104 protein-coding genes, 6 tRNA genes and 1 other RNA gene are annotated in these 110,019 nt (G+C 43.4%); 45 read left to right on the top strand and 66 right to left on the bottom strand.

Annotation, left to right across the window (positions count from 1 at the left end):
- Nucleotides 1-87: 87 nt before the first annotated feature.
- Together J3U75_RS11330 and J3U75_RS11325 are read right to left on the bottom strand one after the other, a co-directional pair.
- Complete coding sequence (locus J3U75_RS11330) at nucleotides 88-504, bottom strand: hypothetical protein (protein ID WP_267392194.1); 417 nt, start codon at nucleotides 502-504, stop codon at nucleotides 88-90.
- Between the two features lie 114 nt (nucleotides 505-618).
- A complete protein-coding gene (locus tag J3U75_RS11325) occupies nucleotides 619-1,002 on the bottom strand; it encodes a hypothetical protein (protein ID WP_267392193.1) in 384 nt (127 codons plus the stop codon).
- 590 nt (nucleotides 1,003-1,592) lie between these two features.
- On the opposite strand from J3U75_RS11325, the gene J3U75_RS11320 reads away from it, so the two are divergent.
- Complete coding sequence (locus J3U75_RS11320; RefSeq protein ID WP_267392192.1) at nucleotides 1,593-1,934, top strand: hypothetical protein; 342 nt, start codon at nucleotides 1,593-1,595, stop codon at nucleotides 1,932-1,934.
- Nucleotides 1,935-1,944: 10 nt separating this feature from the next.
- Nucleotides 1,945-2,301, top strand: coding sequence for a S24 family peptidase (locus tag J3U75_RS11315; RefSeq protein ID WP_267392191.1), 357 nt, complete (start codon nucleotides 1,945-1,947; stop codon nucleotides 2,299-2,301).
- Between the two features lie 348 nt (nucleotides 2,302-2,649).
- On the opposite strand, the gene J3U75_RS11310 is transcribed toward J3U75_RS11315, so the two are convergent.
- Both J3U75_RS11310 and J3U75_RS11305 read right to left on the bottom strand, forming a co-directional pair.
- Nucleotides 2,650-3,423 (bottom strand): hypothetical protein, encoded by a 774-nt coding sequence (locus J3U75_RS11310; RefSeq protein ID WP_267392190.1) that lies wholly within the window; start codon nucleotides 3,421-3,423, stop codon nucleotides 2,650-2,652.
- Between the two features lie 11 nt (nucleotides 3,424-3,434).
- On the bottom strand, nucleotides 3,435-3,650 hold the full coding sequence (locus J3U75_RS11305) for a helix-turn-helix domain-containing protein (protein WP_267392189.1): 216 nt from the start codon (nucleotides 3,648-3,650) through the stop codon (nucleotides 3,435-3,437).
- A gap of 127 nt (nucleotides 3,651-3,777) precedes the next feature.
- Here J3U75_RS11305 and J3U75_RS11300 point away from each other — a divergent pair, with 127 nt between their 5' ends.
- From J3U75_RS11300 to J3U75_RS11350, 9 genes are all read left to right on the top strand, one after another.
- Entirely contained in the window at nucleotides 3,778-4,485 is a 708-nt protein-coding gene (locus J3U75_RS11300) for a S24 family peptidase (RefSeq protein WP_267392188.1), read from the top strand.
- Nucleotides 4,486-5,020: 535 nt separating this feature from the next.
- Nucleotides 5,021-5,497 carry a hypothetical protein gene (locus J3U75_RS11295; protein ID WP_267392187.1) on the top strand — a complete coding sequence of 159 codons (477 nt, stop codon included), beginning with the start codon at nucleotides 5,021-5,023 and terminating at the stop codon, nucleotides 5,495-5,497.
- A gap of 75 nt (nucleotides 5,498-5,572) precedes the next feature.
- Complete coding sequence (locus J3U75_RS11290; RefSeq protein ID WP_267392186.1) at nucleotides 5,573-6,109, top strand: hypothetical protein; 537 nt, start codon at nucleotides 5,573-5,575, stop codon at nucleotides 6,107-6,109.
- A 93-nt stretch (nucleotides 6,110-6,202) separates the two neighbouring features.
- Nucleotides 6,203-6,739 (top strand): TrbM/KikA/MpfK family conjugal transfer protein, encoded by a 537-nt coding sequence (locus J3U75_RS11285; RefSeq protein WP_267392185.1) that lies wholly within the window; start codon nucleotides 6,203-6,205, stop codon nucleotides 6,737-6,739.
- A gap of 156 nt (nucleotides 6,740-6,895) precedes the next feature.
- The gene (locus J3U75_RS11280; protein ID WP_267392183.1) at nucleotides 6,896-7,651 is read left to right on the top strand and encodes a conjugal transfer protein TraL; all 756 of its coding nucleotides are present in this window, start codon (nucleotides 6,896-6,898) and stop codon (nucleotides 7,649-7,651) included.
- 3 nt (nucleotides 7,652-7,654) lie between these two features.
- On the top strand, nucleotides 7,655-8,089 hold the full coding sequence (locus J3U75_RS11275) for a hypothetical protein (protein ID WP_267392182.1): 435 nt from the start codon (nucleotides 7,655-7,657) through the stop codon (nucleotides 8,087-8,089).
- Nucleotides 8,090-8,206: 117 nt separating this feature from the next.
- Nucleotides 8,207-8,455 carry a lipopolysaccharide heptosyltransferase gene (locus J3U75_RS11270; RefSeq protein ID WP_267392181.1) on the top strand — a complete coding sequence of 83 codons (249 nt, stop codon included), beginning with the start codon at nucleotides 8,207-8,209 and terminating at the stop codon, nucleotides 8,453-8,455.
- Between the two features lie 10 nt (nucleotides 8,456-8,465).
- Nucleotides 8,466-8,786 carry a helix-turn-helix domain-containing protein gene (locus J3U75_RS11265; RefSeq protein WP_267392180.1) on the top strand — a complete coding sequence of 107 codons (321 nt, stop codon included), beginning with the start codon at nucleotides 8,466-8,468 and terminating at the stop codon, nucleotides 8,784-8,786.
- Nucleotides 8,684-9,811: a site-specific integrase gene (locus J3U75_RS11350; RefSeq protein ID WP_323811372.1), complete on the top strand. Its 1,128-nt coding sequence runs from the start codon at nucleotides 8,684-8,686 to the stop codon at nucleotides 9,809-9,811. Before J3U75_RS11265 ends, J3U75_RS11350 begins: the two co-directional genes overlap by 103 nt.
- On the opposite strand, the gene J3U75_RS11255 is transcribed toward J3U75_RS11350, so the two are convergent.
- The 3 genes from J3U75_RS11255 to J3U75_RS11245 form a co-directional block, all read right to left on the bottom strand.
- A tRNA-Lys gene (locus J3U75_RS11255) sits at nucleotides 9,770-9,845 on the bottom strand. The genes J3U75_RS11350 and J3U75_RS11255 overlap by 42 nt on opposite strands.
- Nucleotides 9,846-9,847: 2 nt before the next feature.
- Nucleotides 9,848-9,923 (bottom strand) — tRNA-Asn (locus J3U75_RS11250).
- Nucleotides 9,924-10,522: 599 nt separating this feature from the next.
- Complete coding sequence (locus J3U75_RS11245; RefSeq protein WP_267392179.1) at nucleotides 10,523-11,293, bottom strand: exodeoxyribonuclease III; 771 nt, start codon at nucleotides 11,291-11,293, stop codon at nucleotides 10,523-10,525.
- Between the two features lie 74 nt (nucleotides 11,294-11,367).
- Here J3U75_RS11245 and pyrE point away from each other — a divergent pair, with 74 nt between their 5' ends.
- Both pyrE and J3U75_RS11235 read left to right on the top strand, forming a co-directional pair.
- Nucleotides 11,368-12,006, top strand: coding sequence for an orotate phosphoribosyltransferase (gene pyrE, locus J3U75_RS11240; RefSeq protein WP_267392177.1), 639 nt, complete (start codon nucleotides 11,368-11,370; stop codon nucleotides 12,004-12,006).
- A 90-nt stretch (nucleotides 12,007-12,096) separates the two neighbouring features.
- On the top strand, nucleotides 12,097-12,666 hold the full coding sequence (locus J3U75_RS11235) for a DedA family protein (RefSeq protein WP_267392175.1): 570 nt from the start codon (nucleotides 12,097-12,099) through the stop codon (nucleotides 12,664-12,666).
- A 153-nt stretch (nucleotides 12,667-12,819) separates the two neighbouring features.
- On the opposite strand, the gene J3U75_RS11230 is transcribed toward J3U75_RS11235, so the two are convergent.
- The 3 genes from J3U75_RS11230 to J3U75_RS11220 form a co-directional block, all read right to left on the bottom strand.
- The gene (locus J3U75_RS11230) at nucleotides 12,820-13,938 is read right to left on the bottom strand and encodes a porin (protein WP_267392174.1); all 1,119 of its coding nucleotides are present in this window, start codon (nucleotides 13,936-13,938) and stop codon (nucleotides 12,820-12,822) included.
- 931 nt (nucleotides 13,939-14,869) lie between these two features.
- Nucleotides 14,870-15,988 (bottom strand): porin, encoded by a 1,119-nt coding sequence (locus J3U75_RS11225; protein WP_267392173.1) that lies wholly within the window; start codon nucleotides 15,986-15,988, stop codon nucleotides 14,870-14,872.
- A 498-nt stretch (nucleotides 15,989-16,486) separates the two neighbouring features.
- Nucleotides 16,487-19,228: an Rne/Rng family ribonuclease gene (locus tag J3U75_RS11220; RefSeq protein WP_267392171.1), complete on the bottom strand. Its 2,742-nt coding sequence runs from the start codon at nucleotides 19,226-19,228 to the stop codon at nucleotides 16,487-16,489.
- Between the two features lie 564 nt (nucleotides 19,229-19,792).
- On the opposite strand from J3U75_RS11220, the gene J3U75_RS11215 reads away from it, so the two are divergent.
- Nucleotides 19,793-20,782 (top strand): RluA family pseudouridine synthase, encoded by a 990-nt coding sequence (locus J3U75_RS11215; RefSeq protein ID WP_267392170.1) that lies wholly within the window; start codon nucleotides 19,793-19,795, stop codon nucleotides 20,780-20,782.
- 34 nt (nucleotides 20,783-20,816) lie between these two features.
- On the opposite strand, the gene galU is transcribed toward J3U75_RS11215, so the two are convergent.
- Both galU and J3U75_RS11205 read right to left on the bottom strand, forming a co-directional pair.
- On the bottom strand, nucleotides 20,817-21,698 hold the full coding sequence (gene galU, locus J3U75_RS11210) for a UTP--glucose-1-phosphate uridylyltransferase GalU (protein WP_267392169.1): 882 nt from the start codon (nucleotides 21,696-21,698) through the stop codon (nucleotides 20,817-20,819).
- Nucleotides 21,699-21,854: 156 nt separating this feature from the next.
- Nucleotides 21,855-23,501, bottom strand: a complete 1,647-nt coding sequence (locus tag J3U75_RS11205) for a dihydroxyacetone kinase subunit DhaK (protein WP_267392168.1) — start codon at nucleotides 23,499-23,501, stop codon at nucleotides 21,855-21,857.
- A gap of 455 nt (nucleotides 23,502-23,956) precedes the next feature.
- On the opposite strand from J3U75_RS11205, the gene sppA reads away from it, so the two are divergent.
- The 4 genes from sppA to cysE all read left to right on the top strand — a co-directional run bounded on the left by sppA (nucleotide 23,957) and on the right by cysE (nucleotide 28,859).
- Complete coding sequence (gene sppA, locus J3U75_RS11200) at nucleotides 23,957-24,916, top strand: signal peptide peptidase SppA (RefSeq protein ID WP_267392167.1); 960 nt, start codon at nucleotides 23,957-23,959, stop codon at nucleotides 24,914-24,916.
- Nucleotides 24,917-25,201: 285 nt separating this feature from the next.
- Complete coding sequence (locus tag J3U75_RS11195; protein WP_267392166.1) at nucleotides 25,202-26,254, top strand: quinone-dependent dihydroorotate dehydrogenase; 1,053 nt, start codon at nucleotides 25,202-25,204, stop codon at nucleotides 26,252-26,254.
- Nucleotides 26,255-26,538: 284 nt separating this feature from the next.
- On the top strand, nucleotides 26,539-28,035 hold the full coding sequence (rng, locus tag J3U75_RS11190; protein WP_267392165.1) for a ribonuclease G: 1,497 nt from the start codon (nucleotides 26,539-26,541) through the stop codon (nucleotides 28,033-28,035).
- A 29-nt stretch (nucleotides 28,036-28,064) separates the two neighbouring features.
- Nucleotides 28,065-28,859 carry a serine O-acetyltransferase gene (cysE, locus tag J3U75_RS11185; RefSeq protein WP_267392164.1) on the top strand — a complete coding sequence of 265 codons (795 nt, stop codon included), beginning with the start codon at nucleotides 28,065-28,067 and terminating at the stop codon, nucleotides 28,857-28,859.
- A 333-nt stretch (nucleotides 28,860-29,192) separates the two neighbouring features.
- Here the strand turns inward: cysE and J3U75_RS11180 are convergent.
- Nucleotides 29,193-29,269: transfer RNA gene (locus J3U75_RS11180), tRNA-Met, on the bottom strand.
- A gap of 254 nt (nucleotides 29,270-29,523) precedes the next feature.
- Between J3U75_RS11180 and ychF the strand changes: the two genes are divergently transcribed.
- From ychF to J3U75_RS11160, 4 genes are all read left to right on the top strand, one after another.
- Nucleotides 29,524-30,615, top strand: coding sequence for a redox-regulated ATPase YchF (gene ychF, locus J3U75_RS11175; RefSeq protein ID WP_100140458.1), 1,092 nt, complete (start codon nucleotides 29,524-29,526; stop codon nucleotides 30,613-30,615).
- Between the two features lie 349 nt (nucleotides 30,616-30,964).
- Nucleotides 30,965-32,230 (top strand): tyrosine--tRNA ligase, encoded by a 1,266-nt coding sequence (gene tyrS, locus J3U75_RS11170; protein ID WP_267392163.1) that lies wholly within the window; start codon nucleotides 30,965-30,967, stop codon nucleotides 32,228-32,230.
- A gap of 40 nt (nucleotides 32,231-32,270) precedes the next feature.
- Nucleotides 32,271-33,623, top strand: a complete 1,353-nt coding sequence (argG, locus tag J3U75_RS11165) for an argininosuccinate synthase (protein ID WP_267392162.1) — start codon at nucleotides 32,271-32,273, stop codon at nucleotides 33,621-33,623.
- A gap of 330 nt (nucleotides 33,624-33,953) precedes the next feature.
- Nucleotides 33,954-34,631 (top strand): phytanoyl-CoA dioxygenase family protein, encoded by a 678-nt coding sequence (locus J3U75_RS11160; RefSeq protein ID WP_267392161.1) that lies wholly within the window; start codon nucleotides 33,954-33,956, stop codon nucleotides 34,629-34,631.
- Nucleotides 34,632-34,910: 279 nt separating this feature from the next.
- Here the strand turns inward: J3U75_RS11160 and J3U75_RS11155 are convergent, their stop codons facing one another.
- Together J3U75_RS11155 and J3U75_RS11150 are read right to left on the bottom strand one after the other, a co-directional pair.
- A complete protein-coding gene (locus J3U75_RS11155) occupies nucleotides 34,911-35,750 on the bottom strand; it encodes a hypothetical protein (protein ID WP_267392160.1) in 840 nt (279 codons plus the stop codon).
- Between the two features lie 328 nt (nucleotides 35,751-36,078).
- The gene (locus J3U75_RS11150; protein WP_100140463.1) at nucleotides 36,079-36,807 is read right to left on the bottom strand and encodes an OmpA family protein; all 729 of its coding nucleotides are present in this window, start codon (nucleotides 36,805-36,807) and stop codon (nucleotides 36,079-36,081) included.
- Nucleotides 36,808-37,272: 465 nt separating this feature from the next.
- Here J3U75_RS11150 and J3U75_RS11145 point away from each other — a divergent pair, with 465 nt between their 5' ends.
- Nucleotides 37,273-38,223, top strand: coding sequence for a LysR substrate-binding domain-containing protein (locus tag J3U75_RS11145; RefSeq protein ID WP_100140464.1), 951 nt, complete (start codon nucleotides 37,273-37,275; stop codon nucleotides 38,221-38,223).
- A 71-nt stretch (nucleotides 38,224-38,294) separates the two neighbouring features.
- Here J3U75_RS11145 and fabG read toward each other — a convergent pair whose 3' ends face one another.
- The 8 genes from fabG to J3U75_RS11105 all read right to left on the bottom strand — a co-directional run bounded on the left by fabG (nucleotide 38,295) and on the right by J3U75_RS11105 (nucleotide 44,392).
- Complete coding sequence (gene fabG, locus J3U75_RS11140; protein WP_180295831.1) at nucleotides 38,295-39,041, bottom strand: 3-oxoacyl-ACP reductase FabG; 747 nt, start codon at nucleotides 39,039-39,041, stop codon at nucleotides 38,295-38,297.
- Nucleotides 39,042-39,049: 8 nt separating this feature from the next.
- Nucleotides 39,050-39,994 (bottom strand): ACP S-malonyltransferase, encoded by a 945-nt coding sequence (fabD, locus tag J3U75_RS11135; protein WP_267392157.1) that lies wholly within the window; start codon nucleotides 39,992-39,994, stop codon nucleotides 39,050-39,052.
- A gap of 38 nt (nucleotides 39,995-40,032) precedes the next feature.
- Nucleotides 40,033-40,896: a hypothetical protein gene (locus tag J3U75_RS11130; RefSeq protein WP_267392156.1), complete on the bottom strand. Its 864-nt coding sequence runs from the start codon at nucleotides 40,894-40,896 to the stop codon at nucleotides 40,033-40,035.
- Between the two features lie 22 nt (nucleotides 40,897-40,918).
- Nucleotides 40,919-41,881 (bottom strand): beta-ketoacyl-ACP synthase III, encoded by a 963-nt coding sequence (locus tag J3U75_RS11125; protein ID WP_267392155.1) that lies wholly within the window; start codon nucleotides 41,879-41,881, stop codon nucleotides 40,919-40,921.
- Nucleotides 41,882-41,957: 76 nt separating this feature from the next.
- Nucleotides 41,958-42,983: a phosphate acyltransferase PlsX gene (gene plsX / locus J3U75_RS11120; RefSeq protein ID WP_267392154.1), complete on the bottom strand. Its 1,026-nt coding sequence runs from the start codon at nucleotides 42,981-42,983 to the stop codon at nucleotides 41,958-41,960.
- A 3-nt stretch (nucleotides 42,984-42,986) separates the two neighbouring features.
- Nucleotides 42,987-43,514 (bottom strand): phosphoribosyltransferase, encoded by a 528-nt coding sequence (locus tag J3U75_RS11115; protein WP_100140469.1) that lies wholly within the window; start codon nucleotides 43,512-43,514, stop codon nucleotides 42,987-42,989.
- A gap of 163 nt (nucleotides 43,515-43,677) precedes the next feature.
- Nucleotides 43,678-43,857, bottom strand: coding sequence for a 50S ribosomal protein L32 (rpmF, locus tag J3U75_RS11110; protein ID WP_100140470.1), 180 nt, complete (start codon nucleotides 43,855-43,857; stop codon nucleotides 43,678-43,680).
- A 31-nt stretch (nucleotides 43,858-43,888) separates the two neighbouring features.
- A complete protein-coding gene (locus tag J3U75_RS11105) occupies nucleotides 43,889-44,392 on the bottom strand; it encodes a YceD family protein (RefSeq protein ID WP_267392152.1) in 504 nt (167 codons plus the stop codon).
- 51 nt (nucleotides 44,393-44,443) lie between these two features.
- Between J3U75_RS11105 and J3U75_RS11100 the strand changes: the two genes are divergently transcribed.
- From J3U75_RS11100 to J3U75_RS11085, 4 genes are all read left to right on the top strand, one after another.
- A complete protein-coding gene (locus tag J3U75_RS11100; RefSeq protein WP_267392151.1) occupies nucleotides 44,444-45,034 on the top strand; it encodes a Maf family protein in 591 nt (196 codons plus the stop codon).
- Entirely contained in the window at nucleotides 45,031-45,744 is a 714-nt protein-coding gene (locus J3U75_RS11095; protein ID WP_267392150.1) for an SAM-dependent methyltransferase, read from the top strand. The genes J3U75_RS11100 and J3U75_RS11095 overlap by 4 nt, the downstream gene beginning before the upstream one ends.
- An 84-nt stretch (nucleotides 45,745-45,828) precedes the next feature.
- Nucleotides 45,829-45,905 (top strand) — tRNA-Pro (locus tag J3U75_RS11090).
- Nucleotides 45,906-46,235: 330 nt separating this feature from the next.
- Nucleotides 46,236-47,525: a dicarboxylate/amino acid:cation symporter gene (locus J3U75_RS11085; RefSeq protein ID WP_100140473.1), complete on the top strand. Its 1,290-nt coding sequence runs from the start codon at nucleotides 46,236-46,238 to the stop codon at nucleotides 47,523-47,525.
- A 145-nt stretch (nucleotides 47,526-47,670) separates the two neighbouring features.
- On the opposite strand, the gene metG is transcribed toward J3U75_RS11085, so the two are convergent.
- The 10 genes from metG to J3U75_RS11035 form a co-directional block, all read right to left on the bottom strand.
- Nucleotides 47,671-49,728: a methionine--tRNA ligase gene (metG, locus tag J3U75_RS11080; protein ID WP_267392149.1), complete on the bottom strand. Its 2,058-nt coding sequence runs from the start codon at nucleotides 49,726-49,728 to the stop codon at nucleotides 47,671-47,673.
- A 95-nt stretch (nucleotides 49,729-49,823) separates the two neighbouring features.
- A complete protein-coding gene (locus J3U75_RS11075) occupies nucleotides 49,824-50,387 on the bottom strand; it encodes a ubiquinone biosynthesis accessory factor UbiJ (RefSeq protein ID WP_267392147.1) in 564 nt (187 codons plus the stop codon).
- The gene (locus J3U75_RS11070; protein WP_267392146.1) at nucleotides 50,381-50,986 is read right to left on the bottom strand and encodes a TIGR00730 family Rossman fold protein; all 606 of its coding nucleotides are present in this window, start codon (nucleotides 50,984-50,986) and stop codon (nucleotides 50,381-50,383) included. The genes J3U75_RS11075 and J3U75_RS11070 overlap by 7 nt, the downstream gene beginning before the upstream one ends.
- A 63-nt stretch (nucleotides 50,987-51,049) precedes the next feature.
- Nucleotides 51,050-52,126 (bottom strand): prephenate dehydratase, encoded by a 1,077-nt coding sequence (gene pheA, locus J3U75_RS11065; RefSeq protein ID WP_267392145.1) that lies wholly within the window; start codon nucleotides 52,124-52,126, stop codon nucleotides 51,050-51,052.
- A gap of 67 nt (nucleotides 52,127-52,193) precedes the next feature.
- Nucleotides 52,194-53,417, bottom strand: coding sequence for a multidrug effflux MFS transporter (locus J3U75_RS11060; RefSeq protein ID WP_267392144.1), 1,224 nt, complete (start codon nucleotides 53,415-53,417; stop codon nucleotides 52,194-52,196).
- A gap of 34 nt (nucleotides 53,418-53,451) precedes the next feature.
- Nucleotides 53,452-54,450, bottom strand: coding sequence for an ornithine carbamoyltransferase (gene argF / locus J3U75_RS11055; RefSeq protein ID WP_267392143.1), 999 nt, complete (start codon nucleotides 54,448-54,450; stop codon nucleotides 53,452-53,454).
- 10 nt (nucleotides 54,451-54,460) lie between these two features.
- Entirely contained in the window at nucleotides 54,461-55,618 is a 1,158-nt protein-coding gene (gene dapE, locus J3U75_RS11050) for a succinyl-diaminopimelate desuccinylase (RefSeq protein WP_370469925.1), read from the bottom strand.
- Between the two features lie 121 nt (nucleotides 55,619-55,739).
- A complete protein-coding gene (alr, locus tag J3U75_RS11045; RefSeq protein ID WP_267392142.1) occupies nucleotides 55,740-56,798 on the bottom strand; it encodes an alanine racemase in 1,059 nt (352 codons plus the stop codon).
- Between the two features lie 30 nt (nucleotides 56,799-56,828).
- Nucleotides 56,829-57,737 carry a hypothetical protein gene (locus J3U75_RS11040; protein WP_267392141.1) on the bottom strand — a complete coding sequence of 303 codons (909 nt, stop codon included), beginning with the start codon at nucleotides 57,735-57,737 and terminating at the stop codon, nucleotides 56,829-56,831.
- Between the two features lie 148 nt (nucleotides 57,738-57,885).
- A complete protein-coding gene (locus J3U75_RS11035; RefSeq protein ID WP_100151806.1) occupies nucleotides 57,886-59,142 on the bottom strand; it encodes a D-amino acid dehydrogenase in 1,257 nt (418 codons plus the stop codon).
- A 179-nt stretch (nucleotides 59,143-59,321) separates the two neighbouring features.
- On the opposite strand from J3U75_RS11035, the gene J3U75_RS11030 reads away from it, so the two are divergent.
- The gene (locus J3U75_RS11030) at nucleotides 59,322-59,786 is read left to right on the top strand and encodes an Lrp/AsnC ligand binding domain-containing protein (RefSeq protein ID WP_100140483.1); all 465 of its coding nucleotides are present in this window, start codon (nucleotides 59,322-59,324) and stop codon (nucleotides 59,784-59,786) included.
- A 44-nt stretch (nucleotides 59,787-59,830) separates the two neighbouring features.
- On the opposite strand, the gene J3U75_RS11025 is transcribed toward J3U75_RS11030, so the two are convergent.
- Nucleotides 59,831-60,706: a LysR family transcriptional regulator gene (locus J3U75_RS11025; protein WP_267392140.1), complete on the bottom strand. Its 876-nt coding sequence runs from the start codon at nucleotides 60,704-60,706 to the stop codon at nucleotides 59,831-59,833.
- A gap of 121 nt (nucleotides 60,707-60,827) precedes the next feature.
- Here J3U75_RS11025 and J3U75_RS11020 point away from each other — a divergent pair, with 121 nt between their 5' ends.
- Nucleotides 60,828-61,331 (top strand): phenolic acid decarboxylase, encoded by a 504-nt coding sequence (locus J3U75_RS11020; protein ID WP_267392139.1) that lies wholly within the window; start codon nucleotides 60,828-60,830, stop codon nucleotides 61,329-61,331.
- Between the two features lie 422 nt (nucleotides 61,332-61,753).
- Here J3U75_RS11020 and J3U75_RS11015 read toward each other — a convergent pair whose 3' ends face one another.
- The 3 genes from J3U75_RS11015 to J3U75_RS11005 form a co-directional block, all read right to left on the bottom strand.
- Entirely contained in the window at nucleotides 61,754-62,149 is a 396-nt protein-coding gene (locus tag J3U75_RS11015; protein ID WP_267392138.1) for an ACT domain-containing protein, read from the bottom strand.
- A 474-nt stretch (nucleotides 62,150-62,623) separates the two neighbouring features.
- Entirely contained in the window at nucleotides 62,624-63,520 is an 897-nt protein-coding gene (locus J3U75_RS11010; RefSeq protein WP_267392137.1) for a prephenate dehydrogenase, read from the bottom strand.
- Nucleotides 63,521-63,584: 64 nt separating this feature from the next.
- Nucleotides 63,585-64,385 (bottom strand): 3'-5' exonuclease, encoded by an 801-nt coding sequence (locus J3U75_RS11005; RefSeq protein WP_267392136.1) that lies wholly within the window; start codon nucleotides 64,383-64,385, stop codon nucleotides 63,585-63,587.
- 325 nt (nucleotides 64,386-64,710) lie between these two features.
- On the opposite strand from J3U75_RS11005, the gene J3U75_RS11000 reads away from it, so the two are divergent.
- Together J3U75_RS11000 and J3U75_RS10995 are read left to right on the top strand one after the other, a co-directional pair.
- On the top strand, nucleotides 64,711-65,562 hold the full coding sequence (locus J3U75_RS11000) for a DsbC family protein (RefSeq protein ID WP_267392135.1): 852 nt from the start codon (nucleotides 64,711-64,713) through the stop codon (nucleotides 65,560-65,562).
- 203 nt (nucleotides 65,563-65,765) lie between these two features.
- On the top strand, nucleotides 65,766-66,122 hold the full coding sequence (locus J3U75_RS10995; protein WP_267392134.1) for a DUF488 domain-containing protein: 357 nt from the start codon (nucleotides 65,766-65,768) through the stop codon (nucleotides 66,120-66,122).
- A 959-nt stretch (nucleotides 66,123-67,081) separates the two neighbouring features.
- Here J3U75_RS10995 and accD read toward each other — a convergent pair.
- The 10 genes from accD to J3U75_RS10945 form a co-directional block, all read right to left on the bottom strand.
- On the bottom strand, nucleotides 67,082-67,954 hold the full coding sequence (gene accD / locus J3U75_RS10990) for an acetyl-CoA carboxylase, carboxyltransferase subunit beta (RefSeq protein ID WP_267392133.1): 873 nt from the start codon (nucleotides 67,952-67,954) through the stop codon (nucleotides 67,082-67,084).
- A gap of 67 nt (nucleotides 67,955-68,021) precedes the next feature.
- Nucleotides 68,022-68,807, bottom strand: coding sequence for a tryptophan synthase subunit alpha (gene trpA / locus J3U75_RS10985; protein ID WP_267392132.1), 786 nt, complete (start codon nucleotides 68,805-68,807; stop codon nucleotides 68,022-68,024).
- Nucleotides 68,808-68,966: 159 nt separating this feature from the next.
- A complete protein-coding gene (locus J3U75_RS10980) occupies nucleotides 68,967-70,328 on the bottom strand; it encodes a PFL family protein (RefSeq protein ID WP_100140492.1) in 1,362 nt (453 codons plus the stop codon).
- A gap of 9 nt (nucleotides 70,329-70,337) precedes the next feature.
- The gene (locus J3U75_RS10975) at nucleotides 70,338-70,613 is read right to left on the bottom strand and encodes an ACT domain-containing protein (RefSeq protein ID WP_100140493.1); all 276 of its coding nucleotides are present in this window, start codon (nucleotides 70,611-70,613) and stop codon (nucleotides 70,338-70,340) included.
- 51 nt (nucleotides 70,614-70,664) lie between these two features.
- A complete protein-coding gene (locus J3U75_RS10970) occupies nucleotides 70,665-71,846 on the bottom strand; it encodes an MFS transporter (RefSeq protein WP_267392131.1) in 1,182 nt (393 codons plus the stop codon).
- 47 nt (nucleotides 71,847-71,893) lie between these two features.
- Nucleotides 71,894-73,096, bottom strand: coding sequence for a tryptophan synthase subunit beta (gene trpB / locus J3U75_RS10965; protein WP_100157328.1), 1,203 nt, complete (start codon nucleotides 73,094-73,096; stop codon nucleotides 71,894-71,896).
- A 723-nt stretch (nucleotides 73,097-73,819) separates the two neighbouring features.
- Nucleotides 73,820-74,464 carry a phosphoribosylanthranilate isomerase gene (locus J3U75_RS10960; protein WP_267392129.1) on the bottom strand — a complete coding sequence of 215 codons (645 nt, stop codon included), beginning with the start codon at nucleotides 74,462-74,464 and terminating at the stop codon, nucleotides 73,820-73,822.
- A 39-nt stretch (nucleotides 74,465-74,503) separates the two neighbouring features.
- Nucleotides 74,504-75,355 (bottom strand): tRNA pseudouridine(38-40) synthase TruA, encoded by an 852-nt coding sequence (truA, locus tag J3U75_RS10955; RefSeq protein ID WP_100140497.1) that lies wholly within the window; start codon nucleotides 75,353-75,355, stop codon nucleotides 74,504-74,506.
- A gap of 117 nt (nucleotides 75,356-75,472) precedes the next feature.
- Nucleotides 75,473-75,610, bottom strand: coding sequence for a hypothetical protein (locus J3U75_RS10950; protein WP_267392128.1), 138 nt, complete (start codon nucleotides 75,608-75,610; stop codon nucleotides 75,473-75,475).
- Between the two features lie 169 nt (nucleotides 75,611-75,779).
- Nucleotides 75,780-78,188: a FimV/HubP family polar landmark protein gene (locus J3U75_RS10945; RefSeq protein WP_267392127.1), complete on the bottom strand. Its 2,409-nt coding sequence runs from the start codon at nucleotides 78,186-78,188 to the stop codon at nucleotides 75,780-75,782.
- 375 nt (nucleotides 78,189-78,563) lie between these two features.
- On the opposite strand from J3U75_RS10945, the gene J3U75_RS10940 reads away from it, so the two are divergent.
- Genes J3U75_RS10940 through J3U75_RS10920 form a run of 5 tightly spaced genes read left to right on the top strand, consistent with a single transcriptional unit; the run spans nucleotide 78,564 to nucleotide 81,374 of the window.
- Nucleotides 78,564-79,100 (top strand): septation protein A, encoded by a 537-nt coding sequence (locus J3U75_RS10940; RefSeq protein WP_267392126.1) that lies wholly within the window; start codon nucleotides 78,564-78,566, stop codon nucleotides 79,098-79,100.
- Entirely contained in the window at nucleotides 79,100-79,393 is a 294-nt protein-coding gene (locus J3U75_RS10935; RefSeq protein WP_267392125.1) for a YciI family protein, read from the top strand. The genes J3U75_RS10940 and J3U75_RS10935 overlap by 1 nt, the downstream gene beginning before the upstream one ends.
- On the top strand, nucleotides 79,386-79,664 hold the full coding sequence (locus J3U75_RS10930; RefSeq protein ID WP_100157332.1) for a BolA family protein: 279 nt from the start codon (nucleotides 79,386-79,388) through the stop codon (nucleotides 79,662-79,664). The genes J3U75_RS10935 and J3U75_RS10930 overlap by 8 nt, the downstream gene beginning before the upstream one ends.
- 34 nt (nucleotides 79,665-79,698) lie before the next feature.
- Entirely contained in the window at nucleotides 79,699-80,565 is an 867-nt protein-coding gene (locus J3U75_RS10925) for a SurA N-terminal domain-containing protein (RefSeq protein ID WP_267392124.1), read from the top strand.
- Between the two features lie 50 nt (nucleotides 80,566-80,615).
- The gene (locus J3U75_RS10920; protein ID WP_100140503.1) at nucleotides 80,616-81,374 is read left to right on the top strand and encodes a peptidylprolyl isomerase; all 759 of its coding nucleotides are present in this window, start codon (nucleotides 80,616-80,618) and stop codon (nucleotides 81,372-81,374) included.
- Nucleotides 81,375-81,462: 88 nt separating this feature from the next.
- On the opposite strand, the gene J3U75_RS10915 is transcribed toward J3U75_RS10920, so the two are convergent.
- The 3 genes from J3U75_RS10915 to rlmD all read right to left on the bottom strand — a co-directional run bounded on the left by J3U75_RS10915 (nucleotide 81,463) and on the right by rlmD (nucleotide 84,241).
- Nucleotides 81,463-81,897: a GNAT family N-acetyltransferase gene (locus tag J3U75_RS10915; protein ID WP_267392123.1), complete on the bottom strand. Its 435-nt coding sequence runs from the start codon at nucleotides 81,895-81,897 to the stop codon at nucleotides 81,463-81,465.
- A 294-nt stretch (nucleotides 81,898-82,191) separates the two neighbouring features.
- Complete coding sequence (locus J3U75_RS10910) at nucleotides 82,192-82,767, bottom strand: YceI family protein (RefSeq protein ID WP_267392122.1); 576 nt, start codon at nucleotides 82,765-82,767, stop codon at nucleotides 82,192-82,194.
- A 172-nt stretch (nucleotides 82,768-82,939) separates the two neighbouring features.
- A complete protein-coding gene (gene rlmD / locus J3U75_RS10905) occupies nucleotides 82,940-84,241 on the bottom strand; it encodes a 23S rRNA (uracil(1939)-C(5))-methyltransferase RlmD (protein WP_267392121.1) in 1,302 nt (433 codons plus the stop codon).
- 129 nt (nucleotides 84,242-84,370) lie between these two features.
- On the opposite strand from rlmD, the gene J3U75_RS10900 reads away from it, so the two are divergent.
- On the top strand, nucleotides 84,371-85,387 hold the full coding sequence (locus tag J3U75_RS10900) for a L,D-transpeptidase (protein WP_267392119.1): 1,017 nt from the start codon (nucleotides 84,371-84,373) through the stop codon (nucleotides 85,385-85,387).
- Nucleotides 85,388-85,417: 30 nt separating this feature from the next.
- Here the strand turns inward: J3U75_RS10900 and J3U75_RS10895 are convergent, their stop codons facing one another.
- The 12 genes from J3U75_RS10895 to tpiA form a co-directional block, all read right to left on the bottom strand.
- The gene (locus J3U75_RS10895; RefSeq protein WP_267392118.1) at nucleotides 85,418-85,738 is read right to left on the bottom strand and encodes a GIY-YIG nuclease family protein; all 321 of its coding nucleotides are present in this window, start codon (nucleotides 85,736-85,738) and stop codon (nucleotides 85,418-85,420) included.
- 187 nt (nucleotides 85,739-85,925) lie between these two features.
- Entirely contained in the window at nucleotides 85,926-89,372 is a 3,447-nt protein-coding gene (gene dnaE, locus J3U75_RS10890) for a DNA polymerase III subunit alpha (protein ID WP_267392117.1), read from the bottom strand.
- Nucleotides 89,373-89,883: 511 nt separating this feature from the next.
- A non-coding RNA gene (ssrS, locus tag J3U75_RS10885) (6S RNA) lies at nucleotides 89,884-90,063 on the bottom strand.
- Between the two features lie 6 nt (nucleotides 90,064-90,069).
- Nucleotides 90,070-90,372 carry a cell division protein ZapA gene (locus J3U75_RS10880; RefSeq protein WP_100140509.1) on the bottom strand — a complete coding sequence of 101 codons (303 nt, stop codon included), beginning with the start codon at nucleotides 90,370-90,372 and terminating at the stop codon, nucleotides 90,070-90,072.
- Nucleotides 90,372-90,698, bottom strand: coding sequence for a hypothetical protein (locus tag J3U75_RS10875; RefSeq protein WP_100140510.1), 327 nt, complete (start codon nucleotides 90,696-90,698; stop codon nucleotides 90,372-90,374). Before J3U75_RS10875 ends, J3U75_RS10880 begins: the two co-directional genes overlap by 1 nt.
- A gap of 93 nt (nucleotides 90,699-90,791) precedes the next feature.
- Complete coding sequence (locus J3U75_RS10870; protein WP_267392116.1) at nucleotides 90,792-91,769, bottom strand: NAD(P)H-dependent glycerol-3-phosphate dehydrogenase; 978 nt, start codon at nucleotides 91,767-91,769, stop codon at nucleotides 90,792-90,794.
- A gap of 325 nt (nucleotides 91,770-92,094) precedes the next feature.
- A complete protein-coding gene (gene fabF / locus J3U75_RS10865) occupies nucleotides 92,095-93,342 on the bottom strand; it encodes a beta-ketoacyl-ACP synthase II (protein WP_100151825.1) in 1,248 nt (415 codons plus the stop codon).
- A 95-nt stretch (nucleotides 93,343-93,437) separates the two neighbouring features.
- Nucleotides 93,438-93,677 (bottom strand): acyl carrier protein, encoded by a 240-nt coding sequence (acpP, locus tag J3U75_RS10860; protein WP_025331393.1) that lies wholly within the window; start codon nucleotides 93,675-93,677, stop codon nucleotides 93,438-93,440.
- Nucleotides 93,678-93,921: 244 nt separating this feature from the next.
- On the bottom strand, nucleotides 93,922-95,949 hold the full coding sequence (locus tag J3U75_RS10855) for a prolyl oligopeptidase family serine peptidase (RefSeq protein ID WP_416384703.1): 2,028 nt from the start codon (nucleotides 95,947-95,949) through the stop codon (nucleotides 93,922-93,924).
- Nucleotides 95,950-96,203: 254 nt separating this feature from the next.
- Nucleotides 96,204-96,289, bottom strand: a tRNA-Leu gene (locus tag J3U75_RS10850).
- Nucleotides 96,290-96,310: 21 nt separating this feature from the next.
- Entirely contained in the window at nucleotides 96,311-96,673 is a 363-nt protein-coding gene (secG, locus tag J3U75_RS10845; RefSeq protein WP_100151827.1) for a preprotein translocase subunit SecG, read from the bottom strand.
- A 14-nt stretch (nucleotides 96,674-96,687) separates the two neighbouring features.
- A complete protein-coding gene (tpiA, locus tag J3U75_RS10840; protein WP_267392112.1) occupies nucleotides 96,688-97,443 on the bottom strand; it encodes a triose-phosphate isomerase in 756 nt (251 codons plus the stop codon).
- A 498-nt stretch (nucleotides 97,444-97,941) separates the two neighbouring features.
- Here tpiA and J3U75_RS10835 point away from each other — a divergent pair, with 498 nt between their 5' ends.
- The 3 genes from J3U75_RS10835 (at nucleotide 97,942) to J3U75_RS10825 (ending at nucleotide 99,743) form a co-directional block, all read left to right on the top strand.
- Nucleotides 97,942-98,598, top strand: coding sequence for a protein-L-isoaspartate O-methyltransferase family protein (locus J3U75_RS10835; RefSeq protein ID WP_267392111.1), 657 nt, complete (start codon nucleotides 97,942-97,944; stop codon nucleotides 98,596-98,598).
- Between the two features lie 356 nt (nucleotides 98,599-98,954).
- Nucleotides 98,955-99,182: a ChaB family protein gene (locus J3U75_RS10830; protein WP_267392110.1), complete on the top strand. Its 228-nt coding sequence runs from the start codon at nucleotides 98,955-98,957 to the stop codon at nucleotides 99,180-99,182.
- Between the two features lie 237 nt (nucleotides 99,183-99,419).
- Nucleotides 99,420-99,743, top strand: coding sequence for a rhodanese-like domain-containing protein (locus J3U75_RS10825; RefSeq protein ID WP_267392109.1), 324 nt, complete (start codon nucleotides 99,420-99,422; stop codon nucleotides 99,741-99,743).
- A gap of 590 nt (nucleotides 99,744-100,333) precedes the next feature.
- Here J3U75_RS10825 and J3U75_RS10820 read toward each other — a convergent pair.
- Nucleotides 100,334-100,409: transfer RNA gene (locus J3U75_RS10820), tRNA-Arg, on the bottom strand.
- A 909-nt stretch (nucleotides 100,410-101,318) separates the two neighbouring features.
- Between J3U75_RS10820 and J3U75_RS10815 the strand changes: the two genes are divergently transcribed.
- The 4 genes from J3U75_RS10815 (at nucleotide 101,319) to ubiG (ending at nucleotide 106,617) form a co-directional block, all read left to right on the top strand.
- On the top strand, nucleotides 101,319-102,386 hold the full coding sequence (locus tag J3U75_RS10815) for a metallophosphoesterase (RefSeq protein ID WP_267392108.1): 1,068 nt from the start codon (nucleotides 101,319-101,321) through the stop codon (nucleotides 102,384-102,386).
- A 290-nt stretch (nucleotides 102,387-102,676) separates the two neighbouring features.
- Nucleotides 102,677-104,089, top strand: coding sequence for an amino acid permease (locus tag J3U75_RS10810; protein WP_323811371.1), 1,413 nt, complete (start codon nucleotides 102,677-102,679; stop codon nucleotides 104,087-104,089).
- A gap of 111 nt (nucleotides 104,090-104,200) precedes the next feature.
- Nucleotides 104,201-105,865, top strand: coding sequence for an ArnT family glycosyltransferase (locus J3U75_RS10805; RefSeq protein WP_267392106.1), 1,665 nt, complete (start codon nucleotides 104,201-104,203; stop codon nucleotides 105,863-105,865).
- Between the two features lie 2 nt (nucleotides 105,866-105,867).
- The gene (gene ubiG / locus J3U75_RS10800) at nucleotides 105,868-106,617 is read left to right on the top strand and encodes a bifunctional 2-polyprenyl-6-hydroxyphenol methylase/3-demethylubiquinol 3-O-methyltransferase UbiG (protein ID WP_267392105.1); all 750 of its coding nucleotides are present in this window, start codon (nucleotides 105,868-105,870) and stop codon (nucleotides 106,615-106,617) included.
- Nucleotides 106,618-106,697: 80 nt separating this feature from the next.
- Here the strand turns inward: ubiG and ubiT are convergent, their stop codons facing one another.
- Genes ubiT through ubiU form a run of 3 tightly spaced genes read right to left on the bottom strand, consistent with a single transcriptional unit; the run spans nucleotide 106,698 to nucleotide 109,072 of the window.
- Entirely contained in the window at nucleotides 106,698-107,135 is a 438-nt protein-coding gene (gene ubiT / locus J3U75_RS10795) for a ubiquinone anaerobic biosynthesis accessory factor UbiT (RefSeq protein ID WP_267392103.1), read from the bottom strand.
- Nucleotides 107,122-108,045, bottom strand: a complete 924-nt coding sequence (locus tag J3U75_RS10790; protein ID WP_267392195.1) for a U32 family peptidase — start codon at nucleotides 108,043-108,045, stop codon at nucleotides 107,122-107,124. The genes ubiT and J3U75_RS10790 overlap by 14 nt, the downstream gene beginning before the upstream one ends.
- Nucleotides 108,046-108,061: 16 nt before the next feature.
- A complete protein-coding gene (gene ubiU, locus J3U75_RS10785) occupies nucleotides 108,062-109,072 on the bottom strand; it encodes a ubiquinone anaerobic biosynthesis protein UbiU (RefSeq protein WP_267392102.1) in 1,011 nt (336 codons plus the stop codon).
- Nucleotides 109,073-109,636: 564 nt separating this feature from the next.
- Here ubiU and J3U75_RS10780 point away from each other — a divergent pair.
- A partial coding sequence (locus J3U75_RS10780) for a hypothetical protein (RefSeq protein WP_267392101.1) occupies nucleotides 109,637-110,019 on the top strand: 383 nt, incomplete at its 3' end.

Genomic DNA, 110,019 nt, shown 5'->3' with positions numbered 1-110,019 from the left:
TCGTGGCTGCAACCCTACTAGCTCAAAATTTATTCACACATGGTTACGCTTTGGGGAAATTATGAGGGGATCTCTCAGTGCTTTGTATTAGATGCTCCAATATGAATGAATTAAAACAGCAAAACCTTGATTCATTTTTTCTCTTGCAACCTCAACGAATTCAAGCTCATCAATATTCTTTTCAAAAATTTCTTCACCTTCATCTTCTTCAATATCAAGATACGAAAAGTATGCATTCCATAAAAAACCGTAATTAGAGAATTGATAAAAATTTTTTATTCTTAGTTCAATTTCGTCTAAATCTTCATGATTTACCAGTATAGATATATAGTTAAACTGTTGTAGCCCGCCTAACCGGTGGTATAAATCCATAAAAAAACCGTGGAGAAGCGTGTATCTATTCCAGTATGCAATTTGTATTGCATCTGTTGGAAATGGAATAATTATCTTTTCATTACCTATGTCTGACGGATTCAGCGTATACGCACCCATATAAAAAAACATGACAATCTTCTTTCATTATTAATAAAATCTGAATAGCAGCAACTGATATGATTTATTTCAGCGTCTGGCTTTACTGGAGCGGGTACCCTACCCGCCCCTGTTTAGATTTCGTTATTACCACCATGTGTAATACAAAATTACATATCCTTCATTTATCAAGTATCTTGCATGTGTTATAAACGTTAATGTAGCATCAACATCTTCCATATACATTCCATCATCTTCTCCCAAAGACCCTGTTTCTATTTCATATTTCAAGTCTTTAATCGATTTTTCTAAATCATTTAAATCAGTCTCATCTACTCTTACCGTTGTCACATTAAACAGTTCTTTAATCCCTCCTCTATCGAAATACAAATCTTCAAAAAATTCATTCACATATTCAAATTCGTGCCAGTAAGCGATTACTTCTTTGCCTGTTTCAGGAAGTTCTATATCAGTATCAAATTTATTTAACGCAGTGTTTTTTACAGCGTACGCATACATATCTAGTCCCATTACTTATTCCTTTAATGTTTACTGTTACCAGAACATCGGAAGCTCTAGCCACCGTGTTGTGATGTCGTAAAAAATTATCTGGTAGCCAAAGTCCAGACTGGCTTTGTGCAGATTTCATCTTTGTTCGGTGCATCAGCAGTGAAAAAGGTGGGATCTGTGCAAAGACACTTGCATGGTCTGGACTTTGGCTAACTGATAATTTAGACATCAGAAAACAACACGGTGGCTAGAGCTTCCGATGTTTAATAAGGCTAGCCGTAGGCGTTTCAGCGTAAGCTGAATTCGGCAACGACCCCGTTTTACCGGTTGTTGCCTATCCTGCATTTAGTTTAAAAGTCGTTATTATTAATGGGCGTTCTTTTTTTTGAGGGGAATTTTTCGCGCGGATTCGAATAAATAATAAGTTTATTATGGTTTATTTCGGTGTATTTTGGTGTATCTTAGTTTATTTCAGTGAATTTTTATGTATATTAGTTCATTTCAGTATTATTTAATTCAATTCTAGTATATTTTTATTGAATTTTAGTTTATTATAGTATTCGTTATATTCAATATTAGTTTATTTTAGTGAATTTTATGTGAGTTTGATCATGGGTATTACAGCTGAAGAATTTTTGAAAACTGCTAAGAAAAGAGTTTCTAAGCTCGAGCCATTCAAAGACGATATTATTAAATTGAAACAAGAAAAAGTATCTAATATAGATATAGTTCGATTTCTGGAATTAAACGGTGTACGAACAAGCCAATCAAATGTATGTAAATACTTAAAAACTATACAAAGCGATCTAGAACAAGCTAAACCTAAAAAAGTACACACGATTAAAGCTCATGCTAAGTCCCTGGATATATCACAAACTAAAGACACACAAGAATCGAAAAAAAAACCGCTACCTTCCTGGGCAAGCAAAGACGATGTAGACGATTTATTTTAAGTAATTAAACATGATTGATTTATACGAAACAGATCAACAGCGCCAATCGATTGATATTCAGTCTTATTTGATTAGAAATCAGCCTGCAACAATAGCTGTCAGATGTGGCAACGATTCAATGAAAAATGCTGGTATTGGTATAGGTGATATTCTCATCATAGATAGATCATTAGAGGCCCGGAATTCAGATATCGTTATGGCCAATATCGGTGCTGCATTTACTATTAGACGGTTTGAATTAGTAAATGAAATAGCCTATCTCAATTTCGATAGCACTATTGGCAAATTTGATAACTACATTTTTCGTCCACAAGATAATATGGAAATTGTAGGAGTTGTAACCTTTGTCATAAAAGCAATTAGATAGCTTTATTTAAAATAAAAAAAGATTCTAGCTCTGCGTTTAGATATATGAAGTGGTCTATGTAGTTGTTATATGTATATAGCGTGTACTTTATGTGCAATCTACATTGCACTTTATGTACAATGTTATTTGCTCATAATGTACAAACATATGTTTTTATATAGGTTTTTCTAAACGAATTTTTTTTAATTTTTATATGCTTTTAGAATATATACAAAGTGAAAACGCTTTTTTTTATGTTTTTAGAATATTAAATGGGCGAATGAAGGTTTGAACTTCATTTTTTTATGTAAATGTAATATTTATTTTGAATAATAGAAATTAAAGATAAAAAAAGGCCTGACTAATTAGTTAGTCACTGCCTTTAATTTTTAGTTTTTTTCTGATGCTTAATCTGATACTGTCCACGTCTTCAGGCGACTTATCTGGCTTATCTGGTGGCTCAGTTTGTTTCTGGGTAGATTGGATTATTGATAGAGTTGAAAGAGCTTTATGTGAGCGAATAACTTCATCCCATTTAACAGATGAGTGAACGATAAAATTAGCCCAGCCGCGACTGGCAACAAACGACATATAAGCTGGCACGTCATTATATTCTTTTATCAGCTTTTCCAGCTGACTGACCCATTTTTTCTTACTTTGATTAGACTGCTTAATCTTCCCAGTTTTGATAGTGCGTGAATCAAGAAACAAATGCCATTGTTCAAGTGGTATCGATTTAGGTAGCCAAAAACCGTCTCTGTCCTTATGAAAGTTAGATTCAATAGGTGTGACGGCTTGGCCACGTAGTTTACACAGCTGAGCACGTAATTTATCAGCATTAATGCGCCAGTTCATTCGCCCAAAAAATCCAGCCCGGCGATACTCTAGAACACCGAGCTGTTCCACTAATACCTTACGCGCTTTTTCATATCCTCGACGCTTTAAAGAGAATTGATCTAAAAAATCTTTGTGCGTCTGAAAAAACCAGCCATTCCGTTCTGGATATTTTCGTTCAGATACTTGTGCCCACCAAATAAATTTTGCTAAAACAACTGCCACCTTTGGACATTTACATAGCTGCAAAATATCATCATGGACTATAAAGTCTGGGTTTAAAGTTTTAGCTAAATCAGAAACGTACATTTGAGATAAAATCAGGGTTTGTTTTTATAAGCTACCGCTATAGATTCGACAGTTACAGCATGGTTAGTGAATTCTGCAATTTTAATAGCCGTCTCTAATGGTGCCTTACGATGGCCATGAGCAATTTGACTTACCCACGTATAATGTTTATCTAACTTATTGGCCAAGAATTTAACTCTGCCTCTTTCTTGAGATAACCATTCTAACAGAGTGCAATCTCCGGTCATAAAAAACTCCTTTTTGAAAATTATGTTTAAAAAACACTATTAATGTTACCTGTAGCTAACATTTGAAGTCAATCTTTTCTAAAACTGCCTTTCCCATGAGAAATATAAATTTATAGATAATCACCTAATGACATCATTATCCGAACGCATCAAATTCAGATTACGTACCCTTAACAAAACACAGGCAGGACTTTGCAGATATTGCAAAGTTAAAGCTCCATCTGTTTCTAAATGGTTAAGTGGTATGACTAAAACACTAAAAGGTGAAAACCTTTTACGTGCAGCTGAGTTTTTGGAATGTGATCCCGATTGGCTAGCAACAGGAAAGGGCTTCTGGCAACTAAATTCATCAAAAACAACTGAACAAGACACCTTTACAGAAAATACAGAATCTCAAGCTTTTCCGGAATTTGAATTGTTTGCAATAAGCCCTCTATTCTTAAGTGAATTTATTATCAGCACATCAGATATAAATTCTTCAATATCATCTATCGAATACACAGAAGAACAATATAGAAGAATGTTTGGCTCTAAAGATCCTCAAAATTTAAATATTACTAATATTAAAGTGGACAACATGTCCGGAACTTTAGAACCTGGAGATTTAGTTTTTGTTGATACATCTATTAAAAAATATGATGGGGACGGTATTTATCTATTCGTATTTTCCAACCACTTACATCTAAAAAGATTACAAATGGTTGGGAATATTCTCATGGTTATATCTGATAATCCTAAATACCAGACATGGAATATTTCGCAAAAAGAAAAATCTAACATGAGCGTTCTGGGTAAAGTTTTGATATCACAATCTCAAATATTTCAACGTTTCTAAAGCGTTTCTAATTTAAATTAATCTAAATATTTGCCAAAAAGACACACTTTTTTTTACAAAGTTAGCTACAGCTAACAAAAAAGCTTGCTTTTAGTGTTAGCTGTAGCTAATATGTACGTATTGAAAACGTTCTTTAACAACTTAGTCCGAATAATCCTGATTTAACAATAGGTTTTATTTTTGGTTATTAGCAATAATGTTTCTTTCAAGAAACATCTTATATTTGCAACATAATAAGCAAAGTTATATGAGCCTTAAATCAGTAACAAGGAGAAGATTTACTACTTATCAAATTTGAACATAAGTAGTAAGGCGCGACATTCTGCCCGTTGCGCAATCAGTGAGAAGCCCGACAAGTAGAGACAAAAATCTCCGACGGGGAAGCAGAACCGCCTAACTGCGAAATTTACATTATTACGTTGAGTAACTCCGTACCAGTGTAAGGCGTGGCGGAAATAACGGCAGTCCAGATTTAAAACTAAGCAGCTTGTATAGCAGGCTGCTTGAATTTTAAATTTTTAAGAGAGGAAAAAAAATGATTAGTAGCCTTATAAAACTATGTAATCAAGTATCATGTTTTGATAGAGTAAGTTTACAAATTAAAAAACCCGTAGCAAATTTCTACGAAATTTATATAGAAGTTCCTACAAGTAACGGGTCAAACTCGGTTTCTTTTAGAATAGTAGATAACCCCATTGAAAAAGCAGAATCAATAATTAGAGTAGATAATACACTTGATTGGTTAAAAAAATTCGCTCGTCCGAGTTTACCTGTACAAGAATATGATTTCCGTTTGTTCATTTATTTAGTTATTACCATTGATTCACTTGTGATAACAAATATCTTATTAAATAGAACCTTAAATGAGAAACATTTTATTAGAGTAGAATATGATGGTGATGAAGATTACGGTTATGCAAGTGATTATACAAATGAAGGTATCACCAGTATCTGTAATTTTCTTTTGAGTTCTCATTTGAAGAGAAAAAATCAAAAAAGTTCAAAAAAATAAATCATTATTCCGTACGCAAACAAAGCCTGTTCAGTAAACAGGCTTTTGTTTTTAACTAAAAGTAGAGGAAATATTGTGAAAAAACAGTTAATTTCTTTAATGAATAAAATTAAAGATTATCAAACAATGCAATGTCGTATTGATAAGGATTGTAAAACTAATATTTATTTTATTTCTATTCGACAGGAATTTAGAAAAATTGAACACTATTTCAGTGTAACTTTAATGACTGATAGAAACGAAGATGATGAATCAAAGGATCTAAAATCAATAAATGATTTCCTAGAATTAGATGCTGGCAAAGAATTAATTTATGCTCACCACTGGTTAAATACATATTGTTTTGAAGAGACAAAAGAACAAATTGATAGGGTTGATTTCAGTCCAATTTTTAATCTTTTAGCAAAACCCATAATTCCGAGTGGACGTTTTGTAATTTATCTTAGGGTAAATAATCCCATTAGTGAAATTGAAGTAATGTTTGAATCCTATAAGTTCAAAGAAGAATCTAGTGTATCGAAATTCGAATATAGCAATGATGGAGTTAAAAAAGCCTGTGATTTTATGTATTCGAAATTACATACTAATGATAAAACTAATACGCATTCATAATAACTAACATGTTATTAATGATAACAATCTGTCAGAAAATTTAAGCCTGTTCAATGAGCAGGCTTTTGTTTTTTGACCGTATTCGGAGTAACAATGAACAAGCTAAAACATATATTGATGGTAAGTTTACTTTCAGTATCATTTATGGCCAGTGCTGAAGATAATAATTTATTAACTGGTGACCCACGCCTTTCTTGTGAGGCGGTTTTATGTCTTTCTTCAGGTGATCGCCCTAATGAATGCACTCCCTCTCTGAAACGTTATTTTTCCATTAAAGCAGAGAAAATGTCAGATACCATCAGAAAACGAAAAGATTTTCTGAGTATTTGCCCATCCAGTAAAGAAAAAGGTATGCCGGAGCTTATCAATGCAATAGCAAACGGTGCCGGCAGATGTGATGCAAATGAATTAAACAGAGTAATGCAGCGTAAGAAAACAATCAGAGAATGCCACAAAACAGGATTATGGAAAAACGAGACCACCTGTACAGATAAAACTATTATCTACATTGAACCTAAAAAGCCTAAATATTGTACAGCATATGAACAGCAGGGTTGGACTTATCAAGTTGACCAGGTGAAATATGTTGGTAATCCAGATCAAGGCGGTCGGTGGGTAGATAATAAATAGTTTCCTCTCTCTCCCTTTTAGTCTTGGGGGATTTTCCCCTACTATCAGTTACCCATTCTGTTAGTAGGGGCTTTTTACAAAAGAAAAGTCATTTCTAGAAATGCGCGCAAAGTGACTTTTTCTTTGTAAACAGCTATTTTATTAGGAGTATTAAAAATGAAAGCAGTACATTTTTTGCTACAAGGAAAAGGGGGCGTAGGTAAAAGCTTCGTTGCCAGTTTAGTTGCTCAATATTTGCGCGATACAATCGGAAAAGATAAAGTCGCTTGCTATGATACAGATCCAGTTAATCAAACATTCTCCCGTTATGCTGCTTTGAAAACGAAAACTGTCAATATTCTGGAAAAGGACAATAATATCAATTCTCGCAATTTTGACAGCTTAATTGAAGAAATTATTAATAGTAAAAAAGAAATAGCAGTAATTGATAATGGTGCGGCAACATTTATTCCGTTGTTGCATTATATGGCTGAAAACATGATTGCGGATATGCTAAAAGAAATGGGCATTGAAGTAATTATTCATGTGGTACTTACTGGCGGCCAAGGTCTTGAAGATACTATTGTTGGATTAAATACCGTATTGGAACGGCTCAACGGTAGGGTAATGGTCTGGAGTAATGAATATTTCGGTGATGTTGTTCGAAACGATAAAGAGGTTTCAGAATTCAATGTTATCAGCAAAAATCAAGACAAGATAGTTGGCATTATCACAATTCCGAACCGAACCAAAGACACTTTTGGCAAAGATATTGAGGTGATGGTAAAAAACAATCTGACTTTTGAAGAAGTAAAAAGCTCATCTTTATTCACACTAATTCCTCGTCAACGTTTACTGACTGTACAGCGTGATATATTTGCACAACTGTCACAATTCACATTCAGCGGTAATATTTTGACGACGGAGCAATAGTTCATGGACTCGGAAATCAAACACATCATAAATAAGGTGTTTGAGATTACAAGCGTTAAGCTTGAACCTACAGATCCTTTGGTTGCTGTACTGTTAATGCAGTACAGCTTTATTAATGATGTTGCATCCAAACTAAAAACTGACCAGCTGGCAACTAATGGAGATTTTATCAATCTGTTTACAACCAAAGCAGACGAATTAATTGATGCTATAAATCGCCTTGAAAAGAACCGGCAGGCTTTACTTATAGAAATATTAGAAAAAAACGAGGAAAAGGTTAACCAGCTTGAAAATCACGTGTATGCGCGACTAAAAGGGAATTTCAGTAATATTTCTACAAACAACAAAGAAATTACTATTATTCTCTATCTCTCGATTTTTTCTGCTCTTTGTTGTGCTGTTGGTAGTATTTTTTCTATTTTTCGATTGTTTAACTAATCAATAGATTCAAAATTTAACGACTTAGCTGTTATAGATAGCTAGGTCGTTTTAATTTTGAATTCATAGATTCAATGATATGTCTGACGTTAATAAATACAACTTGGATTATTTATTATGCTGATTAATGATATTAAAACTATTGAGACAGAAAAAATATCTGTTTCTTATACGCCGGAAGAATTTCCGCATTTTAGATTGTTGCCTAGTCCAACCGAAGCAGGCAAAAAATATTGCCTGTTTCTTTATGTTGATAAAAATAATTATCTGATTCTAGAGACAGGTATACAACGATACAAAGCCATACAACGACTAAAACGGTTCATGGATACGTCTAATTATCGTGTTTTTGAAATCATCTATTAAGAAAAATATTGTGGAACCTACAGGCTTAAAAACTTACACAGCTGATGAAGTTGCAAAAATATGTCAGTGTCACACACAGACTATTCGAAAATATATTAAAGACGGTCAATTACGTGCAGTTAAATTTGGCCGTGCCTATGTAATAAAAGAAAGTGACCTTGACGATTTCATGCATCGTATTGAAAATATGCAATTGCAAGCGTCACTCCAACGAGAGAGTGAAAAAAAATGTCATTATATCAACGAGAAAACGGGGTTTGGTATTACAGCATTACATTACAAAGCGGTAAACGAATTCGCGGAAGTACTAGGACTAAAGACAGAAAATTAGCAGAAGAGTTACACGATAAATTGAAGTATGAAACATGGAGACAAATAAATTTAGATGAAAAACCAAAATATCTATGGGATGAGGCAGCCCTAAGATGGATTAAGGAAAAAAAAGGGATTAAAAAAAGTATAAAGGATGATATATGCCGACTTCGACAGCTGCAAGAGTTGAGAGGAATTTATATACATCTGATTGATAAACAAATGATTATGTCAATAATTAATCAAAAGGATATTTCCAATGGTACTAAAAATAGATATATAGCCTTGATTCGATCAATCTTAAATGCGTGTGTTCAAGATTGGGATATGCTGGAGCAGGCACCAAAACTCAAACTATTTAAGGAGCCTAAACACCGAATGAAATGGCTAAGGCCAGCGGAAGCCAAAAGACTGTTAAATAATTTGGTTCCATATATGGCTGCTATGGCTGAATATGATTTAGCTACAGGTTTAAGGCAGAGAAATATTTTTGATTTGAGATGGTCACAAATTGATTTTTTAAAACGAACATGTGAATACTATCCCGAAGATATGAAATCAGATAAACCGTTAGTGATACCGTTAAATGATACCGCTATAAAAATTCTAGTTAAACAATTAGGTAAACATGATGAATACGTTTTTTTAAATTCACGTCATAAACCTGTTAAATCTCTGAATTACAAACTATGGCGAATTGGTGTGGCTAATGCAGGCATTGATGAAGACTTTAACTGGCATGATTTAAGACATACATGGGCTAGTTGGCTAGTCCAAGATGGAGTTTCATTGTATGCACTAAAAGAAATGGGTGGCTGGAAATCTTTAGAGATGGTGCAAAGATATGCTCATTTGGCACCAGAGCATTTAATTCAGCATGCATCAAAGATTGACAATATCATGGCAAATGAATGTCACAGTTTTGTCACAGGTGCTAGTTTGGGGGGAGGGAATATAACGCTAGATCAAATGCGTAAGATATTGAAAAATATGGAGGAAAAATGGTGGGTCGTGAGCGATTCGAACGCTCGACCAACGGATTAAAAGTCCGCTGCTCTACCGACTGAGCTAACGACCCTTTGGCTCCCCGACCAGGGCTCGAACCTGGGACCTGCGGATTAACAGTCCGTCGCTCTACCGACTGAGCTATCAGGGAAAGGAAGAGCGAATTATAGGTGGCGTTGCGCACTTCGTCAACCCTTTCGTTCTAAATAGACATTATCTTTAATGCAAACCACTGTAAATAATATACATTTAATTTTTGAATTTCATAAAACATGGGAAGTATTCATGTGTAAAAGCTGATGGATTAACTGAATGATTATTAAGTATGGTTTTAAAAATGTTCAGAAAGAAATTCAGCCAGTTTATGATGGCAGATTCCAAATTTATACAGTATTGTTGTTTAAATATATTGAATTGATTTGGTTCAGAATAAAAGATTTTTGCCAAGCTGAAATTTTGGACAAATATAAAACCGGCTGTAACAATACGTTCTCAAAATCAGCAAAAATTAACTTTGGAATTCTAATACTCTATTGTGTGATAATTTTGCTATTTTTTTGAAATTAATATGAATAGTCAGCAAAGCCGGTTCAGTAAAGGCAGAATACAATTTCTATATATGAGTTAATGTTCCAATTATTGGGACATTAGATAACGATGCACTGAGACTAAACCAATTTTTCCTTTTTCAAGCCACACACATTTTACTCTCATAAATAACTAAACTTCTCGCATTCTATTATGCTAATACTATGGATAGGCGTAATCCACAATCAAAGGAGCATGGTCGGAAAACTTAACATCTTTGTAGACGCTTGCTTGCTGCGCACAGGCTGCCAGATTTGGCGTGGCCAGATGATAGTCTATACGCCAGCCTACATCTTTTGCATAAGCCTGCCCTCTATTGCTCCACCATGTGTAGCCGGGTATTTCCGGATACAAGGTGCGCCAGATGTCGACCCAGCCCAGTTCATTAATTACTTGACTTAGCCACTGGCGCTCTTCCGGCAAAAAACCAGAATTCTTCAGATTACCCCGCCAGTTTTTTATATCAATATTTTGATGAGCTATATTCCAGTCACCGCAAATCAGAATATCTCGTTGTGATGTCTGCAAGTCTCGCAGTATAGGCAGAAATTTATCCATAAAACAAAACTTAGCCTGCTGCCGCTCTTCTGAACTACTGCCAGAAGGCATATATAATGAAATAACTGTTAATTGACCAAAATCTGCACGCACGTATCGGCCTTCTCTGTCAAAATCCTCCCAACCTAATCCAATTTGAATAGCATCCGGCTGCTGTTTACTATATATAGCCACACCACTGTAACCTCGTTTAAGAGCGGTATGCCACGCCCCATGCATGCCCAGTGGATGCTTCATCTCTTCTGTCATATCAGCTTCCTGCGCCTTTAGTTCCTGTACACACACGATATCTGCCTGAGCCAGAGCAAGATAGTCAATAAAACCTTTACTGGTGGCAGAACGTATTCCATTAACGTTGGCAGAAATGATGCGCATCCGCATGTCCTTTCGTTTGATGATAAAATTTAAAGCTTAAGTTTTTGTATTCCATTTTATCATTAAGGATAGTTATGTCTGATTTTCGTCTGGATTTTCTGCATTTTGCCTTGCAACAAAAGGTTTTAAAATTTGGCCAGTTTACTACTAAAGCGGGCAGACAAACGCCCTATTTTTTCAATGCCGGTCTCTTTAATGATGGCTATAGTATTTTGCATCTGGCACGGTTTTATGCTCGTTCTATTCTGGAAAGCAAAATTGAATTTGATATGCTGTTCGGACCAGCTTATAAAGGCATCATTCTGGCTGCTGCAACGGCGATGATGTTGGCTGAACAAGGACGTAATGTACCTTACGCATATAACCGTAAAGAAGCCAAAGATCATGGTGAAGGTGGTGTATTAGTCGGTGCACCTTTACAGGGGCGCGTACTGATTATTGATGATGTCATTTCAGCTGGTACTTCGGTTCGTGAGTCGGTAACAATTATTCAGCGAGAAGGGGCAACTGCTGCCGGAGTAGCCATTGCACTGGACCGAATGGAAAAAGGCCAAGGTATGCAATCTGCTGTTCAGGAAGTACAGCAGCAATATCAGATTCCAGTGTTGGCTATCGCTACTCTGGATGATTTGCTGCGTCTACTCGAAAATGATTCAGCTTTGGCTAGTTTTCATCATCCGGTGACTGAATACAGACAGCAATATGGTGTGTAAAATTTGTCTGGTTCTAGCAAAAAGGATTGCATGAATGATTTATACAATCTTATGTTTACAATTTGATTATCTTTAGCTGGTATTGACCAGATGAATGTTGAACAATTACTTAGTCATTATGGCTATATGGCCATCTTTATTGGCAGTATTCTTGAAGGTGAAACCATTTTGACCTTGGCTGGCTTTTTTGTGCATAAGGGTTATCTGCTATTTTTACCTTCTATATTATGTGCTGCCGGTGGTGGTATGCTGGGAGACCAGTTGTGTTTTTTTCTTGGTCGCTATTATGGTACGCGTCTAATACAACATTTTCCTAAATTGGATCCAATGGTACGGAAAACTGACCGACTTCTTTGTAAACATAGTTCATTGATTATTGTTGGGGTACGTTTTATGTATGGACTGCGGATCGCTGGTCCCATAGCCATTGGTATGAGCAAAGTACCTTTCCGCCGCTTTATTCTGCTTAATTTACTGGGCGCATTGATCTGGGCAACTATAATAGTAAGTTTCGGCTATGTATTCGGACAATCTGCACAGTGGTTGTTTACTCAGTTTGAGCAATATACTGAAATTGCTTTAGTTGTTGCTCTGTTGATAGCTGCAATAGTTCTGGCTGTTTATCTTTATATTAAACATCGGCACAGTAAACAAGACTGATTTATTTTTCGCTAAGCAGGTGTATGCAACCTATATAAAATGTTTAACTTGAATAATTGTTTGATTCAGATTTTGTTTTTTTCAATATAAGTAAGTAAGAAAAAAACCCGCATCAGCGGGTTTTTTCTTCTAAATTCAGATTCTAAACCTGGATTAGAATGTGTGTTTTAAGCCAACACCAAAGGCGGTAGTTTTGTCTTTACCATTGCTTTCGCCGTTACCTTCGCGCAACCAGCCTGCTTGTACGTTAGCGGTTGTACTTTTAGAGAATGCATAGTCAGCACCAAGTACAACCTGATCGTATTTGGTATTTTTCTCTTTGGTACCGTTGATTTTTACATCCCAGCCATGAACATAGGACAATTTCGGGAAAATATTACCAAAGTAGTAGCCTACTGTCAGAGCAGCTTCCTGACCCTGATTGTCCATAGTCAAGTGATGGTCACCAATATCAACTTTTTCTTTTGTAGCCGGATCTACGATACTCAGGTTGTTCAGACCACGGAAGTAAGAGCTGGTATTTTTGGTGTATTGATAGCCCACACCAACAAATAAGTTGTTAGCATCGTAACCGCCTTCAATACGGTGTACCTGTCCATCTTTCATATCTTTTTTTAGACCATCTACTTTAACAGCAGAGTTTTTCAGGTAATCAAAACCATATTTGGCAAAATAACCAGCATTCTGATAATTCACTCCAACGCTATATTTATCGCCGGAGCCAATACCATGATCGTATTCCGCATTGCGATCGCCGCCATTAACGTTATCACGTGGAGAATATAAAGCGCTTAATTTGAAGCCAGCAAACTCTGGAGAATTGTAAGCAATACCTACATAACGTGCTCCAGTACGGGTGAATTTACCCAAACCTAAAACCTGGTTGTTGTATTCCCACGGATCTACAGCATCCATATTGGCCTTCATGGCATTACTGATGCGACCAGCTCGAATAGTACCGAAATCACCTTGCAATCCTATGAAGGAATCACGATTAGCCCAGCCATCAGCTTTACCATCATTGTTACCCAAATGAATAGCAGATTCTACCTGCCAAATAGCTTTCAGACCGTTACCTAAATCATCAGAGCCTTTAAAGCCAATTCTTGAACCATAGTCAGCAATACCATTCTGGTATGGACCACGGCTTTCTCCACTGGTTTTAGTGGAAGAAGTTTCATAGCCTGCTTTCATTTGGCCGTACAAAATAACCTCTGCCATAGCAGCAACCGGTAATGTAGTTAAAGCTAAAGCAATCAGGGTTTTTTTCATTACTGTATTCCTAGTTTCAACGTCAATAATACAAACCTCAAAAACCAAATGAAGCACTTTTGAAGTTTTAGATCAATCGTCAAAATGACGAGTGTGCGGAATATAAAGGTCGGATATTAAAAAAGCAAACCTTCAGATCCGATTTCGAGCATGAGAAAATTTTACTTGTAACTGATTAAGTAAAATACGTATAAATAAATATCAGAAATGTTTTTAAATAGTCGTAATAACCTTTGAATTGATATTTAGATGCACTGATTCATGCATTATGTTCACACTAATCACCATCTGAAGTATATTTTTAGATATTTGAAAATTTTTATTTAGAAAAGTCAGTTACAACACTTTTATTACGGTTTTTGATAAGCAATATTGAATCTTTAGCTGATACCTAGGCATATATTAAAACTACAAAGTGCTTATCAGAAAATTCTTATTTATAAATCGTTGCTGATGATTAACTATTCAACATAAATTTGTAGATTGCAATTTTTATTATATATTAGTAAGTAAAATCGATTGAGGAAGAAATATATTCTCTTTAATTGACAATATAAAAATTAAATATCCCAGTACAAAAGATAATGACCATTCAGATGAAAGATTTACAAGAAAAATCATTAAATATATAGACACTTTCTTATTGTACTAATGATTTTATATTGATGTTACAGTACAGCCTTTAAGTGTGGATAAGCTTTTCTATTTTCTAAAATTCTAATCAATATTTGTTCTTATATAACTTGTTGAATATAACAACTACTAATGAATAATGAAACCATTCGATCTGCTATGCTATTCAATAGATATTCTGACTTATAGATTTAATAAATAAATTTTATATAAATTAATCCCCGACTAAGAACAGTTTTTAAGTGTCCTACTGTCGGGGATTAATTTTAAATACTAATCAGTATGTATTAACAACCAATTAGAAAGTGTGTTTCAAGCCAACACCAAAGGCAGTAGTTTTGTCTTTACCTAAGCCATCGCCGTTACCTTCACGCAACCAACCAGCCTGTACATTAGCGGTAGTGCGTTTAGAGAAGTCATAGTCAGCACCTAACACAACCTGATCGTATTTAGTGTTTTTCTCTTTAGTACCATTAACTTTTACATCCCAGCCATGAGCATAAGAGATTTTCGGGAAAATGTTACCAAAGTGGTAGCCAACAGTCAGAGCGGCTTCCTGACCCTGATTGTCTTCAGTCAGTTTGTGATCACCAACATCAAGTTTTTCTTTAGTAGTTGGGTTAACAACGCTCAAATCATTCAAACCACGGAAGTAAGAACTGGTATTTTTGGTGTACTGATAGCCAACACCAACAAACAAGTTGTTAGCATCGTAGCCACCTTCAACACGGTGAACCTGACCATCTTTCAGGTCTGATTTCAAACCATCTAATTTAACAGCAGAGTTTTTCAGGTAGTCAAAACCGTATTTAGCATAGAAACCAGAGTTGTGGTAGTTCAAACCAGCACTGTATTTGTCACCAGAACCGATACCACGCTCGTATTCTGCGTTACGATCGCCACCATTCACGTTGTCACGTGGAGAGTACAAAACGTTGAAGCTGAAACCAGCCCATTCTGGAGAATCATAGGCGACACCAACATAACGAGCATCGGTACGGGTGAATTTACCCAGACCTAATGCTTCATTGTTATATTCCCAAGCATCTACAACGTCCATATTAGCGTTAATGGCATTGCTGATACGACCAGCACGGATAGTACCGAAATCAGTTTGCAGACCTATGAAAGAGTCACGGTTAGCCCAGCCATCAGAACCGCCATCACTATTACCCAAATGAATACGGGATTCTACCTGCCAGATAGCTTTCAAGCCATGGCCAAGGTCTTCAGAACCTTTGAAGCCGATACGTGAACCATAGTCACCGATACCATTCTGGTATGGGCCACGTGATTCGCCACTAGATTTAGTAGAAGAAACTTCATAGCCTGCTTTCATTTGGCCATACAAAACAACCTCAGCCATAGCGGCAACCGGCAAAGTGGTCAAAGCCAAAGCAATCAGGGTTTTTTTCATTGCTGTATTCCTTTTCTATGTCGAAAAAACAAACTTCAAAAACCTAATGAAGAGCTTTTAAAGTTTTGCATTAATCGCCGCGTTAGCGATTTCATGGCTGTCAATATAATGCTTTAGTTGCAAAAAAACAAATTCATTTGCAAACACACAACACTTTTAGCAACCTGCACCGCGGCAAATAATAGTTAACTCACTATATAAATCAATAAAATCATATGTTTATTTTGATAATAATACATTAAAATAATTTATTATTCTTATTTAAAAGTGTTGTAGTTTTTCAACACATTAATTGAAATAAATAATCATATTGGCAATTGCATATTATGAATCAGACAAATTTTATGTAGTTTGCCACTGATTTTATCACTAGGTAGTTTTTACCATACTTTTAACTACCATAATCGTCAACCCATAAAGGCCTGCCAAAATTCTGCCCGTTTTACTAAGTCTTATAAACGAGCAGATTAAAGATTATCAAATTCAAGAAAAACAAATCTATATTCTAGTTTCAATCTGTTCCAGTTTGACAGGCGTACCTTGCACTGCGTCTGGCTGACTCTGTAATCTGTCTTTGCGTCGTAATTTAGATTGAGCGGAACTTTCAATATTATCGGAGACAATAATATTTGTACTGGTTTCAACCAGTATCAGCCCACCCAATTCAGCAATTTGAGACAATTCTATATCTACTGTTTCAGGGATGCTGACAATCAACTGATCGGCTTCTGGCTGTTTAGTTTGTACGGCAGATGCTGTGCCTAATTTTACCGGTTTATCAGTGGTCGTAGGATACTGAACTGACTCCATCTGAGCTAGAACATGAGTAATCACATTCTTTGCTTGTGCTACTGCCTGCTGTACCAAGATATTGTCATCTATATACAGATGAGCTGGCTGAACTGAGCAATCAGCAGCTTGATTTCCAATATTTTCAGGATGAAGTACGTGCTCAGTAGTCTGCTGCACTTGCGCTGCAATGGCATGGATATCAATATTGCGGCTGATTTTACGTGCTGAAATGATGTAGCTGCGTTTTTTCTTACCATTCTGTCGCCGGCTGTTTTTATCATGCCGCGATTTATGGCGTTCATTTTTTGCCTCTCCGCCCGATAAGGTAATAATCAAGGGATCAGTTGCCTGATTTTCATCAATTAATTCAATATTATTTACTTGCTGGGCTGGAACTTCATTTTTGCCAGAAGTACGCTGACGGCGGCGGCGAGAATTATTTTGCTCCTGCCTGATACTACTGCTTTCCTGACTGATTTCGGATGACGTTTCCGTCTGAGATACATCATATTTGTCAGAACGTTTTTCTTCACGGCGATTACGCTGCTCATTTGCAGTACGAACTGCTGCTATGTGAGTTGCTTGTGTTTTATTTTCAGAATGATGCTCGCCTTTTTTAGCTGTTTCGGCATTTTTAGATAGACGGCTACTAGTGCGCGACTGTCGGCGTTCGTGTGGCTGATTTTTCTGCTGTCTGGATTTAATAGTTCTTTCAGCATGAGAAGCGCTTGGCGAAACTGGATCGGCTGGTTTTGCACTGAAAAGATTACTTAGCCATCCTGAAAGTTTTTTCCACATACCCGGTGCTGTATCTTTTTCTACAACTACCTTCTCAATAACCGGAGCCGGCTGAGTATGATGTATCCCTTTCACTGCTGCTTCCGGTCTAACAGGTTTGTTCTGTCCAATTGAAAATGGTAGTTCACCAATGTTTTCAGGTTCCTGTACTTGATGGTAACTGGGAACAGTATTTTCTTCTATGTTATCAGTACGAACACGGGTAACACTGTAATGCGGGTTTTCGAGATGAATATTCGGAATCAGTAACACGCATACATCCAGCCGCTCTTCCAATCCGAATAACTCGGCACGCTTTTCATTTAAGAGAAAAGTAGCCACATCCACCGGTACCTGTACGCGTACTTCGGCAGTGTTATCTTTCATTGATTCTTCCTGAATGATGCGGAGAATATGTAATGCTGTTGATTCAATACTACGAATGGAACCAGTACCGGCACAGCGCGGGCAAATGGTATGGCTACTTTCACCAAGAGAAGGCTTCAGACGTTGTCGCGATAATTCCATTAAACCAAAACGCGACAACTTAGCCATCTGTACCCGTGCACGATCTTTTTTCAAGGCTTCGCGCAAGGTGGTTTCAACATCACGCTGGTTTTTACTATTTTCCATGTCTATGAAGTCAATCACAACTAATCCGCCAAGATCACGTACGCGCATCTGGCGGGCAACTTCTTCGGCTGCCTCCATATTAGTTTTGAATGCTGTGTCTTCTATATCTGCTCCACGGGTGGCTCGGGCAGAGTTTACATCAATGGAGACTAACGCTTCAGTATGATCAATGACGATGGCACCACCGGACGGGAGGGCAACTTCACGGGAAAAAGCAGACTCAATCTGCTGTTCTATCTGAAAACGAGAAAAAAGCGGAGTATGGTCAGTATAATGACGTAAGCGACTGATATATGCCGGCATCACATAGGACATGAACTCACGGATCTGATCATATACTTCCTGCGAATCAATCAGTATTTCTCCAATATCAGGCTGGAAGTAATCGCGTATGGCACGAATAAGTAGTGAGCTTTCCATAAACAGCAGATAAGGTTTGTTGTGCTGTTGTGCGGCCTGCTCAATGGCTCGCCATAGCTGTACCAGATAATTTAAATCCCATTGCAGTTCTTCTGTACTGCGACCAATACCGGCAGTACGTGCAATCAGACTCATACCACGCGGGGTATCCAGCTCACTCATAGCCTGCTTGAGTTCCTGCCGATCTTCACCTTCAATTCGGCGTGACACACCACCACCTCGAGGATTATTGGGCATCAATACCAGATAGCGTCCGGCCAGGCTAATAAAAGTGGTTAGCGCTGCACCTTTGTTCCCTCGCTCATCCTTTTCCACTTGTACAATGACTTCTACGCCTTCGGACAAGACATCCTGTATACGAGCCCGTCCACCTTCATAATTCTGAAAATAGCTGCGCGATATTTCCTTGAATGGTAAAAAACCATGGCGATCTGTGCCATAGTCAACGAAACAAGCCTCCAGTGAAGGTTCAATGCGAGTAATGATACCTTTGTAGATATTGCCTTTACGCTGTTCCTTACCCAGTGTTTCGATGTCAAGATCAAGTAGACTTTGTCCATCTACAATAGCCACGCGCAATTCTTCTGCCTGCGTAGCATTGAATAACATTCGTTTCATGAATACCTCGTTATGTGCACTGACGAGGCGTTGTAATTAGTATTTGACACCCGTAGCCTTGCCAGATTGTTTTATATACGGCAAATTAAGCAGGCTTTCATCATAAAGAAGGTATAAAGAGCGTTTTGACTATTCAGTATCATTATGCTTTCTGAACAGCATGTACTGGATAATTTTACAAACAATCCAAGCACTTAATCGGGGGAGCCAGTCTTCTGTTATTCAGTCAGGTGCTTGGGCTCAGTAGCGGCTGCGTTATCCGGTTTTGTCCTGCCCGATGACGTCTGAAGCCGTGGCTTGCCACCTGATGGAGTCAAACTTAATCACTAACCCTTGCTGCCGAGGGCTGGTCAGCAACATGGGGAAATACGCCTGCTACAGTGCGTTTTTCCAGTAAATACGTTAACATTTCATTGTTTGCAGCCAAAAAACGATTACATGCGTTTTTCAGCTCCGGGCCAAATGCGCCTTTTTTATGGTTCAGTCTTGCTTGCCGTGAATTCTTACGGCGAAAACAACTGATGACTTTTATTTATTTATAAAAGCTTACGGATTATAAGCAATATGACGGTTTTAAGCAAAGATTCAGTGCAGTTTTTATCTGTCGGTGCCGAAAGTGCTGGACAGCGACTGGATAATTATTTGATACGGGAATTAAAAGGTGTGCCAAAAAGTCATATACAGCGCATCATCCGCAGTGGTGAGGTTCGTTTGAACAAAAAACGCTGCAAAGGAACTGACCGAATTGCCGTTAACGATGAAATCCGTTTACCACCCATTCGTGTTGCCGACAGAATGGCTTGCCCTGATTATTTAGCAATTCCAGCACATGAATTTGAAATCATTTATGAAGACGATGTTTTGCTGGTTATAAACAAACCATCCGGCGTCGCGGTTCATGGTGGTAGCGGCGTTAGTTTTGGTGTTATTGAGCAGCTGCGCCGTGCCCGTCCTGATGCACGTTATCTGGAACTGGTACACCGGCTGGATAAAGACACTAGCGGATTGCTTATGATTGCGAAAAAACGCAGTGCTTTGGTTAAGTTGCACGAATCAATCAGACAAAACCATCCACACAAGGTCTATCAGGCACTTTCGGTTGGATTTTGGCCAGAAAAAGTACAACATGTAAAACTCCCTCTTATAAAATACACTGGGGCTCAGGGTGAAAAAATGGTACGTGTTACCGGCAATAATCAGGAAGGTCAGCGTGCACATACTATGTTTCGTGTACTGCAAAGGTTTGCAGGACAGCAGCTATACGCTACAGGAATTAAATCTCTTACCTTGATGGAAGCTACGTTGAAAACAGGCCGCACTCATCAAATACGTGTACATATGCAATCGCAACAGTGTCCGATTGCTGGTGATGAACGCTATGGAGATTATCAAATAAACAAACGCCTGCAAAAAGCAGGGTTGAAAAGAATGTTTTTACATGCATCTGAATTAACACTTCCTCATCCGGTCAGTGGCGATATATTACAACTTATCGCCCCTTTACCAGATGAGTTACAACAGTTTTTGCTCAGTTTACCATCTGCTCCAGATTAGGATTATCCGCCCACATTTAAACCGACTTCGGTTTTTAAAATGTTTGCTGTTGTAACCAATTTTTAAGCTGAGCACCGCATTTGTCATGTCGCAGGCTGTATTCTATAAATGTTTTCATATAACCAAGCTTATCGCCGCAGTCATGTGAATAACCCTGTATAACAAATGCATCTACTGCTTCCTGCTGCATTAATGCAGCTATAGCATCAGTCAGCTGAATTTCACCACCTGCCCCAGGCAATGTTTTTTCCAGTAGCGGCCAGATACTGGCAGAAAGCACGTAGCGACCCACGACAGCCATATCAGATGGAGCCTCTTCCAGCGCAGGTTTTTCAATAATGGCTGTCATAGCTATACTACATCCCTCCTCGGCCTGTTGCTGATGACAATCCACTATACCGTACTTATTTACTTCACTCATCGGCACGCGCTCAACCATAATCTGGCTACGTTGTGTGTCTCTGAAATGCTTTACCATCGCTGCCAGATTATCTGTTGCCAGATTGCAGGCGCTTTCATCTATGAGCACATCCGGCAGTAAGACGGCAAACGGTTCGTTACCAATCACAGAACGCGCACACAGCATAGCATGACCCAGTCCTTTTGCTTCACTTTGTCGTACCTGAATAATTTGAACATCAGGAGGCAGCACGGCACGGGTTTCTGCCAGCAACGCAGTTTTACCCTTGTTCTGTAACTGCGTTTCCAACTCAAACGCAGTATCGAAATGATTTTCAATTGCGGTTTTAGAAGCATGGTTAACCAGCACAATTTGCTTAATTCCTGCTTGTGCACACTCCTTTACGATATACTGAATTAACGGTTTGTCTGCCACCGTTAGCATTTCTTTAGGGATGGCTTTTGTAGCCGGCAACATTCGAGTTCCTAAACCAGCAACTGGGATAACTGCTTTCATTTCTTTTTCCATTCTTGCAAATCAATCACATATATGACGTTCACGAGGATAACGATTCGTATTTAACTTATAATATAAATACTGTTATATATTATCTGAATAATAAGTAATTTTTATTGGTTGAAAATTTTTCGTGGTTAAATATATATAGTTCGACTATTTATTATCCAATTCAGTCAATACAGTAAACACCTCAGCCACAGCCACTGCACCCGGATCAGGTACACTGACTAGATTCTGTTTGTTAACATAAGATGAACGCCCAGCTCCGGCTTTATGCATATCTGCGGTTCTATCTGCACCCTCTCTAGCAGCATGTACCGAAGCCTCAATACCATGTTGTTGCCAGCTTAGCAAAGCCGGCTGTAAAGCATCAATCAAAGTACGGTCACCCAAATCGGCACCGCCATAATGTTTCATCTGTGTCAGCCCGTTTAACAATGCTTCTATCAGCGTACTTCCCTTTTGTAGATGCTGTCCGGCAGCAGTGAAGAAAATCGACATCAGCACCCCGCTTGACCCCCCCATGACTACTGCAAGTCGCTCACCGATACACAGTAATAACTGGGGCAAATCGTTAAGTGGCAACTGCTGCTGTGTCAGCTGCTGTGCTATAGCATGAGCACCATGCGCAAAAGTGGTACCTGTATCACCATCACCTACTTTAGCATCCAATGCATTAAGTCGACTTTCCAGTCCAATGAGTTTATCTGTTATGGCTGTAATACAAGCAGCAGCCAACGCATTTTCAGATGGCTTGTATTCAGACTGCTTTAATACGGGCTGGCAGGCAAGCTTTTTTAAAGGTTTTAAAGCAACCGGCTTCTGCCATCCTTGTGTTTCTACCGGAGCATTCAGTGCCTGAACAAAATAATCATTCAATCTGAGTACAGAAAGGGAGAAACCTTTCATATCCAGCGATGTAACCAGAGGAGCAGGGCCAATCAGCCAATCAGTCTGCTCACTGATTGAGGAATGTGCTACTTCACGCGTTAGCAAAGCCATTTCCAGAGATGACACTCCACCGAGATTATTGATCAAAACAGCAAAACGCCCCTTACCAGCCGAATGCTGTAAAGACTTCACCAAATTATCGATAAGAATTTTGCTGTTTTGAGTATTAACCACCGACGCACCGGGTTCACCATGTATACCTAATCCAAGCTCTACCTGCCCGTCTTTGATCCGTGTTTCTTCCATATAGTCTGGCAGATGACAGGTTTGCATGGCCAGACCCAGACTCCAAAGATTATCACAAGCCTGTTGAGCCAATGCGCGAACCTGTGCTAGTGACTTTCCTTCCTCAGCAGCATAGCCTGCAATTTTGTGAACGAGCACCGTGCCTGCTACACCGCGTGGCTGGCGATTTTCCGGCAGGGAAATATCGTCAGCCACAATGACCATTTCCACTTTCAAGCCATGGCTTTTGGCTTTTTCTGCTGCCAGTCCAAAATTTAATCTGTCCCCAGTATAATTTTTCACAATCAGCAAACAACCCTGTTCACCAGTGACAGCTACAATGGCGTTAAACACAGCATCAACACTCGGGGAAGCAAACAAATCACCGCATACAGCCGCCGTTAACATACCTTTGCCCACAAACCCAGCATGAGCCGGTTCATGTCCCGAACCACCGCCGGAAATTACAGCTACACGGCTTTTATCCCAGTCATTGCGAGCCACTATTCTGATAGCCGGATCAGTATCCAGCTTGACAAGATTGCCATGTGGTGCAGAAATCACCGAACCTTCAATGGCTTCATCAATTAATTGTTTACGATTGTTAAAAAAGAATCTGGACATGATTTTCCAAAATGATTATGAGTATAGACAACAGGCAATATTCGAATCAAAAAATTCATAAGGTCGAAAAAAAATATTTACTGCTTTCCTTATATCAAACTTCATCGGCATTTAAAGCAAGATTCTTATCAAAGATTAGATATATAAATTTAATATACTGAATCCATTATTTTCTGCCACAGTAGTATCTTGCTTTAATTTATATTGCCTTTTTTAAGCGGCGGTTCAAAATTTAACTGTGCTGACACGCTGTTTGCAAGACTATTATAATGTACGGCGATAGCAGGATAAAGTTTAGCCTGCAATCCAAACACGACAAAAGCATACTAAAAAAATAAAATTCGGCTATAATTTTACTTATAACTGATTTAAATGATTGGATAATAGAGAATGAAACGGCTTAGCCTAATCATTTAACTACACATACATCAGCACCAAAACCTGAGAATAAGCAGATGAAAATCAATATTAAAGGATCAGAACCAGCTGGTTCAACGCCCGAGGGCAGCAGCTGGGAACGCAATTTACTAGAAAAACTATTGCTTGAAGTATATCGTGAGCAGCGGCGTAATCGAATCTGGCGCTGGTTCTGGCGTCTTCTATGGCTGCTGATTTTTATCTTGATAATTATTGCTTCTTCAGGCAGCAGCAAACCAACCGGTGCCCATACAGCGGTTATTAATTTGGAAGGCACCATCAGCAGTGACAATAATCAGGCCGATTTATTACGTAAAAGCCTGAAAGAAGTGTATAAGAACAAAAATGTCAAAGGAATTATTATTCGTGCTAATAGCCCCGGCGGCTCCCCGGTTATTTCCAGCATCGCATATGAAGAAATTCGATATTTTAAAGCCAAACATGCCAGCATACCTTTATATGTTGTAACTGAAGATATGTGTGCTTCTGGTTGTTACTACATTGCCAGTGCCGCAGATAAAATCTATGCAGACCCGTCTAGTTTGGTCGGCAGTATTGGAGTAATTGGCAGCAGTTTTGATTTTACGGGATTGATTGATAAACTGGGCATTAAACGCCGAGTTAAAATTGCCGGCAGTAATAAAGATATGGGTGACCCTTTTGTTCCCGAAACACCGGAACAGGCACAAATTTGGCAACAGATGTTGAGTAGCATTCATGAACAGTTTATTCAGGCTGTACAACAGGGAAGAGGCAAACGTTTGAAAATTGCTGAAAACCCAGATATCTTCAGTGGCCGTGCGTATACTGGAGAACAAGCCAAAAAAGTGGGACTGATAGACGATTTTGGCAATGTTTATACTGTCGCACGTGATGTAATTGGTGCACCTGATTTAGTAGATTACACTGCTGAAACCAGCTGGGAAAAACGTTTCAGCAAAAGTATTGGCAGCACTATGCTGCAAAACATTCGCGGCATGACTGATCAGCCTTGGTAAATGCCATTAGATATAACTGCAAATCTTTTGTAAAAAAAATTATGCCCGTTTATGTTCGCCACAACTATTGATAAACATAAACGGGCAATTTTTTTAACGTATCCTGATTAATACAACAGGCAATTTCTTTTTCAAACATGCGCTTTGTATCACCAGCCAGCTAACTTGAAATATACCTAATTAAATGATTTATTTCACCAACACATACTGAATTTAATTGTTTTCCACTCGAATTGATAGAGTTGTTGGTTATAATATTTCTCCACCTTATCCAGCATCAATATCATGTATTCGCTTATAAAATCTTTGTTATTCCGACTGGATCCGGAAAAGACCCATTATCTGTCATTGAAATGTTTACAGCTGCTACATCGTTATCACTGCGGTTTTTTGCTGAGAGACGGACAAGCTTCTGCCAATAACAATCAAAGCACCGGAACAGACAGCAATTTAATAGACTTAATGGGTTTGACTTTACCCAATCCGGTGGGATTAGCGGCTGGTCTGGATAAAAATGGTGAGTATATTGATGCACTGTCAATGTTGGGTTTTGGCTTTATCGAAGTTGGCACCGTTACACCGCTACCACAGGCAGGCAACCCCAAACCCCGTTTATTCCGGTTACCAGAACATCAGGCTATCATTAATCGCATGGGCTTTAATAACTATGGTATCGATACCCTGATTGATAACATTGTAAACAGCCAATATCGTGGCATACTAGGAATTAACATTGGAAAAAATGCTGCCACTCCCATAGACAAAGCCACTGATGATTATCTAATCTGTCTTGAAAAAGCCTATCCTTATGCTAGTTATATAACTGTAAATATCTCATCTCCCAATACACGCAATTTACGCAGTCTGCAAAGTGCCAGCGAATTGGACAGACTCCTGAATCATTTAAAAAACCGGCAGGCGCAGCTAGCAACGCGTCACAGTCGTTATGTCCCTATTGCTGTTAAAATTGCACCAGACCTGATTGAAGACCAAATTACTGCATTAGCAGATGTAGCATTAGCCACCCAGATTGACGGCATTATTGCCACAAATACCACTATAGATAAAACGATGCTGGGTAAGCATCGATATGCACAAGAAACTGGAGGATTATCCGGTCGTCCAGTGCAACCACAAAGTAATCAGGTATTACGCCACCTATCTGCGCTGCTTGAAGGGAAGATTCCTCTTATCGGTGTAGGCGGAATTAACACTGGCGCCGATGCAGCTGAAAAAATCAGCCTTGGTGCCACTGCAATACAGCTGTATTCCGGCCTGATATTTCGTGGCCCCAAGCTCATCAATGAATGTATTCGTGCGTGCAGTAAGCTAAATTAGAGACCCAACAGATTAATATTATTTATTTCGCTTCAATTTGTATTCTTGTTTTACATGTTGGTAAAGCATGATCACGAAAACCTGCTCTGCCCCATTACAGAATTATGTCGTTTTTGTGCATTGAATTTGCTGATAGCTATCTTTATGCAGCTGCGTTTGGCATGACGCTTGTGCTGCGCTATGATATTAGTCATAAGCAAGTATTCGCCCAGATTACTTTGCACAGTCCTGTAGACAATTATCAGGACTGTACAAAGTGATTTGATTAAATTGAAAGCCCTATCATGCATAACAGCGACATATCGCTGCCGAAGGATATCCAGCGGCCGGCTGAAGCGGTATTGGTAAATATTACTCCGAAAGAAACCCGTGTAGCCGTTATGGAAGAAAGCAGCTTGTGTGAAATTCACATTGAGCGCAACTGTGGTCATGGCCTGGTTGGTAATATTTATAAAGGAATTGTGCGCCGCGTATTACCTGGCATGCAAAGTGCTTTTATTGACATTGGCCTTGAGCGAGCAGCTTTTCTGCATATTGTCGATGTACTGGAACAGCGCCAGAAACCTGAACAACCTTTACGCATCGAACATATGTTGCATGAAGGTCAGAATATAGTGGTACAGGTTATCAAAGACCCTATCAACACCAAAGGAGCACGCCTGTCCACACAGATATCATTAGCTGGACGCTTTCTTGTACACCTACCTCAGGATCAGCATATCGGTATTTCACAGCGCATTGAGGATGAAGAAGAACGTAATCAATTAAGAGAACGTTTGGAAAATTTGTTACCGGATGGTGCCGGTCATGGCTACATTATCCGTACAAGTGCAGAAAACGCTACTGATGCAGAATTGCAGTCTGATATCAATTATTTAACCAAACGCTGGCAAAATATTCAGCAACTGGCTAAAACCAGTGCGCCCGAAACTTTGTTATATCAGGATCTGCCTTTGTCACTGCGTGTACTACGTGACATGTACAGCGACAATATTGATAAAATAATTGTTGACTCGAGAGTCAATTATGAGTTGATGTGTGAATTTGCTACCAATTATTCTCAAGGTGCACTGGATAAACTGCAATTATTCCAGAATGATAGCCCCTTGTTTGAAGCTTACAATATTGAAGCAAGAATCACACAGGCTTTGCAGCCACGCGTTAACCTTAACTTTGGTGGTTATATCATTATTGAGCCTACCGAAGCCATGACCACTATTGACGTAAATACCGGCGGATTTGTCGGTGCACGCAATTTTGAAGAAACTATCTTCAAAACCAATCTTGAAGCCTGCCATGTTATCGCACGCGAACTGAGATTGCGCAATCTAGGTGGCATCATTATCATAGACTTCATTGACATGGCTGATGAAGCACATCAGCAGGAAATTCTCACTGAGCTGGCACAGGCACTGGCGTACGACCGCACCCGTGTCACTCTGAATGGTTTTACCAGTCTGGGACTGGTAGAACTTACACGTAAGCGCACGCGTGAAAATCTGGCACAAATCCTGTGTGAACCTTGTCCTACCTGTCAAGGGCGCGGCCGCCTTAAAACCGCACAAACTATTTGCTATGAAATTCAGAGGGAAATTATACGGGAATCCCGACGCGTGAATGCACAGGAGATACGTATACTGGCCGCTCCAAGTGTAATTGATCTGTTTCTAGATGAAGAAGCACAGTCATTGCAATGCTTAAGTAAATTTATCGGCCAACCGATTACGCTAGCTGTAGAGACCACATACAATCAGGAACAATATGATATTGTTCTGCAATAGAATTAATCTGCAAACGAGAAATGAGAAGTATGAACTTACCTGACGCTGAACAGGCAGAAATCCTGTGGCAAACCATTCGTCGAGAAACTGAACATGCAGTACGCAACGAACCCATTTTGGCCAGCTTTCTGCATTTGAGCGTATTGCGACATAAAAACTTTGCCCGCATGCTCGCTTTTCATCTGTCCACCAAAATGTCCAGTGCGGTGATGGATGCGCGTGCATTGTTCGAAATATATTTGGAAGCCTTAGAGCAGGATTCGGCCATTATTCATGCAGCATTGGCGGATATCGTTGCCTATTATGAGCGCGATCCGGCCTGCGACACCTATTCCTTACCCTTACTATATTACAAAGGTTTTCATGCCATTCAAACACATCGGATAAATCATTGGCTCTGGCAGCAAAACCGCCACACCCTTGCCTATTTCCTGCAAAACCGAGCTTCAGAAGTACTAGGAGTGGATATCCATCCCGCAGCATCAATGGGCTATGGCATTATGATTGACCATGGAACCGGAGTGGTAATTGGTGAAACGGCTGTGCTCGGGAATAACATTTCCTTGCTACATGGCGTCACACTAGGTGGTTCCGGTAAAGAAAGCGGTGACCGGCATCCGAAAATCAGTGATGGGGTAATGATAGGTGCCAATGCATCAGTATTAGGCAATATTCGCGTACATACCTGTGCCAAAGTCGGAGCTGGCAGCGTGGTGGTCAACGATGTACCTGAATACTCTACCGTTGTTGGCGTACCTGCACGGGTTATCAGCAAAACCGATAATCATGAGAGTCCAGCACAGGAAATGGATCAGCGGATTTAATATTCAGTTTACTAGGTCTTGTTCTGCTTAGACGATAATAATTATCCGAAAAAATATGGGTTTAGATTAGTTTTTGCCTTGATGATATTTGAATTCCATATAAAAATATTTATAGGATCTTCCTTAAATCACTTTAGTAAATTTGAATAGTCAATATTAAATATATTGAGACGAAATGTCAGTTAGTCCAGATCAAATCAGCTTTTTTCATTTTATGAATGTATATGATAAAAGCTGGTTTATGTAGATAAATTTAAGCCTTAAATATTTATTTAGTATAATAAAAGCAAGGCATAAAAAAACGCAAACACTGTATAGAGTTTGCGATTAATATGGTGGCGAATCAGGGATTCGAACCCCGGACACAAGGATTATGATTCCTCTGCTCTAACCGACTGAGCTAATTCGCCGTATCTCGTTTAAGAGAGACGCAATTATACGATATTTTTTTGCGCACGCAAGCATCATTTAAGCAAAAACTATCAACTTATTGTTTTAAAAAATAATTTTATTAAGCTTAAAGGCTTAAATTTTCTTATACCTGAAAAATTCTTGCATTGTTTGTTTTAGCAGACTTTGCCATTCTGGTTAGTGCCGCATAGGTACAGCAAAGCTTTATGTTACAATTCAGCCATTTTTATATTCTGCTATTTCAAGGAATATCATGAGTTTGAAATGTGGCATTGTGGGTCTGCCCAATGTAGGCAAATCCACCCTGTTTAACGCCCTTACCCAGTCTGGCATTGAAGCTGCTAACTATCCTTTCTGTACCATCGAACCGAATGTCGGCATCGTTGAAGTTCCGGACGATCGTATGGCTGAACTGTCCAAAATTGTGAATCCGAAACGGACTCAGCCGGCTATTGTAGAATTTGTTGATATTGCCGGATTGGTAGCTGGAGCCAGCAAAGGTGAAGGGCTGGGTAATCAGTTTCTGGCCAATATTCGCGAAACCGACGCCATTGTGAACGTAGTGCGCTGCTTTGACGACGACAATATTGTGCATGTTGCCGGTAAGGTTGACCCGATTTCTGACATAGAAGTGATTGGTACGGAACTGGCACTGGCAGACCTGGCTAGTGTGGAAAAAACTATTGTTCGCGAAAGCAAACGTGCTAAATCCGGTGATAAAGAAGCACAGAAACTGGTAGCCGTCCTTGAACGTTTGCAGCAACACTTGCTAGAAGGCAAACCAGTACGCGCAGCCGGTCTGGATCAAGATGAATTAGCTCTGATTAAACCTCTGTGCCTGCTCACGGTTAAGCCAGCCATGTATGTAGCCAATGTGGCCGAAGATGGTTTTGAAAACAATCCCCATCTACAGCGCCTGCAACAACTGGCCACTGAAGAAAATGCACCAGTCGTAGTTTTATGTGCGGCCATGGAAAGCGAAATAGCAGATTTGGATGAGGCAGACAAAGCAGAATTTTTAGCCGAAATGGGCTTAAAAGAACCAGGATTAAACCGCCTGATCCGCGCCGGCTATGAATTACTTGGCCTGCAAACATATTTCACCGCCGGCGTTCAGGAAGTTAGAGCGTGGACAATCCATAAAGGCGATACAGCACCGCAGGCAGCCGGTGTAATCCATACAGATTTTGAACGCGGATTTATTCGTGCACAGGTCATTGCCTATGATGATTTTATTGCCTGTGGCGGCGAAGCTAAAGCCAAAGAAGCCGGTAAAATGCGTGCAGAAGGTAAAGAATATATCGTCAATGACGGCGATGTTATCCATTTCTTGTTCAACGTCTAACCTAATTCATAACCATTCACGAACAGCCCGTCAGGGCTGTTTTTTCGACCAGCTAAAACGCGGTCCATCAGATAGACATTAACTGTTTTAACATATCTCGCTAGCAACAATAATGAAATATACTTTTATCAATCATACTCAACTGAAGAATAATCAATTTATAGTAGGCACAAATGCACTGGCAAACAAATCGTGTAAAATAATGCATCATTATTAATCAGCTAATCAGAAAACAGGCTGTCTGGCCAAACTGGGCATATTCGATTAAAGATATATGCCATTTCGAATTTCAGATAACCAGCATTTCCCTGTTTCAGACAACTTTTATTTGAAAGTATAAATTCTTACCATGACCAGTGTTGTATACGATTTACAGCAACGTGGCCTGATTGCTCAGACCACTGATGCAGAAGCGCTTGATAACTTATTAAACCAGCAAAAAATCACCTTATATTGCGGATTCGATCCCACTGCAGACAGCCTGCATATCGGCCATCTATTACCTATCTTGGTTCTGCGCCGTTTTCAACTTGCCGGACATACACCTATCGCCCTTGTAGGCGGTGCCACAGGCATGATTGGCGACCCCAGCTTCAAAGCACAAGAACGTTCACTTAATACACTGGAAACGGTACAGGAATGGGTAGCCAAAATCCGTGCCCAGTTAGAACCATTTCTCAGTTTCGATGGCAACAATGCGGCAATCATGGCCAATAATTTTGACTGGTTTGGCAGCATGAACTGTCTGGATTTTCTGCGCGACATCGGCAAGCACTTTTCTGTGAATGCTATGCTGAATAAAGAATCAGTGAAACAGCGTTTAAGCCGTGATGATGTCGGTATTTCATTTACGGAATTTGCCTATGCCCTGCTTCAAGGCTATGATTTTGCTGAATTGCATCGCCGTCATGGTGCCGTATTACAAATTGGCGGTTCAGACCAGTGGGGTAATATAACAGGCGGTATCGATCTGTCACGTCGTCTGCATCAAGCTACCGTTTACGGATTAACCCTACCTCTCGTTACCAAAGCCGACGGTACCAAATTCGGTAAAACTGAAGGTGGCGCAGTATGGCTCAGCGCAGAAAAAACCTCTCCTTATCAGTTCTACCAGTTTTGGCTGAAAGTTGCTGATGCCGATGTCTACAAATTCCTCAAATACTTTACTTTCCTCAGTGTGGCCGAAATAGAATCCATCGAAGCTCAAGATAAGGCCAGCGGTACCAAACCGGAAGCTCAGCGCATTCTGGCTGAAGAAATGACAAGACTGATTCACGGGGAAGAAGCGCTGGCAGCAGCGGAGCGAATTTCAACAAACTTATTTGCCGAAGACCAAAGTGCGCTTACAGAAAGCGATTTTCAGCAATTATCTCTGGACGGTTTGCCCACTTATACAATCAGTGAATCCATCAATATCGTACAGGCATTAACCACAACAGAACTGGCCAAATCCAACAATGAAGCACGCGGCTTCATCAGCCAAGGAGCGGTAATGGTAAACGGACAAAAAATCAACACTGCTGACTATATTTTCAGTGACAGCGACAAACGTTTCGGCCGCTACACCATTGTACGCCGCGGCAAACGCAACCACGCCTTGCTGATATGGCAATAATTCTACAGCTTCAGTAAGCACATCACTCAAGGGAGTCAATATGAGTAATCACAGCACCATTTTGCAACACCTGCCCGTTGGCGAGAAAGTCGGTATCGCTTTTTCCGGCGGGCTGGATACTTCTACAGCTTTGCTGTGGATGAAACTGAAAGGCGCATTACCTTACGCCTATACAGCCAATCTAGGACAGCCGGACGAAGATGATTATGATGCCATTCCTAAAAAGGCACTAAAATATGGTGCAGAAAAGGCTCGCCTGATTGATTGCCGCACACAGCTGGCACATGAAGGAATCGCCGCTATTCAAAGCGGTGCCTTTCATGTTCACACCGGCGGTATGCCGTATTTCAACACCACACCATTAGGGCGTGCCGTGACCGGTACCATGCTGGTAGCGGCCATGAAAGAAGATGAAGTGCATATCTGGGGAGACGGTTCAACCTACAAAGGCAATGATATAGAACGTTTCTATCGCTACGGACTGTTAACCAATCCTGCTTTACGCATTTATAAACCGTGGCTAGATCAACAGTTTATAGACGAGCTGGGCGGACGACATGAAATGTCTGAATTTCTCATTGCTCAGGGCTTCAACTATAAAATGTCTGTAGAAAAAGCCTACTCCACTGATTCCAACATGCTGGGCGCAACCCATGAAGCCAAAGATCTGGAAATGCTCAACAGCAGCATGAAAATTGTGCAGCCCATTATGGGCGTAGCATTCTGGGATGAACAGATAACAGTTAAACCTGAAGAAGTAAGTGTTCGTTTCGCAGAAGGCGTACCAGTGGCATTGAACGGAATTGAGTTCAATGATCCTGTAGCACTGATTATGGAGGCCAATCGTATAGGTGGGCGCCATGGTCTCGGTATGACCGACCAGATTGAAAACCGCATCATAGAAGCCAAATCACGCGGCATCTACGAGGCACCGGCAATGGCTTTGCTGCACATTGCCTATGAACGCCTGCTGACTGGTATTCACAACGAAGACACCATCGAACAATATCGTATTAATGGTTTGCGTTTAGGCAGATTACTGTATCAAGGGCGCTGGTTTGATTCACAAGCACTCATGCTGCGCGAAACAGCTCAGCGTTGGGTAGCCAAAGCCATTACTGGTGAAGTGACATTAGAACTGCGTCGCGGCAACGATTATTCCATACTCAATACTGAATCTCCGAACCTTACCTACCAGCCGGAACGGCTTAGCATGGAAAAAGTTGATAGTGCCGCTTTTTCTCCTGCTGACCGTATCGGCCAGCTCACTATGCGCAATCTGGATATTATTGATACACGCAATAAACTCGGTATTTATACACAAAGTGGGCTGTTATCAGTTAATCAAGATGCATTGCTGCCGCAATTAACCGATAAAAAAGACACGTTGTAATATTTATTAAGCTTTAAACCGGATAGTGTTGATTCACTATCCGATATTTATTTTTTACCTGCAATCATTTGCACCAGAATAGAACCTAGTATCTTAACCAACATAATTTGAAGATATAAAATTTTTGTTTTTAATACATTAAGACATTCAATTTCTGTGAGTAAATGTTTAAAATCAAGCTTGCAGCACTTCATAAGCTTATAGACTTACATTTGAGAGATAAATAGAAATTACGCTTCAGAACGAACCATTATCAATAATGATAGATATGTATCATTACCGTATGAATCATTATATTATTTGTATAAATACATAATGATGAGTTGATTAATGAATAAAACAGAAAATTTCAGTCGCCATGGCTTTACCATCATCGAAGGGCTGATAACAGAAGACCAGCTATCTCAAATCGAACAGCAACTAATACAATTTAAATTAACTAATGCTGGAAGCCGGGAATTACTCACCCAGCCATGGTGCCAGCAGCTAGCTAAAACATTAAAAATGAATGCTCAGCTTACGCCTTTGCTGCCGATAAATACTGTAGCCATACAATGTACATATTTTAAAAAAACGGCTGAAAAAAACTGGTTGGTGGCTTCACATCAGGATTTAAGCATTCCTGTCAGACACCACTTATCCGCAAAAGGGTTTAGCGGCTGGTCTAACAAACAGAATATGCTGTTTGTACAACCGCCCATACAATATATGGAACAATTGGTCGCAGTGAGAGTACATATTGACGATTGCTTACATGAGCATGGGCCACTGAAAGTGGTTGCAGGTACACACCGTGATGGAAAAATAGCAGAAGCAGATTTCCCTCGGATTCGCGACCAAATAGGTGAGCAGGAATGTACAGTAGTGAAAGGAGATGCAGTAATCATGCGTCCACTTATCGTACATTCATCCTCTAAAGCAATCCAGACCAATGGAAGAAGGGTGTTACATTTTTTATTTGCGCCCGCCACACTGGCTGAAACCATTCCGTTTCAATTCTGTGTCTGAGCATTGATTAATCACAAAATAAAGCAACCAAATTAATGCAATAAAATTTGATTTTTGTGCAGTAAATACCAGACCCATTTTTTTATTTATTTTCTACTCTTCATAATCAGCCTTGATTAAGCAAAAATATTGTATTTATTTCAAAAATACAATTTGAGTATGCTAATCAACAAAGATACACCATTGCTGATAAATTATTTACAGCCGCAGTATCTTTCATCTGTAGGTGGGTTCAGAACAGCCCATAGTTTTCTGGATTAACCATAACAGCATAAATTTTCAGATATCCGCTAGGGTACAAGTGCGTTGCCATAAAGATGTTTTACAGCGTAAATGGCCAACATAATGCAAAGGATAAATTGGTACGACAGAAGGTATATCACCACTACGCATATGAAGTAAATCTGCAGGCGCTACCCATTCAGCAGGCGTATTGGTTAGCGGCAGCCCAGCATAACGATACGCTGCTACCACAAATTGGGAGCAGAAATAGCGGTCAGAAGAAAAAGGGGTGACCTGCACCACTGCCATAGTATTCAAGCATAAATGGCGAAAGGCACGAGGTATAACGGGCAGCTCACATACTTTGCGAGTAATAGTATATGGGGTCTGTTTGGCAATACCTAGATAATTGTATTTACTACCCGCTTCAGCCTGAGCAAAAGCACGAATTTTTTCTGCCTGCAACCCGGTTAATTGCGGATGGCGATAAACCACCAGTAAGGGGCTTTCATCCACACTTTCCGCAAGTGACATAATATGCACACCACTGCCAACAGCTTCGGCAATTTCACCCTCTCCCAAGTATAGAAAGGCATGACTAATCGATGTATTACCAAACAGACGTAATACGCGCGAATTAAAACTGGAATCGGCGGAAAATAAAATATCACCCACTTGCAAATCCATTGGCTGCACTAGAACTACGCCAGTTTGCGGAGCCGTATTCTGGCGCTGAAACTTTACTGCTACATATTTTTTATCTCCTGTTGCATCAGGAACTCGCTGAAACTGTGCCGCACACGCCGCCAGCACACAACAGCAAATACATAAAAACAGCAATTTTGATTGTTTGAGTCCAGAACAGATTAAATATAGTTTTTGTTTTAAATTTGCCATTATGATGCGCAGAATTGTTCCTGAAGCATTACTTATCAATGCTACTTCCCCAATATTTATGCTTGATCAAAGCCAATCTGAATAATACTTTTAAACAATACAATTAAAATCTATCAATTCTTAGTAAATACTGATTATTTCCCTTTTCATAATAACATATATTTACATAAATATTTTGATTCACTGCAAGCATTAGTTCCAATAAGATTTTCCTTAAAGGATGGTTATACGGATCATTTTTTTATCGTTAAAACTTCATTGCTTAATTCAAACTCAAACAAAAAAACCCTGCTCATAGCAGGGTTTTTAATTACCAAAGAAGCTAAAATTATTTAACTTTTTTAGCTACCATGGTGCGGATTTTAACGTCTACACGACGGTCAGGTGCGATACATTCGATCAAAGCAGCACGTTTCTTAGCAGCTGAAACTTTTTTACCCAGTTTAGCTACTTCAGCCTGACAAGATTCGGTCATACGAGCTTCGGATTTACCCAAGCCAACAGCAGAGATTTTCTCAGCAGGAACACCCTTAGAAACCAGATATTCAGCAACAGCATGAGCACGACGATCAGACAGAGTTTTGTTGTAAGCTTCAGAACCTTTAAAGTCTGTGTGACCTTCAACACGTACAACCTGTACGCTGCTGTCAGCCAGACGGGTAGCCAATTGATTCAGAGTATCAATAGCTTCTGGACGAAGAGTAAATTTATCAAAGCCAAACAAGAAGTTAGCTGATAAAGAAACAGTTTCATCAACAAATTTCGGTGCTTCTGGAGCAGCCTGAACTACAGGGTGACCACAGTTGTTACCCAGAGTAGGATCTTTATCGTCGTTGAAACGGTTTTTCACGCACTCAGGGGTACCATCAGCACCATTTTCACGAGTGACAAGAATTTCGCCAGTACCTTTTTCAGGAGCAGAACTGGTAGTATAGCCATTGTAAGCACCAGCAGGTTCACCGGTCCAGTCGGCACCCGGTACAACACCATTGGCAAAAGCGGCAGTTGAAGCAGCCATAGCAACAATCAATGCGCTCAATTTTAGCTGTTTGGTCATGTTATTCCCTCATCAAAAAATTTGTTATGTGTTGATTCAGCCAGAAATAAGCCTGATCAATACACAAATACCATTTACAGGCCGCTCAAACCGGGCGGGTAGCTTGGTAAATCAGGTCTATACTATAAAAAACCGCAGCATAAACTGTCAATATGCAAACTACCAAGGCTAAGCTGCTAGACGACCCGCTTCCTAACTGTGCATCATGCCTAAAAAACAACTTTGTGTCACTTATTTACAACTAAATTCACACCATTACGCTAATTAAGTTGCATTAAAACAACAAGGAAGCCATAGCCTGCCTGATAGGCCCCAGCAAACGGATTAAGCTGAGAAATTGTTAAGACAACAATAAAAGTGTCTCATGTCAGAATGGGTAAATTGAGTTATGATGCAGATAAAGAAGCTTTTTTGTTGTATTTGAGCGACAGTAAATAATGCCAAACTTAAAGGGGCAGAAACAATATGAAGCTGCAACAGTTGCGCTATGCGGTAGAAGTATATCGTCAGAATCTGAATGTATCGGAAGCAGCAGAAGTACTGTTTACTTCCCAGCCAGGGATTTCAAAACAGATTCGCATGCTGGAAGAAGAACTGGGCGTGCCACTGTTTATCCGCCATGGTAAACGCATGGTGGCGGTAACAGCTCCGGGCAAAATTGTACTGGAAACCGCCGAGCGGGTATTGCGTGAAGTACAAAATATCAAACGCATCGGTACTGAATTTGCTGACCAAAATATTGGTTTTCTTACGATTGCCACCACTCATACTTTGGCACGTTATGCATTACCAAAAGTTGTAGCGGCGTTTGTTGAACGCTATCCTCAGGTACAGCTGAGTATTCATACTGCTAGTCCGAAAGCTATTAGCCATATGGTATTGGATGGCGAAGTGGATTTTGCAATCGGTATGGAAATGGAAGTTGAACACCCTGAACTTCGTAAACTAAGTTGTGAAGCATGGAATCGCAGTGTAATTGTTCCAGATAATCATGCGCTGCTGAGTCTCAACCGACCATTACGGCTGGAAGACATTGCTGCATATCCTTTGATTACCTATGATATTGCGTTTAGTGAACAATCTAAAATTGCCCGCGCTTTTACTCAGGAAGGCTGTAATATACCTAAAGTAGCACTGGCTTCGGCTGATACCGACGTAATCAAAACCTATGTTAAACAAGGATTGGGGATTGGACTGATCGCCAGTATGGCTTTTGACAGCTTACAGGACCAAGGTCTACAGATACTGAGTGCCGAACATCTATTTGAGCCTTCATTTTCACAAATTATTCTCAGACATGATGTTTATCTTCGAGGCTTTGGCTACGAGTTTCTGACTCTGTATGCACCGCGGCTTACTCGCTCGCTGATTGAGTCTGCGCTGTATTCACCTTTTGAAGAAGATTTTTCAATTTAAGCAATATTTTAAGTCAAAAGCCATTTTATACAGAATGTATAAAATGGCTTTTTAATCACTATAATCAGCGATTATGGCATCAGCATGCCTCCGTTGACATGTATAGTTTGTCCAGTGATGTAGCGTGCTTCTTCGCTAGCGAGAAACAATACCGCTGCAGCAACATCTTCAACAGTACCGAAATGATGTAATGCAGTTTGTGCGACAAAGGAATCTCGTTGTTCCTGTGGCAGTGCCTGTGTCATATCGGTTTCAATAAAGCCCGGAGCCACACAGTTTACGGTAATACCACGCGAACCGACTTCCCGTGCCAATGATTTGCTAAATCCGACCAAACCAGCTTTGGCCGCCGCATAATTTGTCTGACCGGCATTGCCGGTGAAACCGATTACTGAAGTCACATTGATAATACGTCCCCAGCGGGCTTTCATCATGCTGCGAGTGACAGCTTTACTGGCACGGAAAGCAGATTTGAGATTGACCTGCATGATTTCATCCCATTCGGTTTCTTTCATGCGCATCATAAGGTTGTCACGAGTTATACCGGCATTATTTACCAGAATGGCGATATTGCCGATATTACTTTCGATATCTGCTATCAGATTTTCAATACTGTTTTCTTCAGCGATGCGTAATTCACGCCCTTCTCCACCGAATTTAGACAGTGCTTGATTAATACTGGCTACTCCTGAAGCAGATGTGGCAGTACCAATGACTTTTGCACCTTTTTCTGCCAAAAAGCGGGCAATTGCCGCTCCAATGCCACGAGTAGCTCCAGTTACCAGTGCAACTTTTCCTGTTAAATCCTGATTCATTATTTTTTCTTTCAGCTAGCTGCATGTGCAGCAATAAAATTTTCAATGGTCTCAACAGTCGTAAATGCAGTACAGCTGGCACTTTTATCTATACGTTTAGTCAGACCGGCCAGTACTTTACCCGGACCACATTCTGCAAATTCGGTAATACCCTCTGTGACCATTTTGCTGACGGTTTCTGTCCAGCGTACCGGTGAATACAACTGTTCCACCAATGCCTGCCTGATTGCTTCCGGCTCACTATGCACAGCCACATCCACGTTATGTAATACTGGAATTTGTGGTGTTTTGATTTCTGTTTGTGCCAACGCGGTAGCAAGTTTAGCCGCAGCAGGTTTCATAAGACTACAATGTGATGGTACAGAAACCGGTAATGGCAAAGCACGTTTAGCGCCAGCTGCTTTAGCCAGCTCACAAGCGCGGTTAATTGCTTCAGTGCTACCGGCAATCACTACCTGTCCAGGCGAGTTGAAGTTCACTGCTTCGACAACAGATCCAGAAAGTTCGGTCTGTGCCTGCAGACATACTTGCCGTACTCCATCATCATCCAGTCCTAGTATAGCGGCCATTGCACCTTCACCGTTCGGTACAGCTTCCTGCATCAGCACGGCACGCAGGCGCACCAGTTTTACAGCATCTTTAAAGGCCAGACTACTGGCTGCAACCAAAGCTGTATACTCACCCAGACTATGGCCAGCTAGCATAACAGGATTTTGGCCATGCAGCTGCTGATAAACACGCCATGTAGCGATACCTGCTGTCAGCATCAGTGGCTGGGTATTGATGGTTTCATTCAGAGCAGCAGTATCTTCGCCATTCATCAGCGTCCATAAATCCTGCTCAAGCACTGCTGAGGCTTGGTCAAATGTTTCTTTAACCACAGGCATGTCATTGAAACCGGCCATCATATTGAGACTTTGAGACCCCTGACCGGGAAAGAAAAAAGCAATACTCATTGTTTTCCTTGATATGAATAAAACTGACTTCTGATTAATTATAAATGTGGCGGTAGGTTGGCTTGCAGAGGCTGATTATGATGCAGATACATTTTTGCTCCAGCCGGTGCACCAATTGCATAAGCCAGATTGGCTTCTAGAGTCTGGGTAAACGGCCCTTTATAGATTTTATTGCCCATATGAGTGAGATTAGATTGCGCATCTATGTAGACTTTGCCGCCTAGCTGATTCCATAAACGGCAAAAACTGAAATCCTCAGATAAGTAACGTTTGGTCTGCGGATCAACCAAACAATCGTAAAAACGGTAGTGATAGCCCTGATTGGCTACACCAAGCGAATCAGGCTGATATTGCAGCTCGGGATAAGCTTTCATCAGACGAGTAAAAACCTGACGTTTTATCACCATAAAACCTGTCGGTGCTTCTGGTAATTCAATAAACCCTTCGTCATCAACCTCTACATGCACTTCACGATTCTCATCTTCGCGAGTGATATTAATGGTATAGCGTGTATAAGTAGCATTAAACTGCTGCTGGGTCATATGCGCATCAATACCATCAGGCGGCCAAGATTCTCGCTTGAGCGGATACACACCGGCCACAATATCACGATCAGCCAGAAGCAGGCGCTGAAACGCTTCGGTTGAAAATCCGATGTCCGTATCTATCCAGCACAGATGCGTCCATTCGGAATGAGCCATAAACTCAGCAACACAGTTATTACGGGCTCGTGTAATCAGGCTTTCACCCTGATGCATGAATACCTGAAGGGGAAAACCGGCACGACTATGTGTATCCACTAAAGCCAGTAACGATTGCACATAATTGCCGAAGTAACGGCCATCATGGCTGGGAGACATGACAACTGGATACATACTTGCTAATGCAGTTTGAGGTAGCATAATCCGACTCTGAAAAACAAGGTTAGTATTTCAGGGTAATGGCTCCCCAGGCGAATCCGCCTCCTATTCCTTCAAGCAGCAATGTCTGGCCATGGCGGATTCGTCCGCTTCTAATACCTTCATCAAGAGCCAGTGGGATAGATGCTGCTGAAGTATTACCCTGCTCTGACAGCGTAACAATTACTTTATCCATAGGCACTCCCAGATGGCGTGCTGTGGATTCGATAATACGCAGATTAGCCTGATGCGGAATAATCCAGTCTATATCAGCTGGTTGCAGATTGGATTCTTCGATCACTTCTCTAGCCACATTGGCCAGTGCTTTAACTGCGAATTTATAAACTGCCTGTCCATCCATGTAGAGATATGGTGAACCTTCTATAGAACCGGCAGCAATCTTTCCCGGTGTTTGCAGAATTTGGCTATAACTGCCGTCTGCCTGTAATTTGGTACTAATGATACCACCTTCCTGTTCGGAAGCACCAAGAATCACTGCACCGGCACCGTCACCAAACAGAACACAAGTGCGCCGGTCATTCCAGTCCAGCAGCCGGCTGAATGTTTCGGCTCCGATTACCAGTGCGCGCTTCGCCATTCCACTTCTGATATAAGCGTTGGCTGTAGCCATGGCATACATGAATCCGGCACAAACTGCCTGAACATCAAATGCCGGACAGCCGGCAATACCAAGTTTGTTTTGTACGATACAAGCGGTAGCCGGAAATGTCATATCCGGTGTAGAAGTAGCCACGATAATCAGATCAATGTCTTTTGCACTTATGGCTGCATCGGCCAACGCTGCTTTGGCTGCAGCAACGGCCAAATCACTGGTCTGTTCATTTTCTGCGGCAATATGGCGCGCTTTAATTCCTGTTCGGGTAGCAATCCATTCATCAGAAGTATCGACGATTTTGCTCAGGTCATCATTAGTCAGCCGGCGTGCAGGCAGATAACTGCCTGTACCCAGAATATGAGCATTTAGCATGGCATAGTCTTTATTTACAACAAAGGCCACATTTTAAACAAAGTCATTTAACTTGTCTGCCTTTGTCACAGAGTGATTATTCTTCCAGTGCAGCCAGCTGCTGCGCCACACCAGCCTGAATTTTGGTGATTGAATCTGCTTTAATGGCTTTGTAAGCTTCCTGCAAGGCAAAACAGAAACCAATAGCATCGGTACCACCATGGCTTTTGATTACCACGCCACGCAGACCCAGAAAAATAGCACCGTTAAAGCGGCGCGGGTCGAGGCGGCGTTTAAATCCTTTGAGGGTAGGTAAAGCAATCAACGCAGCCAGTTTGTTGTATATGCTCCGAGTGAATTCTTCCTTAACGACTGTACCAACAAATTTAACCGCACCTTCAATGCTTTTAAGCATGGCATTGCCGGTAAAGCCATCGACAACCAGCACATCCACCTCAGATGTAAAAATAGCGTTGCCTTCTACATTGCCAACAAAATTCAAATCGCTGCGCTGTATTAGCTGGTGCGTTTCCTTTACCGTGGCATTACCCTTGATATCTTCTGTGCCCACATTGAGCAATCCCACCCGCGGTCGAGTGTTTTCAGGCGAAAGAGCGGCTACTTGCTGGCTACCTACAATGGCAAACTGTAAAAGCTGAGCACTGCTACAATCAACGTTGGCGCCCAAATCCAGCACCAGTGTCATGTGGTTGTTGCGGCCAGGTAAAAACTTAGCTATTGCCGGCCGGTCAATACCGGCAATGGTTTTCAGGACAAAGCGCGCAGTTGCCATCAGAGCGCCGGTATTACCGGCTGACACAGCAGCCTGCGCCTGCCCTTCTTTAATCTGGTTGATGGCCACACGCATGGAAGAATCTTTTTTATTCTTAAGTGCTGAAGTTGGCTCTTCATCCATACCGACGACTTCACTGGCCGGACAGATTGTAATCCGCTCCAGTGAAGCATTGGCTTTGATCAAAGCATTTCTGATTTTGGTTTCATCTCCGACCAGAATCAGGGCTGCATCAGTCTGCTGCTGTAAAAATGTCAGCGCTCCGGGAATGGTCACATCCAATCCGAAGTCACCACCCATTGCATCTACTGCGATGGTTTTTAAGGTCATAACCTATGCCTCAGGAGTTGTCTGCGCAGCTACATTTTCATAATGCTCATCAATATCAAGGGCATCCCATGGATAGTTAATCCACCAGTCATCAACCTGAATGGCACTGTAAAAAGGTAAATCTGCTGGCAACACCCCTTTTTTGGGTTTGCGTTTTTCATGCAGCACGGCTACACCAAGCTGCTGAAATCCTTCATGCTGTAATTCACGAACACAGTATTCGAGCGTGGCTCGACTGTCGTCTACTTCGTCAACAATCAGCAGTTTCTTGTCTTTCATTTTCTCGTCAAAGCCATTTGTCCATTGAATTTTCTGCGGACAGTCAGTTGGACGGTCATTGATATCGTAATAAGACAATGTAACGGTATAAACAGGAATATTCAGAAAGCTACGTAAGATACGTGCCGGAATGAATCCGCCGCCGCCAATAGCAATCATTGCATCGAATGATTGTCCTGATTTCTGAATTTTTTCGGCCAATTGCTTGATGGCTCGATGTATGTCTTCGTAGTTATACCAGATTTTTTTCATGGGAAACTCGAGTCAATATACAGCAGGCCGCTGATGGCTGCTGGTAAAGTGAAAGTATTATTTTAGCTGGAAAATATATCCTGCTAATTATGGATACAAAAAAGCCAGTGATTGCACAAGCAATGTCTGGCTTTCATACGCTCTGAATAATCACAGATGTGAGTTATTCACCTTTGGCTTTAATTACCTTGCGTCCACGGTACATACCGTTTGGGGAAATGTGGTGACGCAGATGTACTTCGCCGGTAGCGGTGTCAGTAGACACCTGTACAGCGGTCAGTCCGTCATGGGAACGGTGCATACCACGTTTTGAAGGTGATTTTTTGTTCTGTTGTACTGCCATGTTAAAGCTCCTGGAAAATTAGGTAAATTCGTTAGTGGCCGCTTTTCAGTCCTGCCAGTTTGGCAAATGGATTGCCAGCGTCTTGATTGGTTTTGGTTGCCAGAGTGTGATCACAGTCTTCATGTCGCGGAGCTACCGGAATGGCCATTAAAATCTGGTCTTCCAGAAGCGCAGTCAGATTATATTCTGCACTCCATACCACGCCTTCGAGTGTTTCATCAGCGGCCATGGCCTCGTCCAATAGCTGTTCGCTGGCAAACAGCACCACACGCGACTGGTCATTCAGCGTCCAGGAAACAGCCTGTAAACAGCGCTGACACACCAGTTTTAGTTCACCTTCTATACTGATATCGATAAAAGGACGCTGCCAACGGTCAATACCTCCGCTGACTTTATACTGGATAACGCCATCGCGTTGTGCTAAAAGTTCATGTGACCAGACCCGCCGATCCAGTGCTTGAAGCTGCAATTGACCGCTGAGTTGTTGCTGTTCACGTGTGAACGTCGCCGTATCAATCAAAATAGGGTCTAACATAAACGGCGGATGATATAATTTAAGCTTTATCATGTCAATGAGTTCGCACTTATGCCGAATGAGAAAAAGCTGATTCTGGCTTCAAGTTCATGTTTTCGACAGCAGCAGCTTAGGCAGCTGAATATCCCATTTGAAGCGGTTAAACCTGATTTTGAAGAAACACCACTTGCGGCAGAAACCGCACCACAGACTGCATTGCGTCTGGCTGGAGGTAAAGCACAGTCACTGGCTGAGCTTTATCCGGAAGCACTGATTATCGGCTGCGATCAGGTAGCTTGGTGCCGTGAACAGCAATTAGGCAAACCTCTGACCGTGGCAAAAGCACAACAGATGCTGAAATATTTAAGTGGTCAGGAAGTGATATTTTATAGTGCGCTAACTCTGCTAAATGTAGCTGAAAAGCGTCAGCATCAGCATATTGATGAAACTCGCGTGCAAATGCGCGCACTGACTGATACACAAATTAATCATTATTTAACACTGGAAGCAGATGCGGTGTACTGTGCAGGAGCGGCAAAAAGCGAAGGACTGGGAGCACTGTTGATTAAACAGATTGAAACCACTGACCCAAATGCATTGATTGGTTTACCAATTTTTCGTCTGGTGGATTTTTTGCTGGCAGAAGGAATTAATGTTCTATGAGTAATCCGGTGCTTTATCTGATTCCTACACCATTGGGTACAGCAGATACGCCTTGCCTGCTGGCACATGAACGGGAATATATTGTTGATTTGACTGATTTTGTGGTTGAAGCAGAAAAAACTGCACGGGCACATTTAAAAGCGTTTGGTGTACATACGCCGATTCGGGAGCTGAATCTGCGTACTTTAAATGAACACACACTAGAAGGCGATATTGCTGCTTTATTAGAGCCTTTACAGGCCGGGCGTAGTATGGGCTTACTTAGTGAAGCCGGCTGTCCAGCTGTGGCCGATCCGGGCGCACAATTGGTTGCACTGGCTCATCAGGCTGGTTTTACGGTCATACCGCTAGTAGGCCCTTCCAGTATTATGCTGGCACTGATGGCTTCAGGAGCAAATGGTCAGTGTTTTGCGTTTAAAGGTTATCTGCCGGCTGAAAAAAATGCGCGGATTGAACGGTTGCGCGTTTTGGAAAACCGTTCACGGCAGGAAAATGAAACTCAGCTTTTTATTGAAACGCCTTACCGTAACGATGCTTTGCTTGCTGATGCTATTGCCAGCCTGCATCCTCAAACTCGTCTGTGTATTGCTGCGGATTTAACGCTGCCTACTCAAACTATTATTAGTCAGAATATTGCTAAGTGGCGCAGCATGAAAACCTTGCCAGTGCTGAAAAAAAGACCCTGTTTGTTTGTGTTGTATGCGGGTTGATAGCTGATAGACATTTTTTATCAAATTATTTCTTCACTACCCTTGTCAAGGTACATATCGCTGCCTATAATGCACAACTTATTTCGGAGTGTAGCGCAGCCCGGTAGCGCACCTCGTTCGGGACGAGGGGGTCGAAGGTTCGAATCCTTTCACTCCGACCAGATTTTTAAAACCGTCTGTACCAGTGGTACAGACGGTTTTTTATATATTGCAATATATGCTATTGGACTTTTATTGTAAATAATTAATCTTTCTATTTATACCAAAGTAAATTATATTATGCTGTATGGTAATAATTTTTTTTAACATATTGTTTTTATATTATTATTTATCATCCATTCTACTTGAGTAGCATATAACTGTCATTTAGTAATTAATAATGCTTTTCTGTTAAGTTATGTTGGCTTTATAATCAACAAATTATGTCTCTTATGGCTCATAATAAATTCTATACTCTGTAGTTTTTAAACACAAACCATCGAAAGATCAGTATGTTACCACTCGAAATTGAGGAAATGAATCCGCCACCGAAAAAACAGCGGTGGTATCAGGTTCTTTATGTACAGGTAATAATTGCCATTATTATTGGTATTTTACTTGGCAATTTTTTCCCCAGTGTTGGCGAAAGCATGAAGCCGTTGGGAGATGCTTTTATCAAGTTAGTTAAAATGATCATCTCACCGGTTATTTTCCTTACTGTGGTAACCGGCATCGCTGAGATGACCAATATGAAAACCATGGGACGAGTGGCCGGCAAGGCCATGGTTTATTTTCTGACCTTTTCTACGCTGGCTCTGGCTATCGGTTTGATTGTGGCCAATATTGCTCAGCCGGGACATGGTCTGAATATTGACCCGAGTTCTTTGCAAAGTGCAAAAGTACATGAATATGTACAGAAATCACATGAATCCAGCCTGACTGGTTTTCTGATGGACATCATTCCAACTACAGCGATGAGTCCGCTTACTAATGGCAATATTTTGCAAACTCTGTTTATTGCCATTCTGTTTGGCATTTCACTGGCATTGATTGGTGAAAAAGCCCGTCCGCTGATTAATATCTTTCAGGATTTATCGGCTCCGGTTTTCAAAATGGTGTCTATTCTGATGCGTGCGGCTCCAATAGGTGCGTTTGGTGCCATGGCGTTTACTATCGGTAAATACGGTATTAGTTCGATTGGTAATCTGCTCTATTTGATTCTGACTTTCTATATTTCTTCGGTGTTGTTTATTCTGATTGTGTTGGGTGCAGTAGCACGTTACAACGGTTTTTCGATTATCAAACTCGTGAAATACATTAAAGAAGAACTGCTGCTGGTACTGGGTACTAGCTCTTCCGAAGCGGCTTTACCTACACTGATGCAGAAAATGGAAAAAGCCGGCTGTCAGAAATCAATTGTGGGGCTGGTGGTACCAACGGGCTATTCATTTAATCTTGATGGTACCAATATTTACATGACAATGGCTGCGTTGTTTATTGCACAGGCATGTAATATTGATCTTACTCTGGAACAGCAGGTTCTGCTGCTGCTGGTAGCCATGCTCAGCTCTAAGGGCGCAGCCGGTGTGACTGGCGCTGGCTTTATTACACTAGCTGCTACATTATCTGTTGTACCATCTGTACCGGTAGAAGGCATGGCGCTTATTCTAGGTATTGACCGCTTTATGTCTGAATGCCGCGCCCTAACCAATCTAGTAGGAAACGCCTGTGCCACGATTGTGGTGGCTCGCTGGGAGAAAAGTTTGGATTCAGAACGCCTACATGAGGTATTGAACAAATAGCTCTTTCAAAGCATCACAGCTCTAGTCAGACAATAGTAGGTAATAAGTGATGGAATAAGTATTTCGTCACTTATACTGATTCATCTTCATCCAATAAAAAAACAGACCCGTTAAATTAAACGGGTCTGTTTTTTTATAGCTTAAATCAACCGACTTTCATACCGGGTTTGGCACCACTATCCACATCCAGTAAAAACAATTTGCCATTTCCGGCGGCAGAAGTAATCATGCCTTCTGACATACCGAATTTGGCCATTTTACGAGCAGCGAAATTAGCCACAACAATAACCATGCGGCCGACCAGTTTTTCCGGCTCTGGATAGCTGGCCGCGATACCAGAAAAGATGGTGCGTTGTTCAAAACCAAGGTCTACCTGAAATTTCAGTAATTTGCTGCTACCTTCCACTTTTTCACAGCTCATTACTTTGGCGACGCGCATATCAATTTTCATGAAGTCGTCAAATGAAGCGGTGGCAGCCACGGGTTCATACGAGGCTGCCGGAACCTCTGCTGTCGGCTGGATATTCTGACGATTGGCGGCAATTAGGTCATCTATCTGTTTTTGTTCAACACGCTGCATGAGATGCTGATAGGTATTAATGCTGTGTCCGGCAGGTAATACAGAAGTACTATCAGACCAGTTTAACGGAGCCACATTAAGAAAGGCTGCCGCTTCAGTGGCCAGTTGCGGTAATACAGGTGACAGATACACTGTTAGGATACGGAAAGCATTAATCAGCTCGCTACATACCTGCTGTAACCTTGCTTCCTGCCCTTCTTGCCGTGCCAGTTCCCATGGTTTGTTGGCATCGACATATTCATTCACCACATCAGCCAGTGCCATGATTTCACGCAGTGCGCGTGCATATTCGCGTGCTTCATAGCTGGCGGCAATGGTTTCACTCTGTGCCTGCAACTGCGGCAGTAATGAGCTGGTGCTGACGTCTGTTAATTTACCTTGAAAACGCTTGCTGATGAAACCAGCTGCGCGGGCGGCAATATTGACATATTTGCCGACTAAATCGCTGTTCACGCGGGCAATAAAATCATTCAGATTTAAATCCAGATCTTCAATTTTGCTGTTGAGTTTGGCAGCAAAATAATAACGCAGCCATTCTGGATTCAAGCGTTGTTCTAGATAAGAACGTGCAGTGATGAATGTACCACGGGATTTAGACATTTTCTGCCCGTCAACGGTAAGAAAACCATGAGCAAATACACCGGTTGGTGCGCGCAGATTGGCATATTTCAATGTAGCCGGCCAAAATAGTGCATGGAAATAGAGAATGTCTTTGCCAATGAAATGATACATTTCGGTATCAGTATTAGGTTGGAACCATTGCTCAAAATCAACGCCAATACGATTACACAGATTTTTAAAGGAAGCCATATAGCCAATTGGGGCATCCAGCCATACATAAAAATATTTGCCCGGTGCATCCGGAATTTCAAAACCGAAATAAGGAGCATCCCGACTGATGTCCCAATCACTCAGATTGTCATCATCCAACCACTCTTTCATTTTATTCAGGGCTTCTGCCTGCAGGTGCGGTTGCATGCGGCCGTCTGCCAGCTGAGTACTGCCGGCAGTCCATTGCTTCAGATAATCAGCACACTCGCCAAGTTTGAAGAAGAAGTGTTCTGACTCTTTCAGTACCGGTGTCGCACCGGAAATTGCTGAATACGGCTTAATTAGCTCAGTTGGGCTATAGGTCGTGCCGCAGACTTCACAATTATCACCATATTGATCTTGTGCATGGCATTTTGGACATTCGCCCTTTACAAAGCGGTCTGGCAGAAAAAGATTTTTTTCTGGATCGAATAGTTGCTCAATCGTACGGCTTTCAATTTTGCCATTGGCTTTTAAGGCCAGATAGATGCTGCGTGATAAAGCTTCGTTTTCTGGAGAATGGGTGCTGTAATAGTTATCGTAGCCAATGCCGAAACCACTAAAGTCGGCCAGATGGTCTTCCCGTACTCTGGTAATCATTTCTTCTGGCGAGATGCATTGCTTTTGTGCCGCCAACATTACCGGAGTGCCGTGAGTATCATCAGCGCAGACGTAATAACATTCGTGGCCACGTGCTTTTTGAAAACGTACCCAGATATCGGTCTGGATGTGTTCTACCATATGTCCCAGATGTATGTTGCCATTGGCGTACGGCAAAGCTGAGGTAACCAGTATTTTGCGTTGTTGTGTCATGATTTGCTGTATCGTTGAAATTCACTAAAAACTGCTGAAATTATACCAGAGCCTTTTTGCTGCAACAGTAATGACCGCTGGCAGCTTAATGGGTATTATTTCGTCTGTTGTTGCAAAAGGCTGAGGCGGGCTGCAAGGCGAGCTGTATCGTCGCGCAGCATTTCAACCTGTGCGGCAAACTGCTGCAACTGAACTTTGCTCACAACCACTGCATCGCTTTCCTGTGCATAGTCAGCAATCTGTGCTGCAATACTCTGACTGATGCCACACCCCTGCTGATATAGATTTTCCAGCTCCAGCGCTGCTTTCCCGCCGATGGCATCGCCCAAAAGCCGCGCCAAATCATCACGCCAGTCATACTGTAATGCCTGTATCAACGGCAGAATAGCCATGCCCAATGCACGGTCACCAGTAATGGCAATATCACCAACTCCCGGTTGCTGGCCAATGAGCATTTTAGTCAAAGCGGTGGAAGCAATGGTAATGGTAGTTTCAGCTTCAGTGTTGTCTTCTTGCCAGAAACCCTGAGCATCGATGCGGCCTTTGAGTGTCAGCATTGGTAGCACCAGTGCTACTACCCGTTGCTGGTATTGCTGCCAGCTGGCTTTCAGTTCAACATTTTGCTGAATAAGGTGATTCAGTACTGCCAAAGTCAGCATAATGTATCTCTTATCTGCTGCGCCCATTGCGGAGTCACCCATTTCACCGCATCACGCGGCTGCCAGTGGCGTAACTGATCTAATAACGCTGCAGGTGTTGTGGCTTTACACAGTAAATCCATGTTTTCTGGCGGCATGAATCCGGCGGTAACTGTGTTTTGCAACATTTGAATCAATGGATCAAAAAAACCGGCTACATTCAGAATTCCTACTGGATGCGGATGCAGCTTGAGCTGTGCCTGTGATAAGACTTCAAATAATTCTTCATAGGTACCCAGACCACCGGGCATGGCAATGAAGGCATCAGCCAGTTCTATCATTTTGTTTTTGCGCTCTGTCATATTAGAAGTTTCATACAGTTCGCTTAGCCCCGGATGTGCGCCTTCAAGATTTTTCAAAAAGCTAGGAATTACGCCTATGGCTTCTCCGCCATGGTCGAGCACAGATGAAGCGATGGTACCCATCAGACCGATATTGCCACCTCCGTAAACGAGACGATAGCCTTGTTGTGCCATTTCTTTGCCCAGTTGCTGGGCTGCATCAAAATAGGCTTTATTCTGTCCCAGATTGGAACCACAATAGACAACGATATTTTTCATGCTTGTTTTGTCTCCAAGTCAGAGGCGAATATTAACTGTTAGTATCAATTATTAGCTTTACATTCATATTACTGCCTGCGGATAAGAACCGATTATTTTTAGGAATGCTGAACGTTGCTGCAAGGCAGTCAATGCGGCGGCTACATCAGCATCTTGCTGGTGACCCTCGATATCAATAAAGAACACATATTCCCATAATCCACCACGACTGGGGCGGCTTTCAAGTTTGGTCATGGATACATGATGGTCTGCAAAAGGCTGGAGCAAATCATGTACGGCACCTGCTTTGTTGGGTGCAGCTACAATCAATGAGGTTTTATCGCGACCACTGCTGGTGGTGATATTGCGCCCAAGTACGAGAAAACGGGTTGTATTGTTGGGTTCGTCTTCGATATTCTGCGCCAGTATCTGCAACTGGTAATGGTCAGCTGCCATTAGAGAAGCAATGGCGGCAGCGCTACAGTCAGCAGCAGCCAGCCGTGCTGCTTCGGCATTACTGGCAACCGCAATGCGAGCTGTTTGCTCGGGCAGATTTTTCTCCAACCAGCTTCGGCACTGTGCCAGTGCCTGCGCATGTGCATAAACTTTAGTAATGTTTTCTGTGGAATCGATGATACGCAATAATTGATGATGAATGCGTAGATTAACTTCACCACAAGCTTTTAATGGTGTGGTTAGCAACAAATCTAGGCTGCGCCCGACGGAACCTTCGGTCGAATTTTCAATTGGCGTGACAACATAATCGGCTTGTTGCGCCTCTACCAGACGAAATCCTTCGTCTATTGAAGTGCATGGCTGTGTCTGCGCGGCCTGACCAAAGTGTTTGATCGCTGCTTGCTGGGTAAAGGTACCCTGCGGACCAAGATAAGCAATGGTCAAAGGTCGTTCCAGCGCCAAACATTCACTCATAATGGCTCGCTGTAAACGGGCAACCGCCTGACTGGATAGTGGCCCAGGATTCTGTTCCTGTATACGGCGCAAAACAATTGCTTCGCGTTCAGGACGATAGACGATTCCTTCTCCTTTTAAAGTACCGATAGCCTGAGCGTGGCTGGCACGCTGGTTCAGTAAGCGCAAAATTTCGCTGTCTATCTGGTCTATGGCATCGCGATGTGGTTTGAGTTTATCGTTATCAGACATAATTAGTAGTGTTTTAATTGTTGTTCAGAAAAACATGAAAAAGGCAGCCTGCTGCGGCTGCCCGAAATCAACGGTGCTTTTTCTGCCACGCAGTGCGCGACAGAGCCCATAGTAAAATAGCACCGCAACTAGTAGAAATCAGCATCATGGTGGGCATCACATGAGTCGAACCATTATGCAGCAAGGTAGTCAGCCAGCCAACAGTAGCGGCGATCAAAAATTGCATGGTTCCGAGTACTGCATTGGCACTGCCACCGATTTTACGGAAATAGCTCATAAAACAAGCCTGAGTATTGGAACCAATTAAACCCTGTGAACCGATGGAAAACATAATCAGACCCAATAGCAGAAAAAATGGTGGCCGGTTCATGCTCCACACCACGATGGTCAGCAGTAAATTACAGCCTAGTTGTAGCAGCACACCACTAAGCAGAATATTGCGTGCCGGCGTCGTACGCAGACGGTAAGCTGTGATCCGATTAAACAGCATCATGGTAATCACATTGGCACCGAATGCCCATGAATACTCATGCGGACTCAGGCCATAGATATTCATGTATAAGAAAGACGATTCGGTGAGAAAAACAAACATTGCCGCAAACGCAGCAGTCTGAAAAAACATGAATCCCAATGCCTCGCGCTCATGGAAAACCATTGAAAAATTCTGTTTTATCTTATGAAATACCTGACTATCTAACGGCTGAATATCCATTTTGACCTGCGGCATAAAGCGCCACACGCATAGCAGCACAATTAGAGCATAAAGCAGCAGAAAGATAAAAATAACACGCCACCCACCTAATGCCGCCAGCGCCGTACCCAGCATCGGTGCAGCTAACGGAGCAGCAAGGGTAATGATACCAATGGTGGCAAACATTTTTGCTGCTTCATTACCATGGAAAAAATCACGCACGGTTGCGCCAACAGTAACCGTGGCCATGCCGCCACCAATGGCCTGAATCCAGCGCCAAAACAGCAGCTCATCTGCTGAATCAATGAATACAATGGCAATGGCTGAAAGCAGGTAAACGCTCAGGCCAATCATGGCAATGACCTTACGTCCTTTAATATCGGATATTGCTCCCCCAAATAGTTGTCCCAGTGCCACGCCAAACATAAAGCTGGCCAAACTGCGTTCAATCTGATCGATAGGTGCATGCAGAGAAGAAGCCATTTCCGGCACAGAAGACAAATAAATATCTGTAGAAAATGGCATAATGGCCACCATCACTGACAATAAAAAAGCCAAATGATGCGGATTGATTAATAACTGATTGGAGGTTGCTTTCATAACTATTCTCTCCGTTGACAGCAGGCTAAACCTTTCAGGTACTCAGTAATGCCACCAGTACAGCTTTGATGGTGTGCATACGATTTTCTGCCTGCTCAAATACGATAGATGCATTACTTTCAAATACATCCTCACTCACTTCAGCACCATCCAGAGCAAACTCTTCAAAGAGCCACTGACCTATGCCGGTATCACGATTGTGAATAGCGGGCAAACAGTGCATGAATCTAACATTGGGATTGTGACTAGCAGCCAGTAACTGTGAATCTACGCGATAAGACTTTAGCTGCTCTATCCGTTCCCGCCACACTTCTTTGGCCTCACCCATCGATACCCAGACATCAGTGTGGATAAAATCGGTTTGATCGACTGCGGCGGCTGCATCTTCGGTTAAAGTTATCCGCGCTCCAGTCTGCTCAGCTATGCTACGACACTGACTGACTAAATCATCGTTTGGCCAGAAAGCACGTGGTGCGCCGATGCGTACATCCATTCCCATTTTGGCACCGGCTACCAGCAAAGAATTACCCATGTTGTAACGCGCATCACCCACATAGGTATAAGCAATCTGGTTTAGAGATTTTTTACAGTTTTCCTTCATAGTCAGCAAATCAGCCAACATCTGTGTCGGATGGAATTCATTGGTTAATCCGTTAATCACCGGCACACCGGCAAATTCTGCCAGCTGCTCGACAATCTCCTGACCATAACCTCGGTATTCAATCGCATCATACATGCGGCCGAGAACACGTGCGGTATCACGAATGCTTTCCTTATGACCAATCTGACTGCCGCTACTGTCCAGATAAGTTACATGTGCTCCCTGATCGTGTGCTGCCACTTCAAAGGCACAACGGGTACGGGTAGAAGTTTTCTCAAAAATCAGAGCAATGTTTTTACCGCCTAGACGGGGTTGTTCCACACCGATTTTCTTTTCGGTTTTCAGTCTCGCCGCTAGGTCGAGCAGATTCTGAATTTCAGCTGGCGTATAGTCCAGCAGTTTTAAAAAATGTTTCTGGTTCACCGTACTCATTATTTTCTCCTTATTTATGTAGGCAGGCATCAGGCCAGGCCAGCTGCTGAAGCATGTTTTCATATATTGCCGATAACTGTGCCAGCGCAGTAATATCCACGCACTCATCAATCTGATGAATGGTCGCATTAACCGGCCCTAGCTCAATGAGTTCCCGAGCTATGTTTTTAATGAAACGGCCATCAGAAGTACCGCCCGTGGTAGACAGCTCGGCATCCACACCGCAAACAGACTTGATGGCTTTCTGCGCTACGTCGGTTAAACGACCGGCAGTCGTTAGAAAAGGCTGTCCGGACAATGTCCAGTCTATATCATAGTGTAAATTATGCTTATCTAAGATAGTGTGTACACGCTGACGTAGATTTTCGGCACTGGATTCAGTGGAAAAACGGAAGTTAAACTGCACAGTAAGCTCGCCTGGAATCACATTGGTGGCACCAGTACCGGCATGTATATTGGAAATCTGAAAACCGGTAGGAGGAAAATAGGTATTACCATCATCCCAGTGCATGGCAGTGAGTTCAGCCAGTGCTGCCGCTGCTAAATGGACAGGGTTGGCGGCCAGATGCGGATAAGCCACATGTCCCTGCCGGCCGTATACCCGCAATGTGCCGGATAAGGAGCCGCGCCGGCCGTTTTTTATCATGTCACCCAGTGTATCTGCAGCAGTAGGCTCACCAACAATGCAATAATCAATCAGTTCACCACGCTGTTTCAGGGTTTCGACCACACGTTTGGTGCCATCGTGTCCGTCACCCTCTTCATCTGAAGTTATCAGCATAGCCAAACGCAGTGGCAAATCCGGCTGTTGCAGCAGTAAGCGTTCGCAGGCAGTAACAAAAGCCGCGACACTGCTTTTCATATCAGCAGCTCCGCGGCCAAATAATTTGCCTTCACGCTCTGTCGGCGTAAATGGAGGCGAGTTCCAGCGGCTTTCGTCACCGGCCGGTACCACATCTGTGTGTCCGGCAAAGCATATCAGCGGCCCCTGATTGCCCCATCGCGCATAAAAATTATCGGTCTCTCCAAAACGCATGGTTTCAATGTTAAAACCAAGTGCGCTGAGCCTGCTCATCAGCAGAGGCTGGCAGCCATGATCATCTGGTGTGACAGACGGCTGTGCAATCAATGCTTTGGCCAGTTTCAGTGTTTCTATTTCCATTATCATAAACTCAATAAAAAATAACTTCAGGCAGCTTGCACAGCTGCCTGAAAACATATTACATCTTTATAAACCAAATTTTCTGTCTTGCCAAACATTTACCCAAAAATTGACAAACCATGGCATCTTATTCATATACCATTTCCGCCCGTTTAACATTACACAGCAGCTCATAGGAAATAGTGCCGGCAGCAGCAGCCACCTCATTGACATTCACCACATCGCCCCATAATTCAACTTCGCTGCCAAGAGACTGGCGGTGGTCATCCAGCTGTACTGTCATCATATCCATAGAAACTCGCCCCAAAACACAGCTACGTGCTCCATCTATGGCCACAGGTGTACCCGTTGCCGCACGACGCGGATAACCGTCAGCATAGCCGCAAGCCACCAACCCGACGCGGGTTGAACGTGAAGTCACAAAGCTGGCACCATAGCCGATTGGCTCTCCCATCTGCAAAACACGCTCACCAAATACTTTACTTACCAGCCGCATCACCGGCTTAAAGCGGCTGTCAGTTCCACCCATCGGCGAAATTCCGTACAGCGCCAAACCAGCACGTCCCCAGCCGCACTGGGTTTGCGGATACGCCATAATCGCGGCAGAATTGGCCAAACTGACATCTCCAGGTAAATCGGCACATACCATCTCGAACGTGTGAATTTGTTCTGCAGTCATGGTTTTCATAGGTTCATCAGCACAGGCAAAATGAGTCATTTTAACCACTTCAGCTACCTTATCACTTTGAGCCAGTGCCTGATAGGCCGGTGCATAATCATGCGGAAAAAAACCAGTACGATGCATGCCCGAATCCATTTTCAGCCATACCGTTACCGGTTTTTGCCAGTTGTGCGCCAACAATGATTCCAGCTGCCATAAATTACCCACTACTGGCCACAATCGATATTGATCAACCAGTGCATATTCTTCCTGCGCAAAAACACCTTCCAGCATAACAATAGGTATTTCTATACCCGCATTACGCAACTCTACCGCCTCGTTGATGCAAGCTACTGCAAAACCATCGGCCACATCAGCCAGCGCCTGTGCACAAGGTACCGCCCCATGGCCATAGGCATTGGCCTTCACCACAGCCAGCATTCTGCCGCCGCCATGCATCTGTTTCAGAGCCAGAAAATTATCACGCAAATGATTTAAACGAATATGCGCAACTAACGGACGCATTATTGATCCCCTGTATTGATGTCTGTCATATTATTGTTTCAGTAAAGCAATGCCGGTAAGCGGACCAAACTGTGCCAGTTTATACAAAGGCCCGCGCTGCTGTATATCATAACGCCACAGATTACCACCCAAATCCGTAATATAGATTAGCGAATGGACAAAATCCGCAGCCAGCCCGATTCCTTCCTGTAAACCGGTAGCCAATACCTGATGGTCTCTCAGCCCGTCTGTGCAGATGGCTGCACAATTCAGGCTATTTCCTCCAGCAGCATCGAGACCTCTGTCCGTCCAGTACAGCATCTGGTTGACATGGTCTATTTCCAGATCAATAGGTTCGGGCAGATTATCCAGTACCGTCTCAATATCGCTGCGGGTCGCAGCATCAAATTCAGCTTCCGGCTGCAGATGGGCTCGCAGGATACGACCTTCTCCTCCTTTCGGCCGCCCTTTCTGTGTCCAGTAAAAATAATTATGCTGCTTATCCAATGCAATGCCCACACAATGGCGCGCATAGTCATGCGCATCTCGCGGATACAACCCAGTTTGTACCAGTACATCCGTTTTTCCGCTTCGCAAATCATAGCGGCAGACACGCATTCCCTCACGGTCACACCAGTAAAGCTGACCCTCATCTTCATCAAACACCAGTTGCTTGCCGGTAACAAACAAACCATGTCCAACCAGCTCATGCCGCTGCTGTCCGTCGAGCGAAACTTCAGCAATCATTCCATCGGCCTGAAAAAATTCCAGAGAATCCGGTTCTTTTATTCGACCCATACTGGAATAAAACAATCGTTGATGGTGGATATCAACAGCAATTCCATCTGGAAAATCATGCAGCTCATCAGCCAGAATCTGGTGTGCTCCCGTCTGAGGATTGAATACGATTATCCTGCCAACAGGTGCAACTTCCAGCAACAAAATTTTATCGTCAGCCATATACAAACCTTTTCAACAGGATAACCTACATTTTCCGGCCGGAAAATTGGCGCCTGTCAGATTAATAATATATTAACCGTAATGATAAAACTTTTTACATCCTGTGTATGCCACAGACTGTTACACCAGACCGAACTATCTGACATATCTACACATATCGAGCTAACGACAAATCACCAGTTTCAATTTCCGGCTTCACTCCGCTAATGATATCTGCCAAAACTTTTCCCGAACCCAGCCCCATCGTCCAACCCAGCGTACCGTGGCCGGTATTCAGCGACAGATTCACAAACCGGCTGGCACCGATAATCGGCGTACTATCCGGCGTCATCGGCCGCAGGCCGCTCCAGAAAAAAGCTTCCGATGTATGGCAACTGCCAGGAAACAGATCATTCACCACTAAATCTAACACCACCTTGCGAGCCGGATTTAAATGAATACGATAACCCGATAATTCAGCCATTCCACCAGCACGGATGCGTTCATCAAAACGTGTCACAGCCACCTTATAGGTTTCATCAATCACCGTAGAAACGGGAGCTTTATCCTTATCAATAATAGGAATTGTCAGTGAATAACCTTTTACCGGATAAACAGGCAAATTTATTCCCAGTTTACGCATCATACTGCGGCTGAAACTTCCCAAAGCACAAACATAATGGTCCGCATTAAACCACTGACCATTTGCCTCTACCCCTTTAATCGAACACTTATCCTGCCGGATATCAGTAATCGCATGCCGATACAGAAATTTTACCCCCAGCGCCTCACATTTCTCAGCCAGACGGGTGGTGAATAAATGGCAGTCTCCAGTACCGTCTTGAGGCAAATATAGAGCACCAGCTAACCTGCCGGCCATATGAGCCAATGCCGGTTCATACTGCGTACATTCCGTCACGCTGTTTAGTATCTGCAACGGCACACCAAAATCCTGTAAAACAGCAATATCCGAACGCGAATCAATCACTTCTTTTTCGGTACGGAAAATCTGCAACGTACCCTGCCGGCGTCCTTCGTACTGAATATTCTCTTCAGCTTCCAGCTGCCGCAACATTTCTCGGCTATATTCTGAAATACGAACCATACGTTCTTTATTGGTCGCATAGCTTTGCGCATTGCAATTGCGATACATCTGCCACAGCCAGCGTAGCTGAAACAGACTGCCATCAGGCCTGATCAGCAGCGGGGAATGTTCTTTAAACAACCACTTGCTTATTTTGGCTGGTATACTTGGTGCAGCCCACGGCGTGGTATAGCCATAGGATAACTGGCCGGCATTAGCAAAACTGGTTTCCATTGCTGCTTGATCAGCTCGCTCCAGCACTGTTACCTCATGACCGGCCTTGGCTAAATACCAGGCAGTGCTTACCCCAACAATACCTGCCCCCATAATCAGAACTTTCATTACATTAGCTCCCTGAAAATCAAACCGGAATATCGCGGCTGTTTAATGGCAGAATCCTGAAAATAAACTGTTTAGTAACTTCTCCTAGTGTAAACAAAGAATGATAGTGAATTTCACTTTATTTTTACCAAAAAAAGGTGTATTTTAATAATTTATCACATTCAAACTACAAATTAATCATGCACCAGATTGATAAAGTGGACATGAAAATTTTGTCCTTACTGCAAAAAAATGCCCGCACCACCATGACCGAACTGGCCGATAAAGTAGGGTTGTCTACCACACCGGTTACCGAACGAGTACGGCGGCTGGAACGTGAAAACATCATTACCGGCTATCACGCCCGCCTGAATCCACGTGCCCTGAATCAAAGCCTGCTGGTATTCGTCGAAATCAAACTGCGTTCTAAATCCGGTAACATCTTTGAAGATTTCCGGCGAGAAGTTTTGACCATTCCGCAAGTACTGGAATGCCATCTCATATCTGGCGAATACGATTACCTAATTAAAGTGAGATTGCCCAATATGCACGCCTACCGCAATATGCTGGGCAATATATTGCTCCAGCTACCTGCGGCAGCCGAAAGCCGCAGTTATGTGGTAATGGAAGAAGTAAAAGAAGAACAACTCCTACACCTAGAATAAAATCACAGCACTAGCTATTCTAAGACTGAATAATCGTTCGGCATTCATACTTTATCCTGAATCAGCCTGACCAATAACGCTGTTTCATTGTCCAGCTGAGCCTCATCCTGATTCAAAAACAAATATACCGGCGTAGCACGCCGCACACCATATTTTAATGGTAAAACCTGTAATTCCCCACTGGCCAACTGCACCTGAATCCGTTCTTCCGGCAGCCAGCCATAGCCTACACCCTGAGTTACAGCCTCAATAGCCGTTTCAATTGTGGTAAACGTCCAGTTTTCTGCTGCACTTACTTGCCGGTAGGGTAGCTGCTGCTGTTCGCGGCTAACAATCTCAATCAAGGGATAGCGAACCAGCACATCCTGATCCAGCGGTGCCGGCAAAGCCAGCAGCGGATGCTCACGCTGGGCCACAGCTACAAAGTTCACCTCCAGCAATAACTTACCCTGACGTATCATTTCTGCGCTCGGCGTGATGATGTAGACATCGGCCTGTTGCTGTTGAAGCACAGCACAGCTTTCACTTCGTAGCACTTCAGTCAGATGAATTTGAGTAGAGGGATAAACCTGTTGAAAACGGCGTAAAACTGTAAACAGACGCGTTTTAGGAAAAATACTGTCCACCACCAAATCTAACCGTGCCCGCTCACCGCGTTGCAGCGCACGGGAACGGTTTTCCAGCTTCTCAAACCCCTGCAACAGAGGCAAGGCCTGTGCCAGTAGCTGCTGACCAGACGCTGTCAGCTCTGCCTTGCGGCCAACAATAGTCAGCAACGTTACACCCAGCCGTTCCTGCATTAACATCAACTGGTAGCTCAGGGAAGACTGGCTGCGGTTAAAGGCTTCCGCAGCACGGGCAAAACTGCCATAGCTCACCACAGCCTGTAAAAGCTGCCATTGTTCCAGTGTTGTTTTCATCGCGAATCAATCGAAATTTTAGAACATTTTATCTCAAAAATAACGTTATTCATCTGGTCCATACCTGTTTAAACTTCACTTATCCATTTAATCAAAATATCTTTTAATTGAAAGGAAAAAAATGTCTGTATTTGATAAAAACGATCTGAGCAATATTCTAGGAAAACATTTGGTTTACACCTATGATAATGGTTGGAACTACGAAATATACGTGAAAAATGCCAACACAATCGATTACCGCATTCACAGTGGCATAGTGGGCAATCGTTGGGTAAAAAGTCAAAAAGTCTATCTAGTACGGCTGGCTGAAAATGTATACAAAATCTCATGGACCGAACCAACCGGTACCGACGTCAGCCTGAGCGTCAACCTGTCCGACAAAATTTTCCACGGCACCATCTTTTTCCCACGTTGGGTAATCAACAATCCGGAAAAAACCGTTTGCTTCCAGAATGAGCATATTCCACAAATGGAAGCTTACCGAGAAGCTGGTCCGGCCTATCCTACGGAAGTAATAGATGAATTTGCCACCATTACCTTCATCCGTGATTGTGGTGAAAATGATGAAAGCATCATTAACTGTCCTGCCAGCGAATTACCAGCCGATTTTCCGAATAATCTTTAATTAATATCTTCAGAAAACAGGGCGGAAATTAAATTTTCCGCCCTGTTTTTTCATCCTCAAGCCAGTAACAACCATTCGCAGCAATACTTTTTTTAAATATTCAGAACATCTCCATCACACTGCACACTACTTTATTTTTGCTGGTAAAACATGCTTTCAAATATCGAACATATAGATTTAGAAGCTTCAGCACATAGCAGACCTAATTTTTATCAAATAGTATGTAAATCAGAATGAAATTGTACTAAGGCCGAGACAAAGACTTGAAATTGATAATGAAATTAAGCAATCCATATAACTATTTTCAAGCAACTAAAAATATTGATAAACCCGACCTATGTTAACAAATTAACAAAATCGAAATATAGTCAAATCATGATTTTTGCCAACGCAAAATCATGATTCAAGCCGGTCATATCTTATTATGCTTTGTCCAAATGATTGAGAATATCCAAAGCCGGTGCTACATCAGTTTCTGCAACAAAGATATGATCATGATAATAGCCGGCCACAACATTACAGCTGATATTCTGCTGTGCCAGAGCGCGAGAAAAAGCGGCGGTAAGTCCTACAGCAGACAGAGATGAATGCACCTTCAAGGTAATCCAGCCTGCAACGTAGTCATAGCTTAGCTGATGCTCATCAGCCACAGCCTGAGGCAGAATCAGCGTAGTTCCCTCACTTTCCTGCACAGTAGCCACAGCAGCAGACAGCAATTCAGCCACCGGCTGCTTTACGGTACAGAACACATATTTGCCCGCATTATGCTGCGGCGCTGCCGATTGCAGCAAAACATGCAAATTACTTTCACCAGACATAATCTTCCCCTGAGTCTAAATATAAAACAACTATCCTAACAGCATTCATATACCAACAAAAGCTTAGGCCTATATTTTTCTGGCTTTACGACAACACTTCGCTATTTAAAACCAAATATCCAGAATGTACCTCTTTAGTAACAAACAAAATACAACTAAGAGACGAGTCGAATATGACTTATAAAAATCCCGTTAGCATATTAAAAACAGATAAAAAAATGCGCACACGGTTAAGTGTGCGCCAAGTCTACAAAGGAGAAATAGAGGAGAAACTGTTAAACCAACTAGGAGCTGATTTAACGAAGCGAATTATGCCTCAACTACGCCTGCATAGCAAGTCATATTTTGTATTAATTCGACAAAATAAGGTTATTTTAATTAAAAATACCGCAAAATTCATTAACTGCATCTAACTTGTGCTGAAAAAATATCAAAAAAGACTTTATCTAACCATCACTTAGCCATACCAAGGTATTATCTGCCTGCCGGCACACCTGCTGTAGCCTGAATTTGCTCATTTTGCCAGCTTTCGCGGATTTTTTGTGCCTTTGCAAAAAAAGCCGTGAGCTTCTGCGCATCACCATCTTGCAGGCATTGCTTCAAATACGCCAGCTCCAGCTGTTGTTTCTCAAGCAGACCAGCCAGCACCTGTCGGTTCGCCAAACAAATATCCGTCCATATCTGCGGATGACTGGCAGCAATTCGGGTGAAATCCCTAAAACCGCTACCAGCAAATTGTAACAGCTCATCCGCATTAGCTGCTTCCGCCAGCTGATGCACATAGGCATAAGCCAGCATATGCGGCAAATGGCTTACAGCAGCAAAAATCGCATCATGTCTGGCTGCATCCAGATGATAAATTTGCGCCTGCACCGCTTGCCACATTGCTTCCACAGCCTGCAAAGCCGTTTTATCCTGCTGCTCATGAGCACAGATAATACATTTTTTTGCAGCAAACAAGCCAAACTGTGCCGCCAGCGCCCCATGACGGTCGGAACCAGCAATCGGATGTGCCGCCACACAGCGCTCATAATGCTGTGGCAACTCAGCAGCAAAAGCCTGTAAAGCCAGCTGCTTAGTACTGCCCACATCAGTGACAATACATCTATCTGGCAAAAATGGCGCAAGCTGGCGGCAGATAATCGGCAAAGTATTAACTGGCGTAGCGATGAGCACCATATCGGCATCAGCCACACTTTCTGCATTAATGCATTCGCAGGCACAATCAATTACTCGTCGCTCTAGTGCCCGCGTCAGATTGTCGGCATCAATATCAATACCAACCACCTCTTCCACCCGTGCCGCCCGTTTTAAATCCAGTGCCAGCGAACCACCTATCAGCCCTACCCCAATCAGCACCAGCTTATGCATACTTATCTCAGCAATCATTCTATCCACAACATCATTACCGTGTCCGGCTTATCAGCTTTCATCATCAGAGTGGTCGTCCCCATGCATCCAGAAACTCCTGCCAGTGCGGCGCCTGCAATCCTTTCAGGTAAACCTTCAGACCACGGATTTCCTGTTCGTATTCATCGGCATTCAGAAAACCACGCAACAGATTAAAACGCAGATACATCAAATAAGTATTAGCGGCATCTGTCTCACAGTACTGCCGAATCTGGGTTAATTCTCCCTGCTGATATGCTGTCCAGACCTGACTGCCATCCATCCCCAGCTTACCCGGAAAACCACACAGCTTAGCCATATCATCCAACGGAACACAGGCACGCGCTTGATAGAGAGAAAGCAAATCCATCAAATCACAATGACGTGCATGATAGCGGCTGATATAGTTGTTCCATTTGAAATCTCGGCTGTCACCAAAATCCCCTTCCCCCATATCCCAGTAACGGGTGGCACTGATACCATAAATTAGCGCACGATAATGCAACACCGGTAAATCAAATCCACCACCATTCCAACTCACCAATTGCGGCGTATGTGTTTCAATCAACTCAAAAAAACGTGCAATCAGCGTTTCTTCACTATCTTCTGGCGTGCCAATACTACCAACATGAATCTTTTCTGCCCCCCAGCGCATACAGCATGAAATGGCTACTACCTGCTGCAAATGCAGCTGCATAAAATCATTACCGCCAGTTTTTGCCCTTCGCTGCTGCAAAGCAAACTCCACCACATCGGCATCACTTACTTCCGCCGGCAAATGATGAAGTACCCGGATACCGGCCACATCAGGCACGGTTTCAATATCGAAAGCCAAAATCGGATTCATGGCAATGGTTCACATTGATTAACGAAAGAGTATTGTGGCATGAAGCAAGAAGCCGCGCCATACGTTTTAGCCTCAAAACAGTATTACAACACGGTCAGGATTGTTTTATACTCACAATCAGTCAGGATCAGTGAAAAATGCAGCAAACCCAAAACACAGAATCATTTCTCTAGCAGCCAAACAGATTTACTTGCCGTATGATTTAAGCCTGTTTTAGCAACAAAATAGCAACATTTTCCACGCTCATACTGACACATACTTCACAGGCTGGGCATAATGGCCATAGATTATCAATAACCACTTATTAACTCATTCTCAGACATTTATGATAAACAAAATCCGCTTATGGCAATGGCTTGTTCCTTTACTGGCCATACCTGTCCTCGCTTCTTGCGACGGTACTCCCGTTCATAATATAGACAAAACCGCCAGTGCCACATCCGGTATCAGTGCCCCAGCATCAGCCAATAAAGCTGCTGCAGTTGGTGCGGCAGTAGATGCCGAAACCAATAAAAAAATTAGCGATAATCTGTCTAAAAACATGCAAAAAGCATTTAAAAGTACAGAGTTAAACGTTCAGAGTATCTATACCACTCCATTTAAAGGTATATATGAAGTAATAATCACTGGTAATCAGATTATCTATACTGATGAAAATGCGGATTACATTATGCTGGGTAATCTGATTGACCTCAAACACCATCAGAATCTGACGGAGCAACGTATGAGTGATTTATCAAAAATTGATTTTGACCAGTTACCACTGGATAAAGCAATCAAAGAAGTACGTGGCAACGGCACACTGGTAATGGCTGTATTCTCCGACCCAGATTGCCCTTTCTGTAAAAAGCTGGAAGAAGAAATCGCCCAGATTGATAACCTCACAGTTTATACTTTCCTCATGCCGGTACCCGATCTACATCCAGGCGCACAGAAAAAAGCAGTACAAATATGGTGTCAGAAAGAACGCACCACCGCATGGACAGAATGGATGCGTCATGGCAAGGAACCAGCCAGCGTAGCCAATTGCAGCAACCCCGTAGAAGACACCATGAAATTAGGCAATAAATTTGGTTTTGATGGTACCCCCACCATGGTATTTCCGAACGGCAAAACCATTTCCGGCCTAATGCGTAAAAATGAACTGGAGCAGGAATTAATCAAAAATCAGAAATAAAAACTGGTCACACGCAAAAGCAGCCGTAAACGGCTGCTTTTTTATTCTGTTTTGAAAAAGTAGTATCCATTTATTCACCAAAACAGTCTGAAAAGAGCAGTGAGCACACTCAGATCTTACTTTAATCAAAGCTAGCATATCATCTTGTCAAAACAAGCTATTATATCTATTATTAATTAAATTTAGCTTCTCCTTCAGCAACCATGTATAACATTGAGCGGGTTTACACCTATCAGCAACAACAGCCAGCTGTATTGATTGACCGTCTGTGGCCGCGTGGTATCAGCAAAACCAGAATAAACAAAGTTTTATGGCTAAAAACTGTTGCACCTTCCAGCCAGCTGCGACAGTGGCTACATCAGCAGCCCGATACCCGCTATGGTGAATTTTGCTTACGTTACCAGCAGGAACTGAAGCAGCCACAACAGCAACAAGACTTGCAGAAGCTACAACAACTGCATCAGCAGCACCAGCAATTATGGCTGCTAACCGCTGTTAAAGATATTACCCACAGCCATGTACCAATATTACTGGCACAATTACAGAATAGAGACAGTTAGAAAACAGTAAAAATCTGTCTGATATATGGACACCGCCATCGATTCAAGATTGTCGTGAGATTTCAAAGGAAATTCACTGGGCGGCAACAGTAATTTCACACACAGGCTTTGGGATTCCAGATGGTTTTCAGTTCGTCATGCGGAGCAGATTCAAACATGAGTAAACAGACTCAAAAATCTGAAAGAAGACCATAAAAATATTATGTTAGTAAATGAAGATCAATAATTTAGAATAAATCCCATTAAGAAAATATTTACCGGGATTTTATAAGAAAAAATAAAATTTTTTACATCAATAAAATATTGAGCAAATTGAATAAAGAAATAAGAAAAAGAATTTTGTTAATACCCTATAAGATGGGGGTTGATTCCAAATAGTGTCTTGGATTTGAAATATGTTTATAAAAAAATTCTTGTAAAAACTAATCTTGAAATGCGAAATTTATTACGGCGTAGTTGCTGTAGATTATGTCATTGCCTTAATACAAATACTCCTTTGCCATTTTATTATTATATTCATGGGCTTATTGATTATATATCAATAGGCATAATCAAGGTATAGACTCTTAAGATGCAGCCAATTCTTTTTTTCATTTGATTAAAGAAAAATTAGAAAAAAACCTAATTTTTTAATATCAAACAAAGATAAAGTTTTAATGACAATTAATTTCTAATGGATAATCAATCTTCATTTTGTATAGATGTATAAAATGACAAGTCGAATTTGCGTCAAAATACAGTTATATCTATGAAAAACTGGAAAAAATGCAATCTGAACTGCTTAACTGTGGTACCTTTTCCCAGTGACAGATCAGATATTATTATTGAGCTGATATAGCGCATATTCGGGAAGTCAGTTCATGTGAAACATAAATAACCTATGTCTGAAACAAATACCCGGCCGAAAATTACTTTCTGACCGGGTATTAAATTAATATTCTTATATTAAGTTCCGTCGCTCAGGCTGCATTAGCACTAGGCTGTGAACGTAACAGTTGAATCAGGCGCACAATACGTTCTTTCATTTCTCGCCGGTCGACAATCTGGTCAATGGCACCCTTATCCAGCAGAAACTCTGCCCGCTGGAATCCCTCCGGTAAAGTCTCACGCACTGTCTGTTCAATCACACGCGGACCGGCAAAGCCAATCAGTGCATTCGGTTCCGCCAGTACCACATCACCGATAAAGGCAAAGCTCGCAGAAACACCACCCATAGTAGGATTGGTCAATACCGAAATAAACGGCAGCGATTTATCCGTCAGCAGATGCAGAGAAGCACAGGTTTTGGCCATCTGCATTAGCGAATTCAAGCCTTCTTGCATCCGTGCCCCGCCAGAAGCAGCCACACAGATAAAAGTACAGTTATGTTTTACCGCTTCACGCACACCACGCACAAAACGTTCACCCACAACTGAGCCCATAGACCCGCCGATGAAATTGAATTCAAAAGCAGCTATTACAACCGGTACGCCATTCATAGTGCCACGCTTCACCACCAGCGCATCATCCTCTTGCGTCAGTTTGCGAGCAGTACTCAGACGGTCTGTATATTTTTTGCTGTCTCGGAACTTAAGAATATCAATCGGTTTAATATCAGCACCAATTTCATACTGTTTACCTTCATCCAGCATCAAGTGAATACGCTCACGCGCTGAAACCGGATTATGGTAGCCGCACTTTGGGCACACTTCCATGTTTTTCTTCAAATCCGTGGCATACAAAGTCGCCGCACAAGACGGACATTTTTGCCATAAACCTTCAGGAATACCGCCGGATTTGGCCACAGGATCTTTTTTAATCTTGGGTGGCAGGATTTTATCTAACCAACTCATACTTTCATTCCTGGTTATTACCGTCCGCATACTTCTCACGGGCGGCAGAATTAGGATTGCACGCAGATTATTCCAGCGCCTGTCTCAGCTCGGCCACTACCGGTGCGAGCGCCTCAGCTTCATGGCCTGCATGCTCAGCAATCGTCTGTACAAAGCGGCTGCCCACAATCACTGCATCAGCTACTGCACCGATACGGCGGGCACTGTCAGCATCGCGGATACCGAAACCCACACCAACAGGCACCTTAATAAACTGGCGTAAATGATCAATTTTACGCGAAACTTCAGTTGTATCCAACTGTGATGAACCAGTCACACCTTTTAGTGACACATAATAAACAAAACCACTGGCCTTACTGCCAATCAGTTTAATCCGTTCATCAGTTGTAGTCGGGGCAATCAGAAAAATACAATCCAGTCCGTGTAATTTCAGCTGTTCATGCAAATCATCAATTGCCTCTGCCGGACAATCTACAGTCAACACACCATCTACACCAGCCTGAGCAGCCGCACGGGCAAACGATGCATAGCCTATATGAAAGACTGGATTCAGGTAGCCCATTAATACCACCGGTGTAGTCTGATTATCCTGTCTGAACCGTGCCACCACTGCCAATACATCTGTCAGTGACACATGCTGACGCAAAGCCCGTTCTGATGCGGCTTGAATAACCGGCCCATCTGCCATCGGGTCGGAGAAAGGTACGCCTAGCTCAATAATATCCGTACCATTGGCAACCAGCGTCTGCATTAGCTTTACTGTAGCAACCGGATCAGGATCGCCACAGGTAATATACGATACCAGAGCAGTACGACCATGCAACTGCTCAAACGTCTGTTGAATTCTACTCATTTTTCTTATCTACCCTTTTCGGAGTGTGCCAATGCTGCTGTGACACCAGACGGACATCTATTCTAGCTGCCTCTAGCAACAGCGGGATTCCTGCTAGACTGCAATACCCGCTGTACAGATAATCTCAACTTAATCATAGCATGCACCACGGCACATCCTTTAATTTTTCATCGACTGCACTGGTGCCGGCACGCGACCGCCGCGATTGATAAACACCTCGCAGGAACCGGATTTTACCGGCATCACCGGCGCCCGTCCCAGCAGACCTCCAAACTCTACGTAATCACCAACATCTTTACCGCTAACAGGAATCACCCGCACTGCCGTGGTTTTACTATTAATTAGTCCGATTGCCGCTTCATCAGCAATAATACCGGCAAGCGTACTCGCCGGTGTATCGCCCGGTACCGCAATCATATCCAGACCTACCGAACACACTGCGGTCATCGCTTCCAGCTTATCCAGTGTCAATACACCTGCTTCTACAGCGGCTATCATACCTTCATCTTCCGATACCGGTATAAATGCACCACTCAGACCGCCTACAGCACTAGATGCCATCATACCGCCTTTTTTCACGGCATCATTAAGTAAGGCCAGTGCGGCTGTGGTACCGTGGGTACCGCATACACTCAACCCCATTGCTTCCAAAATGCGTGCCACACTATCACCCACTGCCGGAGTAGGCGCCAGTGATAAATCCAGAATACCAAATGGAATACCGAGCATTTTGCTGGCTTCGTGCCCAATTAACTCACCTACGCGAGTAATTTTAAACGCAGTTTTCTTCACCAGCTCGGCCACTTCGGTCAGAGAAAGTCCCTGCGTATTCTGTAATGCCGCACAAACCACACCCGGTCCGGACACGCCCACATTAATCACGCAATCCGCCTCGCCGGCACCATGAAAAGCACCGGCCATAAATGGGTTATCCTCCACAGCATTACAAAACACAACGAGTTTGGCACAGCCAAAGCCCTCTGGCGTGATTTCAGCAGTCTGACGGATGGTTTCGCCCATTAACCTAACGGCATCCATATTAATACCGGCACGTGTAGAACCGATATTTACCGAGCTACACACCACATCAGTACAGGCCATTGCCTTAGGAATAGAACGAATCAATACCTCATCGGCCGGACTCATACCCTTATGTACCAGAGCGGAAAAACCACCAATAAATGAAATACCAATGGCTTTGGCAGCCTTATCCAGCGTCTGCGCAATTGATACATAGGAATCCGCACCAGTGGCAGCACCAATCTGTGCAATCGGTGTGACCGCAATGCGTTGATTTACAATAGGCACACCATATTTGGCAGAAAGTTCTGTTGCCGTCTGCACCAAATTTTTTCCCACCCGCGTAATCTTGTTAAAAATCTTTTCATTGAGGCGGTTAATATCTGTATCAATACAATCATGCAGATCAATACCAATGGTAATGGTACGCACATCAAAATGCTGGTCAGAGACCATACGCACCGTTTCCAGAATTTCATTATTCTGAATAGAAAACGACATAGACAACTCCTAAATCCGATGCATAGCATTAAACAGAGCTTCGTCCTGCACACGGATATGCAAACCCCGCTTTTCACCTTCACTGTCCAGAAATTCACTGAACTGCAAACGCGGCATTGTGCATCGCTCCGTATCCAGCAGAATAATCATAGTGAAATAATCATCCATAAGCTGCTGGCTAATATTCATAATGCTTACCTGATGTTCTGCCAGCAAAGTGGCAACTTCAGCAACAATACCAATACGGTCCTTACCAATTACTGTCATCACAGCATGACTAGACATACTCAATCCTATTCACAATAACGATTTCAAATCAGAAGAGCGCAAACAGCCTTAAGACATTTGCTCACATTTAAACAAAAGCGCACACAGCAGAATTAAAAAAGCAATTCCGCCCCCAAGCATTGCCACTCCATTCCAGCCGACATGTGCATAAGCCATAGCGGAAGCCAGCGAACCAAGTACACCGCCGATAAAATACATACTCATATAGCCCGATGCAATACGGCCTTTCAGCGCCGGATCAGAACGATAAATTAACGACTGATTGCAGATATGCAAAGCCTGAATAGCAAAATCCAGCAGTATTACCCCGCCAATCAGCGCCCACAGATAGTGGCCACCGGCATACAGCAGTACCCAGCTGAAGAGAAACAGCAGCGCACACACCACAGTCATTGCATAACTGCGGCCTTTATCAGCTGCCCAGCCTCCGACATTGGAACCGAATATACCCAGCGCACCAAACAGTCCGAACAAACCAATCGTACTTAAACTGAAATGATACGGAGCGTTACTGAGCAACAGCGTCAGCGGCGTCCACAACACAGAAAATAGACAAAAATCCAGCGCCCCCAGCACACCACGCTGACGCAATAACGGCGTACGCCACAACAAAGACCACACCGATACTAGTGTCTGCCAATAGCCAAAAGATCGGCTGCGCTCACGGTGTACATGCGGTAACTTCCATTGCAAAGTCAGCGTCATCAGCATCAGCATGACCGCGCCCAATACATACACCATGCGCCAGCCCCACCAATGAGCCACCAAACCGGAAAAAGTGCGCGACAGCAGAATCCCCAGCAACAAACCGCTCATCAACGTACCAATTACACGCCCGCGCTGCTCAGGATCAGTTAGGCTGGCTGCTAGCGGCATCAGTATCTGCGCAACCGTACAAAAAGCACCCACCAGCAACAGTCCGGCTACAAATAAATATATATTCGGCGCCAGTGCAATGAGTAGTGCACTAATACTGACTACACCGTACAGAGAAACTATTAGTTTTTTGTTATCCAGCAAATCACCCAAAGGCACCAGAAACATCAGACCCAGCGCATAGGCCAACTGTGTGAGTGTAATCAGCATTCCGCTACTGTCCACATCCAGCCCAAAATAGCGAGCCATGACCTCAATCAGCGGAAAAACAAAATAATTACTAGCTACCGCCAGACCGATGGCCAACGCCATCACAAAAATCTGTACAGAAGACAGCCTGATACGATTATTCATACACCACAAACAATATTCAAACAATTACAGCACAGTGGCCTGCATAATCACAGGCTGATACCATCCAAACGGGCAACCGTATTGATATCCTTATCACCGCGGCCGGAAAGATTCACCAGAATCACTTCATCCGGACTCATTTTCGGTGCATTGGCCACAGCCCATGCCAGAGCGTGGCTAGATTCCAGCGCTGGTATGATTCCCTCTTGGTGACAGAGCAGATGGAACGCTTCCATCGCTGCCTCGTCACCCATAGCTTCATACTGAACACGACCAATATCATGCAGCAAGCTGTGTTCAGGACCGATTCCTGGATAATCCAGACCGGCAGAAACTGAATGCGTGGAAACCACCTGCCCGTTTTCATCCTGCATCAAATAACTGCGGAAACCGTGTAAAACCCCTACCGGACTATGTGAGCTGATGGGCGCAGCATGCTGATGTCCAGTCAGACCCAGACCACCGGCCTCTACTCCCACCAGACGCGTTTCAGGGACATTAATATAAGGATAAAATAGCCCGATCGCATTCGAACCACCACCAACACAGGCTACAGCTACATCCGGCTGTCGCCCGATTGCCTCTTGCATCTGCTGCTTGGCCTCATTGCCAATCACGCACTGAAAATCGCGTACCATTTCTGGGTAGGGCATCGGACCGGCAGAAGTACCAATAATATAATAAGTATCATCTACCCGTGCCACCCACTCACGTAAAGCCTCATTCATGGCATCTTTCAGCGTGCATGAACCTGAATCCACACCTACCACCTTTGCACCTAAAAGTTTCATCCGGTACACATTCGGTGCCTGACGCTGAATATCCTCTGTGCCCATAAACACTGTGCATTCCATGCCGAATCGTGCTGCCACTGTCGCTGACGCCACGCCATGCTGGCCAGCGCCGGTTTCGGCAATCACTCGCTTTTTACCCATGCGCTGTGCCAGTAAAGCCTGACCAATCGTATTGTTGATTTTGTGCGCACCGGTATGATTCAGGTCTTCCCGCTTCAAATAAATCTGTGCCCCACCCAGATGGGCAGTTAGGCGGCGGGCATAGTACACAGGACTAGGTCGTCCCACATAATATTTCAAATCTTCATGGTATTGTGCCCAGAACGCCGGATCAGCCTTCGCTGCATAATAAGCCTGTTTTAACTCAGTTAGAGCCGTAATCAGTGTCTCTGATACAAACAGCCCGCCATGCTCACCATAAAATCCCTGTTCATCCGGATAATGATAATTTTCCATATTTTTTTCCATTGAGCGACTAAATACCTAGAGAATAAAACTATTCGGCCATATTAACATTTTTTAAATACATTATCCTGTAAACCGTCTAACCTACAGAATAATTGCACTCAAAACTTTGCTTTCATCTGTCTATGTCGCAATTTCGGGTATAAAAAAAACAAACATAAATAATTACCAAAATGACGCCAATGCAGACTTGTGTTCTGAATAACCTGTTTCGCAGTATCAGAAACAAACGTCATATAAGAAAGTTCGTTTATTCAATTATGATGAATAATGAAAAAACATCGTCAGATAAATTGATTGTAGCGACACGATAAAATCATATTTTTAGTAAATTACTTTTCGTATCTAGACATCAGAACCACATTGAAAATCTTGTACCATACCATTCACACATAACAACGAGCTTATTACATTGAAATTTTCCATCAAAATCTGAAATAAAACACAATACTCAGACAGACAGGTAAATATCGTTCTATTAAAAGAAAACATTCGTTTTATTTTAGTCTGATAGAAAAATTCAGCTTTAAAGCATCATCCATTTCAGCTAATTTAACCGAAACTCCTTAATACCATCGCTAGTAAAAGTCAAAATCAGCACAGATTTGGAAATCTTTAAAGCCCAAAATAAAAATTCCACGTTCGCAAAATTTATTTAAATAACTAATTGTTTTATAAAAATAATATTATCATACCGTACAAACAAAGGTATTATTAGCACCTAGAATCAACACTCCAAGTAGAAAAAGTACTAATTGCAGACATCAGATCCTGCATCTTTTGCTTATCCTTGACACCGGGTGCCTGCTCCACACCACTGCACACATCAATGGCCAGTGCATTACTTTGTCTGATTGCAGAGACAATATTTTCCGGTTTCAAACCACCGGAAAGCACCCATGGCCGTACCAACGTAGACGGCAAAATTTGCCAATCAAAACTCTGCCCAGTACCGCCATATTGTCCACTGACCGCAGCATCAAACAATAAAGCACGTGCGTCCGTATACACAGCAGCAGCCGTTTCAATATCAGCCCTGTTTTGTACCCGTACAGCCTTAATATATGGACGCTGGAATTGGCGACAGAATTCCGCATTTTCATCACCATGAAACTGGACCACATCCAGCGACACCTTCGCCAGTACATCCTCTATCTCAGCAGCCCGTGCATTCACAAACAGCCCAACCACCGTAACAAAAGGTGCTATTGCACGCACTATCGTCTGAGCCTGCGCAATCGTGACACAGCGCTTACTGCCAGCAAAAAATATCAACCCAATGGCATCTACCCCTAATTGTGCAGCAAACTGTGCATCTTCAACCCGCGTCATGCCACAAATTTTCGTACGAATATTCATATTTCACCTTTTTTAACTGCCAGCTAGTGCTCACCTAAACTAATCAAGATCCGGCCACAGCCATAGCGGCAATGGCTGCGTATCCACATCCCATTGAGCGGGATAATCAACACCGGTAAGGTACAGCCCGTCCGGCATAAATGTTGGCGGAGCCAGTTGCCGGCTTTTTGCCGCCAGCAATTGTGCAAATCCAGACACACTTAGCTTACCCGCTCCCACATACACCAGCGCACCTACAATATTACGCACCATATTATGGACAAATGCACTGCCATGGAAATCTATCGCCATCAATTCAGGACTACCACTGAGTCTCAGTGCATACAAAGTTTTTACTGGTGATTTAGCCTGACAGTCACTGGAGCGAAAGCTGGAAAAATCGTGTTCACCAACCAGCAATGCAGCTGCTTCACGCATCAATTCCATATTGAGAGGATAATGAGTCCAGCCGACGCGGCCACGCAGCTGCGGCATTCGGACACGACTGGATTCAAGCATATAACGGTAACGCCGTCCGCAAGCATCAAACCGTGCATGAAATTCAGCAGCAACCATCTGGGCTTTAAGAATCCGGATATTCTTATCCATTGCCGTATTGCTTCCACGCAGCCATGCCTCTGCACTTCGTCTGGCATGCGTGTCGAAGTGTACAATCTGACCGGTAGCATGCACACCGGCATCAGTGCGCCCTGCCACCACCACCTCTATTTCTTCCGCCGCTACAGAGCTTATTGCTTTTTCCAACACCGACTGAATGGTATATAGTCCGTCTGGCTGTTTCTGCCAGCCATGGAAAGCCGTACCATCATAAGCAATTGTTAATGCCCAGCGCTGCTTATAGCCAATATCATCCTGCATATTTTCTGGACGCTTTACCACAATACCTACCATTACTTTTCCAAATCCACACTAATACACACTGTTACATGGCATTATTATCGCATAGCCATCATTTGCGTTCATATTTATAACGAGTAGCTTACCAAATAAACAGGTAAGACAAACAATTTAGCGGCCGGCACACTCATCCAAATCATTAGACAGATGCTGATTGATGATAGTATCCGTTTTTGTTACCAGACTTAGCAAAAAGCTGTTTACAGACAATAGCAGTTGGATAACATACCAAAGATTTTGCAAATACATTTTTCAACACCTGCCGCATATAATCTATCTAAATACAGCATTTTTACTACTTCCAAAATATCGTCATATAAATCAAATCTAGATACAAACTCGAAATAAAAAGACTGAATCCTGATACAGGATTCAGTCTTTACCAAATATGAACTGCATTTAGCATGTTCTGTACAGATTAGCCACCTAGCTGTTGTAACAGATTCTGAGCTTCCGCCAGCACTGCGCCATTAGCTTCATCAACCAATTCTCGTAAAGTCTGGCGTGCAGTCACCGCATCATCCATCTCCAGATACATCTTAGCCAGCTCCAGCTTGGCCTGTAACGGAATCGCCTGCTGTTCAGGTGTCAATGGCTTATCAGTTTCTTCTTCCTCTTCGGCCGACTGTTCTAGCCAATCCTGTGCACCGTTGCCAGTTGCAAAAGAAGAAATTGGGGCAGAAGAAGGAGCAGCGCTACTTTCAGTAGCTGTGGATTCTGCCTGATTATCATCCAGCGTAAAGTCCATAGACGAAACATCCACCACATCAGCATCAGTCGGTTGTGCTGAAGTAGATGGAGCAGCTTGTGAATCCTCATGCTCATCACTGATACTTAATGCATCCCAATCAATATCATTTGAAATCGCTTCATCTTCAGCAACAAACTCATGTTGATCCTGAGATGACAAAGCCTGATCAATTGTAGAGGATGTATCCTCTGCCACAGCAGCAGATTCGTTTTTGGACTCTTCATCAAACTTAAAGTCCTCGTCCCATTGCAAATCAGCCAGAGCATTAAGTGTATCCACTTCAGCTGCCGCCGGTTTAGTTTCCGGCTCAACAACAGCAGGCTCCTCCTCTGTGCTGAAATTCATATCTAATGATGGCAAATCATCAGTATCTGTGGCTGTTTGCTCAGCCATCACTACATCAGAATGCACAGCTGATTCATGCTCATCTTTACTAGAATCATCAGCCACCACCCATTCAAAATCCGCGCTGTCTGCTTCTTCTTTTTCCGGCTCAATTACAGGAGACTCTTTAGAAGTCAGCACTTCCGGCTGTTCAGTTTCATCAATTTGATCCAGCCAAGATAAATCGTCGCCATTATCCATCTCTGCTACTGATGGGGCTGTTGTATCTGCAGGAGCAGCTGGCGTATCATCGGTGAAATTAAAATTTAGCCAGTCAATATCATCTTCTTCAGGCTTGTTTGCAGCAGCCTCCGGTTTTGATTCGGGAAGCTGAGTAGTAACGTCAGATTCGGAAACATTGCCAGCCGGCGCGTCAGCTTTCGCGGAGCTGTCAGAAGACTCATCATTCAGCCACGACCAATCATCTGCATCGGCTGACGCTGATGAGGCTGCCACTGCAGTAGATGCCTGATTAGTTGCAGCTGGCGATGCCGGTTCTGACTGTTGAAGTTTCGGTGGTTCATCATTGAATACCACATCATCATCGTCTTCATCATCAGATGAATAATATTCCTCAGCTTCCTCAGCATCGCGTTTTTTACGTCTCTGCCATATAAATGCGGCAATCAGCAGCACACCAGCGAGACCAACCAAAGCATAAGGCCACCAGGATGGCAACAACGATTCTTCTGGTGTAGGTTCTACAGGCTGTACAGGTGCTGGAGTTGGATTAACCTTAGGCTGCACTGGTTTCGCTTTCACTACAGAAGCAGCAGAAGCGGCTGGCGCAGATGCGGAAGCAGCAACGGCTTCAGTTTTACCTGCATCTTGCGTTTTAGCTACTTCTGGCTTAGTTGGAGCTATAGGTTCTGAAGCAGCAGCCTTCTGAATTTTGTTTGCAGATACATCAGATTTGGTTGGAGTAGCAGCTGCAGTATTTTCAGCAGCCTTGGCGTCTGGCGCAACAGATACAGGTGATTTACTCTGTGCAGTCACCGGCTGTTGAACCGTTTTAATTTTTACTTTAGATAATTTATACAGCTGGGTAGTAGAAGGAATATTCAGACTGATATTCCGATACATCAAATCCGGATTACCATTACGAAATGCCTGTGGATTAGCCACAAGCAGAGCATGCATTGTCTGCTCTACTGTCATATTCTGCGGCCGTACCTTACGTGCAACATCCATCAGTGTTTCATTATTGTCTACATTATATTTCACCACCGCATTGTCTGAAGCAAGCCTGTTTTGCAAAGCTGCAGTAGCCCGTGCAGCAGATTTATTTCTGACAGAGTGTGCCTGCTTATGATGTTTACTGCCATTTCGAGCAGAAGCAGAGGAGCCATGCCCATTTTCCGGCGGATCCAGTAATGCTGTATATTGCCTACCCTGACTACCTGAGACGAGGCTAAAAGACATCATCGGATCACTAATTGGCTTACTGGATCGCAAATGAATCACTGCATTCTGCCCTTGCGGTGTCACCCGCACCTGTAGCGGTGCGCCTGAAATTGTCGGCCGACCCTTTAAAGCGGCTCTGGCTTCATCACCAGTTACAACCACGCTACCTGAAAATGGCTCTCCCAAAGCAGAGTTAACCTGCAGGCTGCCAAGTCCTGCCCATGCAGGTGCACTGGCCGAAAAACATAAAGACAGTGCGATGATTTTTAAATTATATGCGTTCTTCAATCCCGTACCCTCACCGGTAATGCACCATTGCCATCAGGCTCGTGCCTATTCATTTGAAAATTTCTGCAAGTACTCAAAATGCAACTGGTGTTTAACGTTCACTAAACCTGTTTTTATATTATCTCACGCTATAATAGCTTTTGCGACCATTTAATGCCAAATCACCTTGACCTATTTTGCTCTTATAACATGCATAACTGTGGATATTTTCAGACGAAACATCATCCAAAAAACACTAAACCAATATACAACAATGGTTAAATTTTGTTTAATACCTTGCTTTAACAGGTGCCAAGTGTAAAAACTCAGGGTATCATGGAGATTATTTCACACCCTACAACAACAAACCTGAAAAAAGATATACAGTCCTGAATAATGAAAGCAGTATTCGAATTTCTGGTAGTTATTCTCTTCTTTGCTACCTATGCCTTAACCAAAAATATTATTCTGGCCACCGAAGTGGCTATCGCAGCCGGCTTGATTCAGGCCGCATGGTGTTTAATTAAATACCGGCGTCTGCAAACCATGCAGTGGGTAAGCCTGCTTTTGGTTGTAATACTGGGTGGCGCAACCATAATATTAAAAAACCCGCACTTCATAATGTGGAAGCCAACAATCCTTTTTTGGGTAATGGCTATAGGCCTGCTGATTTCACATATATGCGGAAAAAACGTGCTAAAAAGCACAATTGGCAAAGAAATTAGCCTGCCAGCTCCGGCATGGCGTAAACTTACTTATGCTTGGGTAATATTTCTACTGGCACTGGGTACACTCAACTTGTGGGTTGCTTATTGCTTTACCGAAGCACAATGGGTTAATTTCAAACTTTTTGGCAGTACCACCATTTTAGTTCTGTTTACCATCGGACAGACGGTATATATTAGCCGATACATTAAAAAGGATGAGTTGTAATGCTGTTTATGCTGATGGCCACTGATGCCGACAATAGTCATGAAGCACGTATCAAGGCCAGACCCAGACATCTGGCTCGATTGCAAGAGCTACAAGCACAAAACCGTTTGGTTTTGGCCGGTCCTAATCCTCTGCCAGATGATGAAACCCGTTTTTCTGGCAGTCTGGTCATTGCCGATTTTGAATCTTTAGATGAAGCACAGGCATGGGCGGAACAAGATCCTTATGTGGATGCAGGCGTCTATGAAGAAATACTGATTCGGCCTTTTAAAAAAGTTTTGCCTGATGACTGACATCCAAACAGCCATCCGTATGCGCCTGCAATCACTGAATCCGGTACAACTCGAACTGATTGACGACAGCCATCTGCATGCAGGGCATAAAGGTCATCATGGCGGGGGACATTATCGTTTGCTGGTGGTCAGCGATGCATTCAACGGTTTATCGCGTCTGGCTCGTCAGCGGAAGGTTCATCAGCTACTGAAAGATTTATTCAAGGCTAATACCATCCATGCCCTCAGCATCATGGCATGTACAAACAGCGAATATTTAACCAAGCAATAATCTATTTCTATCCACTTAAATGAGAGAGTTAACCATGAAAAAACAATTAATTGCTGCTGCCATTTTACTGGGACTAACCGGTATTGCTACTGCCCAGACGGTTGCGACCGTAAACGGAACCAAAATCGACAGTAAAGAGGTCGATAATCAGGTAGCCGTATTGGTTCAGGAAAGCCAGAACCAGATTCAGGATACACCCGAATTACGCAAGAGCATCACTGGCCGTCTGGTGACTCGTACCTTACTGATTCAAGCCGCCAAAAAGCAGAATCTTGATAAAGATCCAGAATATTTGAATGCATTGAATCAGGCAGAAGCAGAAGCTAAACGTCTGGGCGATGATAAAAAGCCTGGTTTCAAAGAAGAATGGGCTTTCTTTAAAGATAATCTGCTGACTCAGGCTTATTTGGCCAGCGTTGCCAAAAATAACCCTGTAAAACCTGAAGATGTACGCAATGCCTATAACGACATGGTGAAATATTACAGCGGCACTCAGGAAGTTCAGTTAGGTGAAATTATCACACGTGATGCAGAAACGGCCAATAAAGCCATAGCTAAACTAAAAGAGAAAAAAAGCTTTGCGACCGTAGCCAAAGAGTTCACAATTGATCCGGCTGGCCGTGAAAACGGAGGTATTCCAAAAGGCTATGTTGCCATGAAAGACCTTCAAGACAGTGCCACACCCGTTTATAACGCCATTAAAGATTTGAAAAAAGGTCAGTACACCCATGCTCCGGTACAGGGTAACGGCAACATTTACGCTGTATTCTACGTAAACGACAAACGCAACCTAAAACTGCCAACCCAGAAAGAAATGGAACCAATCCTGTCACGCCGTCTGCAAAGTGCCACTCTGGCTCAGGCAATTGACCAGCTGTACAAGAATGCAAATATCAAATAATTATTTTTTCCGACTTTAATAAACGGATCAGATAACAAGGAATATACGATATGAAAAAAAGCATTACCTGGCTGGCCGGCTTCAGTATCATGGCCGCTGGGCTCGCTTTTGCCGATGCACCCAAAATTGATTCACAACGCATTAATGTCATGCTAAAACAGTATGAGCGTCAGATGCAGGCACAGCCGGGTGCACCAGCGCCGAATAAAGCAGAGATTCAGAAAGAAATCACGTTGCGCCTGCAAACGGCCGATATATTGAAAGCAGAAGCCCTTAAGGCCGGTTTGGATAAACAACCAGACACACAGGCCGCTTGGCAGAACATGCAGGCTCAATTCTATGCAGCCCAGTATGTAGACCATCTGGCTGCCAGCATTGAAGTAAGCGACAGTGATTTGCGCCGGCAATATCAACAGGTGAGTCAGGAAATCAACTTACTGCCCATTGTTTTTCCAAGCGAACAAGCAGCCGAAGAAGGTTTAAGCAAACTGAAAAAAGGACTGGCTTACGAAACTTTGCTCAAACAGGTAAACCCAGAAGCACCACAAAGCAATTGGATGAACCCACAGCAGCTGCCTCCTGAATTTGCCCAACTGGCCTCACAACTGAAAAGTGGTCAGATTTCACCTAACGTGATCACGATTGACGGGCATTACATCCTGTTGAAACTAGCTGGTACGCGTCAGGCACCTGATGCTCCCGCATTTGACCAGATTAAAGAGCAGCTTCGCAATCAGGCCAAACAGGAAAAAGTATCCCAACAAATCAATCAAATTCTGAAAAACAATGGCATTAGTCTAAACAATTAATAGCCTGAATATATAAAAAACCGGTACTAAAGTACCGGTTTTTTATATATTCAGCTCACCTAAAACACGAGAAAAACTCGCTAGAAAATCATTCCGGCTGATATAGCATATCTACAAAAGGAATACCATCCGTAATATACGGCGCACCTTGTATTTTAAAACCATGCTGTTGATAAAATTTAAGAACCTGACGGCTCGACTCAATTTTAATCGGATAGTCTGAATAGTGACTCTGTGCATAATGCAGGATCAGTTTAATCAGCTGGTCTCCTAATCCGGTACCACGAAAATCAGAGCGGGTGACAAAGCGACTGAATGTAAAATGCACACCAGCTAAATACATTCTGGCATAAGCCAGAATTTGCCCGTCTCGTTTATAGTAAACATGCTTGGCCAACACATCCCAGTCATCCAGCTCTTGATATATCCGCTGCTGCTCTACCACAAAAGTGTCAATACGCAATCGTGCAATGCGATAAAAATCTTGTGACGAAAGTTCATCTAATTTTTTGATACACCACATAAAACTTTCACACTCCTCTTAACCACAAGACTGATTGCATTTGTTACTGGTTATTACTAAAATCAAATAGGCATAAATTTAAAACACTGTTTTCTCAAAATATTTTGAAATTACATTATGCCGGCATGTTATGTTTACACTTAAAACAAACTCAGTATAAAAACAATAAGACAAATAATCAAATAACAATCTTAATTCTGGCAAAAATAAAATACTGTTATAACCTAACCAATATATAGAGAAACGGATTACCCAAACTCAAACAAGGTAATCCGTAGCTAGGATAATAGAAGATTATTGTTTTGCCGCTTCTACCTGAATATTCAGCTTAACATAGCGACTTGCCGGCATAACCGGCACATACTCATTAATTCCCCATTGAGTACGATCAATAACAGCTTCAAAATCACCACCACAAACTTGTGATTGTGTCATCGGGCTTTTATAACAATTGAATTTAGTAGCACGCAAAACTACAGGGTGTGTTTGCCCTACCATTGTTAATTGGCCGCGCAAAGCCCTAACTTTTCCATTTTTATCGAAAATCCAGTTCTGCGAAACAAATCGCAGTGACGGATATTGTGCCGCATTAAAAAAAGCTTTACTTTGCAGATGTTGAGTAAATTCACTGCGGCCCGTATCCAGCTTAGCCAGTGGAAGAGTAATATCTACTGCACCGGTTTTAGCTTTCGCATCATATTGCAACTCACCCTCAAGATTATAAAATCCCCCTACATTGCTGGAAGTGGCAAAATGATCTAAAGTGAATCGTGCGTTGGTATGCAAGGGATCAAGTTTATAAGTTGCAGCCATTGCTGGGACACTTATACCCAGCAATGTGGCCATCAAAATACGGGTAAATCGGCTCATCATTTATTTCCTTTGTCCATTTGGCTAACAAATTAATAGTAGCCTGAATATACCTACGGACAAATCCCGCAGAGTAAATATATTTTTTCTTTTAAAGAAACAATTAAACATATTCAGGCATGTTCTTACCCAATATCCCCTCCCTAATTCCTATCCAAAGCTTAAGCTACACTCATCTGTCAAACACTGCCATAGATTCTAGATGTGCTGTTTGTGCAAATAAATTCATAATGCCGCCGGCACGGTACTGGTAACCACGTTTAACCAGTAAACCAGCATCACGTGCCAGCGTAGCCGGATCACAGGACACATACACAATCCGCTTAGGCAGAAACCGTTCTTCAAGCTCATTTAAAGCCAATATCAAAGCTTGAGCACCTGCCCGCGGCGGGTCGAGCAGCCATTTATGCGCATATCCAAACTTACGTAAACGTTGCCCATTCATTGCAAAGAGATCAGCCTGCTGAAAATGGGCTAAATGTTTCAGGCCATTATATTGGGCATTGGCACTGGCACGTCTGCACATGGCAGCCATCCCTTCCACACCCACTACTTCAGCCTGCATCCGCGCAATCGGTAGACTGAAATTACCCAATCCGCAGAACCAATCTATAATTCTTTCCCCGGCTTGCGGTTGTAGCCATTGTATGGCACGCTGAACCATTAAAGCATTAGTCAGCTGATTAACCTGCGTGAAATCTTCTGGCTGGTAAGGAATCACTGTCTGAAATTCAGGGAGATGATAGCTTAGTTTGTACATGTGCTTAGCGGTCTGCAACGCCGTGGTTCGGCCTGTTTGTAACCACCATTGCCATAGCTTTCCGGTTTGTTGCTGCAATTGCAGCAACAAAGAATCAATCTGTTTGCGCTGATTATGGTTTATGGCAGAAGCCTGCAATGTAAGAGCATTTACCTCATTGCCCTGATGCAGCATCACACCGGACACACTACCCTCCGGCCAGCTTTGCAATAATGTTTTAATCGGCTTTAATGCTTCTGACAACACTTCCGATAACACCATACATTCATCAATATCTACAATATTATGGCTGTGTCTGGCCTGAAAGCCCAGTTTCAGACGCCCAGCCTGATACACAGCGCGCAAACGTACCCGTTCACGATAACGCCATGGCAGTCCATATATTGGTGCCATCAGCTCGTCTGGTTGCACCTTTCCTAAACGCCGCATCTGATTCATCCACGCACGCTGTTTCAGAGCTACCTGAGTTGTAAACTCAATATGCTGGCTGTTACAGCCACCGCACCGTCCATAGTACACACAAGGTGGCTGTATACGCGCAGCAGCAACGCGCAGCAGTTTGCCAATTTTGCCCTCAGTGTAGGACTTTTTTTCCCGTACCGACTGCCACTGCACCACCTCACCCGGTAAAGCATCTTCAATAAATACAGCCTTACCGTTTACACGGGCAACGCCGCGCCCTTCCTGATTCCAGTCAATAATATGTGCTGTCAACTGTTGTTCCAAACTGAACCCTCAAGCCAGAAAAAGACCGCAAATAATCTTAATTGTGTATATTTTCTCACATCACAGACAAATTACGTTATGATTATATTCATATTGCCATACCGGATTTTCAGAATAATGTTGAAACCTATACTTTATGCACTCACCACTTCCATCATATCTGCTAGTGCATATGCTGCCATCCCCATGCCAGATTATGCCGTACCTAGTAAGGGGCAGCAGGTCATACTGAATATTCCGCAGCTACGGCTGTTTTTGTTTCAAGATGGCAAGTTAATCAAAACCTATCCCATAACTGTCGGTAAAGCGAGCACACAAACACCGCTAGGTGAATACAAAATTGGTGCTAAAGTGGCCAATCCCACTTGGAGCGTACCACGTAGTATTCAAAAAGAAATGGCGGCCAGTGGAAAAGCGGTACAGAAATCAGTGCCGCCCGGCCCCAAAAATCCGCTTGGTCCGGTATTTGTCCGTCTTGGTGAACCCAGACTCGGTCTAGGCATTCATGGTACAAATGTACCCAGCAGTGTACCCGGCGTACGAAGTCATGGCTGTGTTCGGCTGCAAAGCCCCAACGCATTGGATTTTGCTGCAACTGTTCAAAGCGGTGCAGATGCAGCGGTAATCTATCAGCAAGTTTCAGTAAACATCGACGAACAGAACGATATTTGGATTGCGGTTTACCGAGACCCCTATAACAAACGCAATCTAAACAAAAAACTACTTAATCAGAGTATTAGTTCTTGGGCAAATCAGCATCAGCAACAGGTAGACCAAAAGCGTCTAGCTGCTGCCTTGATTAAACCGGCCAACACATTAATCTGTCTCACATGTACTGCAGGCAAAACTAAAGTCAGCGGTGCGCTCAGCTCGTTACAGTGGACTAGTGGTAAGGGTGAGCTGGTTGAACTAAAACACATCAACACTATAAACTCACAACCTAAACAGGAAATTGCTCCAGAAAGCAGCAACGTAGAAGTGGATGAGGATATGGATGATACATCCAAACAAGACATAACCCCGTTAAATCCCACCCCCACAGTACCAGAAAAAGTACATCCAGCTCCGGAAAAAAATATTCCAGTTAACAAAATTCCGGCCTCATCCGATCCGGGATTTGACGCATTGCTATAAGATATCAGCAACGAATTAATTGCACAGAAATTAAATTCGTGTCTGAAAATCGGGCAACAACTGCCACAATGCACTTTTTTCTGCCACCTTTAGCCGCTTAAGCCGAAATTCACATCTGGCTGCCGCGGCTTTATTTATATCCACGCACACCAGCCGCATCTGCACTGGAGTATGCATACGCGTATACTTTGCCCCTTTCCCCGAACAATGCGCCAGCCAGCGCAGCAAAGGCCGGTTTGAGATTCCACAGTAATACGCACCATTATCACAAAGCAGCATATACACTGACCAATCAGCGTGAAACTGTGGCAACGGAGGTAGAGCGGCCAGAATAGAAGCAGATAAATTCAATCGCAATACTCAATAAATTTAAATACAGTAGATAGTTAAAAATATCTTCAATAAATTTCATTAGCATTGTGAATAAAATTAGAGAAATCAATCACATTTAAAACTTAAACATAAGATTTGATCATTATCTTATGAATTAAATATTTCTAACTTACGTAAATTACATGAAAAAGCAATAAAATCCTATTTAAAAGCTTACATGTACCGCTTCATCCCCTAGTAAAGAATACAAGCTATCAAACAAAACAGCTTCTGGCCTAATCAGCCAGCTTTTATCTGCGCGTAGCTCGCCATAAGCATGTTGGTGGCGGCAGCAGAATTTTAGCGGTACATGCGCCTGTTCTCCGCAATAAGTCTTTAGCAAATCAGCTAGCTTTTGAATTGGCGCATCAGCAGCAATATATAATTGCAGACTGCGCGCATAACGCGCACTGGCCTGAGCCAAAGTAAATGCATCATCTGCGGTGATACGCAAACCATCACCGCCATTGTATTCATCTACCGCTACCTTACATTCCATTATCAGCACCTGATCCGCTTTGAGACTGGCGCCGTATTCTTCCAAGGCCTGCCCTGCTACCACCACCTCCTGCTTATCAGTGCCGTCTTCCAGCTGCACCACAGCAAACTTACCACGTTTTCCCATAATATAGCGTACACCGGTAACAAATCCGGCTACCTTCTGTTTATTATTGGATGGTTTTAACGCAGAGAGCTTAGTACCCGCCAGTGCACGCACCTTATCAGCATAAGGCTCGAAAGGGTGACCAGAAAAATAAAAGCCCATGGCCTGTTTTTCTTCTGCCAGCTTCACAGCCAGAGACCATGGCGCCACTTCTTCCATTTGCAAGGGTTCTATCGCATCCTCCACCAGATCAAACAGCCCACCCTGATTGGCATTGGCTGCCACCTGTTCAGCATTTTCCATAGCCAATCCTATATTGGCCAGCAACTGAGCCCGATTCGGATTCAGTTCATCAAAGGCACCGGCACGCACCAGCGCTTCAATAGTGCGACGGTTGATATGCTGGCGGTCAACCCGCTGACAAAAATCAAATAGGTCTGTAAATGGCCCGCCTGTTTCACGTGCTCGCACAATCGCTTCTACTGCACCCTCACCAGTGCCCTTAATCGCACCCAATGCATAGCGTATCTGTTTTTGATTGTTCGGAGTAAACCGATAAAAAGACTGATTAATACTGGGCGGCAAAAAAGTAATACCATTTTCAATGCCATCATCGACAAAGATTTTTAGCTGGTCAGTATTGGTCAACTCACTGGACATCGTACCAGCCAGATATTCCGCCAGATAATGGCATTTCAGCCATGCCGTCTGATACGACACCAGCGCATAAGCGGCCGCATGAGATTTATTGAAACCATAACCAGCGAATTTTTCCATATAATTGAAAATTTCGTTGGCAGTATGCTTATCAATGCCCTTTTCCGCGGCTCCGGCTTCAAAAATGGCACGATGCTTCACCATTTCCTCAACCTTTTTCTTACCCATAGCTCGCCGCAATAAATCGGCGCCACCTAGTGTATACCCCCCGCAGACCTGCGCCGCCTGCATCACCTGTTCCTGATACACCATTACACCGTAGGTAGAATTAAGCACCGGTTCCAGATTTGGATGCAAATATTCCACTTTTTCTTCACCGTGCATACGCCGGATAAAGTCCGGAATCAGATCCATCGGCCCCGGCCGATACAAGGCCACAAAAGCAATAATTTCCTCAAATTTAGTCGGACGCGCGGTTATCAGCATTTTTTTCATGCCCACCGACTCAAACTGGAAAACAGCGGTGGTATTACCCTTGGCAAAAATGCTGGCGTAAGTAGCCGCATCATCTAATGGAATATGATTAACATCAACTTTCTGGCCGGTCGTCTCCAGAATAAATTTCTGCGTCATTTCAATAATGGTTAAATTCCGCAACCCAAGAAAGTCGAATTTCACCAGCCCTATCTGCTCTACATCATCCTTATCAAACATGGAAACCGGTGATGCATCTTCACCGCTGGCCTGATAAATCGGGCAGAAGTCGGCAATTTTACCCGGTGCCATCAACACCCCACCGGCATGCATACCCAACCCACGCGTCAAATCCTCCAGTTTTAGCGCCAGCGTCATCAGCTCTTCAGCCTCTTCTTCACGCAATAACTGCTGTATCTGAGGTTCTGCTTCCATCGCCTTAGTTAAACTTAACGGCTTATTGGCCTCCACAGGTATTAGCTTGGATAAACGGTCGCACAGGCCAAACGGCAAATCCAATACCCTTCCCACATCACGTACCACCGACTTGGACGACATCGTGCCAAAAGTCACAATCTGGCTAACCGCAGGCACACCATATTTGTGCCGGACATACTGAATCACACGTCCACGGTTTTCCTGACAAAAGTCGATATCGAAGTCAGGCATCGATACCCGCTCCGGATTCAGAAAGCGTTCAAAGAGCAAGTTATAGCGCAGCGGATCCAAATCAGTAATCTTCAGCGAATACGCCACCAGTGAGCCCGCACCCGAACCACGCCCCGGTCCTACCGGACAACCATTCTGTTTAGCCCAATTAATGAAGTCCTGCACAATCAGAAAATAGCCTGGAAACTGCATCTGAATAATAATACCCAGCTCATAATCCAGCCGCTGCTGATATTCCGGCATTTTCTGAGCCCGCTCAGCCTCATCCGGATACAGAAACGCCATACGCTCACGCAACCCTTTATTACTAAGCTGCACCAGCAAATCATCCAGTGTCATTCCTTGTGGTGTCGGAAACAAAGGCAGATAGTGCTCGCCCAGCGTCAGCGTCAAATTACAACTTTGTGCAATTGCTACGGTATTAGTCAGCGCTTCCGGAATATCGGCAAACCGCTCAGCCATTTCCTCAGGCGTCACAAAATACTGACTCGGAACAAAATCATGTGGACGCCGTTTATCAGCTAAAACATAGCCGCTGGCAATACATACACGGGCTTCATGTGCCTGAAAGTCTGCTGCATCCATAAACTGCACCGGATGCGTCGCCACCACCGGTATCTGATGTGTAGCAGCCAGCGCAACGCTACCGGCCACCACTGCTTCCCATTCCGGCCGTTCAGGCAAACGCTGTACTTCCAGATAAAACCGTTCTCCAAACCATTGCTGATATTTAGCACACACCTGTGCAGCCAGCTCCGGCTTCTGCGACAGCAGAGCCTGACCGATTTCACCATACTGCGCCCCAGACAGACAGATCAGACCACTATTATCCCCATCAGCCAGCCATTGCTGGCGGATAACAGGCTGATTCGGATTGCGGTCTTCCCCTACATAAGCGTCAGTCAATAACTGATTCAAACGCAGATAACCACCATGATTCTTTACCACCAGCATCAGACGAAAAGGTTTATCCGGCTGCTCTGGATTTTCCACCCGCACATCCACTGCCATAATGGGCTTAATACCCGCATTGCGACAGGCCTTGTAAAATTTCACCATGCCGAACACATTCATCAGATCACTGATACCGAGTGCCGGCAAACCGAGCTCACTGGCACGTTTTACCGCTTCTTTAATCCGAACAATGCCATCTTCAATAGAAAATTCGGTATGTAGCCGCAACGGAATATAAGGAGAATTGTCAGACATAGCACTTTTCACGCCAGTACATTAATTGTCTGGCTTAAGAGAATTGAATTAAACACTCACCGTTCACAGAGAAAGCGACAACAGATGTGAAACAAGGTGATAGAGCTTCAGCTAAAACAGCCGGTTTCAGGACGGAACACAGCCACCATAATTCTACCTGATTTGCACATTCCATCGCCGAGATAAATACAATGATAATAGCGCAATCTCAAAAAAGATTGAAAAACGTACTTCTGAAATAGCGAAACATCTTAGCGCAGATTGACGTACTCATACTCAATCCAGTCAGATCAATATATTTTCAAAAAACATGAAAATAGCAGTAAATAATGAATTTTATTGGAAAAAAGCAGATTTTTATCGCAAATAACAACTTTTCATATGCAGCTATGACTGGAATTCCACCCGATCAAACGCGAAAGATTAATCCTGAACAATGTGATTTAGCGATACACATTTGGCAACAACTGAAAACAGGCTGCCTGAAATATCAGACAGCCTGTTCAAATGGGTTTCCCCCACATGTGCCGTTTTGGACGCTATCCGCTTGAACCTTGAGGACAAGGCTGGCAGTATCGAATGGCTTCGGGTTCATTCACACAGAATGCTCACGCCCACCATTACCCAACCGCCAAAAAAGCGAATTATTGGTTCAAAGGAATATATGTCCTTGCGAACACAGCAGGGGAAGAAAAAGTTATTTTACCACAAGAGTGAGGGTACTTTCACACAGCTGAATCATATCCTGCATTTTACGCTCAAAATCACCGATTTCCAAATTACCATGTACCGTAAGCTTGAGTAAATCATGAGCTAAATTCAGCGCAGCCATAATCACGATTTTATCTGTTTCAACAATTCGTCCGGAACTTTGAATCGCAGCAATCTTTTCATTGAGCATTTTTACCGCCTGCATCAATGTTTCATGCTCACTTTTGGGCGTACCGATATTAAAAGGACGACCAAGAATTTCCACACGAACCTGTTGAATTTCATCCATTAGGATTCCTCCTGCGCCTTAGGCAAGCGTTTCAGCAATTGCTGTAATTCATCACTGGATGCCTTAATTACCGAAGTATAACGGTTTTTTTCAGCAATTAATCCATCAATCGTTGTCTGCATGCTTTCCTGCAAGTGTAATTTTTCCTGCTCGTGCTGGTTTCGTATCCGTTCACGTTCAGTCTGAAATTTTTCATTCTGCTGCTGCATTTCTTCTTTTACCGATGACAGTTGCTGTGTCAGCTGCTGCTTTTCAGCCAGAAGAGAATTAAAATGTATTACCAGCCGCTTAATGCAATCTTCCAGTTGTTCTAATTGATTTTCCATTCCCTACCCGCTTCCATCCTCAGAATACACAGCATGAATGCCTGAATTTCCATGCTGCCACTTTAAATTGTTATTCATTATTGAATTTGATTATTATTCCGCCTTAGGTGCACGTTCCATTAGTATTTCAGCCATTTCCTGAACTTCTATACAACCATCAAACAATTGCTTGAGAATACAGGCTACTGGCATATCCACCCCGAGCGAAGCAGCCTGTCGGCAAACTTCCTCGACAGTATATACACCTTCCGCCACATGTCCAAGTTCTGTAAGCGCTTCCGGCAGTGATTTGCCCTCTGCCAGCAGCAACCCTACTCTGCGATTGCGCGACAGCGAGCCGGTACAGGTCAGAATCAAATCTCCCATACCCGATAGTCCCATCAACGTCGCAGCCTGACCACCCAGCGCCTGATTCAGACGGGATATCTCCGCCATACCGCGCGTCATTAACGCAACACGCGCATTAATACCATAGTTCAATCCGTCAGCAATACCTGTTGCAATCGCCATGACATTCTTTACCGCACCACCAACGGCCGCCCCAATCACATCTGCATTGGCATATAAACGCAAAACGGTATTATTCAAACTCGCCGCCAGCGCCTGAATCCAAACAAAATTTTCTGATGCCAGTGTTACCGCACAGGGCAGCTGCTGTGCCAGCTCCTGAGCAAAACTCGGGCCGGATAAAACACCGATACATGGATTCTTAGGCATCACCTCCGCCAGCACCTGCTGCGGCAGTAAACCGGTTTGCTGCTCGAATCCTTTGCAAGCTGCAATAATGGGCACATCACTCAAGCCAGCATCCACCAGCTTCTGCGCACTTTGCCGTAAAGCTGCCACCGGCGTAGCAATAATAATTAACTCGGCCGAGGCCAGCTCTGCCACAGCAGCTAAATTTTCCGGTAAATCAAAACCCGGTAGATAACGCTGATTCTGCCGCTGCTGCTGTAATTGCTGCACATGCTGTATATTATGGGTCCATAGCCATACTTTATGCGAATGTAGGGCAAAATGAATGGCCAGCGCAGTACCCCACGCTCCCGCACCCAGTACACCAATATTCATGACAAATATTCCCTATAACAAACTTCCGCCAAACCCTGGTCAGTTTAGAGCACTGCTGCACATCAATAATCACTGAAATATCTGGATTAAGGCTGCAACAGGCAGCACATTGTATCCAAAAAACCAAGCTCAAGCTGCAACATCTATAGCAAAAACTGGTAATCCACATTGAATATCAGCAAATTTATCTGATTGTCGCGCAAATTCTTTACCGTAGCCGACATTATTCTGCAGCTACCCAGATTACCGTCGGTCGGCTAATATAAAAACACAGGCTGCCTGTTAATCAGACAACCTGTGTGTACATTGCGGACTTCAAAAGCGCTTAATCTTCAAAACGCTTAAACGCCAGCGAGCCATTGGTACCGCCAAAACCGAATGAATTGGAAATAGCTGCACGAATCGGCAAATCCCGTGCTTCATTAGCACAATAATCCAAATCACAGCCTGCCTCAATATCCTGCTCAAAGATATTAATCGTAGGCGGAGATTTCTGCGTGTGAATAGCCATTACAGTGTAAACGGCTTCCACACCACCAGCACCGCCCAACAGATGGCCGGTCATCGATTTAGTAGAATTCACCACTAGCTTTCTGGCCTGTTCGCCTAAAGCCAATTTTAATGCGTTGGTTTCATTCACATCACCCAGCGGAGTGGAGGTACCATGCGCATTTACATAATCAATATCTTCTGGATTCAGGCCACCATCTTTCAGAGCACGCGTCACCCCCAGAGCCGGACCCTCAGTATTCGGAGCAGTAATATGATATGCATCGGAGCTCATACCAAATCCAACCAGCTCAGCATAAATCGTGGCGCCGCGCTTACGGGCATGTTCATACTCTTCCAGCACCATTACACCAGCACCTTCACCCATCACAAAACCATCACGATCCTTGTCCCATGGTCTGGAGGCTGTAGCCGGATCATCATTGCGGGTAGATAGTGCCTTCATGGCAGCAAAACCACCCACACCCAACTCACAGATGGCACCTTCGGCACCGCCAGCAATCATAATATCCGCATCGCCATACTTAATCAGGCGTGCAGAATCACCGATACTGTGCGCACCAGTAGTGCAGGCAGAAACCATACCGTAGCTTGGTCCCTGATAGCCTTTTAAAATCGTAACATGGCCAGATATCAGATTAATCAGTGAGCTGGGAATGAAAAATGGATTGATTTTACGGGCACCCTGCTCCACTACAGTACGTGCAGTGGCCTCAATTGCCGGCAGGCCACCGATACCCGCACCAATATTTACCCCTACTCTGGTTTTATCCAAACCCGGGATATCATCCAGCCCTGCATCGGCTATCGCCTGAAGAGCAGCAGCCACACCATAATGGATGAAAGAATCCATCCGGCGTGCCTCTTTAGCACTGATGTACTGCGTTACATCAAAATTCTTAACTTCACCAGCAATCTGGCAAACTAAAGACGAAGCATCAAAATGGGTAATCGTGCCAATGCCGCTTTTACCTGCAAGTAAATTCTGCCATGCTGTGGTGATATCATTACCCACAGGAGATACTTGACCCAGGCCGGTAATGACTACTCGTTTTTTACTCATAATTTGCTCGTAAGAAAAAAACCTCTACCGAATCAGGCGATACTTGGCACCTTAGTTCGACAGAGGAATTTGAATTTGACCAACACTACACGGAATTAATTCAGGTGTGCGCCAACAAAGTCGATAGCTTGTTGCACAGTAGTGATTTTTTCAGCTTCTTCATCAGGAATTTCGCAACCGAATGCTTCTTCCAGAGCCATTACCAATTCAACGGTGTCCAGTGAGTCAGCACCCAAATCTTCCTGAAATGAAGATTCGTTTTTTACTTCAGCTTCGCTCACGCCTAATTGTTCTGCAACAATTTTTTTCACGCGTTGTTCGATATTGTTATCCATTGACTGATCTTTCTTTTCTTTGCCCGCTGCGATACGGACAGGGTTAATTGAATTAATCAACTTTTTAGTTGTTGATATTATTGTACCTAATAAAAATAGAGTTTACCATTCAAATTGTTTTTTGCCGTATTTTCTATGGTTTTCAGCGATTTTCAGCGCATTTTTACTTATCACCCTGCGCAGATTACACGACAAGCGGCAGCCATATTAGCACAGCCTGTTTTTTTGCCACAAGTTATTAGATTTAGATTGAATCATCGTCAGCAATCGTTTTATATAAAAAATTCATAATCAGCGCCAATTCTGCTGCGGTATTTTCCTGAGTCGCACCCCCTGCATGCCCACCGGTGTCGGGTACAGCCAGCCATACCGGCTGTCTGAGTGAACGCAAACGTGCAAAAAACTTCAGTGCATGGGCCGGATGTACACGGTCATCATGAAGATTAGTCGTAATTAAAGCAGGTGGGTAGTGTTGCAATTTGCCCAAATTATGATAGGGCGAAAGTTGAAGCAATGCATTTTTTTCAACTGAATCAACAGGATCACCATACTCATCTACCCATGAAGAACCGGCTGAAAGATAAGGATAGCGCAACATATCCGTAAGCGGCACCTCGCACACCATCGCTCCCATACACTGCGGTTGGCGGCAAAATGCAGCGGCCACCACAAGCCCGCCATTACTACCGCCCTGAATTGCTGTATGCATCGCACTGGCTCGCCCATGAGAATATAAATCATCTAGCACTGCCAATAAATCATCTACACTGACATGCTTATGAATACCGCGGGCTGACTCATGCCATTGAGGTCCAAATTCACCACCGCCACGAATATTTGCCAGTACAAATGCATAACCTTTTGCCAACCAGTACCGACCAATACTACCTAAATAATAGGGTAGCTGAGGCATACCAAAGCCACCATAAACATAAACAATAGTGCGCATTTCCTTATTCATATGTTTACCAACATGAAAATAAGGAATAAACGTCCCATCAGATGCAGCAGCACTGAACTGCTTCACCTGCATCCCTGCCGCATCAAACTGCTGCGGCTGTCGCCGCATCACACACAATTCTCCCAGATGCACATCTAGCGTATACAGTGTCAAAGGATCCAAAAAACTACTGATTGCCAGATAGACCAAATCGCCGCCCCAAGGCTGGTCTGTTATTTCAAGCGCACCATCCGGCAGATTGGGCAATGAAACTTCCTGCCAGCCATTGCCACCAAATTGCCACGCCAGCAAACGGCTGCGTACATTATCTAGTATCGACACCAATACAAACCGCCGTGTGGTTTCAATACTTTCAATTGCCTGAGTGGCCTTAGGCTGAAAAATCACTTCAGCAGCACCCAGCTCACCTTTATGTAATTTCACTGCAACCAGACTACCGGCGGGATAACTCCGGTTCGCACGCTGCCAGCCACTGCGCAACTGCACCAGCAACTGCCCGTATAGATAGCCCATCAGTTCACAATCATCAGGCAGTCCCAGCGGTTTGGCACTTAAATCCGCCATAACTTGATAATATTGCTTGTGATAAAAGCCGCTTGCCGCCTCAATTAAATCAATCGGTGCGCCCTGACTATCTAAATAACGCCATGCATTCACCATCATGCCATCAGCTGGCATTTCTAGCACTGGCTGCGCCTGCGCAAAGGTTTGCCCGCGTTGCATCAGCCATACCTGCCGTGGATAGCCAGCCTGAGTCAGCTGCCGCTCATCCCATGCCGGACATATCCATACACTTTCTGTATCACGCCAGCTAATGATGCTTTTACTCAGAGGAAAATGAAAACCTCCCTCAACCACTTTGCCTTCGTTTAAATTAAACTCAATGGTATAGGCTGCATCAGCACCGCCGGCACTCAGACTGATAAGCACATGCTCGGGCGCCTGCACATAATGCGCCACACCCTGCAAATACACATCATCTCCAAGCAGTTCATCAAAATCGGCCACAGAAAACAAAATTTTCCATTCAGGCAAACCAGCACGATAACTGGCAGCAGAACATACCCGATACACACCTTTCGGAAATTCAGCCGATTGATAAAAATGATACATGCGTGCACGATGTTCCTGACAAAACGGTATTTGCTGCTCATCACGCAGTATTGTCACCATATCATCACGTACTGCTTCATACTCAGCATCTGTTGCAAACTCAGCCTGAGTCGCTGCATCCGCCTGCTGAATCAATGCCAGAGTGCGCTCATCGTTTAAGTCTTCTAAATAGGCAAAAGGATCAGTTTTGGTCATCAGGATTTTTCCATAAACTAAGGTTCATTCCAAACAGGTGGACAGACAGACAATCTTTACAGTCTGAAACCTCTGTATAAACATAATTAATCAACTCATCCTACCCAATCACGTTCGGATATATTCGCCATAAATAAAAAGGGCAGCCCCTATAGGCTGCCCTATCATCCAATTGAAATCAACCATACATATTAGCTCAAATGTTTAGCTAACCTGCATACCTGAATATACCTGTTGTGTATCGTTTGTTTCTAATATGGTGCCGACAACGAGAATCGAACTCGTACGACCTGAGGTCACCACCCCCTCAAGATGGCGTGTCTACCAATTTCACCATGTCGGCATGTAACTGTAAAAAAAATTCCTATTCCGGTATTAGCGGCTTCTGTGCCGGTTTCACCGGTACCGCCGGTGCACTGGCAGCTGCTGGCTTAGCCGGTACCACTACTTGCTGTTGCTTCACATTACTAAAATCCAAGCCGCTGTGGCGGTGCGTGGAAATATAGCCTAAAGCCAAGCAAGTAATAAAAAATATAGTGGCCGCAATCGCTGTGCTGCGGCTGAGAAAATTTGCATTGCCCGCAGCACCAAATACACCCTGAGCACTACCGGAACCAAATGCTGCGCCCGCATCCGCACCTTTGCCCTGTTGCATTAGCACCAGCACAATAACACTCAGCGCCGCGAAAATATTCACGATTAAAATAAGGGTTTTGAATGCTTCCATGATATCAACTTTTATCAAGCAGGCGCATATGCAGCCTGAATAATAGCGGCAAAACTGTCAGCCTGCAACGAGGCTCCGCCAACCAGCGCACCATCAACATGTGGCACAGCCAGAATTTCAGCCGCGTTGCCAGCGTTGACACTACCGCCATAAAGGACGCGGATTTTAACATCTTCACCACACAAAGACAAGATTTGCTGATAAATCAGCTGATGCATCGCAGCGATCTGCGTTACAGACGGCACTTTGCCGGTACCAATTGCCCATACTGGCTCATAAGCCACCACCACTTCTCTCATCCCCAGACTGGCCAGCACATCCAGCTGTGCACTTACTACTACCTGCTCCTGTCCTTGTTCACGTTCAGCTAGTGTTTCCCCCACACACAGCACCGGCAGCAGGCCTGCTGCCATGCTGTTTTGCATCTTAATCAGCAATTCTTGATTATCTTCGTGAAAATACTGCCGCCGCTCAGAGTGTCCGATCAGCACAAACTGCGCACCCACATCTGCCAGCATTTGCGCACTAACTTCTCCAGTAAAAGCACCGTATGCAGCAAAACGGCTCACATCTTCCGCCCCTACCGCCAGCGATGTATTACGCGTGAATTCATTCACTCCGGCAAGATAAACATTCGGCACCGCTACACCACAGTAAACATGAGCCGCAGCTACATCTACTGGTTTCAGCAATGCTTGTAGCAGTTGCCGGTTTGCCGACTGACTGCCATTCATCTTCCAATTGCCGATTATCCATTTCTGCTGCCACATATTTTTTCCTTACTGACTATAGATTGGCCAAAACTGAACAAAACAGTATATAAAGTAATCTTCATACATAATGCAAACTAAAAGAGCTTGCAAACGGCGGCATTGTAACGGAAAACCACTACTTGCGTTCTATTAATCAGTAAAAACCTACCGATTTCTCCCTGTGCAGAGCCACACTGCGGAAGATAAACAATAGATCTCTTCCGACTTCAAAGCTAAACGTTGCAGTATCACGCATTATTTATCTGACAGACAAATAAAACCTGTGCTTTTTCAACATGTCGACATAACCTTACTCAATCACAATGAGCCTGCTCGTAGATATTCGTCTACACCGCAACTGCCTTTGCCCTATTGTCACAACGTAAATAGTTTTATAATCTTTCTGGGTCAAATTCATGTGGTGTACCCTATCCAACACCACATAACAATGTTTTTATAATACAAACCTACTTATTACTCACCCGCAGCTCGGGTAATCAGCCTTTCGGAGCAGACATGGATTTCAATACCGCCCGCTATAACATGGTTGAGCAGCAAATCCGTCCATGGGACGTATTAAATTTCGACTTACTAGATGTATTATCCGATATTCCGCGTGAACGCTTTGTTCTGCCACAGCAACAGGAAGTAGCCTATACAGATCAGGCTCTCGGACTGGCCAATGGTGGCAAAATGCTTGAACCAAAAGTAGTCGCACGTATGATTCAGGCATTACAACTCAACCTCACCGATACCGTAGTAGAAATTGGTACCGGTTCTGGCTACGCCACGGCCATACTGGCAAAAATGGCCGGCAAAGTCATCACTGTAGATATAGATGCCGAACAACAGCAGCGTGCTCAGTTCGTTCTCAGCGACCTTGACTACACCAATATCAGCTACAAAACCTGCGATGGATTAGCAGACAAGCTACCTGGCGCTCCATTCAGTGCCATTTACGTAGGCGGCTCTCTGCCTACACTGCCAGCCACCCTACTTGAGCAACTGGCTGAAGATGGCCGCATGGTAGCCATTATTGGTGAAGCGCCAGTAATGCGTGCCATACTGTTTGAGCGCCAGAACAATCAGCTTAAAGAAACCGTACTGTTCGAAACCGTAGCACCTGCATTACACAGTCTGGAAACACCGGCACCCAATCAATTCAGATTCTGATTCTATCGTTTTCTTAAAAAGCAGCACTTGTAGCCATTACGGCAACGGTGCTGCCTGTGCATTCTCAAATTCAAATATTGCAGTACACTAACTTCTCCGCCATATCTAGCACTTAGCTTTCAGCCAGCAAATCAACAGTCCAATCAGTATGCATACATACGCCAAACAACATGTTTGACTTCTCTTGCCTATTGGTATCGGCCGCATACAGTCCATCCATCTGTCCGTCATCTTCGCTCTTTAAGTAATAAAAAATTAAAACCTAGTTAAAACAAAAACATAATTAGAAAAACTGATTGCATTAAGCCACTTATTGCGATTTACTAGGCTATAGAAACAAAATCGGGAGCAATATCATGCCTTATCAGCACCGTAGTGATCTACCTGCATCAGTCCGGAACGCTTTACCGGAACATGCGCAAGACATATTCAAAGAAGCATTTAATCACGCCATAGCAGAATATCAGGATCCGAAAAAACGCCGCGATAATAGCGATGCAGAAACCATTGCGTTCCGAGTAGCATGGGCTGCTGTCGAAAAGGTTTATCATAAAGGCAATGATGGCAAATGGCAGCCTAAGTAAGCGCCCAATCATCATACAACGAGACAGAATTCACGCAAAAATCCAGCCTCTTCGATACTGCCACTACAATTAAGCTAGCCAATAGTCTGAGCTACTGCCAGCTGTGCTGCATTGGCATATTCAGACAAACACAGGTATCATTTGATCCGGCTAACAAAGCAAATGCCAGCAGGCATACAGCCACATTATCAAATTAGATTAATATCCATACACATCACACAGAATCAATTTATTAATATGACCATTCAGACAATAAATGCAGCACAATTGCAGCAATGGCAGCAGCAAAAAAAAGATTTTGTCCTCCTTGACGTACGCGAAGACAACGAAGTCCAGTATGCAGCTATTCCTGGGTATCTCCATATTCCGATGAATATGATTCCCTTGCGCCAAAACGAATTACCGGACGATAAACCAATCGTAATTTACTGCCATCATGGCATGCGCAGCATGCAAGTAGCATTGTATTTACAGGATACCGGCTTCGAAAATCTTTATAATCTCAAGGGCGGCATCGATGCATGGTCACGAGAAGTAGACAGCAGTATACCCACCTACTAATTTCAGATTCGTAGCCTCGAAATCATTGGCTTTCAAAAAAGGCACGCTTTAATTGAGCAACAATTATCTATACAGCATAATGATTATTATTGCCTTAACTTGCTATCTATTAACAACACGCCAGCCAGCGTAAGTATCGTATCGATAGCAGCAATTGCCTTGAAAGATTTATGTAAAATAACCACCGCTGTAATAATCATAATAGGTGGTACCAGTTGTACACTCAATTTAGCAAAAAATATCAAGATCAAATTTTGCTTACAGATAGTAAAAATTTCAGAACTGATTAGAAAAAAATCTAGCAACAGTACAAATAGCCACGTTCCGCATCAGCCTTAATCATAATATTACGAATGATTCAAACTAGACGCTATGTAGGCCGCTCCCTACTGATACACAGCCACAATCAAACCTGAATCCTTACAACCCTTACCAGCGCATTAATTACAATACAGTACAGTTTTTCATGTAGCACTGTCTAAACACTGCGTGATTAAAACTTATATTTTGTTTGAAATTTTGTTTTAAACAAATGTACAGATAGCAAAATTTAAGGGTTTCAGCCATCCTGAAACCCTTAAATGCTAACTTGGTGCACCCAACAGGGATCGAACCTGTGACCTCCGGCTTCGGAAACCGACACTCTTCCAACTGAGCTATAGGTGCAAATATACTAAAGAGGCCAGATTTTAGCTGAAATCAAGCAGCTTGGCAAAATCATTTACCAGCAAAAGCAATCAATCACACTAACAACCAATACTACTCAAAATAAACAATTGAAATTAATATTTTAATTTCAGCAATAATAACGACAATCCGAACACATCACGGATAATGGGTTATATAGAGACATTAAATGCCAACGCAAATAACCGTTACCTTATCCACATGCGAATAGCGGCCAACACACTATCGTACAATTGCTGTTAAACATGCCCATATCTTCATCGGCTCATTTCCAGAAAACACTAATAAATATATGCATATTGCAAAATACGTTATTGCCAGATGTTAGAGCACGATATGCCTTAATACTTTATTAACAATAAATATTTTGTCTGAATTGCCCAGAATGTTTCTAAACATCAAACAGGGACACAAACGGAAAATAGCAGACTGGTAATAGCAATGAGTAAGCGAAAGACCTCCCAGCCAATGGTCAGTTTAAGGTACTCATGGCATTGGAAACAAATATAAACGTTTAATGGAGTTATCAAGAACACCTAAGTAGCTATTATTGAAAATAATACATTGAATTTATTCGTTTTTTTAAGTACAAAACAAACAGCCGATGCTGGCGGATAAGTTTTCGTTTCTGGATATCTGCTCAGTAAATAATCTAACGGTAAATATCTAATTTTTAGTCAGCTCCTTAATTATTGAATATTTATAGCCAAATCATTTCCATACACTTTTACTGACATTAATCATACATAAAAGGACATTTATAGCGGGGAATTGGCATACTTGAATATTTTGTGCTATGTTAATTGGATTTAGTTGATTAAATATTGTTTTTAAAATAATAAATATTCGCACAGACAGCAGTCAGGTCTGTTAACACAGGCCATTAAAATGAAGTATTCTGACTTAAGTACCTTTATCCGCCCCTTACCCAACACCGCGCTGGACGTGATTGGTGATGTTCATGGCGAGTGGGAAGCTTTACAGCAGTTATTACACTTTCTTGGCTACGATGATTACGGTCGCCATCAACACGGACGTAAACTCGTGTTTGTTGGCGATTTGTGCGACCGTGGGCCAAACAGCCCTGCTGTTCTTGACTGGGTGATACAGGCCGCCGCCTCTGAAAACGCATTTACCATCATCGGTAATCATGAACTCAACTTATTAATTAACGATCCCAAAGACGGAGCTGGCTGGTATTTTGATAACCGGCCACAGGATGAAGCACGGTTCGCGCCATGGCAGCATTATCCCGCTGCCCAACGCAGGCAATTACAGGAAACCATCGCACAATGGCCATTAATTCTGCAACGGGACGATTTGCGCATCGTTCACGCTGCGTGGTTGCCGGAAAGTATTGATAAATTACTAGAATGCAGTGAAACTTCACTGGTAAAACAATATCATTACTGGGAAGACCGCTTTTTAGATGATTTCCGAAATACGCAATGGTACGAACCATACCAGCAGGAGCAGCGGCAATTAAATAAAGACCTGGAAAATGAGCACTATCCGATGACGTTTCAAGCAGGTACAGCCCATTATGATCTACTACGCAGCTGTCACAATCCAATACGTGCGCTCACCAGCGGCATTCAGGCCATCACACAACAGCCTTTTTATATCAACGGCCGCTGGCGCTTCACAGTACGTAAACCGTGGTGGCAGCAGTATACCGACCCTGTGGCGGTAATAATCGGCCATTACTGGCGCAGCTGGTATGGCGCCGGCATAGCCGAACACCGCAAAGAACTGTTTCAGGAGCCTCCAACACATTGGCTGGGGCAGCAACGTCAGGTATTTTGCGTGGATTTTTCCATTGGTGCACGCTGGCGGGAACGCAAAAAAGCCATTGCTGTGACAGACAGCCAGATGCATCTGGCTGCACTGCGCTGGCCCGAAAATATAATTATGCTGAATAATGGTAAATATTATCATGGAGAGCGTTACCTCTGAATTCTCATGCCAGTAATGCATACAATTTGTTATAATAAAGACTTTTGCAACAAAACCCAGTATGCAAAAAGGATAAAAATATCCGGCATACGCTATTAAACCCTAAAATAGACAATCCATTCCGGTATGTCACACCGTACCTCCGGTGCGCGCCTGAAGTTGGCCGCAAGGTAGTGCAGTTCTGCTCAATTACAACATACCGGCGCATATAGTTACACATTATCAGAATGACAGACGCCAATTCCTCTCCCAACCAAGTTAAACGCCATCTGAAAACCCGCCATCTGTCAATGATTGCCATTGGCGGCAGTATTGGTACAGGCTTGTTTATGGCCAGTGGCAGCGCGATTCACGATGCCGGCCCTGGTGGCGCCTTACTGGCGTATATGGCCATCGGAATTATGGTGTATTTTCTCATGACCTCACTAGGCGAAATGGCCACTTACCTGCCTACTTCCGGTTCATTCTCCACTTATGCAGCCCGCTTTGTTGATCCGTCGCTGGGTTTTGCGCTGGGCTGGAATTACTGGTTTAACTGGGTGATTACCGTGGCTGCAGACATCTCCATTGCCTCATTGGTAATTACCTATTGGGAACCATTGCGCTTTATGCCGGCATGGAGCTGGAGTTTGCTGTTCTTTGCTCTGGTGTTTATGCTCAATATACTGTCTGTACGCGCCTATGGTGAATCTGAATACTGGTTTGCTCTGATTAAAGTAGTCACAGTAATCGTGTTTCTCGGCGTTGGCGTGCTGACCATCTTCGGCATTCTTGGCGGCCAGTATGTCGGCCTGAGCAACTTCACCATTGGCGACGCACCGATACTCGGACATGGCTGGTCGGGTGGTTTCTTTACCGTACTCGGTGTATTTTTGATTGCCGGATTTTCATTTCAGGGCACCGAGCTCATCGGCATTACCGCCGGCGAATCAGAAAACCCGCAGGAAAGCATTCCCAAAGCCATCAAACAAGTGTTTTGGCGTATTTTGATTTTCTATATTTTAGCCATGTTAGTAATTGGCCTGCTGATTCCTTATAACAGTGATGCCTTACTCGGTGCTGACGTGGATCAGGTTGCCAAATCACCGTTTACACTGGTGTTTGAGCGAGCTGGGCTGGCTTTTGCCGCTGCCGTGATGAATACGGTTATTCTCACTTCCATCCTGTCTGCCGGTAATTCAGGCCTGTATGCTTCTACCCGTATGTTGTACGCCATGGGTAAAGATGGCATGGCACACCGGCGCTTTTCAGCAGTCAACCAGCGCGGCGTGCCCGTATTGGCTTTGCTGGCTACAGCCATTGTTGTATTGGCGATTTTTTTGCTGGAAAGTGTGGACGAAGGTGCATACGAGTACATCGTAGCTGCTTCCGGTCTAACTGGTTTTATTGCCTGGCTAGGCATAGCCATCAGTCACTACCGTTTCCGCCGCGCCTTTGTGCAGCAGGGTAACGACATCAATTCACTGGTTTATCGCGCTAAATGGTTTCCATTTGGCCCCATTCTGGCGCTATTACTGTGTATTCTGGTGATTATCGGACAAGACAGCCAATTATTACTACATGGTGATTTCAAATGGCAGCGTTTTGCTATTACCTATATGGGTCTCCCAGTATTTGCTGCCTTTTACCTGTATCACAAACTTCGCTACCGTACCCGCAAAGTACCACTGACACAGGTGAATCTAAGCAAACACCTTGATTAGGATTAATTTTCGCCCTAATCATCGTAGCCACAGGCAGCCTCATCTGGCTGCCTACTGCATTTTCCGCTAACATAAAGCCTATATCACACCCTAAACAGCTGTTAATCACCTATGCTCACCTATACACCCAGCAAACCCAGCTCACAAAGCATGAATAAAAAGCGTTCATGGCTTTGGTTGTTACTGGTATTCGTGTGGCTGTGGCCGGGGGTATTGCATCATGATTTATGGACACCAGGTGAACCTTATCTGTTCACCACCGCCAGCCAGTGGCACAAGGCACACTGGGCAGTTCCTACTATTTTTGGCGAAATAAACTGGGAAGCCTCCCCACTCTACATTTGGTTGTCTGCCCTATGCCAACATTTATTTAGCCCCAACCAAATGGACGCCTTTGAAGCCACGCGTCTAACCAATGTCATTTTGATTGTGTGTACGTTTGCCTGCATCGGCGGTTCCGGACGCCAGTTTCTTGGCCGTGGCTACGGACGCATCACCATTCTCATATTACTCGGCTGTACCGGCATTCTAATACCAGCTCATTTTATCAACGACAGCATTATCCTATTTCTTGGTTCTGCCATGTGCTGGTATGGTTTTTCCCTGTCAGATCGTCGCATCATGATGGCCTGCATGATGCTGGGCGGTGGCTGGGCTGTACTGTCTCTGACCGGCAGCCTATTGTGGCCATTACTGCTGATGCTGGTAGCGTTCAGCTTGCTTTTTTACCCTCAGTGGCGTCGCCGTCGCTATTATCTAGTTTTACTGATATCCCTGCTCTGTGCCCTACCTCTAATGATAGTTTGGCCACTTGCTCTGCATCAGACCGCTGCCAATATTTTTAATCTGTGGTGGCAGTATCATGCTCTCGCCCCTTTTGGTGGTTTTCAACATCAAGAAGTACACTTCTCGCTTGGATACTATTTAAAAAATTTGCTTTGGTTTGCCTTTCCTGCATGGCCTCTGGCCATCTGGACTGCTACGCGCGGCAAGTTAAAAAAACAGCGCTGGGGCGTGCTTGCTATCGTATGGCTAAGTCTATGCCTACCAGTTTTTGCCTTGCTGCCGCTGCAATATCAGGATTTATTGGTAATCGTGCTGCCACCTATGGCCTTACTCGGAGCCGCCCAGCTGGATGCACTGCGTCGCGGAGCCATCGCTTTCCTCAACTGGTTTGGCATCATGGCTTTTGGTTTTCTGGCACTTTTCCTCTGGCTTGGCTTCATCGCCATGAATTATGGCTGGCCGGCCAAACTGGCTGCCCGTGCCGTTTATTTCAGTCCCTATTACCGCTACGATGTCAATTACTTTCCCTTGATTGTCGCTTGCGTGTTGACACCACTTTGGCTATGGGCCATTACCCGCCAGCATATCCGTGGCCGACAAGCAGTAACCAACTGGGCAGCCGGAGTTTTATTAGTATGGTCACTGCTATTGACCCTGTTTTTGCCTTGGCTGGATGCGGCCAAATCGGCACGGCCAGTGGTTCAGCAAATGGAAAACAGCCTGAGCAAACAGCAGTTACAGGCATTCAGCGATCGGCATGCCTGCATCAGTATCAATCACGACAATTTCAGTACCCGCATTGCCTGGCAGCAATATAGCTGGATACCTTTGCAGGCAGACAATCCTGAGTGTGAATACCGTTTAGTGACCCGCGACCCCAAAGCCGAACCTCCGCAACCATGGCACGAAATCTGGTCGGGAGCACGCCCGCGTGAAAAAAACAATATCATTGCCTTGTGGGCTAAAACCACCGCAACCAAGGAAAAATAATCATGAATACCCCAACTCAGGAACATACTCATCTACCGGAGGCCCCGGCCAACGTTGATGCTAGCGAAATTGACAAATTCAGCCAGCTCGCGCACAAATGGTGGGATAAAAACAGTGAATTCAAACCATTGCACGACATTAATCCATTACGTCTCGAATTTATCGACCGCTATGCTCGACTGGCCGGCAAAAAAATTCTGGATGTAGGCTGTGGAGGCGGTATTCTAAGCGAAGCTATGGCCAAAGCAGGCGCCAGCAGCGTGACTGGCATCGATTTAGCCGGAAAATCGCTCAAAATAGCCCAGTTGCACGCCATGCAGGAGCAAATCAGCAATGTAAGCTACCGTAAAGTCAGTGTAGAAGATTTAGCCGCAGAAATGCCGGCCAGCTTTGGTGCCGTTACCTGTATGGAAATGCTGGAACACGTTCCTGATCCTGGCAGCGTAGTCAGAGCTTGTGCCGAACTGACGGAACCCGGCGGAGTTGTTTGTTTCTCCACCATCAATCGCAACACAAAATCCTATTTGCAAGCCATCATTGCCGCCGAATACATTTTACAACTGATGCCCCGCGGCACCCATGATCACCACAAATTCATCACACCGGCCGAGCTGGCGCGTCTGTGCCGGCAGGCTGGTCTAGAATGGCTGGGCAGTAGCGGTTTCACATATAATCCGCTAACCAAACACTACCATCTTACCGAAAACCTAGACGTCAACTACATGATAGCCTGCCGTCGTCCGGCGAACTAACCATCTGCTTTAAAACCACAAAGCCGGTATCGACATGATACCGGCCACAGAATTATCTTCATTACATCAATAAAACAAACTCATTGCTTTACCAATGATTTCATCATCGGAATAGTCGACCAATCTATACTATCAAGCAAATTCTTAACAATCAGCCCAAGCTCCGTGTCACCCTCAATTTTTAACCGGCGATTAAAAAACAGCGTATCCGGGTCTTCCTGCCGTAACAACATCTTCATAAAATCAGCAGTATTTGCGCTCAGACACAAATCCACGTCAGTACTAACATCCGAGACCATAAACCGCTGCTCCGAAGCACTGAAAAATAGATTTAATCCTAAGTCAGCCACGTCAACCCGAAATAAACGTCCGGCTAGCAATGACATATCAGCCAGCAAAATTTCTCTTTTTAGCAGCTGATTCAACGTCTGTACCAGCAACCATGCCGGCGGTTTAGCCGGCAGCCTTTCCACCACATTTTTCAGCAATCCCGGCATTACCCTGTCAGGTATTTGCATACATCACCTCTTTGCATTGATTCATTCCTGCCTTACCCTGCCAGTAGCCATCTACCAGCGTACCACCGGCATACCCTTTGAGCTCAGACAAAGCCGTTTCTGTTTCCAGTACACCAGCCATCACCTGCTGATGTAGCCGTATCGTATCCACCATATGTTGTGCTTGTGGAGAAAGCCTAAAACGGTTTACCCCGATTGCCTGCAATTGCTGATATTGTGCCAGTAAAGAATGACAACCAGCAGACATCGTCTGTATACCATTAATCGTTAAAAAAGCCTGCTGCTCACGCGTGAGCAATGGTAAACCGTCTGCATGCTCCAAGCATTTAAATTCACAACTGTCCTTTTTCAGATTGTAATGGCGCGCCGTAAAACAGCGAGAAGAATAGGCCAACGGCATTCTCCCCCAGCCAAACACCTCACAGTTTACATCCGGTACCGCCGCAATCATCTGCTCCAGCCGACCGGCTGACAGCTCAATCGAAGCCACCCAGCGTTTAGCGCCAAGCGACTGCATCAACGCCAGCGTTTGCTCGTTATAAATATTCAATGCCTGTCCGGCGACAAAAGGAATTCCTTTAGCATGCAACAACCGTACAGCAGCAAGGTCATTAGCCTCTACACAGAAATCTTCCTGCTCCACCAATTTACGCAAACGTTTTAAATCAGACTCACTTTCCAAAAGCACCTGTGAAGACAGCACCACTTCACAGCCACCAGCCGCCACATCGCGCGCCAAATCAATCCAGTCTGCTACTTTCAACTCCTGCCGGCGCGAGCATACCGTTTCACCCATATAAACAGTGGCTAGCGGTTCGCCAATCAGCTGCTGATAAAATTCAACAATCTGCTGCTTGTGCCAAAAAAACAAAATCGGCCCTAGAGACAAAGCCAGTTTATCCCGTTGCATCACTCACACCCCTTCATCACTTCCACGGCCGGTTATACGCTCCAAGCGTCACCTGCTGTCCTTCAGAAACCTTAGCCAACGCCTGCTGCCACTGCGGCTGCACCGTAAACGATTCAGGACACTGTACCGCCAAATCAAGCGCCTGCCGCAATACCTTAGTTACCTGCGCCGTATATGCCGGACTGCGCTGCCGTCCCTCCACCTTAATCGCCGCCACACCCATGGACAACAACTGCGGTAAAATCTCCAGCACATTCAGGCTTGTCGGTTCTTCCAATGCATAATAGGTTTCATCATTTACCAGAAAACGCCCTTTGCACAAAGTCGGATAACCAGCTGGCTCGTCTGCTGCATACTGATCGATTAGAATATTATTTAAGCGTGCGTTCATCCTTGCTGCCTGCTGCTCCCAGCGCACATATTTTGCCGGTGAGCACACCCCAAACGTATTTGGAGATTCACCTGTCACATAACTAGACAGTAAGCAGCGCCCCTCCACCATCACACATAAACTGCCAAAGCCAAATACCTCAATTTCTACTGAAGTATGCTTAATCACTTGCTCCACCTGCGGCAGTGTCAGCACTCTCGGCAACACTACCCGCCGGATACCAAACAGCTCTTGGGCCAGATTAATTGCTTCATAATTAGTTGCCGAACCCTGCACAGACATATGCAACGCCAGTTGTGGATGCGTCTTGTGTGCATAATTCAGCAATCCAAAGTCCGCCAGAATCACCGCATCCACGCCAATTTCGGCAGCCGTATCCACCGCCTGCTGCCATTTTCTTACTTCTCCTGCCTGTGCATAGGTATTTATCGCCATCAACACCTTACGCCCACGCCGGTGCGCATATGTAATTCCCTCTACCGCAGACTTAGAGTCAAAATTCAGACCAGCAAAATTTCGCGCATTGGTTGCATCCTTCAGCCCCATATAGACCGTATCCGCGCCATGATCTATCGCCATCTTCAACGCCGGCAGATTACCAGCCGGACACACCAGCTCTGGAACCTTAACACCCATCCGTTCTCACCATCCCAATCAACAGTAATCCAATCAGCTACCCATAATCAGTCGCAAATACCCAGTCCGCCTTGCGCCTTCCCAGCAGCCCACAAAACACCGGATTAAAACATCTAAGCCAAACGGATTTATTGACACGAAACAAGCAAAAACAGAAAAAAATCGAACTTTAATACCAATTTAAAACAAAAAAACACAAAAAATGTCTAAATTAAATAATGCTAACATTTACATACATCTATCAACTTACCCCTGTTTAGCCAGCCAAAACCCAACTCTCAAAACCAATACCCTCAAGAATACCTCCCCAGCTTTCTCACAACCTATTACCAATATCCATACCAATCAAAATCTACTCAATTCAAATTATTAAGTGCATAACAATCAAATTAATGACATAATTCACATAAAAATCATATAACTTAAACCAAACTAACATTAAATTACATGATTCAGCCATAACAAAGAAGATAACCACAAACTCATACTTAGATAATATCGCTAAAAATCTAGAAAATTAGCACTATCAAACAACGAATTAAAAGATTTTAAAGGGGTTTACACATGGCAGACACCTACTGGGCCGCCCGAGAGGGAGACATTCTTTTACATACTTCAATATGGGCTGACATAGCCGGCGCAGCAGTAGAACTTGCGTGCTATGGAGCAATAGGCCTTATTCCCGGTGGTTTTATAGTGTCTACACTTGTTGGTATCGCTGTCGCAGCTTCTGGACTTAATGACGTCATATCAGATTTATCTGAAGAGGTCAGTAATTTATTTCCCATGGCTGAAGATGGCGTCATTATTTCTGGTTCTCCCAATACCCGCACCAACAGCAAAGCTTCCGCCCGCGCCGCAGGTGCCATAGATCAAAGCATTGAACTAAGTGACAGCAGCGAAGAACCACAGCAGCCCGAAAGCTTTATCGATATTGCTTCAAATGC

It is taken from the genome of Snodgrassella sp. B3088, assembly GCF_026535815.1.
GTDB classification, from domain to species: Bacteria; Pseudomonadota; Gammaproteobacteria; order Burkholderiales; family Neisseriaceae; genus Snodgrassella; species Snodgrassella alvi_E.
Note: the sequence above shows the minus strand (reverse complement) of the source record. Positions and strands in the feature narration are given on the sequence as shown.

Coding starts and splice junctions, on each gene's coding strand:
- pheA (WP_267392145.1), bottom strand. CDS start 52,126: ATGTCTGATAACGATAAACTCAAACCACATCGCGATGCCATAGACCAG.
- J3U75_RS11010 (WP_267392137.1), bottom strand. CDS start 63,520: ATGCATAAGCTGGTGCTGATTGGGGTAGGGCTGATAGGTGGTTCGCTG.
- J3U75_RS11150 (WP_100140463.1), bottom strand. CDS start 36,807: ATGACCAAACAGCTAAAATTGAGCGCATTGATTGTTGCTATGGCTGCT.
- J3U75_RS11295 (WP_267392187.1), top strand. CDS start 5,021: ATGATTAGTAGCCTTATAAAACTATGTAATCAAGTATCATGTTTTGAT.
- J3U75_RS10835 (WP_267392111.1), top strand. CDS start 97,942: ATGGATTTCAATACCGCCCGCTATAACATGGTTGAGCAGCAAATCCGT.
- J3U75_RS11315 (WP_267392191.1), top strand. CDS start 1,945: ATGATTGATTTATACGAAACAGATCAACAGCGCCAATCGATTGATATT.
- rpmF (WP_100140470.1), bottom strand. CDS start 43,857: ATGGCAGTACAACAGAACAAAAAATCACCTTCAAAACGTGGTATGCAC.
- rng (WP_267392165.1), top strand. CDS start 26,539: ATGCATAACAGCGACATATCGCTGCCGAAGGATATCCAGCGGCCGGCT.
- J3U75_RS10925 (WP_267392124.1), top strand. CDS start 79,699: ATGAAAAAACAATTAATTGCTGCTGCCATTTTACTGGGACTAACCGGT.
- secG (WP_100151827.1), bottom strand. CDS start 96,673: ATGGAAGCATTCAAAACCCTTATTTTAATCGTGAATATTTTCGCGGCG.
- J3U75_RS11160 (WP_267392161.1), top strand. CDS start 33,954: ATGAATAAAACAGAAAATTTCAGTCGCCATGGCTTTACCATCATCGAA.
- cysE (WP_267392164.1), top strand. CDS start 28,065: ATGAACTTACCTGACGCTGAACAGGCAGAAATCCTGTGGCAAACCATT.
- J3U75_RS10920 (WP_100140503.1), top strand. CDS start 80,616: ATGAAAAAAAGCATTACCTGGCTGGCCGGCTTCAGTATCATGGCCGCT.
- J3U75_RS11155 (WP_267392160.1), bottom strand. CDS start 35,750: ATGGCAAATTTAAAACAAAAACTATATTTAATCTGTTCTGGACTCAAA.
- J3U75_RS11235 (WP_267392175.1), top strand. CDS start 12,097: ATGAATGTTGAACAATTACTTAGTCATTATGGCTATATGGCCATCTTT.
- J3U75_RS11130 (WP_267392156.1), bottom strand. CDS start 40,896: ATGCTACCTCAAACTGCATTAGCAAGTATGTATCCAGTTGTCATGTCT.
- J3U75_RS10915 (WP_267392123.1), bottom strand. CDS start 81,897: ATGTGGTGTATCAAAAAATTAGATGAACTTTCGTCACAAGATTTTTAT.
- trpA (WP_267392132.1), bottom strand. CDS start 68,807: ATGAGTAGAATTCAACAGACGTTTGAGCAGTTGCATGGTCGTACTGCT.
- galU (WP_267392169.1), bottom strand. CDS start 21,698: ATGAAAGCAGTTATCCCAGTTGCTGGTTTAGGAACTCGAATGTTGCCG.
- J3U75_RS11195 (WP_267392166.1), top strand. CDS start 25,202: ATGTATTCGCTTATAAAATCTTTGTTATTCCGACTGGATCCGGAAAAG.
- sppA (WP_267392167.1), top strand. CDS start 23,957: ATGAAAATCAATATTAAAGGATCAGAACCAGCTGGTTCAACGCCCGAG.
- J3U75_RS10980 (WP_100140492.1), bottom strand. CDS start 70,328: ATGTCGTTTTCTATTCAGAATAATGAAATTCTGGAAACGGTGCGTATG.
- J3U75_RS10870 (WP_267392116.1), bottom strand. CDS start 91,769: ATGAATATTGGTGTACTGGGTGCGGGAGCGTGGGGTACTGCGCTGGCC.
- tpiA (WP_267392112.1), bottom strand. CDS start 97,443: ATGTGGCAGCAGAAATGGATAATCGGCAATTGGAAGATGAATGGCAGT.
- J3U75_RS10910 (WP_267392122.1), bottom strand. CDS start 82,767: ATGAGCCGATTTACCCGTATTTTGATGGCCACATTGCTGGGTATAAGT.
- J3U75_RS11270 (WP_267392181.1), top strand. CDS start 8,207: ATGCTGATTAATGATATTAAAACTATTGAGACAGAAAAAATATCTGTT.
- J3U75_RS11040 (WP_267392141.1), bottom strand. CDS start 57,737: ATGGCTGACGATAAAATTTTGTTGCTGGAAGTTGCACCTGTTGGCAGG.
- J3U75_RS11325 (WP_267392193.1), bottom strand. CDS start 1,002: ATGGGACTAGATATGTATGCGTACGCTGTAAAAAACACTGCGTTAAAT.
- J3U75_RS11000 (WP_267392135.1), top strand. CDS start 64,711: ATGATAAACAAAATCCGCTTATGGCAATGGCTTGTTCCTTTACTGGCC.
- argF (WP_267392143.1), bottom strand. CDS start 54,450: ATGAGTACGGTGAACCAGAAACATTTTTTAAAACTGCTGGACTATACG.
- acpP (WP_025331393.1), bottom strand. CDS start 93,677: ATGGATAACAATATCGAACAACGCGTGAAAAAAATTGTTGCAGAACAA.
- J3U75_RS10825 (WP_267392109.1), top strand. CDS start 99,420: ATGACCATTCAGACAATAAATGCAGCACAATTGCAGCAATGGCAGCAG.
- J3U75_RS11280 (WP_267392183.1), top strand. CDS start 6,896: ATGAAAGCAGTACATTTTTTGCTACAAGGAAAAGGGGGCGTAGGTAAA.
- J3U75_RS11100 (WP_267392151.1), top strand. CDS start 44,444: ATGCCGAATGAGAAAAAGCTGATTCTGGCTTCAAGTTCATGTTTTCGA.
- J3U75_RS10930 (WP_100157332.1), top strand. CDS start 79,386: ATGACTGACATCCAAACAGCCATCCGTATGCGCCTGCAATCACTGAAT.
- dapE (WP_370469925.1), bottom strand. CDS start 55,618: ATGATAATGGAAATAGAAACACTGAAACTGGCCAAAGCATTGATTGCA.
- ubiT (WP_267392103.1), bottom strand. CDS start 107,135: ATGCAAATACCTGACAGGGTAATGCCGGGATTGCTGAAAAATGTGGTG.
- truA (WP_100140497.1), bottom strand. CDS start 75,355: ATGGTAGGTATTGTGGTAAAGCGTCCAGAAAATATGCAGGATGATATT.
- dnaE (WP_267392117.1), bottom strand. CDS start 89,372: ATGTCTGACAATTCTCCTTATATTCCGTTGCGGCTACATACCGAATTT.
- J3U75_RS11220 (WP_267392171.1), bottom strand. CDS start 19,228: ATGAAACGAATGTTATTCAATGCTACGCAGGCAGAAGAATTGCGCGTG.
- ychF (WP_100140458.1), top strand. CDS start 29,524: ATGAGTTTGAAATGTGGCATTGTGGGTCTGCCCAATGTAGGCAAATCC.
- trpB (WP_100157328.1), bottom strand. CDS start 73,096: ATGGAAAATTATCATTATCCGGATGAACAGGGATTTTATGGTGAGCAT.
- J3U75_RS10805 (WP_267392106.1), top strand. CDS start 104,201: ATGCTCACCTATACACCCAGCAAACCCAGCTCACAAAGCATGAATAAA.
- J3U75_RS11115 (WP_100140469.1), bottom strand. CDS start 43,514: ATGAAAAAAATCTGGTATAACTACGAAGACATACATCGAGCCATCAAG.
- J3U75_RS10935 (WP_267392125.1), top strand. CDS start 79,100: ATGCTGTTTATGCTGATGGCCACTGATGCCGACAATAGTCATGAAGCA.
- J3U75_RS10875 (WP_100140510.1), bottom strand. CDS start 90,698: ATGGAAAATCAATTAGAACAACTGGAAGATTGCATTAAGCGGCTGGTA.
- J3U75_RS11015 (WP_267392138.1), bottom strand. CDS start 62,149: ATGTCTGGTGAAAGTAATTTGCATGTTTTGCTGCAATCGGCAGCGCCG.
- metG (WP_267392149.1), bottom strand. CDS start 49,728: ATGACACAACAACGCAAAATACTGGTTACCTCAGCTTTGCCGTACGCC.
- J3U75_RS11225 (WP_267392173.1), bottom strand. CDS start 15,988: ATGAAAAAAACCCTGATTGCTTTGGCTTTGACCACTTTGCCGGTTGCC.
- J3U75_RS11285 (WP_267392185.1), top strand. CDS start 6,203: ATGAACAAGCTAAAACATATATTGATGGTAAGTTTACTTTCAGTATCA.
- J3U75_RS11085 (WP_100140473.1), top strand. CDS start 46,236: ATGTTACCACTCGAAATTGAGGAAATGAATCCGCCACCGAAAAAACAG.
- J3U75_RS11350 (WP_323811372.1), top strand. CDS start 8,684: ATGTCATTATATCAACGAGAAAACGGGGTTTGGTATTACAGCATTACA.
- J3U75_RS11020 (WP_267392139.1), top strand. CDS start 60,828: ATGTCTGTATTTGATAAAAACGATCTGAGCAATATTCTAGGAAAACAT.
- J3U75_RS11060 (WP_267392144.1), bottom strand. CDS start 53,417: ATGAAAGCAACCTCCAATCAGTTATTAATCAATCCGCATCATTTGGCT.
- J3U75_RS11095 (WP_267392150.1), top strand. CDS start 45,031: ATGAGTAATCCGGTGCTTTATCTGATTCCTACACCATTGGGTACAGCA.
- J3U75_RS11125 (WP_267392155.1), bottom strand. CDS start 41,881: ATGCTAAATGCTCATATTCTGGGTACAGGCAGTTATCTGCCTGCACGC.
- J3U75_RS11025 (WP_267392140.1), bottom strand. CDS start 60,706: ATGAAAACAACACTGGAACAATGGCAGCTTTTACAGGCTGTGGTGAGC.
- J3U75_RS10900 (WP_267392119.1), top strand. CDS start 84,371: ATGTTGAAACCTATACTTTATGCACTCACCACTTCCATCATATCTGCT.
- J3U75_RS10960 (WP_267392129.1), bottom strand. CDS start 74,464: ATGAATATTCGTACGAAAATTTGTGGCATGACGCGGGTTGAAGATGCA.
- J3U75_RS10790 (WP_267392195.1), bottom strand. CDS start 108,045: ATGCAACGGGATAAACTGGCTTTGTCTCTAGGGCCGATTTTGTTTTTT.
- J3U75_RS11035 (WP_100151806.1), bottom strand. CDS start 59,142: ATGAAAGTTCTGATTATGGGGGCAGGTATTGTTGGGGTAAGCACTGCC.
- J3U75_RS10815 (WP_267392108.1), top strand. CDS start 101,319: ATGAAGTATTCTGACTTAAGTACCTTTATCCGCCCCTTACCCAACACC.
- ubiG (WP_267392105.1), top strand. CDS start 105,868: ATGAATACCCCAACTCAGGAACATACTCATCTACCGGAGGCCCCGGCC.
- J3U75_RS11300 (WP_267392188.1), top strand. CDS start 3,778: ATGACATCATTATCCGAACGCATCAAATTCAGATTACGTACCCTTAAC.
- J3U75_RS11075 (WP_267392147.1), bottom strand. CDS start 50,387: ATGCTGACTTTGGCAGTACTGAATCACCTTATTCAGCAAAATGTTGAA.
- J3U75_RS10940 (WP_267392126.1), top strand. CDS start 78,564: ATGAAAGCAGTATTCGAATTTCTGGTAGTTATTCTCTTCTTTGCTACC.
- J3U75_RS11310 (WP_267392190.1), bottom strand. CDS start 3,423: ATGTACGTTTCTGATTTAGCTAAAACTTTAAACCCAGACTTTATAGTC.
- J3U75_RS10995 (WP_267392134.1), top strand. CDS start 65,766: ATGTATAACATTGAGCGGGTTTACACCTATCAGCAACAACAGCCAGCT.
- J3U75_RS11105 (WP_267392152.1), bottom strand. CDS start 44,392: ATGTTAGACCCTATTTTGATTGATACGGCGACGTTCACACGTGAACAG.
- alr (WP_267392142.1), bottom strand. CDS start 56,798: ATGCGTCCGTTAGTTGCGCATATTCGTTTAAATCATTTGCGTGATAAT.
- J3U75_RS10970 (WP_267392131.1), bottom strand. CDS start 71,846: ATGAATAATCGTATCAGGCTGTCTTCTGTACAGATTTTTGTGATGGCG.
- tyrS (WP_267392163.1), top strand. CDS start 30,965: ATGACCAGTGTTGTATACGATTTACAGCAACGTGGCCTGATTGCTCAG.
- fabD (WP_267392157.1), bottom strand. CDS start 39,994: ATGAGTATTGCTTTTTTCTTTCCCGGTCAGGGGTCTCAAAGTCTCAAT.
- J3U75_RS11215 (WP_267392170.1), top strand. CDS start 19,793: ATGACGGTTTTAAGCAAAGATTCAGTGCAGTTTTTATCTGTCGGTGCC.
- J3U75_RS10830 (WP_267392110.1), top strand. CDS start 98,955: ATGCCTTATCAGCACCGTAGTGATCTACCTGCATCAGTCCGGAACGCT.
- J3U75_RS11305 (WP_267392189.1), bottom strand. CDS start 3,650: ATGACCGGAGATTGCACTCTGTTAGAATGGTTATCTCAAGAAAGAGGC.
- J3U75_RS11230 (WP_267392174.1), bottom strand. CDS start 13,938: ATGAAAAAAACCCTGATTGCTTTAGCTTTAACTACATTACCGGTTGCT.
- J3U75_RS10810 (WP_323811371.1), top strand. CDS start 102,677: ATGATTGCCATTGGCGGCAGTATTGGTACAGGCTTGTTTATGGCCAGT.
- J3U75_RS11245 (WP_267392179.1), bottom strand. CDS start 11,293: ATGCGCATCATTTCTGCCAACGTTAATGGAATACGTTCTGCCACCAGT.
- J3U75_RS11005 (WP_267392136.1), bottom strand. CDS start 64,385: ATGAATCCGATTTTGGCTTTCGATATTGAAACCGTGCCTGATGTGGCC.
- J3U75_RS11070 (WP_267392146.1), bottom strand. CDS start 50,986: ATGAAAAATATCGTTGTCTATTGTGGTTCCAATCTGGGACAGAATAAA.
- J3U75_RS10880 (WP_100140509.1), bottom strand. CDS start 90,372: ATGGATGAAATTCAACAGGTTCGTGTGGAAATTCTTGGTCGTCCTTTT.
- argG (WP_267392162.1), top strand. CDS start 32,271: ATGAGTAATCACAGCACCATTTTGCAACACCTGCCCGTTGGCGAGAAA.
- J3U75_RS10950 (WP_267392128.1), bottom strand. CDS start 75,610: ATGTATTTGCAAAATCTTTGGTATGTTATCCAACTGCTATTGTCTGTA.
- fabF (WP_100151825.1), bottom strand. CDS start 93,342: ATGAGTAAAAAACGAGTAGTCATTACCGGCCTGGGTCAAGTATCTCCT.
- J3U75_RS11145 (WP_100140464.1), top strand. CDS start 37,273: ATGAAGCTGCAACAGTTGCGCTATGCGGTAGAAGTATATCGTCAGAAT.
- J3U75_RS11330 (WP_267392194.1), bottom strand. CDS start 504: ATGTTTTTTTATATGGGTGCGTATACGCTGAATCCGTCAGACATAGGT.
- J3U75_RS11205 (WP_267392168.1), bottom strand. CDS start 23,501: ATGTCCAGATTCTTTTTTAACAATCGTAAACAATTAATTGATGAAGCC.
- J3U75_RS11030 (WP_100140483.1), top strand. CDS start 59,322: ATGCACCAGATTGATAAAGTGGACATGAAAATTTTGTCCTTACTGCAA.
- ubiU (WP_267392102.1), bottom strand. CDS start 109,072: ATGGGTGTTAAGGTTCCAGAGCTGGTGTGTCCGGCTGGTAATCTGCCG.
- J3U75_RS11275 (WP_267392182.1), top strand. CDS start 7,655: ATGGACTCGGAAATCAAACACATCATAAATAAGGTGTTTGAGATTACA.
- accD (WP_267392133.1), bottom strand. CDS start 67,954: ATGAGTTGGTTAGATAAAATCCTGCCACCCAAGATTAAAAAAGATCCT.
- pyrE (WP_267392177.1), top strand. CDS start 11,368: ATGTCTGATTTTCGTCTGGATTTTCTGCATTTTGCCTTGCAACAAAAG.
- plsX (WP_267392154.1), bottom strand. CDS start 42,983: ATGACCTTAAAAACCATCGCAGTAGATGCAATGGGTGGTGACTTCGGA.
- J3U75_RS10975 (WP_100140493.1), bottom strand. CDS start 70,613: ATGTCTAGTCATGCTGTGATGACAGTAATTGGTAAGGACCGTATTGGT.
- J3U75_RS11320 (WP_267392192.1), top strand. CDS start 1,593: ATGGGTATTACAGCTGAAGAATTTTTGAAAACTGCTAAGAAAAGAGTT.